The organism is Chitinophaga sp. SYP-B3965 (genome assembly GCF_009647655.1).
GTDB lineage: Bacteria > Bacteroidota > Bacteroidia > Chitinophagales > Chitinophagaceae > Chitinophaga.
Genome location: NZ_WJFD01000006.1, coordinates 57,672 through 173,014, shown reverse-complemented (window position 1 = coordinate 173,014; position 115,343 = coordinate 57,672). Strand labels below are relative to the sequence as shown.

103 protein-coding genes and 1 riboswitch (2 of these 104 cut by a window edge) are annotated in these 115,343 nt (G+C 44.6%); of the genes, 54 read left to right on the top strand and 49 right to left on the bottom strand.

Going from position 1 to position 115,343, the window contains the following annotated elements; all coding sequences use genetic code 11:
- Positions 1-785: the 3' portion of an MFS transporter gene (locus GFS24_RS25580; protein WP_153664698.1), read on the top strand. The gene continues 388 nt to the left of window position 1, outside the view; 785 of the gene's 1,173 nt are visible here — the last part of the coding sequence; its start codon lies beyond the left edge, outside the window; the stop codon is at positions 783-785.
- A gap of 16 nt (positions 786-801) precedes the next feature.
- Here the strand turns inward: GFS24_RS25580 and pyk are convergent, their stop codons facing one another.
- The gene (gene pyk, locus GFS24_RS25575) at positions 802-2,292 is read right to left on the bottom strand and encodes a pyruvate kinase (RefSeq protein WP_153664696.1); all 1,491 of its coding nucleotides are present in this window, start codon (positions 2,290-2,292) and stop codon (positions 802-804) included.
- A 10-nt stretch (positions 2,293-2,302) separates the two neighbouring features.
- Positions 2,303-3,283, bottom strand: coding sequence for a 6-phosphofructokinase (pfkA, locus tag GFS24_RS25570; RefSeq protein WP_074237245.1), 981 nt, complete (start codon positions 3,281-3,283; stop codon positions 2,303-2,305).
- A gap of 193 nt (positions 3,284-3,476) precedes the next feature.
- On the opposite strand from pfkA, the gene GFS24_RS25565 reads away from it, so the two are divergent.
- The 3 genes from GFS24_RS25565 (at position 3,477) to GFS24_RS25555 (ending at position 9,287) form a co-directional block, all read left to right on the top strand.
- Positions 3,477-5,606: a prolyl oligopeptidase family protein gene (locus tag GFS24_RS25565; protein ID WP_173003193.1), complete on the top strand. Its 2,130-nt coding sequence runs from the start codon at positions 3,477-3,479 to the stop codon at positions 5,604-5,606.
- 62 nt (positions 5,607-5,668) lie between these two features.
- Entirely contained in the window at positions 5,669-6,568 is a 900-nt protein-coding gene (locus GFS24_RS25560) for an SDR family oxidoreductase (RefSeq protein ID WP_253906596.1), read from the top strand.
- 346 nt (positions 6,569-6,914) lie between these two features.
- Positions 6,915-9,287, top strand: coding sequence for a TonB-dependent siderophore receptor (locus tag GFS24_RS25555; protein WP_153664694.1), 2,373 nt, complete (start codon positions 6,915-6,917; stop codon positions 9,285-9,287).
- A 34-nt stretch (positions 9,288-9,321) separates the two neighbouring features.
- On the opposite strand, the gene GFS24_RS25550 is transcribed toward GFS24_RS25555, so the two are convergent.
- From GFS24_RS25550 to GFS24_RS25540, 3 genes are read right to left on the bottom strand one after another with little or no spacing between them, the layout of a single operon-like run.
- Positions 9,322-10,242 carry a hypothetical protein gene (locus GFS24_RS25550; RefSeq protein WP_153664692.1) on the bottom strand — a complete coding sequence of 307 codons (921 nt, stop codon included), beginning with the start codon at positions 10,240-10,242 and terminating at the stop codon, positions 9,322-9,324.
- A 34-nt stretch (positions 10,243-10,276) separates the two neighbouring features.
- Positions 10,277-11,923, bottom strand: a complete 1,647-nt coding sequence (locus GFS24_RS25545; protein ID WP_153664690.1) for a hypothetical protein — start codon at positions 11,921-11,923, stop codon at positions 10,277-10,279.
- Positions 11,924-11,942: 19 nt separating this feature from the next.
- Positions 11,943-15,011 carry a tetratricopeptide repeat protein gene (locus GFS24_RS25540; RefSeq protein ID WP_153664688.1) on the bottom strand — a complete coding sequence of 1,023 codons (3,069 nt, stop codon included), beginning with the start codon at positions 15,009-15,011 and terminating at the stop codon, positions 11,943-11,945.
- A gap of 309 nt (positions 15,012-15,320) precedes the next feature.
- Between GFS24_RS25540 and GFS24_RS25535 the strand changes: the two genes are divergently transcribed.
- From GFS24_RS25535 to GFS24_RS25520, 4 genes are all read left to right on the top strand, one after another.
- Positions 15,321-15,731 carry a DoxX family protein gene (locus GFS24_RS25535; RefSeq protein WP_153664686.1) on the top strand — a complete coding sequence of 137 codons (411 nt, stop codon included), beginning with the start codon at positions 15,321-15,323 and terminating at the stop codon, positions 15,729-15,731.
- Between the two features lie 87 nt (positions 15,732-15,818).
- On the top strand, positions 15,819-16,229 hold the full coding sequence (locus GFS24_RS25530) for a thioesterase family protein (RefSeq protein ID WP_153664684.1): 411 nt from the start codon (positions 15,819-15,821) through the stop codon (positions 16,227-16,229).
- Positions 16,230-16,247: 18 nt separating this feature from the next.
- A complete protein-coding gene (locus GFS24_RS25525) occupies positions 16,248-17,495 on the top strand; it encodes a CinA family nicotinamide mononucleotide deamidase-related protein (RefSeq protein ID WP_153664682.1) in 1,248 nt (415 codons plus the stop codon).
- A 51-nt stretch (positions 17,496-17,546) separates the two neighbouring features.
- On the top strand, positions 17,547-18,854 hold the full coding sequence (locus tag GFS24_RS25520; protein WP_153664680.1) for a dihydrolipoamide acetyltransferase family protein: 1,308 nt from the start codon (positions 17,547-17,549) through the stop codon (positions 18,852-18,854).
- Positions 18,855-19,014: 160 nt separating this feature from the next.
- Here the strand turns inward: GFS24_RS25520 and GFS24_RS25515 are convergent, their stop codons facing one another.
- Entirely contained in the window at positions 19,015-19,350 is a 336-nt protein-coding gene (locus tag GFS24_RS25515) for an RNA-binding protein (protein ID WP_153664678.1), read from the bottom strand.
- Between the two features lie 248 nt (positions 19,351-19,598).
- Between GFS24_RS25515 and GFS24_RS25510 the strand changes: the two genes are divergently transcribed.
- On the top strand, positions 19,599-20,318 hold the full coding sequence (locus GFS24_RS25510; protein ID WP_153664676.1) for a hypothetical protein: 720 nt from the start codon (positions 19,599-19,601) through the stop codon (positions 20,316-20,318).
- Between the two features lie 161 nt (positions 20,319-20,479).
- Here the strand turns inward: GFS24_RS25510 and GFS24_RS25505 are convergent, their stop codons facing one another.
- The 8 genes from GFS24_RS25505 to murC all read right to left on the bottom strand — a co-directional run bounded on the left by GFS24_RS25505 (position 20,480) and on the right by murC (position 29,191).
- Positions 20,480-21,094: a DUF4230 domain-containing protein gene (locus GFS24_RS25505; RefSeq protein WP_153664674.1), complete on the bottom strand. Its 615-nt coding sequence runs from the start codon at positions 21,092-21,094 to the stop codon at positions 20,480-20,482.
- Positions 21,091-21,552 carry a GNAT family N-acetyltransferase gene (locus GFS24_RS25500; protein ID WP_153664672.1) on the bottom strand — a complete coding sequence of 154 codons (462 nt, stop codon included), beginning with the start codon at positions 21,550-21,552 and terminating at the stop codon, positions 21,091-21,093. The genes GFS24_RS25505 and GFS24_RS25500 overlap by 4 nt, the downstream gene beginning before the upstream one ends.
- A gap of 74 nt (positions 21,553-21,626) precedes the next feature.
- Positions 21,627-22,274: a DUF6597 domain-containing transcriptional factor gene (locus tag GFS24_RS25495; protein ID WP_153664670.1), complete on the bottom strand. Its 648-nt coding sequence runs from the start codon at positions 22,272-22,274 to the stop codon at positions 21,627-21,629.
- Between the two features lie 195 nt (positions 22,275-22,469).
- Positions 22,470-25,298: a prolyl oligopeptidase family serine peptidase gene (locus GFS24_RS25490; RefSeq protein WP_153664668.1), complete on the bottom strand. Its 2,829-nt coding sequence runs from the start codon at positions 25,296-25,298 to the stop codon at positions 22,470-22,472.
- A 71-nt stretch (positions 25,299-25,369) separates the two neighbouring features.
- Positions 25,370-26,254, bottom strand: coding sequence for a DMT family transporter (locus GFS24_RS25485; RefSeq protein ID WP_153664666.1), 885 nt, complete (start codon positions 26,252-26,254; stop codon positions 25,370-25,372).
- The gene (locus GFS24_RS25480; protein WP_153664664.1) at positions 26,251-26,970 is read right to left on the bottom strand and encodes a polyprenol monophosphomannose synthase; all 720 of its coding nucleotides are present in this window, start codon (positions 26,968-26,970) and stop codon (positions 26,251-26,253) included. The genes GFS24_RS25485 and GFS24_RS25480 overlap by 4 nt, the downstream gene beginning before the upstream one ends.
- Before the next feature lie 72 nt (positions 26,971-27,042).
- Complete coding sequence (locus GFS24_RS25475; RefSeq protein ID WP_153664662.1) at positions 27,043-27,819, bottom strand: 3'-5' exonuclease; 777 nt, start codon at positions 27,817-27,819, stop codon at positions 27,043-27,045.
- 13 nt (positions 27,820-27,832) lie between these two features.
- Positions 27,833-29,191, bottom strand: a complete 1,359-nt coding sequence (gene murC, locus GFS24_RS25470) for a UDP-N-acetylmuramate--L-alanine ligase (RefSeq protein WP_153664660.1) — start codon at positions 29,189-29,191, stop codon at positions 27,833-27,835.
- A 326-nt stretch (positions 29,192-29,517) separates the two neighbouring features.
- On the opposite strand from murC, the gene ytxJ reads away from it, so the two are divergent.
- From ytxJ to aroQ, 3 genes are all read left to right on the top strand, one after another.
- Positions 29,518-29,841, top strand: a complete 324-nt coding sequence (gene ytxJ / locus GFS24_RS25465) for a bacillithiol system redox-active protein YtxJ (RefSeq protein ID WP_153664658.1) — start codon at positions 29,518-29,520, stop codon at positions 29,839-29,841.
- Between the two features lie 108 nt (positions 29,842-29,949).
- Positions 29,950-30,510, top strand: coding sequence for a UbiX family flavin prenyltransferase (locus GFS24_RS25460; protein WP_153664656.1), 561 nt, complete (start codon positions 29,950-29,952; stop codon positions 30,508-30,510).
- Between the two features lie 40 nt (positions 30,511-30,550).
- A complete protein-coding gene (aroQ, locus tag GFS24_RS25455) occupies positions 30,551-30,970 on the top strand; it encodes a type II 3-dehydroquinate dehydratase (RefSeq protein ID WP_153664654.1) in 420 nt (139 codons plus the stop codon).
- Positions 30,971-30,979: 9 nt separating this feature from the next.
- Here the strand turns inward: aroQ and GFS24_RS25450 are convergent, their stop codons facing one another.
- From GFS24_RS25450 to GFS24_RS25400, 11 genes are all read right to left on the bottom strand, one after another.
- Positions 30,980-31,996 (bottom strand): YhcG family protein, encoded by a 1,017-nt coding sequence (locus GFS24_RS25450; protein ID WP_153664652.1) that lies wholly within the window; start codon positions 31,994-31,996, stop codon positions 30,980-30,982.
- Between the two features lie 134 nt (positions 31,997-32,130).
- A complete protein-coding gene (gene bioB, locus GFS24_RS25445) occupies positions 32,131-33,105 on the bottom strand; it encodes a biotin synthase BioB (RefSeq protein WP_153664650.1) in 975 nt (324 codons plus the stop codon).
- Between the two features lie 126 nt (positions 33,106-33,231).
- Positions 33,232-34,335: a M42 family metallopeptidase gene (locus GFS24_RS25440; protein ID WP_153664648.1), complete on the bottom strand. Its 1,104-nt coding sequence runs from the start codon at positions 34,333-34,335 to the stop codon at positions 33,232-33,234.
- A 52-nt stretch (positions 34,336-34,387) separates the two neighbouring features.
- Positions 34,388-35,236 (bottom strand): UbiA family prenyltransferase, encoded by an 849-nt coding sequence (locus GFS24_RS25435; protein ID WP_153664646.1) that lies wholly within the window; start codon positions 35,234-35,236, stop codon positions 34,388-34,390.
- A gap of 396 nt (positions 35,237-35,632) precedes the next feature.
- Positions 35,633-36,202, bottom strand: coding sequence for an NADPH-dependent FMN reductase (locus GFS24_RS25430; RefSeq protein WP_153664644.1), 570 nt, complete (start codon positions 36,200-36,202; stop codon positions 35,633-35,635).
- A 66-nt stretch (positions 36,203-36,268) separates the two neighbouring features.
- Positions 36,269-36,850 (bottom strand): YdeI family protein, encoded by a 582-nt coding sequence (locus GFS24_RS25425; RefSeq protein WP_153664642.1) that lies wholly within the window; start codon positions 36,848-36,850, stop codon positions 36,269-36,271.
- 11 nt (positions 36,851-36,861) lie between these two features.
- Positions 36,862-37,242: a DoxX family protein gene (locus GFS24_RS25420; RefSeq protein ID WP_153664640.1), complete on the bottom strand. Its 381-nt coding sequence runs from the start codon at positions 37,240-37,242 to the stop codon at positions 36,862-36,864.
- Between the two features lies 1 nt (position 37,243).
- Positions 37,244-37,708 (bottom strand): SRPBCC domain-containing protein, encoded by a 465-nt coding sequence (locus GFS24_RS25415; protein WP_153664638.1) that lies wholly within the window; start codon positions 37,706-37,708, stop codon positions 37,244-37,246.
- Position 37,709: 1 nt separating this feature from the next.
- Positions 37,710-38,033, bottom strand: a complete 324-nt coding sequence (locus GFS24_RS25410) for a helix-turn-helix transcriptional regulator (RefSeq protein WP_153664636.1) — start codon at positions 38,031-38,033, stop codon at positions 37,710-37,712.
- Positions 38,034-38,414: 381 nt separating this feature from the next.
- Positions 38,415-39,953, bottom strand: a complete 1,539-nt coding sequence (locus GFS24_RS25405) for an acyl-CoA carboxylase subunit beta (RefSeq protein WP_153664634.1) — start codon at positions 39,951-39,953, stop codon at positions 38,415-38,417.
- 24 nt (positions 39,954-39,977) lie between these two features.
- Complete coding sequence (locus GFS24_RS25400; RefSeq protein WP_153664632.1) at positions 39,978-40,463, bottom strand: hypothetical protein; 486 nt, start codon at positions 40,461-40,463, stop codon at positions 39,978-39,980.
- A 120-nt stretch (positions 40,464-40,583) separates the two neighbouring features.
- Between GFS24_RS25400 and GFS24_RS25395 the strand changes: the two genes are divergently transcribed.
- The 4 genes from GFS24_RS25395 to GFS24_RS25380 all read left to right on the top strand — a co-directional run bounded on the left by GFS24_RS25395 (position 40,584) and on the right by GFS24_RS25380 (position 43,948).
- Complete coding sequence (locus GFS24_RS25395; RefSeq protein ID WP_153664630.1) at positions 40,584-41,552, top strand: acyl transferase; 969 nt, start codon at positions 40,584-40,586, stop codon at positions 41,550-41,552.
- Between the two features lie 37 nt (positions 41,553-41,589).
- On the top strand, positions 41,590-42,441 hold the full coding sequence (locus GFS24_RS25390) for a hypothetical protein (RefSeq protein ID WP_153664628.1): 852 nt from the start codon (positions 41,590-41,592) through the stop codon (positions 42,439-42,441).
- A gap of 310 nt (positions 42,442-42,751) precedes the next feature.
- The gene (locus GFS24_RS25385) at positions 42,752-43,348 is read left to right on the top strand and encodes a YceI family protein (protein ID WP_153664626.1); all 597 of its coding nucleotides are present in this window, start codon (positions 42,752-42,754) and stop codon (positions 43,346-43,348) included.
- A gap of 87 nt (positions 43,349-43,435) precedes the next feature.
- Entirely contained in the window at positions 43,436-43,948 is a 513-nt protein-coding gene (locus GFS24_RS25380) for a hypothetical protein (RefSeq protein WP_153664624.1), read from the top strand.
- Here the strand turns inward: GFS24_RS25380 and GFS24_RS25375 are convergent.
- The gene (locus GFS24_RS25375; protein WP_153664622.1) at positions 43,911-46,109 is read right to left on the bottom strand and encodes a radical SAM protein; all 2,199 of its coding nucleotides are present in this window, start codon (positions 46,107-46,109) and stop codon (positions 43,911-43,913) included. The two genes, GFS24_RS25380 and GFS24_RS25375, sit on opposite strands and share 38 nt — an antisense overlap.
- Positions 46,110-46,204: 95 nt before the next feature.
- On the opposite strand from GFS24_RS25375, the gene GFS24_RS25370 reads away from it, so the two are divergent.
- Positions 46,205-46,759, top strand: coding sequence for a TetR/AcrR family transcriptional regulator (locus GFS24_RS25370; protein WP_153664620.1), 555 nt, complete (start codon positions 46,205-46,207; stop codon positions 46,757-46,759).
- Positions 46,760-46,762: 3 nt separating this feature from the next.
- Complete coding sequence (gene fabF, locus GFS24_RS25365) at positions 46,763-48,004, top strand: beta-ketoacyl-ACP synthase II (protein ID WP_153664618.1); 1,242 nt, start codon at positions 46,763-46,765, stop codon at positions 48,002-48,004.
- Positions 48,005-48,135: 131 nt separating this feature from the next.
- Here fabF and GFS24_RS25360 read toward each other — a convergent pair whose 3' ends face one another.
- On the bottom strand, positions 48,136-48,294 hold the full coding sequence (locus tag GFS24_RS25360) for a hypothetical protein (RefSeq protein WP_153664616.1): 159 nt from the start codon (positions 48,292-48,294) through the stop codon (positions 48,136-48,138).
- 78 nt (positions 48,295-48,372) lie between these two features.
- Between GFS24_RS25360 and GFS24_RS25355 the strand changes: the two genes are divergently transcribed.
- From GFS24_RS25355 to GFS24_RS25340, 4 genes are all read left to right on the top strand, one after another.
- Positions 48,373-49,284, top strand: coding sequence for a glycoside hydrolase family 43 protein (locus tag GFS24_RS25355; protein WP_153664614.1), 912 nt, complete (start codon positions 48,373-48,375; stop codon positions 49,282-49,284).
- Between the two features lie 119 nt (positions 49,285-49,403).
- A riboswitch (TPP riboswitch) is annotated at positions 49,404-49,504 on the top strand.
- A gap of 148 nt (positions 49,505-49,652) precedes the next feature.
- The gene (locus GFS24_RS25350) at positions 49,653-50,081 is read left to right on the top strand and encodes a MauE/DoxX family redox-associated membrane protein (protein ID WP_153664612.1); all 429 of its coding nucleotides are present in this window, start codon (positions 49,653-49,655) and stop codon (positions 50,079-50,081) included.
- Positions 50,082-50,091: 10 nt separating this feature from the next.
- Positions 50,092-50,436, top strand: a complete 345-nt coding sequence (locus GFS24_RS25345) for a hypothetical protein (protein ID WP_153664610.1) — start codon at positions 50,092-50,094, stop codon at positions 50,434-50,436.
- Positions 50,421-51,503: a hypothetical protein gene (locus GFS24_RS25340; RefSeq protein WP_153664608.1), complete on the top strand. Its 1,083-nt coding sequence runs from the start codon at positions 50,421-50,423 to the stop codon at positions 51,501-51,503. Before GFS24_RS25345 ends, GFS24_RS25340 begins: the two co-directional genes overlap by 16 nt.
- A gap of 7 nt (positions 51,504-51,510) precedes the next feature.
- Here the strand turns inward: GFS24_RS25340 and GFS24_RS25335 are convergent, their stop codons facing one another.
- Positions 51,511-52,878 (bottom strand): RagB/SusD family nutrient uptake outer membrane protein, encoded by a 1,368-nt coding sequence (locus GFS24_RS25335; protein ID WP_153664606.1) that lies wholly within the window; start codon positions 52,876-52,878, stop codon positions 51,511-51,513.
- A gap of 11 nt (positions 52,879-52,889) precedes the next feature.
- Positions 52,890-56,402 carry a SusC/RagA family TonB-linked outer membrane protein gene (locus GFS24_RS25330; RefSeq protein ID WP_153664604.1) on the bottom strand — a complete coding sequence of 1,171 codons (3,513 nt, stop codon included), beginning with the start codon at positions 56,400-56,402 and terminating at the stop codon, positions 52,890-52,892.
- Positions 56,403-56,800: 398 nt separating this feature from the next.
- Here GFS24_RS25330 and GFS24_RS25325 point away from each other — a divergent pair, with 398 nt between their 5' ends.
- The 8 genes from GFS24_RS25325 to GFS24_RS25290 all read left to right on the top strand — a co-directional run bounded on the left by GFS24_RS25325 (position 56,801) and on the right by GFS24_RS25290 (position 65,030).
- Positions 56,801-57,358 carry an RNA polymerase sigma factor gene (locus tag GFS24_RS25325; protein ID WP_153664602.1) on the top strand — a complete coding sequence of 186 codons (558 nt, stop codon included), beginning with the start codon at positions 56,801-56,803 and terminating at the stop codon, positions 57,356-57,358.
- Positions 57,359-57,430: 72 nt separating this feature from the next.
- Positions 57,431-58,525, top strand: a complete 1,095-nt coding sequence (locus GFS24_RS25320) for a FecR family protein (protein WP_173003192.1) — start codon at positions 57,431-57,433, stop codon at positions 58,523-58,525.
- A 112-nt stretch (positions 58,526-58,637) separates the two neighbouring features.
- Positions 58,638-59,237, top strand: coding sequence for a hypothetical protein (locus tag GFS24_RS25315; RefSeq protein ID WP_153664598.1), 600 nt, complete (start codon positions 58,638-58,640; stop codon positions 59,235-59,237).
- 42 nt (positions 59,238-59,279) lie between these two features.
- Entirely contained in the window at positions 59,280-59,900 is a 621-nt protein-coding gene (locus GFS24_RS25310; RefSeq protein WP_153664596.1) for a hypothetical protein, read from the top strand.
- Positions 59,901-59,944: 44 nt separating this feature from the next.
- Positions 59,945-60,478: an RNA polymerase sigma factor gene (locus tag GFS24_RS25305; RefSeq protein WP_153664594.1), complete on the top strand. Its 534-nt coding sequence runs from the start codon at positions 59,945-59,947 to the stop codon at positions 60,476-60,478.
- Positions 60,479-60,539: 61 nt separating this feature from the next.
- On the top strand, positions 60,540-61,460 hold the full coding sequence (locus GFS24_RS25300; RefSeq protein WP_153664592.1) for a FecR family protein: 921 nt from the start codon (positions 60,540-60,542) through the stop codon (positions 61,458-61,460).
- Between the two features lie 13 nt (positions 61,461-61,473).
- Positions 61,474-64,146: a TonB-dependent receptor domain-containing protein gene (locus tag GFS24_RS25295; protein ID WP_253906595.1), complete on the top strand. Its 2,673-nt coding sequence runs from the start codon at positions 61,474-61,476 to the stop codon at positions 64,144-64,146.
- Positions 64,147-64,148: 2 nt separating this feature from the next.
- Entirely contained in the window at positions 64,149-65,030 is an 882-nt protein-coding gene (locus GFS24_RS25290) for a DUF4249 domain-containing protein (RefSeq protein ID WP_153664590.1), read from the top strand.
- A gap of 2 nt (positions 65,031-65,032) precedes the next feature.
- Here GFS24_RS25290 and GFS24_RS25285 read toward each other — a convergent pair whose 3' ends face one another.
- Positions 65,033-65,803 carry a mechanosensitive ion channel family protein gene (locus tag GFS24_RS25285; protein WP_153664588.1) on the bottom strand — a complete coding sequence of 257 codons (771 nt, stop codon included), beginning with the start codon at positions 65,801-65,803 and terminating at the stop codon, positions 65,033-65,035.
- 50 nt (positions 65,804-65,853) lie between these two features.
- Here GFS24_RS25285 and GFS24_RS25280 point away from each other — a divergent pair, with 50 nt between their 5' ends.
- The 4 genes from GFS24_RS25280 to GFS24_RS25265 all read left to right on the top strand — a co-directional run bounded on the left by GFS24_RS25280 (position 65,854) and on the right by GFS24_RS25265 (position 69,128).
- A complete protein-coding gene (locus GFS24_RS25280) occupies positions 65,854-66,945 on the top strand; it encodes a serine hydrolase (RefSeq protein WP_173003191.1) in 1,092 nt (363 codons plus the stop codon).
- Positions 66,946-66,949: 4 nt separating this feature from the next.
- Positions 66,950-67,969, top strand: a complete 1,020-nt coding sequence (locus GFS24_RS25275; protein WP_153664584.1) for a sensor histidine kinase — start codon at positions 66,950-66,952, stop codon at positions 67,967-67,969.
- Positions 67,950-68,639: a LytTR family DNA-binding domain-containing protein gene (locus GFS24_RS25270; RefSeq protein ID WP_153664569.1), complete on the top strand. Its 690-nt coding sequence runs from the start codon at positions 67,950-67,952 to the stop codon at positions 68,637-68,639. The genes GFS24_RS25275 and GFS24_RS25270 overlap by 20 nt, the downstream gene beginning before the upstream one ends.
- 201 nt (positions 68,640-68,840) lie before the next feature.
- Positions 68,841-69,128, top strand: coding sequence for a hypothetical protein (locus GFS24_RS25265; protein ID WP_253906594.1), 288 nt, complete (start codon positions 68,841-68,843; stop codon positions 69,126-69,128).
- On the opposite strand, the gene GFS24_RS25260 is transcribed toward GFS24_RS25265, so the two are convergent.
- A complete protein-coding gene (locus GFS24_RS25260; RefSeq protein ID WP_153664565.1) occupies positions 69,125-69,763 on the bottom strand; it encodes a methyltransferase domain-containing protein in 639 nt (212 codons plus the stop codon). The genes GFS24_RS25265 and GFS24_RS25260 overlap by 4 nt on opposite strands.
- 74 nt (positions 69,764-69,837) lie before the next feature.
- On the opposite strand from GFS24_RS25260, the gene GFS24_RS25255 reads away from it, so the two are divergent.
- A complete protein-coding gene (locus GFS24_RS25255; protein WP_153664563.1) occupies positions 69,838-70,545 on the top strand; it encodes a Crp/Fnr family transcriptional regulator in 708 nt (235 codons plus the stop codon).
- Here GFS24_RS25255 and GFS24_RS25250 read toward each other — a convergent pair.
- The 3 genes from GFS24_RS25250 to GFS24_RS25240 all read right to left on the bottom strand — a co-directional run bounded on the left by GFS24_RS25250 (position 70,538) and on the right by GFS24_RS25240 (position 73,302).
- Entirely contained in the window at positions 70,538-71,284 is a 747-nt protein-coding gene (locus tag GFS24_RS25250; RefSeq protein WP_153664561.1) for a YoaK family protein, read from the bottom strand. The two genes, GFS24_RS25255 and GFS24_RS25250, sit on opposite strands and share 8 nt — an antisense overlap.
- A 26-nt stretch (positions 71,285-71,310) precedes the next feature.
- Complete coding sequence (locus GFS24_RS25245) at positions 71,311-71,907, bottom strand: methyltransferase domain-containing protein (protein ID WP_153664559.1); 597 nt, start codon at positions 71,905-71,907, stop codon at positions 71,311-71,313.
- Positions 71,908-72,018: 111 nt separating this feature from the next.
- Complete coding sequence (locus GFS24_RS25240) at positions 72,019-73,302, bottom strand: hypothetical protein (RefSeq protein WP_153664557.1); 1,284 nt, start codon at positions 73,300-73,302, stop codon at positions 72,019-72,021.
- Between the two features lie 139 nt (positions 73,303-73,441).
- On the opposite strand from GFS24_RS25240, the gene GFS24_RS25235 reads away from it, so the two are divergent.
- Positions 73,442-75,229, top strand: coding sequence for a tetratricopeptide repeat protein (locus GFS24_RS25235; protein WP_153664555.1), 1,788 nt, complete (start codon positions 73,442-73,444; stop codon positions 75,227-75,229).
- 202 nt (positions 75,230-75,431) lie between these two features.
- Positions 75,432-75,905, top strand: a complete 474-nt coding sequence (locus GFS24_RS25230; RefSeq protein WP_153664553.1) for a hypothetical protein — start codon at positions 75,432-75,434, stop codon at positions 75,903-75,905.
- On the opposite strand, the gene GFS24_RS25225 is transcribed toward GFS24_RS25230, so the two are convergent.
- The 3 genes from GFS24_RS25225 to GFS24_RS25215 form a co-directional block, all read right to left on the bottom strand.
- A complete protein-coding gene (locus GFS24_RS25225) occupies positions 75,894-76,538 on the bottom strand; it encodes a hemolysin III family protein (protein ID WP_216647528.1) in 645 nt (214 codons plus the stop codon). The two genes, GFS24_RS25230 and GFS24_RS25225, sit on opposite strands and share 12 nt — an antisense overlap.
- Before the next feature lie 81 nt (positions 76,539-76,619).
- The gene (locus GFS24_RS25220) at positions 76,620-76,856 is read right to left on the bottom strand and encodes a hypothetical protein (protein ID WP_153664551.1); all 237 of its coding nucleotides are present in this window, start codon (positions 76,854-76,856) and stop codon (positions 76,620-76,622) included.
- 75 nt (positions 76,857-76,931) lie between these two features.
- Positions 76,932-77,828, bottom strand: coding sequence for a LysR family transcriptional regulator (locus GFS24_RS25215; RefSeq protein WP_153664549.1), 897 nt, complete (start codon positions 77,826-77,828; stop codon positions 76,932-76,934).
- Between the two features lie 73 nt (positions 77,829-77,901).
- Here GFS24_RS25215 and GFS24_RS25210 point away from each other — a divergent pair, with 73 nt between their 5' ends.
- On the top strand, positions 77,902-78,978 hold the full coding sequence (locus GFS24_RS25210; RefSeq protein WP_153664547.1) for a Gfo/Idh/MocA family protein: 1,077 nt from the start codon (positions 77,902-77,904) through the stop codon (positions 78,976-78,978).
- Positions 78,979-79,012: 34 nt separating this feature from the next.
- Here the strand turns inward: GFS24_RS25210 and GFS24_RS25205 are convergent, their stop codons facing one another.
- The 5 genes from GFS24_RS25205 to GFS24_RS25185 form a co-directional block, all read right to left on the bottom strand.
- The gene (locus tag GFS24_RS25205; RefSeq protein ID WP_153664545.1) at positions 79,013-79,570 is read right to left on the bottom strand and encodes a carboxymuconolactone decarboxylase family protein; all 558 of its coding nucleotides are present in this window, start codon (positions 79,568-79,570) and stop codon (positions 79,013-79,015) included.
- Positions 79,571-79,633: 63 nt separating this feature from the next.
- Positions 79,634-80,860 carry an RNA polymerase sigma factor gene (locus GFS24_RS25200; RefSeq protein WP_153664543.1) on the bottom strand — a complete coding sequence of 409 codons (1,227 nt, stop codon included), beginning with the start codon at positions 80,858-80,860 and terminating at the stop codon, positions 79,634-79,636.
- A 47-nt stretch (positions 80,861-80,907) separates the two neighbouring features.
- Positions 80,908-81,243: a YciI family protein gene (locus GFS24_RS25195; RefSeq protein WP_153664541.1), complete on the bottom strand. Its 336-nt coding sequence runs from the start codon at positions 81,241-81,243 to the stop codon at positions 80,908-80,910.
- 41 nt (positions 81,244-81,284) lie between these two features.
- Complete coding sequence (locus tag GFS24_RS25190; RefSeq protein WP_153664539.1) at positions 81,285-81,746, bottom strand: carboxymuconolactone decarboxylase family protein; 462 nt, start codon at positions 81,744-81,746, stop codon at positions 81,285-81,287.
- 102 nt (positions 81,747-81,848) lie between these two features.
- On the bottom strand, positions 81,849-82,733 hold the full coding sequence (locus GFS24_RS25185; RefSeq protein ID WP_153664537.1) for a sugar phosphate isomerase/epimerase: 885 nt from the start codon (positions 82,731-82,733) through the stop codon (positions 81,849-81,851).
- A 214-nt stretch (positions 82,734-82,947) separates the two neighbouring features.
- On the opposite strand from GFS24_RS25185, the gene GFS24_RS25180 reads away from it, so the two are divergent.
- A complete protein-coding gene (locus tag GFS24_RS25180) occupies positions 82,948-83,244 on the top strand; it encodes a hypothetical protein (protein WP_153664535.1) in 297 nt (98 codons plus the stop codon).
- A 52-nt stretch (positions 83,245-83,296) separates the two neighbouring features.
- On the opposite strand, the gene GFS24_RS25175 is transcribed toward GFS24_RS25180, so the two are convergent.
- Positions 83,297-84,511 carry a TlpA disulfide reductase family protein gene (locus GFS24_RS25175; protein WP_153664533.1) on the bottom strand — a complete coding sequence of 405 codons (1,215 nt, stop codon included), beginning with the start codon at positions 84,509-84,511 and terminating at the stop codon, positions 83,297-83,299.
- A 77-nt stretch (positions 84,512-84,588) separates the two neighbouring features.
- Positions 84,589-84,870, bottom strand: a complete 282-nt coding sequence (locus GFS24_RS25170; protein WP_153664531.1) for a hypothetical protein — start codon at positions 84,868-84,870, stop codon at positions 84,589-84,591.
- A gap of 59 nt (positions 84,871-84,929) precedes the next feature.
- Here GFS24_RS25170 and GFS24_RS25165 point away from each other — a divergent pair, with 59 nt between their 5' ends.
- The 5 genes from GFS24_RS25165 to GFS24_RS25145 all read left to right on the top strand — a co-directional run bounded on the left by GFS24_RS25165 (position 84,930) and on the right by GFS24_RS25145 (position 91,597).
- A complete protein-coding gene (locus GFS24_RS25165; RefSeq protein WP_153664529.1) occupies positions 84,930-86,438 on the top strand; it encodes a DUF4157 domain-containing protein in 1,509 nt (502 codons plus the stop codon).
- 51 nt (positions 86,439-86,489) lie between these two features.
- Entirely contained in the window at positions 86,490-86,681 is a 192-nt protein-coding gene (locus tag GFS24_RS25160) for a cold-shock protein (protein WP_153664527.1), read from the top strand.
- Positions 86,682-86,826: 145 nt separating this feature from the next.
- Complete coding sequence (locus GFS24_RS25155) at positions 86,827-88,659, top strand: histidine kinase (protein ID WP_153664525.1); 1,833 nt, start codon at positions 86,827-86,829, stop codon at positions 88,657-88,659.
- Positions 88,652-89,401, top strand: a complete 750-nt coding sequence (locus GFS24_RS25150; protein ID WP_153664523.1) for a LytTR family DNA-binding domain-containing protein — start codon at positions 88,652-88,654, stop codon at positions 89,399-89,401. Before GFS24_RS25155 ends, GFS24_RS25150 begins: the two co-directional genes overlap by 8 nt.
- 66 nt (positions 89,402-89,467) lie before the next feature.
- The gene (locus GFS24_RS25145) at positions 89,468-91,597 is read left to right on the top strand and encodes an outer membrane beta-barrel family protein (protein ID WP_153664521.1); all 2,130 of its coding nucleotides are present in this window, start codon (positions 89,468-89,470) and stop codon (positions 91,595-91,597) included.
- Here GFS24_RS25145 and GFS24_RS25140 read toward each other — a convergent pair.
- Positions 91,594-92,217, bottom strand: coding sequence for a pyridoxamine 5'-phosphate oxidase family protein (locus GFS24_RS25140; protein WP_153664519.1), 624 nt, complete (start codon positions 92,215-92,217; stop codon positions 91,594-91,596). The genes GFS24_RS25145 and GFS24_RS25140 overlap by 4 nt on opposite strands.
- A 1-nt stretch (position 92,218) precedes the next feature.
- A complete protein-coding gene (locus GFS24_RS25135) occupies positions 92,219-93,202 on the bottom strand; it encodes a type I glyceraldehyde-3-phosphate dehydrogenase (RefSeq protein WP_153664517.1) in 984 nt (327 codons plus the stop codon).
- A gap of 108 nt (positions 93,203-93,310) precedes the next feature.
- Between GFS24_RS25135 and GFS24_RS25130 the strand changes: the two genes are divergently transcribed.
- Both GFS24_RS25130 and GFS24_RS25125 read left to right on the top strand, forming a co-directional pair.
- Positions 93,311-94,150: a helix-turn-helix domain-containing protein gene (locus GFS24_RS25130; protein WP_153664515.1), complete on the top strand. Its 840-nt coding sequence runs from the start codon at positions 93,311-93,313 to the stop codon at positions 94,148-94,150.
- Positions 94,151-94,206: 56 nt separating this feature from the next.
- Positions 94,207-94,770, top strand: coding sequence for a dihydrofolate reductase family protein (locus tag GFS24_RS25125; protein WP_153664513.1), 564 nt, complete (start codon positions 94,207-94,209; stop codon positions 94,768-94,770).
- A gap of 14 nt (positions 94,771-94,784) precedes the next feature.
- Here the strand turns inward: GFS24_RS25125 and GFS24_RS25120 are convergent, their stop codons facing one another.
- Entirely contained in the window at positions 94,785-96,374 is a 1,590-nt protein-coding gene (locus GFS24_RS25120; RefSeq protein ID WP_153664511.1) for a hypothetical protein, read from the bottom strand.
- A gap of 57 nt (positions 96,375-96,431) precedes the next feature.
- Positions 96,432-97,277 (bottom strand): helix-turn-helix domain-containing protein, encoded by an 846-nt coding sequence (locus tag GFS24_RS25115; RefSeq protein WP_153664509.1) that lies wholly within the window; start codon positions 97,275-97,277, stop codon positions 96,432-96,434.
- 132 nt (positions 97,278-97,409) lie between these two features.
- Between GFS24_RS25115 and GFS24_RS25110 the strand changes: the two genes are divergently transcribed.
- The 8 genes from GFS24_RS25110 to GFS24_RS25075 all read left to right on the top strand — a co-directional run bounded on the left by GFS24_RS25110 (position 97,410) and on the right by GFS24_RS25075 (position 113,813).
- Positions 97,410-101,426, top strand: a complete 4,017-nt coding sequence (locus tag GFS24_RS25110; protein WP_153664507.1) for a two-component regulator propeller domain-containing protein — start codon at positions 97,410-97,412, stop codon at positions 101,424-101,426.
- A 167-nt stretch (positions 101,427-101,593) separates the two neighbouring features.
- A complete protein-coding gene (locus tag GFS24_RS25105) occupies positions 101,594-104,794 on the top strand; it encodes a TonB-dependent receptor (RefSeq protein ID WP_153664505.1) in 3,201 nt (1,066 codons plus the stop codon).
- Positions 104,795-104,816: 22 nt separating this feature from the next.
- Positions 104,817-106,460 (top strand): RagB/SusD family nutrient uptake outer membrane protein, encoded by a 1,644-nt coding sequence (locus tag GFS24_RS25100; protein ID WP_153664503.1) that lies wholly within the window; start codon positions 104,817-104,819, stop codon positions 106,458-106,460.
- A gap of 17 nt (positions 106,461-106,477) precedes the next feature.
- Positions 106,478-107,698: a glycan-binding surface protein gene (locus GFS24_RS25095; protein WP_153664501.1), complete on the top strand. Its 1,221-nt coding sequence runs from the start codon at positions 106,478-106,480 to the stop codon at positions 107,696-107,698.
- On the top strand, positions 107,698-109,428 hold the full coding sequence (locus GFS24_RS25090; RefSeq protein WP_153664499.1) for an alpha-L-arabinofuranosidase: 1,731 nt from the start codon (positions 107,698-107,700) through the stop codon (positions 109,426-109,428). Before GFS24_RS25095 ends, GFS24_RS25090 begins: the two co-directional genes overlap by 1 nt.
- A gap of 148 nt (positions 109,429-109,576) precedes the next feature.
- Positions 109,577-110,410 carry a hypothetical protein gene (locus GFS24_RS25085; RefSeq protein WP_153664497.1) on the top strand — a complete coding sequence of 278 codons (834 nt, stop codon included), beginning with the start codon at positions 109,577-109,579 and terminating at the stop codon, positions 110,408-110,410.
- 12 nt (positions 110,411-110,422) lie between these two features.
- Positions 110,423-110,980 (top strand): hypothetical protein, encoded by a 558-nt coding sequence (locus GFS24_RS25080; RefSeq protein ID WP_153664495.1) that lies wholly within the window; start codon positions 110,423-110,425, stop codon positions 110,978-110,980.
- 160 nt (positions 110,981-111,140) lie between these two features.
- Positions 111,141-113,813: a glycoside hydrolase family 78 protein gene (locus GFS24_RS25075; protein ID WP_253906593.1), complete on the top strand. Its 2,673-nt coding sequence runs from the start codon at positions 111,141-111,143 to the stop codon at positions 113,811-113,813.
- 45 nt (positions 113,814-113,858) lie between these two features.
- Here the strand turns inward: GFS24_RS25075 and GFS24_RS25070 are convergent, their stop codons facing one another.
- Positions 113,859-115,343 carry the 3' portion of a hypothetical protein gene (locus GFS24_RS25070; RefSeq protein ID WP_153664493.1) on the bottom strand. The gene runs 9 nt beyond the window's last position, so the window shows 1,485 of its 1,494 coding nt (coding positions 10-1,494); its start codon lies beyond the right edge, outside the window — the gene reads right to left on this strand; it ends in the stop codon at positions 113,859-113,861.

Genomic DNA, 115,343 nt, shown 5'->3' with positions numbered 1-115,343 from the left:
TGATCGGCGTGATCATGAGCGGGTTGCTGATAGGGATACTTTTATCCAGAACACTGAGCGGGATCATTGGAGAACATTTTGGCTGGCGGGCCATGTTCTGGATAGCAGCGGTAATGACCTTTATCATGATGATCACTATCCTGGCTACATTCCCGCAAAGCAAACCATCTTTTACCGGCAGCTACGGCGCATTGATGCGTTCCGTGTTCACGCTGGTGCGGGAGCAGCCATTATTGCGGGAAGCTTCGTTCCTGAATGCCTGCGGATTTGGTGTTTTCGGACTGTTCTGGACCACTTCTGTTTTCCTCTTATCCAATCCTCCCTATAACTTTGGCAGCGACGTAATAGGCCTCATGGGGCTGGCAGCAGCCACTGGTGCATTGGGTGCACCGCTCATCGGGCGCATTGCAGATAAAAAGAATCCGCGTATTGCTATCGGGTATGGCATTGCCTGTATCCTGGCGGGATATATCATCTTCTGGTTCTTCCAGAATTCCCTGGTGGGTATTGTTATCGGCATCATCCTGCTGGACCTTGGTTTGCAGGGTGTGCATGTGTCTAACCAAACGAGGATCTATGCCCTGTTGCCGGAAGCGCGCAACCGGATGAATACGGTGTTTATGACAGTGAGTTTTATTGGTACTTCCCTGGGTTCGGGGATCGGGTTGCTGGTGTGGGATATCAATAAATGGGCAGGTGTTTGTATGGCGGGGATAGGAATTACTTTATTATCGATACTGATCTATGGGGTTACCTATAAAAAAGAAAAGGCTGTCGTTTTGTGACAGCCTTTTCTTTTAATTATTCTGGTACTCTTGTGATCTTTAACATATTGGTGGGTAAGTGTTCCAGGATAGGTGTACTACCTGTATTCACCACCACATCATTTCCTTTGATGAACTTCCTTTCACGCAGGATGTTGATCTGATCTTCGAAGATATCATCCAGGCTTTCCTCTTCAGCATAGTGGAATGCGCGTACGCCCCAGCTGAGACTTAATTGGTTTACCAGTGTTCTTTCTTTGGTGAAGATATATAAAGGTGATTTAGGACGGTAGCTGGAGAGCATGAAACCGGTGTAACCGGATTGCGTCATACCGATCAGGCCATCTGCTTCCAGGTCTTCTGCGATCTTACAGGCATTGTAGCACAGTGCATCGCTGAGGAAGGTAGGAGAGTGGCGGTGAGGGATCAGGTTACGGTTGTAAATGATCTCTTCTTTTTCTACTTCACCAATGATCTTACGCATGGTTTGAATAACCAGGGTAGGGTGCATACCGGTAGCGGTTTCACCACTCAGCATCACCGCATCAGCACCTTCCAGTACAGCATTGGCCACGTCTGTGATCTCACTGCGGTTAGGGCGGGAGCGGTCTATCATGCTTTCCATCATTTGCGTAGCCACAATAACGGGCTTCGCACGGTGGATACATTTGCGGATGATATCTTTCTGGATCATCGGGATCATTTCAACGGGCAATTCCACACCCAGGTCTCCACGGGCGATCATTACGCCATCGCTTTCCCAGATGATCTCTTTCAGGTTCTGGATCGCTTCCGGTTTTTCGATCTTGGAGATGATCTTCATTTTGGAATTACGTTCCTTCAGGCGTTTGCGCAGGATGCCGAGGTCTTTTACGTTACGAACGAAAGAAAGGGCTACCCAGTCGCACTCATGATCAATAATGAATTCCAGGTCGATCACGTCTTTCTCTGTCAAGGCCGGCAATGATACTTTGGTATCAGGCAGGTTGAAACCTTTTTTGGAAGAAAGGATGCCACCCAGCAATACTTCAGCTTTGATCTCATGCTGTGGGGTTACTTCTCTTACAATGGTTTCGATCTTACCATCATCCAGGAGGATCTTCTGACCGGGACGGATGTCTTTATGCAGATCGTGGTAAGAAACATAGATACGCTCCATGGTGCCTACGCACTTTTCATTCACGAAGGTGAGGATGTCCCCGATCTTCAGGTTGAGTGCATTATTTTCAATTTCGCCCACACGCAGTTTCGGTCCTTGCAGATCTGCCAGGATGGCTACGTTGTAAGGTTCAGTTTTGTTGATCTGGCGGATGTATCCGATGATCCTCAGTTTGTCCTCATGGCTGCCATGGGAAAAGTTCAGGCGGAATACGTTCACTCCGGCTTTTACGAGTTCCAATAATTTATCATAGGTGTCGCAGGCAGGGCCTACGGTAGCTACAATCTTCGTTTTTTGCTTGGAATGTGCCAAAGCAGCTTCATTATCCATACTACTGTGAAAGTATTTGGACAGATCTTTTGTACTCATAGACGTTTATTTAACTCGCAAGAATTTTGACAATCTTAAACCATTCCGCATCGATCTTCTGTTTAGCTTTTACTGCTTTATCGAGCGGGGTATACTGAATTTTGTTATTGACGATACCGATCATGACGTTGTTATTGCCTTCGATGAGGGCGTCCACGGCGGCATAACCCATCCTGCTGGCAATGAGCCGGTCGATACAGGTAGGGGATCCACCGCGTTGGATATGCCCGAGGATGCAAACGCGGGTATCCAGTTGTGGCATTCTTTCTTTTACGTGACGGGCTACTTCGTTGGCGCCGCCAAATTCATCTCCTTCAGCTACTACAATGAGGTTCACCATCTTGCTGCGGCGTTCGTTGGCCAGCAGCTGATCGATCACGTCGTCAATGTCTGTTTTGCGTTCAGGGATGAGGATGTGTTCCGCTCCGGTGGCGATACCACTGTGGAGGGCAATGTAACCGGCATCGCGGCCCATTACTTCTATAATGAAGAGGCGGTCATGCGCATCCGCAGTATCCCTGATCTTGTCGATCGCTTCTACCGCGGTGTTCACCGCTGTGTCGAAACCGATCGTAAAATCGGTGCCGGCAATATCTTTATCAATTGTTCCCGGCAAACCAATGCAGGGAATGTCAAATTCCTGGCTGAATTTCTGAGCGCCCTTGAAGGAGCCGTCTCCCCCGATCACCACCAGCCCGTCTATCCCGAACTTTTTCAGGTTCTCATAAGCTTTCTTCCGGCCTGCTGCTTCATAAAATTCCTTGCAACGGGCAGTTTTCAGGATAGTGCCGCCACGCTGAATGATGTTGGCCACTGATTTGGATTCCATAGGAAAGATGTCGCCGGTGAGCATTCCCCGGTAACCATACATCACGCCGTATACATTCAACCCATGATAATTTCCCGTCCTTACTACCGCCCTTACGGCTGCGTTCATACCCGGAGCGTCCCCCCCAGATGTAAGAACTGCGATGTTGTTCACTTTTTTCATGTGAGATCTAAAGATTTTCTACACTATGGCCACATGTAATGGTCATTTCATAGTAATTTGCCTAAAATTGGGCCTTTTAAAGGGCGCACAAAATTAACTTTTTTTAATAGTTTTCTATCAGATATTCTATGAATTAACCTAAAAATTTAAAATTAATCAAATAACAGGCAGACTTTTTTTAAAAAACACATGTATGTCTAAAATTAACCATAAGCATGTTGCCATGAGTGTATTGATGACTTTAACGGCGGGTGGTTTGGCAGCACAGCAAAACGCTCCTTTAGCTTATCCCGTTACTAAGAAAGTAGACACGGTAGACGACTACCACGGGAAAAAGATTGCAGACCCTTACCGCTGGCTGGAAGATGACCACAGCGCGGAAACAAAGGAATGGGTAGATGCACAGAATAAAGTAACACAGGATTACCTGGCCACCATCCCTTTCCGCGGCAAAATAAAACAACGCCTGGAAGAATTGTGGAACTACCCCCGGTACGGTTCCCCTTTCCGCGAGGGCCAATATTATTATTTTTATAAGAATGATGGTTTGCAGAACCAGGCCGTCTTATACCGTCAGTTAGGACTGGATGGCGCCCCGGAAGTGTTCATCGATCCCAATAAACTTTCTGATAAAGGTACCGCCGCTCTGGGTAGCCTCAGTTTCTCCAAAGATGGCAAATACCTGGCTTACCTGGTTGCCAAAGCGGGGTCCGACTGGCAGGAAGCGTTTGTTATGGACGTGGCTACCAAACAGTTACTGAGCGACCGGCTGGACTGGATCAAATTCTCCGGCCTTTCCTGGAAGGGAGACGGGTTTTACTACAGCCGGTACGATAAACCGGACGAAACGAGCAAACTTTCCAAAAAGAACGAGTTCCATAAAGTGTATTACCACAAAATGGGCACTACGCAGGAGCAGGATGAGCTGATCTACATGGATAAAGAACATCCTTTGCGTAATGCCGGCGTAGGTTTAACGGAAGATCAACGTTTCCTGATCCTCCATACCACAGAGGGAACCAGCGGCAGTGAACTCTGGTACCGCGACCTGCAGGATGCTTCGCAAAAGGATTTTGCCTTGCTGGTGAAAGGGTTTGATTATGATCCCGATGTAATAGAGAACGTAGGGGATAAACTCCTGATGCGCACCAACCAGGATGCACCTAACTTCAAAGTAGTACTGGTAGATCCTAAGAATCCGGCCAAAGAGAACTGGAAAATAGTGATCCCGGAACAAAAGGAAGTATTACTGGGCGTAGGTACGGCTGGTGGTAAAATGTTTGCCAACTACCTGAAAGATGCTTCTACCCGGATCGTGCAATACGATTTTAATGGTAAACTGGAGCGGAATATTACGCTGCCGGGTATTGGTACCGCGGGTGGTTTTGGCGGAAAGGCAGAAGATAAAACGCTCTTCTACACCTTTACCTCTTATATAGCACCGCCTACTATCTATAAATATGATATCAATGCCGGTACATCTGATATTTTCCGTAAAACAGAAGTGAAATTCAATCCGGCTGATTACGAAACCAAACAGGTGTTCTTTACCAGTAAGGACGGTACCAAAGTGCCGATGTTCCTTTCTTACAAAAAAGGTATCAAACAGGATAGCAAGAACCCCGTATTGTTATATGGTTACGGCGGATTCAATATTCCTTCCACACCGGGGTTCTCTGTATCCAACCTCTTCTTTATGGAACAGGGTGGCATCTACGCGGTGGTGAACCTCCGTGGTGGTAATGAATATGGGGAAGCCTGGCACAAAGGGGGGATGCTGGATAAAAAGCAGAACGTGTTTGATGATTTCATTGGTGCGGCAGAATACCTGATCAGCTCCAAATATACTGTTCCCGGTAAGCTGGCTATCCGTGGCGGATCTAACGGTGGTTTGCTGGTAGGCGCCTGTATGACACAGCGCCCGGACCTGTTTAAAGTAGCTTTACCTGCGGTAGGCGTACTGGATATGCTGCGTTACCAGAAGTTCACGATCGGCTGGGCCTGGGCAGTAGAATATGGCTCCAGCGAAAAAGCGGACCAGTTCCCCTACCTGTTGAAATACTCTCCTTTGCATAACCTGAAAAAGGGCACACAATATCCGGCAACTTTGATCACTACAGCTGATCATGACGACCGTGTGGTACCTGCACACTCTTTCAAGTTTGCATCTGCTTTGCAGGAGGCGCATAAGGGTAGCAACCCGGTGCTGATCCGCGTGGAAACACAGGCTGGGCATGGAGCCGGTAAGCCTACCTCCAAACTGATAGAGGAGGCTACGGATATCTGGGCCTTTGTGATGTATAACCTGGGCATGAAGATGTAAATAATTAAAAAGAAAGACGCCGCGTAATACATATTGTTACGCGGCGTTTTTAGTATATTAACATGATGAAAGTATTAATCACAGGGAGCAACGGGCTCCTGGGGCAATACCTGGTAGAACTCCTTTCCAGCTTACCGGCATACGAAGTAATTGCTACGGGCAGAGGCGCCAACCGGCTGCGTCTGCAAAAAGGTTATCAATATGAATCTGTGAACCTGGCAGATGAAGCTGCTGTAAAAGGGTTGATAGAAAGAACAGCCCCGGATGTGATCATTCATGCGGGTGCTATGACGCAGGCGGATGATTGTGAACGCAGTAAAGATGCCTGCTGGATGGTGAATGTTACGGCTACACGGTACCTGCTGCAGGGTGCTGAAAAAGCGGGTGCTTTTTTCCTTTTCCTTTCAACGGATTTTGTTTTTGATGGGCTTAGCGGGCCTTATACTGAAGAGGATGCTGTGAATCCTGTGAATTATTATGGCGCCAGTAAAGTGGCGGCAGAGCGTATTGTTAAACAGGCTAAAATTCCATGGGCTATTGCGCGTACGGTGTTAGTATATGGGGTGGCTGATGATCCCCGCCGCAGTAATATCATTACCTGGGTTAAGAGTAACCTGGAACAAAAGAAGAAACTGAAAGTGGTAAATGATCAGTGGCGTACGCCTACTTTGGTGCAGGATTTGGCAGAAGGATGCAAGCGTATTATTGATAAAAAAGCGGAAGGGGTGTTTCATCTTTCCGGGAAAGATATGCTCACGCCTTATGATATGGCGATGCAGGTGGCGAATTATCTGAACCTGGATACTAAATTATTTGAGAAGGTAGATGCTTCGAGTTTTAGGCAGCCGGCACAGAGGCCTGCTAAAACAGGGTTTGTGATTGATAAAGCGGAACGTGAGCTGGGATTTGCGCCGCGGAGTTTTGAGGAGGGTTTGAAGTTGGTGATTGAGCAGTTGCCGTAGTAAATTTGCTGAGACCTTGCCGCGCAGCAAAGGGCGGTTTTTTCTTTCTTTTTTGTGGGAGGATTTCTTTTATAAGGAGTTCCTTTGCTGTGCAACAAAGGGTGGTTTTTTCTTTCTTTTTTGTGGGAGTTTTTCTTTTATAAGGAGTTCCTTTGCTGTGCAACAAAGGGTGGTTTTTTCTTTCTTTTTTGTGGGAGTTTTTCTTTTATAAGGAGCTCCTTTGCTGTGCAACAAAGGGTCGTTTTTCTTTCTTTTTTATAGAAGAATATATAATTATTCCCGATCCCGTAAACCTTTTTACGGATTGCGTAAACAGCAAGGGCTGCATGCCGCTCATCTTTGCGGCATGAAAACTAAGATATTATTTACGCTCTTATGCCTGCTAAGCACTGCTGCTTCCTTTGCACAAAGGGGTGGTGGTAACATATCAGGTAAAATTACTTCTGCAGACGGGAATCCCGTAGGCGGTATTTCCGTGGAACTGGTGGAATCCGGTATCAATGCGGTTTCTAACCATGAAGGTATTTTCCAGTTCAGGAATATTAAAGCCGGTAATTATAATCTGCTGATCAGCCTCCGTAATCACGAGGAGATCCGCCAGACGGTTACTGTGGAGAATAACAAAACGGCTGCCGTTAATATGCAAATTAGCCTGCAGGTAGGAGAATTGCAGGGTATTATTGTAACAGGTAATAAGAACAGCTTCAAGGCAGACAGGACTTCCCAATCCCTGCGCATTGCTACTCCTCTCCTGGAAGTACCACAGAACATACAGGTAGTAACCAATAAAGTACTGGCCAGCCAGAGCATCACTTCCATGAGCGATGGCGTGATCAAAAATGTGAGCGGCGCTACCCGCCTGGAACACTGGAGTGATGTATATACCCGTGTGAATGCACGTGGTGGCCGTTTGGCGGCATTCCGCAATGGCGTGAACGTTACTTCAGACTGGGGACCGCTAACGGAAGATGTAAGTTTTGTAGATCATATTGAGTTCGTAAAAGGCCCTGCAGGTTTTATGATGTCTAACGGAGAACCTGCCGGGATCTATAATGTGGTTACTAAAAAGCCTACGGGTATTCAGAAAGGAGAAGCTGCTATCACCTATGGCAGCTTTGACCTCCTGCGTGCGTCGCTGGACCTGGATGGTAAACTGGATAAAACAGGAAAACTGTTATATCGTTTAAACCTGATGGGGCAGACCAAGAATTCCTTCCGGGATTATGAATTCAATGATCGCTTCAGCATTGCGCCGGTGATCAGCTATCAGCTGGATGAAAAGACCTTACTGACTGCAGAATATACTTATCAGCATGTAACCATGTCTGACCTGGGTTCTGCTTATGTATTTTCAACAGATGGTTATGCGGTATACCCCAGGAACTTTTCTATGAGCAATCCGGGTATTGAGCCTAATAAAGTAGGTGAGCACAGTGCATTCGTAAACCTGCAGCACCAGTTAGATGACAACTGGAAATTAACAGCGCAGATAGCACACTTCAATTCAAAACAACGCTCAAGTGATATCTGGCCCAATTCCGTACAGCCAGACGGTAAGGTGATCCGTGATCTTTACAGCTTTGACGGGCATATTAAAAATACCTATGGCCAGGCTTTCGTGAACGGGGATGTGAATACCGGTAAAGTACACCATCGTATCCTGGCAGGTGTAGACGTTGGTTCTAAAGAAGCGTTGTATGACTGGGGCCAGATGTTCCAGATAGATTCTGCCAATGGCGGAGAGTTTGATGCACATGCGCCTAATTACGGCAAACCTGCCAATGGTTTCCCTGTATTTGACCGTACCACCCCGCTGGATCAAAGAGCGGTATCCCGCGTTAATCAATCTTACACCGGTTTATACTTCCAGGATGAACTTGGTTTCTGGGATAACAGGATCCGCCTCACCGTTGCCGGCCGTTATACTTTTGTGAAAGACCAGGATGCTACGACTATCGAATCGAAGAAGTTCACGCCAAGAGCAGGATTAAGCGTTTCTATTGATCGCAGTACTTCTGTATATGCATTGTATGATCAATCCTTTATTCCGCAAACCGGCAGGCTTAGAAGTGGTAATCCTCCTAAACCTATCACCGGTAATAATATTGAGTTTGGTGTGAAGAAGAATTGGTTTGACGGTAAGCTGAGCACTACAGCGGCGGTTTATCGGATCATCAAGAATAATGAACTGTCTGCAGACCCTACCAGTACACCGGCAGAACCTTATTCCCTGCAATTGGGGCAGAGCCACGCAGAAGGGCTGGAACTGGATGTGATGGGTGAGATCGTGAATGGTTTAAGTGTTGTGGCTAACTATGCTTATACAGATGCTTATGTGAGCAAGGTATCAGAATCTTACGGTTCAGTTATCGCTAAAGGCACACGTATTGCAGGTTTTGCGAAACATAATGTCAACACCTGGTTAACTTATACTGTGCAGGGTGGTGCTTTAAAAGGTGCCGGCGTTTCAGCAGGTTTCAGTTACCAGATAGAAAGAAGTTCCTGGTCTTGGACCACGGAGCCAAGCAGAATGGCGCTGCCAAATTATTTCAGGCTGGATGGTGGTTTGTTCTGGGAAAGAAAGAAGATCAGGCTTACGGCCAATGTTTTCAATATCCTGGATGAATACCTGTACACCGGAGCTGATTATGGTTCCTATTACTACTGGCAGGCGGAACCTCCAAGAGATATCCGTTTCAGTATTGCATATAAATTCTAAAATAAAAAGGGCCGATCAGATGATCGGCCCTTTTTTAATATGCTATGCTGATGGCGTTCTTCGAGACCTTGAACCGGTGTTCTATGGAATCTTTTGCCATGGTAGTATCTATTGGCAATGTGCGGAAAGGAATGGCGAGGTTATAAGCAGTTGAATCTTTAGCCGTGAATATCACTACATCCAATTGCTCCCATCCAATTCGTTTATCGTACATCTTCTGTGCTTCGGATTGACTTTTAAAGGTCTGGAACACCACGAAGTAAGCGATGGAATCACTCACGGGTTCAGGCACTGCAGCCGGTATCGAATCTGTTACAGGTGCAATGGACTGTGCCACCGGGGTATCTTTATCAGCAGGTACCAGAGAAACTGTCTGCCATTCATCTTTCAACAGGTAAATAGCTACGCCGGCTCCGATCAGGAAAAGCGGGAGGATCACCCACCACCATCTGAAACGGCCTCCACTTTCAAATTCTTCCGGTATGGCGGACATGTGTTCCACTACTTCCTGGTTCACCACTTCCGTAGTGCCCTGCAATACTTTGGGAGCAGATTCAGGCCGCAATACCTGTTGCACGGCAATCGGCTGCCAGGTATCCGGTAATTCCTGTGGTGTGAAGCGGATCTGGCCAAAAGGGTCCAGCCGGAGGGAACCAACACCTGGCAGGTCAATGGGCTGACCTGTTTGCAGGCTTTCCCTGAACTGTTGCAGGTATTTATCCAGCTTGAGGGCCGCTACGGCATCTACCAGGTTTTCTTTTTGCGAGATCCAGTGCAGGCAGGAGCCGTCGTCTTCCCAGCGGGTATCAAAGTTCACTTGCTGGCGGGGAGGTGTTAACACCTGGTCTACCACCGAAAAGTGAGCAGGGATGTGCTGGATCGTAAAGGTGCCTACCTGCGGAACAGAGCAGGATTGCTGTTTAAAAAGGACTTCTGTGATGTATTGCTGTAGCATTGCGGCCAGGTCAGTTTGAGTGCAAGTTTACGATTTAAAACTTAATCGTTATACCACCCAGGACGTTTAACCCATAGGATTGATACCCATACCACCGCTGATACTTAGAACTGAACAGGTTATTGGCGGTCAGCCAGATATTGAAATTCTTGCCGATATCGAAGGTGGCCCCGGCGTTCAGGTCCTGTACAGACTTCGTTTTGCCGAAGTATCCGTTGGGCAGTACGTAATAACTGCCGTTCAGGGTATACAGGTTGGCGTTCAGGTGCAATTTCTTGGCAAATGTGTATTGTGCGTACAAATTAGCCTGGAAAGGTTGCAGGTGCCATGGTTTCAGTTCTGTTTTCTGCTTGGTATAATTGAACCAATCCAGTGCAAGGCGTACCTGGAACTTTTCTTCCTGCTGGTAGCCTACTTCTATATGTGCCTGGAAGGCGCGGAGCTCTTCTTCATTCCTGATGTAGAACTTCTTGCCATCTATAGAATCATTCACAAAGAGCGGCATATCGTACCAGGTAACGGCGGCAAACTTGGTGTTATAGGTGAGGTGGCTGCCGAGTGTACCTTTAATACCAGTGTACTTTTCTTCCACACGGGTGTTCCTGATACCGTCAGGATACCTTTCAATGAAAGGGTTCTTGTTGGCGAGGTTGCGGAAATTGTTCTTGTCTATATAAGAGATCCATCCACTGCTCAGGATGAGTTTTTTGCGGATCAGGTGTGATTCATTCACGATGTCCGGCAGCAGGTAGAACTTGTCGTTGGTCCAGGTAGGATTCACGCCGGCATGGAGCATAAAGCCCGGTTTGGTCACCTCTACGGCGGGGTGGATGGCGGCTACGCTGTTATTGATCTGCTCGTTGTTATCTTCTTTAAAATTACTGAGGTCCACCATACCTTCTGCCTTGATCCAGATATCTTCAAACAATTGTTTGCGGATAGGGGCTTTCAGTACAAAGGTGTTTTCCATGCGTTTGTAAGAATCACCGAACACGATGAACTCTGCCTGCGGCTGGAACTGGAATGCCCAGTCGTTCTGCGGACGGTTCTTAGCGCCTACTTTCGCGATCACTTCATTAAAGCTCTGTTTTACATCTCCTTTGCTGAACTCATACATGCTATGATCATAACCATAATAATGCACCTGGTTCAGGTTGTAACCAAGGCTGGCATTGAATTCAAAGAGAGGAGAGAAGTAAGTGCCGGAACCCAGTACATTCACGTTGGTGTAATCCTGGTTCTCTATATCTCCTTTTGAAGAAGTGTAATTAAAGTAGAGGCCAAGGTTGTATTTGTCTGCCCTGCCGGTACCAAAACCTGCCTGTACCAATGGGGTCTGGAAGTTGCCGTATCCCAGTTTCACATAGTTATTCTGCAATTGCAGGGAAGAAGTATCCTTTCCTAAAGCAAGGGGGCGGATGGGCACCGGCTGATACATAAAGTAAAGGTTCAGCGCGGGCACCTGGTAGCCTAACCTTGGCCGGGAAGTATCCACAGAGGGCAGGGAAGCAGTGAGGTTCAGCTTGGCTGCATTGGGCAGTTTAGGCTGGTATTTGGAAATGATGTCGATCGTTTCCTGTTTGAGCGTATCCTTCTTCTGGGCCGTGGCAGCCTGTTGTATGAGTAAACCTGCGCCAAGTGCCAGGAAGAATTTCGTTGTATGCTGGATGGTAAGATTCATATGCGTTAAATGCTATAAATTATTTGATCTTGGAACCTGCTTTTTCTTCTGCTTCTGCTTTGGCCAGTTTGTCTTTGGCTTCTGCTTTCAGCTCGGGGATAGGACAGTTTTCCGCAATGCTCTGGAAAGTAGCTTTTGCGTTGAAATAATCTTTCTGACGGGCGTATACATCTCCTAAGAGGATGTATGCTTTCGCCGTCCAGAATTCATACGAGGATGTATTCTTGATCACATCAAAGCCTGCTTTTTCCGCAGCGGCCAGATCATTTTTCAGGAAGTAGCAATTAGCGATGCCGTAGCGGGCTTCCGCTCCGATCTCTGATTTAGTAAGGCCGGCAGCTACTTTATATTCTTCTATGGCCTGGTCATACTGTTGCTTTTCCTGCTGTGCTTTACCAAGGTAGAAATGGCCAATGATCTGGTCATCTGTACTGAGATTGCTGCCGGATAACAATTGTTCTGCCTGCACGCTTACATCATCCCAACTCTTTAACTGGTAATTGCTCCGCAGTAATCCGCGGTTGGCAGCCAGTGTGTTTTCTTTGTTGGTAGATACGCTGAGCAGTTGCTGGTAGTATTCTTTCGCCTTCGCATAATTCTTTACCTGGTAATAGTTCAGGTACGCGGCCTGTAAAGCGGAGCGTTCTGCAAACGGACTGGTTCCGCGGGTGAGTACAAACTCATATGCGGGCAATGCGTTCACGTAATCTTTATTGTTGTAGAGGCATTCTGCTTTATAGAAACTGGCCTGTAATGCAAACTGACCGTTCGGATATTTCTGCAGGTAGTTGGTGAAGGCGGTGATGGCACCGGCGTAGTCTGCATTGCTGAAGCGGGTTTCAGCGGCAGCATACGTGATGGAATCTTCTGCGGAAACAGAAACAGACTTACCGGATGCTTTCAGCAATGCGAGGTAATCATCTGTTTTACCTTGTTCCACATAGATGGTGCGGATACTTTGCAGGGCTTCATTTGCTTCTGTGGAGTTCGGGAACTTTTCTACCACCTGGCGGAAGTATTGCATGGCGGTATTATCCTGGTCTGTATTGAAATAAGCCAATCCGAGTTTGAGGAGCGCTTTAGGAGCGTTCGGTCCGGTTGGTTGCTTTTGCAGTACGTTCTTGAGATAAGGGATGGCTTCGTTAAAACGTTCGTCACTCAGGTAGGTATCTGCAATTTCCATTTCAGATTCATTCGTGAAGTTGGAACCGGGATACTTGGTGGCAAGTTGTTTTAGCAGGGCCAGTTTATCCGTGTGTTTGCCCTGGATACCGAGTATGATACTTTTTTGGTAGGTAGCATAATCAGCGCCGGGGTCGTTTGCATTGATGATCCTGTCGTACAGCGCGGTGGCTTTGGCAAAATCACGCAGCATGTAATAACAGTCTGCAGCCCGCAGTACGGCATCGTTGGTGATGCGCCCTGCATTAGGGCCGCTGGCTTTCTGCGCGGATTCAAAGTAAGGTAAGGCGGTGGCGTATTGTTCTTTTTTCAGGAGGCTGTATCCCATGTTGTAGCTGGCCGTTTGTGTATTGGCTTCGCCGGAAACAGGGGTAGTGCCTGTGCTGAAATAAGCCTGGAGGCTGTTGATGGCTTTATCTGTATTATTCTGGCGCAGCGCTATTTCTGCTTTCCAGAACTGGGCCAGCTGGCTGATCTGCTGATCATATGGATTAGCGAGGGCAATATCCAGCAGGCGTTCTGCTTCTGCCAGTTGCTGATCGTTCACTAACTGTGTGGCGCGGCCGTAGGCTACTTTCTGGTAGGCCTTTAATACTGCCGGGCTTTTTTCAGGCAATTGTTCCAGGATGGCAATGGCTTCTTTGTAGTTATTGGTATTGGCAAAAAGCTGCACGAGTATTTCCCGCGCTTCTTTGTTGTATTCAGAACGGGGATAGTTATTTACGAAAGTGGTTAACTCCGTGATGGCAGCATCCTGGTAACCTAATTCGAAAGACAGCTTACCGTAATTGAAACGGGATATTTCCTGTTGCTTAGGGTTGGAGCTGTTGCGGGCGCAGAAGGCAAAGGCGTTCCGGGCGTTGGCTTTCTGACCTGTGCGGAGGTAACAGTCACCCAGCAGGTACATAGAGTTCTGGCCAAGGGAATCTTTTTCACTGCTCAGCTGTTTAAAACCTACGATGGCTTTATCCAGGTTTGCGGTTTGGTAATAAGCGTAAGAGATCTGGTATACATCTTCTTTCCTTACTTCCTCTGCATTCTCCTGGTATTCTTCCAGGTAAGGAAGGGCTTTGGGATAATCCTTCTTTTCGAAGTAAGCCTGGCCCACCAGTTGTTTCAATTCAGCTTCATAATACATGTTGCCTTTGCGGATCAGTGGTTCCGCGTAGGAGATCAGCTGATCTTTCTTGCCCTGGAAGTAGTAGATCTCTGCGATATAGTAGGGCACCACGGCATCATATTTCGGATCTCCCTGTACGCGTTTGAAGCTGTTCAGGGCAGCATCATACTGTTTGTTGTAATAGGAGATGAAGCCGAAATAATAATTGGCGGGGATGTAATATTTGTTTTGAATTTCCTTGATGGAAGCAAAAAGCGGTTGTGCCTTTTTGAAATCCTTCACATTGAAGTAACAATAGGCCAGTTCGAATTTGGCATCTGCAATGTCTTCGTTGGAAAGGTTATCAATACTGGCTGCTTCATAGTAAGGAATAGCTTCCGTGAATTTGTTCCGGTGGAAATAGAACCGGGCCAGCTGATAGCTTACCATTTGTTCCCGGGCGCTGTTATTAAAGTTTTTGATAAAATAGAGCGCCTTTTTCTCTGCATCTTCATTTTGCAATTTCAGGGCGCACATGGCATAATAGTAATGTGCGTCCGTATTCACGAGGGAACGGTTGGTTTCCTGGAAATAGCTGATATCGTCAATTGTTTTTTTAAACAATTGCATGGAAATGGCATATTTCCCGTCGCGGTACAATTGCTGTGCTTCCTTGAAAGTTTTGTCCGGCTCCGTGTACACACGTGTTTGCTGCGCGTGGACGGCGGTGGATCCGGCGATCCCTGCCATGAGGAAGAATACATGCAAAGGTGGAAGAGAGAAGTTCTTTCGAGTGAATAGCTTCATGCTGTATGTGTTATTTCGAGTATTATTTTGTTTAAAACGGTTCCAGACTGAAATTATTTCAAAAGCAAGACAGTGCCGGATTTTAAGGCCCTTGCTCCCGAATGCTAAAATTGGCAATAGATTGAGGTTGACAAACAGGGCAAATATATATTTTTATAGTTTTTTAGCCCCTTGGAGGTTATCTACCCTGTGTGGATAACTACAGGATGTGGATAACTGCCGAATTTTGAATTTAATGATGATATATATTAGATTCTATCTAAATTTGAGCACTGGTATACTTAACAAGAATCAAACCAATTATCTACTATGAAAAAACTCTTATCCGCCCGTTTCACAAATGGCCAGGTGAATTTATCACTACTGATCCTGCGTGTTGGTTTTGGCGCAATGATCATGTTACGCCATGGCTGGCCTAAATTAAAAGGTTTCTCCACTTACGCAAGTCAGTTTGCAGATCCGTTCGGCATTGGTAAAACTGCTTCACTGGGATTGACCGTATTTGCGGAATTCTTCTGTGGTGCGTTGCTGGTGTTAGGTTTGCTGACACGCCTGGCTACCGTTCCGCTGATCATTCTCTTCAGCGTGGTAGTTTTCATGATCCACAAAGCAGATGGTCTGGACAAACAGGAATTGCCTATTCTTTTCCTGTTAGCCTTTGTTGCCATCCTGATCACAGGCCCTGGTAAGTATTCTATAGACGGAGCTGTCGGTAACTAAACCGTAAAAAATAAAAAGTAAAAAGGGAATTTGTTGGTGCTTGTGGGAATATCCTACATTTACACCTTCAATTTCCCTTTTTGCATTATGTACAGTACTACGATTGATATTCGCGTTCGTTATGGCGAAACAGACCAGATGGGTTATCTCTACTACGGAAATTATGCCTTGTATTATGAAGTAGGCCGTACCGATGCTATCCGCCAGCTGGGATTTACGTATAAGGAACTGGAAGACCAGGGAGTGATCATGCCGGTAGGAGAGTTGCACGTAAAGTACCTGCGCCCTGCTTATTATGATGATGTGATCACGGTAAAAACGATCCTGAAGGAACTGACCACCAACCATAAGATACAGTTCCATTCAGAGTTATATAATCAGAAGGGGGAGTTATTGAATGTGGGCACTGTTACACTGGCTTTCATTGATGCCAGAAATAAAACGCGCATGAACATGCCGGAAGCTCTGAGAGAGAAGCTGGCTGTATATTTCCAATAATACACAAAACACACCAGCATGGAAAAGATCTACGCCAGCCTCATCACTATCGGAGATGAGTTGCTGATAGGACAAACCATTGATACCAATTCCGCCTGGATGGCGCAGCGGCTGAATGAGATAGGCATCTGGATACAAAGAAGGGTGGCTGTGGGAGATGACAAAGCGGCGATCATCAAAGCGTTGGAAGAAGAAGGGAAGAACTCGCACATCATCCTCATCACCGGTGGCCTGGGGCCTACGGCGGATGATATTACGAAGCCGGTGCTTTGTGAATATTTTGGCGGAAAGATGGTGCAGGATGAACTGGCTTTACAGAATGTGCTGCAATTGTCTGCCATGCGCGGATTGCCTGTGCTGCAGCGGAATCTGGACCAGGCGCTGGTGCCGGACGTAGCCACTATCATACAAAATAAAAGAGGATCTGCGCCCGGTATGTGGTTTGAAAAGGAAGGGAAGATCTATGTATCTATGCCCGGTGTACCGCATGAAATGAAGGGCATTTTGGAAAATGATGTGATCGGCATGTTGCAGGCGCGCTTTGAAACTCCTGCGCTGCTGCATCATACACTGATCACTGCAGGCATGGGAGAATCCTTTGTGGCAGAGAGGATCATGGACTTTGAAACGAATCTTCCCAAACATATCAAACTGGCTTATCTGCCCAATTACGGGTTGTTAAAGCTGCGGCTCACGAGCATTTCACCAGATAAACAATCCGCGGCAGCAGAACTGAACAAAGCATTTGATACCCTGAAATCCTTAGTGGGCGATATCCTGGTAGCAGAAAAAGATGTGACGATGGGAGAGGTGCTGGGAGAGATATTGAAAGAAAAGAAGCTGACAGTAGGTACTGCAGAGAGTTGTACCGGCGGCAAGATTGCCAGCCTGATCACTGCCATCCCCGGCAGTTCCGCTTATTTTAACGGAAGTGTGGTGGCTTATTCTTATGAAGTGAAACAGCATGTATTAGGTGTGCAGGCGGAAACACTGGAGAAACATGGCGCGGTGAGCGAGAAAACAGTGCGGGAAATGGCGGAAGGTGCATTGCGGGTTTTAGGTGTAGATTGCGTAATGGCCGTGTCCGGTATAATGGGGCCGGATGGCGGAACGGAGGAAAAGCCCGTTGGGTCTGTATGGATAGCGGTGGGTGGCAAAGGAAAGATCGTCACCAAACTGCACCGTTTCCGGTATGACCGTGCCCGGAACATTGATATGACCTGTGTGGCAGCCATGAATGAATTGCGGAAATGGCTGGAACTTTAATTTCCCTTATTTTTGTCCTCTACGTAAAAAATAAAACACTAAAACACTTTTATGGCAATAGTCGAACTGGTGATGCCCAAAATGGGAGAAAGCATAATGGAAGCTACGATCCTGCGTTGGCACAAGAAACCCGGTGATAAGGTGAAGGTAGATGAAACAGTGCTGGAGATAGCAACGGATAAAGTAGACAGCGAGGTACCTTCCATTGCGGAGGGAGAGATCACCGAGGTCCTTTTTAATGAAAACGATGTGGTGCCTGTAGGTACTGTTATTGCGCGTGTGCAAACAGCTGCCGGCGCTACAGTAGCTGCTTCCCCTGCCACACCGCCCCCCGTTTCCGTCCCCAAAGTTTCCACTGAATCACATTTTCAAACAGCACCAGCCCGCACAGAGCCGGTTGCACCGGTTTCCGGAGAAGCGCGTTTTTATTCTCCTTTAGTACTCACTATTGCGCAACAGGAAGGCGTGAATTTCGCTGAACTGGAAAAGATCCCCGGTTCCGGAACTGAGGGCCGCGTTACCAAGAACGACATCCTTGAATATATTGCTAACCGCACTACACCTGCTCATATACAGGAGCCGGAAGTGGTGAAGGAAGCACCTAAGCAAAGGGAAATAGCCACTGTGCCGGCTTCTAACAGTTATGGCAATAATGTGGAGATCATTGAAATGGATCGCATGCGCAAACTGATCGCAGAGCATATGGTACGCAGCGTGCAAACAAGTCCGCACGTGACCAGCTTTGCTGAAGCAGACGTTACCAATATGGTGCGCTGGCGCGAGAACGTGAAGAAGGATTTTGAAAAGCGGGAAGGAGAGAAGATCACCTTCATGCCTTTATTTGTGGAAGCAGTGGTGAAATGCATTAAGAAATTCCCATTGGTGAACTGCTCGCTGGACGGCGACAAGATCATCCTCAAAAAGGACATTAATATCGGCATGGCGGCAGCCTTACCCAGCGGTAACCTCATAGTGCCGGTGATCCGTAATGCGGACACCCTGAACCTGGTAGGCCTCACCAAACAGGTGAACCAGCTGGCCAATGCAGCCAGGCAGAACCGTCTGAAACCAGAGGATACCCAGAACGGTACTTTCACCATCACCAATGTGGGTACTTTTGGCAGCCTGACCGGTACGCCTATCATTAACCAGCCGCAGGTAGCTATCCTGGCGGTAGGGGCTATCAAGAAACGCCCGGTAGTGGTAGAAACACCTAACGGGGACTCTATTGCCATCCGCCACATGATGTACCTTTCCATGAGCTATGATCACCGGATCGTGGACGGGTCTTTGGGCTCTACTTTCCTGAGTGCCGTGGCACATGAAATGGAGAATTTTGATCCGAACAAAGAATACTAGCATATTGAAAAAGGCTTCCTCAAACAGGAAGCCTTTTTTTAGCGCTTTACAGCCATTTTTATCTGCCTGTTGATATTCGCCCCTGGAAATACCTAAAGGGCATAAAAAAAGGCCTCCGTGTAAAGGAAGCCTTTTTATTGCGTCGATGAGTAATTTAGTATTAATAACGACCGCGACCACCGCCGCCACCGTATCCACCACCGCCACCGCGGTTTCCACCACCACCTCTGCTTCCGCCACCGCCACCGTTGGCTTGCTTAGGACGAGCTTCGTTCACCATCAGTTGTTTGCCTTCCACTTCACTACCGTTCAGACTCTCCATCGCTTTAGTGCCTTCCTCCTGGTTTGCCATTTCTACAAATCCGAAACCACGTGAACGACCGGTTTCATGATCTTTGATGATTTTTGCAGAGGTAACTTGCCCGAATTCGCTAAAGATTTGGTGAAGGTCCTCATCGTTCAACCTGTAGTGCAGGTTGGCTACGTAGATGTTCATGATAAAAAAATTAAAAAATGAAAAATAATATTGAAGTTAAGGAATTAACTGAATAAAAAAAATGCTCCCTTGTTTTTTAAATGTTTTGCGTTATGGGGCGTTTGTGCCAAAATACCCTCAATCATTGGGCAGCAAAGGGTTAGAGGCCTTATATAACGGACAAAAATATGTGATTTGAAGGTGTATAAGTGGTAGATATTAAAGTTTTTCGTAACTTCAGTGAGGGCTGATCTAAACGGCCGAAAGCTATGAAGGCATTGAGTGAGACGTGGTTCGCCGAAGGATTTATAGATTTCGAATTAAAGAAATATACCCTTCTGGCATACCTGCAGGAAATCAACCGTTATTTTAACGAGAACAAGCTGTATCCGCAGTTAAGTGATGTGATCTTTCATTACAATAATCTGCTCGCATTTAAGGAGAATAAACAGTATCTCCGGCAGCAGTTTCCCAAGCAGTTAACAGCCATAAATATTGAGCGTTTGCAACTGCTGTATGAACAGCTGATCTCAGATGATGAAATGATGGAAGAGCTGGAAAGTATCATGCAGTTTTCCCTTAACAAAATGAACCGTACCATCAAAGAAGGAGCTGAGATCTATGACTTTGTGGAGGAGAAACTGAACATTACACCGGTGGGGATTATTCCGCTGGATATACAGGAAGGTTACATGTTGTTATGCGATGGAAAATTCAGTGATACGGAAGTGTATCAGTACCGCCTCACGATCTTTGAAAGGCATGATGAAAAATACAGGGGTATTCATACAAAACACATCAGTACCTATACACGCAGTCTTGCGCATACTTATCAAAGCATCAAATCAGACCTGATCCGTCATTACCGGGAGTTGCCTAACCCGGCCGTATACACGATACAAACGGAGCTGGTATTTCCTGTACAGGAAACGTTGCTGCCTGTTGCCAAACGCTGTCTGGTGAAGTATATTACGGTGAACAGGGCTTAGAGTAAATGGGGCTGCGAAGGAGGTTTTTTATTTTAAGAGAAAGAAAGAAAACTCCGTTCTTTGCTGCGCGGCAAGGTTTCTTAAAAAAAACACTCTCCCGAAAAAGATCCGCTACAAAAAGGAAAAAAAACTCCGCCCTTTGCTGCGCGGCAAGGTTTAGACTAATTCAATTTCAATACCTTGCCGGGTTCATTACCGAATTTAACTTCCACTTCATACCCCAATGGTTTGTAATAAGTGCCGATGATCTGACGGATCTTCTCTTTACTTTTTTCGAGGTAAATGTTGTTCTCTGTTAATTGTTCGCGGGAAGTTTCGTACAATTTCTTCTGTACATCTGTGTAAGTTTCATCATTAGATGGCATGAACCAGCCTTTTTTATTGGCTGTTTCCATCTGGTTGAGACGTAACTCGTAACTCAGCAATTGAGGGGCAGGAAGCTGTACTATAACGCGTTTTTCCTTCAGTGTAACGGTGAAGTTCTTCTCATCTGTATCCACACCGTATTTAGCGGTATAAGGCACGGTTACCCAAATGGTATTTTCTGCAAACACCTTTTTCAGGTTATCCGTCCAGTCCCCGTTATTCTCCACGTTGCTGCGTTTGATAGAGGCGTTTCCCTGTACTTCCAGGCTGGCCAGTTCAGCGATCTCGCGTACGATGAGGCTGTTGGATAATATGGACTGGTTCACCTTCTTGGAACCGAACCATTGGCCCAGCCAGAAGATGAATACGATAAGCAGAATAACTACGATCCACTGAATGATCTTTTTCATAATGATTTTTTCATCTCTGTATAACTCACCGGCATGATCTTGCCCATGAGGCGTTCCGGATGTTCCATCCCTTTAAAGCCAAATTGTTTGTACAGTCCGTGGGCATCCTGGGTAGCCAGCATAAACCTGCGAAGTGAGGAGAGGTCAGGATGTTCGAGGATCACTTCCATCAGCCATTTGGATAGTCCTTTCTTGCGGTGCGGTACTGCTACAAATACATCTGCGAGGTAACCGAACGTAGCAAAGTCAGTGATCACCCGGGCAAAACCTACCTGTTCTTTTCCATGATAGATACCAAAACAAAGGGAATTCTCAATAGACCTTTCCACGAAACTGCGGGGGATATCCTTTGCCCAATATGATTCTTCAGACAGGTATTGGTAGATCACATCTACCTGCAACTGGTTCTTATCTGTGGAGATCCTGTATTCTCCACGGGTCTTTTCAATGTTAAGCATTCCTAAAAATAAATAAAAACGCCGGATACGGGGATCCGACGTTTTAAATATTCCGTACTCTAAATAAAATCTGATTAAGCGTAACGTTGCCTGCGCAGGATCTTTGTGTATAACTGCGGTGTGAGGCCGGTTACTTCCATAAACTGGCGTTCCAGTGTGTGGCGGCTGGTTTTGAAGCGTAAAGCCAGGTCCAGCATTTCCACCTGTCCTTTTTGTGCGGCCAGGTAATCTACCATTTCATCTATCTGACGTAAGGCAGGTTTTTGATTGGAAACGAGGTTTTCCAGCACACTGTCCAGGATGTTCTGGATACTATCCAGATCATCTGCGTTGTTCAACTGCTGTGCAGTTACCTGCCAGCTGTCGTCCACTTTCGTAAGGTCGCGGAAGTAATTGGTAACGGACTCCATGCTGATGCCCATCAAACGATGACTGGCCACAGCATTAAGTTGTACAACCACTGCATTCAACGGACCAGTTACACGTGCATTTACTGCGCAAGTAAAAGGACCTGTTACAGACGCCTCCGGTAACTCAAAAGATGCGTGATCATTTGGTTTGAAAGCCAAAGCGCCTTTTTGAATGAATACCAGGTACTGTTTACCTAATGTAAAAAGCTTTTTCTGAGCAATGTCTGCAGCTGATGTGATGTTTTGCAGAACAATATACTGTTGCACAAAAGGTTGCAAAGTGTCTTTAGGACGAAGGTAATAGGTGTTCATAGGATTTAGCGGTTTTTGTCTGTGATCTATCTCCGCGATAACTGATGTAAACATAGTTAAAATTCCCATATACCAAAACTTTTTAATTGGAAATTTTGCAGGTTTAAATCGAAATCGTTGAAAATCTTCCAGTTAACTACAAAATAACAAAACCGGGAGCCATGCCCCCGGTTTTGCCTATTAAGGTGTTGATAATCAATAATCAAATCCCCAATTCTTCCCTTTTTCAGTAGCCGGAACGCCTTTACTTAACCAGGTTGGAGCAGGGGCTCCCTTTAGAAAATGGTCAAAGAACTGCTGTTCCCGGACCTGGATATCCTTCCGGTTCTGGCGGAGGATGAGGTTATGTGCTTCATTATTATAGTTGAGCAGCCAAACCTGTTTTCCAAGACGGCGGAGGCCGGTGAACATCTCAATACCCTGGTACCAGGGTACGGCGCCATCTGCATCATTAGACATAATTACCAGTGGCGTGGTCACCTTTGGCAGGTGGAAGAGGGGAGAGTTCTCTATATATAACTCCGGTTTCTCCCAGAGGGTAGCCCCTATCCGGCTTTGGGTGTGTTCATACTGGAACTGGCGGTTCATGCCGCTTTCCCAGCGGATACCACCATAGGCACTGGTCATATTAGCTACCGGCGCACCTGCCCATGCTGCTTTGAACAGGGTAGTAGCGGTAATTAAATGACATACCTGGTAACCACCCCAGCTCTGGCCCTGTATGGCCATATTGCTGTGATCTATCCAGGGATTCTTCGCTAATGCTTCGGCACCACTTACAATATAATCATAGGCGCTTTTGCCGGGTTTGCCGTTTTCATAGCTGATATCCGGTGCCAGTACAACATATCCGCGGCTCACGAAGAAAGAGATGTTCAATCTTGATGGCGTGGGAGCAGGGGGCTGGTAAGTATATAAACCATCTGTGAGTTTCTCATAGAAATAGATCAGCACCGGGTAACGTTTGTTTGGATCAAAGTCTTCCGGTTTGTAAAGGATACCTTCAGTGGTCTTGCCATTATAAGTATCCCATTTGATCAGTTCTGCTGTACCCCAGTTATATTCTTTCTGTTGCGGGTTGATATTGCTCAAACGTTCTGCTGTGGCAATATTGGCGCCAGCAAACACATCCGGCGATTCAATGTAATTGGCGCGCTGGAAAATATACATGTCTGCATTTTTGGCTTTCTCAGCTCCCTGGTAGGAATAAGGACCCATCACAATAACCTGCGGGCCTTTTTTATCATTCAGTTTGAGGGAATAGAATCCACCGAACTTAGAAGAATCACTTTGTGCTTCCAGCAGCAGGGATTGCTTTGGTTTCAGGAAACGGTCTTCCCTGTTCAGGCGTACATTACGGAGCACCGTTCTGGTTTGCCTGCCGAATCCTTTCGTGATCATCACCGGTGCTTCTTTGCCGGTGGGGTCTGTTTGCCAGATATCGTAACGGTCGTTGATGTACACGTATTTATCATTCTCCAGCCAGCCACTGATACCGTATGGTCCCGGATAATCCGGCATGTCCATTTCTTCATCTGTGATCTTTGTGGGAATGGCGGCGCTGATGTTGCTGATAGTACCTGTTGCTGTTTCATAGGTATTATAAGTACCGGCCGGCTGATCAAACCAATAGATGAAACGGCCCTGCGGGGAGATGAAAAAGTTTGCATCCAGTTTCTCTTTGATCGGTTTGCGTTCGCCCGTATTGATGTTTACCAGGTAGGCAGTTTTTAATGTACTACCCGTCCATTGTAATGCCACGCGTTGTCCTTTATCTGTGGTTCCGAGACCGTAAGGCGCATTTCCTTCATCCGCCACAACGAATATTTCCATTTCCTTATCACTCAATTGTATCATGCGGCCCTGCTGTGGAAAGTAAACAGCAGCATAACTCTTTTTAAGATCACGGTCCAGGTTCTTCAGCTGCATGGGTTGCAGGTAATCATCCTGGTAGTTCCATATATCTACTTTTGCTACTTCGAACTCTACGATCGTAGTATCTTTTGGCGGAAGGATAGGAGCGGTGCCAAAGAACAAACGTTCTCCGTTCTTAGAGAAGCTGGGAATACCATCTTCAGACACGCTCCATTTCTGCGGAACACCTGCAGTGGATCTGGTGACAGCTATCTGAGCACTGTCCTGCTTTGGTTTATAATAATATAAGGCGAAGAATTTCTGTAAAGCTTTTGCACTGTCCCTGCTGCCAAGGTAGGCTACCTGTTCTCCTTTTTCATCAAAGGCGAACTGTACGAATGAACCTTGTCCGCGGCTTAAGGTATCTGCTTTTTTGCCGGCTACATCCCATAACCATACACCTGCCTGGGCGAGTGAATCTTTTTTGGGCGGGCTGGTGACCAGCACTATTTTGTTACCGGGTTTGCTGATGGTATAACTGGTTACACTTTTGATGGTATCCTGTGGTGCATTGCTGCCGAGGTAACGGATCACAAGGTCTCCCGCATCTGCGCCACCGGGCTTTCCGGGGGTATCTTCATCTGCGTCTGTTTTTATGGGAGCGGGCCTTCTTGCGCCGGTTTTAGCTACGGTATCTGCCTTTGGTTTATCTATCAGATAAGCCAGCAGTCCGCTGCCTTTTTCCGGCGTTTTAAAAGACTTCACGGCAGCTACTTTCGTGATCTCCGTTTGGCCTAACTCGATAAAGCCCAGAGAATCCTTGGGCATTTCATCCGGTTTCTTTTTCTTGATCCTGGCCTGTCTTACGTCTTTAAAAAAAGGTCTGATCGTAAACACAACAAAGCGGGAATCTTCCGTGATCACCGCGCTGGTAGCTCTTGGAACGGCAAGCTGCTGGCCATTTTTAAGATTGCGGATCATGAGGGTAGCATCTCCCTCCTGCGGCGTAACCGCGTAAATTGCCCATAACCCGTTATTGCTGATCGCTTTGGTGCCAATGTTCTGCCAGCCGTCATACACGGTATGATCCAGCGGTTTTTTAGATTGGGCCATTGCGCCTAATGGTAATAGTACGGATAGGGATACGAACCATCTTACAGATCGTTTCATAAGCCATTTAGATTTTATGTTTCACAAAATAATAATTCCTGCGGGAAAGAAGGAGGGAAGGTGATGAATGGTTAAGCCAGTTTGCTGCGCCGCGTCTGACGGAATACCCTTATCATCTGGAGTACTACGGATAATAAGATGAGGCCCAGACCTATATAGAACTCGTTCCGCAATAGTTTGTTCTCCTGGAAAAGGATGAACGCCAGGATGATGCTGTATAACGGTTCCAGGCTGAAACAAAGGTTCACGGTGAAGGCAGAGATCTTTTTGAGTGCATTCATGGAGAGGGTGTACATCAGTACGGTACAGAACCATGCCAGCGCCAGGAGATATACAAAGTCCATGAAAGAAGGGATCATGGAAGCTACAGGGAAGGCGTGCAGGTAAAAGGGCAGGAGCAGGGAAATACCAAGGAAGCCAATGCCCAGTTCATAAAAGGTAATGTTCTCTGTATCGTATTTGGCTACCAGCCTTTTGTTGAATACGGTGAACAGCGCGGCAAACATAGAAGAGATAATACCGAGTATGATGCCGGTACGGTATTGGGTATCGAAATGAAAGATCAGGAGGATGCCCATCAGGGTGAGCAGGCTCAGCAGTAATTCCACTTTATCAAAAGCGCGCCGGTTGATGAGGGGATCAAAGAGGGCGGTGAATAAACTGGTGAGGGAAAAGCATACTACGCCGATGGATACATTAGCATATTTGATGCTGCCGTAGAAGAAGATCCAGTGCATGGCTACGATGAACCCGGTGCCGCCTATACGTAATATGGCCGCTGTGGGAAGCTTCTTTAGCCTGCCCTGCCAGCGGAACAATACAAACATCGTTACGGCGGTGAGCAGTAAGCGGTACCAGACCAGTAAACCTTCGTTCAATGTAATGAGCTTACCGAGGATACCGGTAAAGCCAGCTAAAAAAACGGAGAGATGGAGTTGTAAGAATGCTTTTTTCATTTGCCAAACAGGCTCTGCAACTGGATCTTCAACACACCTAAAATGCCTTCCTTCACAATGCCTTTACTCATTTTAGAATAGCCTTCCTTGCGGTCGATGAAAGTGATAGGTACTTCCTTTATTTTAAAGCCCAGCTTCCAGGCGGTGAATTTCATTTCTATCTGGAACGCGTATCCCACGAACTGGATCTTATCCAGCTGGATCTTTTCCAGTACGCTGCGTTTGTAACATACAAAACCTGCAGTGGCATCCTTTACGGGGATCCAGGTAATGAGGCGTACGTAGATGGAAGCACCATACGACAGTACAGCCCGGTCCCATGGCCAGTTTTCCGTATTGCCGCCTTTTACATAACGGGAGCCAACGGAAACATCTGCTCCTTCTGCAGCGCAGGCATGATGTAAACGAACGAGGTCTGCCGGGTTATGGGAGAAGTCCGCATCCATTTCCGTGATATACTTATAATCTCTTGCGAGCGCCCACTTAAAGCCATGGATATACGCTGTGCCAAGCCCAAGCTTGCCACGGCGTTCTTCCAGGAATAACTGTCCCGCATACTTTGTTTGCAGTTCTTTTACGATGTTACCGGTGCCGTCCGGAGAGCCATCATCTACAATAAGTACATGGAAATCCTGCTGTAAAGCGAATACCGCGTCAATGATCCGGTGGATATTGTCCTTTTCGTTGTACGTTGGTATGATAACTAATTTTTCCAATTAGCAATTGCGGTTTTAAGGATGGCGAAAATAGGTAATATCCCGTTTAAAATATCATTGTTAACGAAAACATTATGGTTTCTTTAGCATCATACTGTGATAAATCTCTGATAGTTTCTGCTTTGTGTTGAGGGGGAAATCCGCTTTCATCATCCAATCATAATATTGGGGCTCTATTTTCAGTACGTCTCTAACAGGCCTGCCCTTGTATTTGCCAAAGTTGAAGAGTTCTACACCGTTCTGCATGGTCATCCTGCGCGCAAAATCAACATAATCCTCTTCTTTGGTGAAAGTGGCCAGGGCATCTACGTCTGGTTTGAGTTGCTGTTCATACCTTATCAGCTGGGCTTCCAGGATCTCATATGTGGCAATGGCATCGGCTTCTGCACTGTGTGCATTGGTGAGGTCTTTATCACAATAGAACTTGTAAGCAGCACTGAGTGTACGTTTTTCCATCAGGTGGAAGATCTTTTGTACGTCTACAAACTTGCGGGTGTTGATGTCGAAGTTGAGTTCCAGCCGTAGGAATTCTTCTACAAGCAGGGGTACATCAAACCTGTTGGAATTGTATCCGGCTATATCGCAATTTTCGAGGAACTGTTTGTATTCATTGGCCACCTGTTTAAAAGTGGGGGCATCTTTCACATCTTCGTCCGTGATCCCATGGATGGCTGTAGTAACTGCCGGGATAGGAATACCGGGGTTGATGCGTTTGGTTTTATTGAGAACGGACTTGTCCGGCATCACTTTTATAACAGAGATCTCAATGATACGGTCCGTTGCTACGTTGGTGCCTGTAGTTTCCAGATCAATAAAAGCAAGTGGACGGGTGAGTTGTAATGCAGACATATTTCTTTGGGTTCTAAACCGTTAAGTATTTTTTTAATCCTCCAAAATCCAAACCTTCATAATCGCCGGAGCTCATCAGGAGGACGTTGGTATTGTGAAAATCCTGCTGACCGAGGAACGTTTCGAGGGCAGAACGGGTGTTTAATATAACAAGATCTTTATTGGCAAAACCTTCCCGGATGATTTCGGGGCTCAGGTCCGGCATGCGTTTGATCTCCAGGGCGTGGGCGCTGTAAAATACGCCTGCCAGGTCTGCCGGGTCCAGTGCACCTGCATATTCATGCATGAAAGCGGCATTCAGGCTGCTGTACGTATGTAATTCCAGCACGGCAATGAGTTTGCGTTTTGGATATTGTTTACGGAGTGCCTGTATGGTAGCCTTCACTTTGGAGGGTGCATGGGCAAAGTCGCGGTAAATGGCGGTTTGCTCACTTTTAGCCACCAGTTCCATTCTCTTCGCTGCGCCCTTAAAGGTAGCAATTGCTGCCAGAAAATCAATTTCACCAATGCCTAAAGCCTTGCAAACCAAAAGGGCAGCGTGGATGTTTAAGAGGTTATGCTCCCCGAAAACCATCAGGTCTGTGGAGCTTTTGCCAAAAAATACACGGGTGAGGCCATTAATAATGGTATGTTCCGGTACCCCGTAAGGGATGCATTCCAGGTGACCGCCTTCTTTGGCTACCAGTTGACGGAGGGTTTCGTCCGTTTGGTTATAGATCAGTTTGCCGCCCTTTTCCATGGTACGGATAAAGATGGCGAACTGCTCCAGGTAGTTCTCAAAAGTGGGGAAAACATTGATGTGATCCCATGCAATGCCGCTCAGTACGGAAATATGGGGGTGAAGGAAGTGGAATTTGGGCCTTTTTTCCAGTACGGAGGCCGGATATTCGTCTGCTTCACACACAATGAGCGGGGCATTTGTAACGTTTACGGATTGGGAAAAGCCTTCCAGCTTTGCGCCCACCAGGTAATCGAATTGCTGGTGGCATAACTGCAAAACGTGCATGATCATGGAGGTAATGGTGGTTTTACCATGACTGCCGCCGATGGCCACACGGGTTTTGTCCTTACTTTCCTGGTAAATGTATTCCGGGAAGGAGTAGATCTTTAGTCCGAATTCCTGTGCTTTGAGCAGTTCCGGGTTATCCGCCCGGGCGTGCATGCCCAGGATCACTGCGTCGAAGTCCGGTTGGATGCGGGCAGGGTCCCAGCCGAGGGAGGCGGGGAGAATCCCTGCAGTGGCGAGGTTTGACCTGGAAGGTTCAAAAATCTCGTCGTCGCTGCCGCTTACTTCGTAACCTTTATGCTTGAGGGCGATGGCCAGCTGGTGCATTACACTGCCGCCGATCGCTATAAAATGTACTTTTGCCATGACAATTCCCGGGTCTTTATGTATTAAATTTGCAAACTAAATCAGGTAATTAACAGCACATAGTGTTGTTTTTTTTAATATAAATTATATATTTGCAAATATAAGGTCACAAAATACGAATCACCAAGTGCAAATAATTCAAGCCTATGAAATTTCGTTTATTTACTAAAATGGAGAATATGAAATCAGTATACCGCTTGATCGGTACATTTTGTGTTTTGGTAGTTTTTTCTGCCATGTTTACCTCCTGTGCTTCACAGAAGCTGGGATGCCCCATGAAGATCACCAAGGTACAGCAAGAAAAGAGTAAAAACTGCTAGTACGTTATGTGGATTGAATTGGATAGTGAAGAGCAATTGATGATGATACAGTCTCGTTCTTTTGAACAGAAGGCGGTAATTTTCAAACACAGTACCCGCTGCAGCATTAGCAGCATGGTGAAATCCCGCCTGGAAAGGTCGGTAGTACCCGAGGGGATTGAGTTTTATTACCTTGATCTGATCAGGTACAGGGCCATTAGCAACCGGGTTGCGGAGATGTACGACATCCCGCATGAATCCCCGCAGCTGTTATTGATCCGTAACGGGGAGTGTATATACGATGAGAGCCATATGGCCATCAGGATGGAAGAGTTGGAAGAGATGAGTTGAAAATAATTAAGGGGGTTAAACTTCTGATCTACTCTCTGCGCAAGTTTGCTTGTGTGGAGAGTAGATTTTTTTTGTTGTTACCTGAGGGCTGTGTGTTAGCTTTGTGGTATGAAACATCGTATAGTTGTGGCGGTTACGGGTGCCAGTGGCTCAATCTATGCCAGGCAGCTTTTGAACAAGCTGGTGGGTTTGAAGGAGCAGGTGGACCAGGTGGCGATAGTCCTGACAGAGAATGCCAGGACTGTTTGGGAAACGGAGCTTGGTGATCAGGGGTTTAAGCACCTTCCTTTTCCTGTTTATACCCAGCATGATTTCCATGCCCCATTTGCTTCCGGCAGCGGGCGTTATAATACTATGATCATCTGCCCTTGTTCTATGGGTACCCTTGGCCGCATTGCCGGTGGTATTTCCAATGATCTGATCACCCGTGCGGCGGATGTGGTGCTGAAAGAGCGGCGTAAACTGATCTGTGTGCTGCGGGATACGCCTTATAATTTGATACATATCCGCAATATGCAAACGGTGACGGAGGCGGGTGGTATCATTTGTCCGGCTACGCCTTCTTTTTATAGTAAGCCTTCTACGATCGAAGAGGTGGTGGCGACGGTGGTGGATCGTGTGATTGATCTGGCGGGGTTGGAGCAGGATACTTTCCGTTGGGGGGAATAAAATTTTTTTGGTTGATAATTTTTTAAGCAGTTTTACATTCATGAAAATAGCCATCATCAACGGGCCTAATCTTAACCTGCTGGGGAAGCGGGAACCGGAAGTTTACGGCAGCCTTACTTTTGAGCAATACCTGGAAACGCTTAAAGCGGAATTCCCGGATGTGCAGATCGATTACTTTCAGAACAATGTGGAAGGGGAGATCGTGAATCATTTGCATAGTGTGGGGTTTTCTTATGATGGTATCCTGTTGAATGCGGGTGCTTATACGCATACTTCTGTGGCGATCAGGGATGCTATTGCAGGGATTAAAACTCCTGTGGTGGAGATCCATATCAGTAATATCTATGCGCGGGAGGAATTCCGGCATACTTCGCTTACAGCGGCTAAGGCGGTGGGAGTTATTTGTGGTTTGGGGATGAAGGGGTATGCTTTGGGGGTGAGGTTTTTTCTGGAGAAATAAGATTGGTGTTTATGTTAAACTTCTTTCGACCTCTTCAATTGTTGGTAGTTGCATCATAAGTTCATCAGGAATAACCTGCAATAATTCAAAAGCACTAACACCTATTGGTTTATTCATGTCCCGCAGGGCATATTCAACTTCGATCTTATCCTTTGTCCTGCATAATAAAATCCCAATAGAAGGGTTATCCGCCGGGTGCTTCAACTGGCTATCCACTGCGGAAAGATAAAAATTTAACTTCCCGGCATACTCTGGTTTAAATCTGCCTGCTTTTAGTTCTATTACTACAAAACATCGAAGATGGAGATGATAGAAGAGCAAGTCGATGAAATAATCGGTCTCACTTATTTCTAACTTGTATTGCCGTCCCACAAATGAAAACCCTTTTCCCAATTCTAACATAAATGCAGTGATCTTTTGAGTAAGGGCATGCTCTATTTCCCGTTCCTGAGCATCGTCCTGTAATCCCAGAAAGTCAAAATGATAAGGATCTTTGATCGTTTCAATAGCCAGGTCGGATTGCGGCTTGGGTAAGGTCAACTCAAAATTATGGTCTGCTTTTCCAACCCTTAAATGAAATCCACCCTTTATTTTTGCTTCCAGTGTATCGCGGGACCAGTTATTCTTATGCGCTGCAATTGCATACTGCATCAGTATTTCAATGTCCTTTACCTTAGTGATCAGCAACGTTTGATAAGACCAGGGTAATTGTGCCACAGGGTGTGGCACAAATTCAAATTTGTCTGAAAAAAACAGATACCATTGGCGGATAGTATACAGATTCCTTCGGGAGAATCCATTAATCCTGGGGAAGCTGCCTTTTAAATCAGTCGAAAGTTGTTGAAGGAAATTTTCGCCCCACTTGAATTCTGTTTGTCTTGCAACAATTTCTTTCCCCAGATCCCAATAAAGTTCAATCAGGATAATATTGGAGTTAACAGCCGTTCTTAACTGGGCTTGTTGAACTTTTTGTTTAATTTCCAGGAACCATTGCTTATAATCAGCATCCCATATAGGCTTATCCATATTATTGAGTTAACAGGGTGCTAATTAATAGATAAGCGGGCAAATAAAAAGTTAAACAACAGTTATCAGAAAAGGTAAAAAAAATGGAGAGCTTTAGGCTCTCCATGTGGTATAATTTCAACAGCACTTATTAATTAGTGCACGTGTACATGTTCTTCTTTAAAAGCCTCTCTTGGTTTGAGGCCTAAGAGTTCAAACATCATGTGATCTTCTTCGAAGGAAGGGTTTTTGGTGGTCAGGAGTTTTTCTCCGGTGAAGATGGAGTTGGCGCCTGCCATGAAACACATGGCTTGTTCGGAAAGGCTCATTTCAGCACGGCCGGCACTTAAGCGTACCATAGCTCCCGGCATCAGGATGCGGGTAGTGGCAATCATACGGACCATATCCCAGAACTCTACTTTTGGCAGATGTTCAAGTGGCGTGCCTTTTACGCGGGTGAGGGCGTTGATGGGAACGGAATCAGGATGAGCAGGCATGGTGGATAACGTGCGGAGCATAGTGATGCGGTCCTCATGTGTTTCGCCCAGGCCAATGATACCGCCACAGCAAACAGTTACACCAGCTTTACGCACATTGTCGATCGTTTTGAGACGGTCGTCGTAAGTGCGGGTGGTGATGATCTCACCATAGTATTCATCAGAGGTATCCAGGTTGTGGTTGTAGGAGAAGAGGCCGGCATCTGCGAGTCGCTTTGCCTGAGATTCTGTGAGCATGCCCAATGTGCAGCATACTTCCATGCCTATCTCATTTACACCTTTCACCATGTCTATCACTCTGTCAAAATCCCGGTTATCGCGTACTTCGCGCCATGCGGCACCCATACAGAAACGGGTAGAACCAGCATCTTTCGCTTTTTGGGCGTAGGCCAGTACTTCGTCCTTTTTCATCAGGGCTTGTACATCAACACCTGTATTATATCTGGCTGCCTGCGGGCAATAAGCGCAATCTTCGGAACAGCCGCCTGTTTTGATGGAGAGCAGGGTACATACCTGTACTTCTGCAGTATCCTGGTACTCCCGGTGCAAGGTGGCAGCGCGGTACATGAGTTCCAACAGGGGAGTGTTATAGATATCCTTAATTTCTTCAAGTGTCCAATCGTGACGGATCATATACTTCGGATTTGACGGCAAACCTACAAATCAATTACGAATTTACCATTACGAATTACGAATTAAATTATATTTTCTTGTGTTAATGCTTCATTCGTAGTGCTAAGGCGCTAATTGATGGTTGGTTTACAGGTATTGGAAATTGGTTTTCGGCGTAATGTTGAGTAAGGTCTGGTAGATCAGCTGGATGGTATTTTCCACGTCGTCTTTCTTGATCATTTCCACGGTGGTGTGCATATAGCGCAGGGGAATGCTGATCAGGGCAGAAGGGGTACCATCGTTTGCATAGGCAAAAGCGTCTGTATCTGTACCCGTGCTGCGGCTTACGGCATGCAGCTGGTGAGGGATCTTTTCTTTTTGCGCGGTTTTGATGATCAGGTCGCGGAGGATGTTGTGTACGGCAGGGCCATAAGTAATGCTTGGACCGGCGCCGCATTTGATCTCTCCTTCGATGTTCTTGTTGATCATCGGGGTGGTGGTATCATGTGTTACGTCTGTGATGATGGCTACATTTGGTTTAATGCGTTTGGCGATCATCTCTGCGCCCCGCAGGCCAACTTCTTCCTGTACGGCATTTACGATGTATAAACCGAAAGGCAGGCGTTGTTTATTCTCCTTCAGCAGGCGGGCTACTTCGGCGATCATGAAACCACCGATACGGTTATCCAGCGCACGGCAGATAAAATAATCGTAGTTCAGTTCTTCGAATCCGTCATCAAAGGTTACCACGCAACCTACGTGAATGCCCAGTTCTTCTACTTCTTTGCGGGAGCGGGCGCCACAATCCAGGAAGATGTTATCCACCTTGGGATGTGGTTCTTTACCATCTGCGCTGCTGCGGAGGCGGGTATGGATGGCAGGCCATCCAAATACAGCTTTCACGCTGCCGGCTGCGGTATGGATATTTACACGCATGGAGGGGGCAATTGCCTGATCGGAGCCGCCATTGCGGATCACATAGATCAGGCCTTCCGGGGAAACGTAGTTTACAAACCAGGAGATCTCATCCGCATGGGCTTCGATCACTACTTTGAAAGCTGCGTCCGGGTTGATCACACCAACGGCAGAGCCATAGGAGTCCACGATGGTATCATCTATATAAGGTTTAAGATATTCCAGCCAAAGTTTTTGTCCTTCCTTCTCAAAACCAGTAGGGGAGGGATTGTTGAGATAAGTCTTCAAAAAGGCCAACGATTCCTTCGTTAATATTGATTTTTGTTTCTTAGACATCTTTGTTCGATTAATTATCCTGCGAAAATACGGATTCCCGGCATTCTGTGCATCATATTCCGCCGGCGCTCACCCAAAGGAGATGTATGAGGGCAGAGAGCATCATCAAACCATCGAGGAAAAAGTAGTAGACATAATCCGAATTGTGTGTTTGTGCATATCGTTTAATCATGGCCGTTATACTGACAGGAACCAGTAAACTGAATAACACAAAGATGGGTATGGAAGGCGCCAGGAGTAAGGCAAACACGGCAGCTAAAACGATGGAGCCGTAGTATAATTTATCCAGCTGTGTATCCGGGAGTATGGTGATGAGGCTGCGGATGCCCTGTTGGCGATCCTGTTCTCTGTCGCGATAATCGAAGAGGATGCAGATGGCGTAGATGAGGAAGAAGCGGTGGCCGGTGAGGTACAATGTTTCCAGCGCATCTGTATTACCTGCTATGAGGGCAGGGAGTACGGTGGTAACGTAAGTCCATACGAAAGTGAGGAAGATGGTTTTGCCGACGGCGATCCTGCTGAGCCAGCGGAAAGTTTTATGTGGCACTTTGGGGGCGGAGTACAGGAAAGTAAGGAGTACGGCGCCGCTTACGGGTAACCAGTGATGTAATAAAGGGATGCCGAACCAGATAGCACCTAAGAGGCCGATGGCACATCCCAGCAATTGCAGTTTACGCTGGCGCTGGCCCCAGAGGATCCTTTCTGAGTGGCCGGGGGAACCGGTGGTGAGGTACCAGTGAAAGTTATAACTGCAGATGGTGGAGAAGAACACGAAGCCGTAATAGTTCAGGGTATCGTACCGTAGTTGCAGGATATCGTTGGTTTGCCAGGTCATCAGTACGGCACAGATGGCAATGTATAGTGAACTGAACAGGATAAAGTTGAAGAAGCCCCGGATCATGGATGCTAAAATAGGAAATAGCTGAGGATATCTTATATGAGCCAGGTCATGTGGGGTTTATGAGATAAGTCATTGGTAGCTTATAAGAGGGGTTATCAGTAATTTATGCTATAGAGGAAGTAAGGCTGGTACATGGGAGGGAGATGGGGGAACTATGAGGGGGAGATGGGAGGGAGATGGGGAGGTGTGGGGGAGAGGGTGGAGATGGTGTGGACTTGCTGTGGAGATGATGTGGACTTGGGGTGGACTTGGTCTGTTTTTAATGTGGAAAGTAAATACGATAAAGGAATTCAGCGTTCTCTTAAAACACTGAATTCCTCAAAAAATGTATTTATTATAAATGTTTTGCCATTATTATTAATTAGTAATACATTAATAATAATTCAACTTCTTTTGCTACTTGTTCTCTTTTATGATCTTTAATCCCTTCGTCCATCTAACGAGTTCATTAAGCATCACTTTGGCTTGCTTTTCAGCAGATTCTGTGGGCACGAATACATCTTCATCATTAATGAATTGTGCGAAGAAGGGGAGATGTACTGCTTCTGTTAAAGACACCATTTTAAATGTAGCCAGGTCGTTCTTCAGGCTGTTGGCGGCTCTTGTTCCGGCAGACACACCACCATAACTTACTGTTCCCGCAGCTTTGTATCCCCATTCATGAAAGAGGTATTCCAATGCGTTGCGCAGGGGAGCAGGGTAATTATAATCATATTCACCGGTTACAAAAATGAAGGCATCTGCTGCATCAATGGTTTCGCTCCATTGTTTAGTGTGTGCATGTTCATACTTCCTCATGCTGGGATGATGTGGTTCAGACATCATCGGGAGGTTGATGGTGGCGAGGTCCAGCACTTCTACTTCAAAGCTGCCATGCTGTTTGGCCAGTTCAGTGATCCAGTTGGCTACGATGGGACCTTTGCGACCTTCCCTTATCGTAGCGATGATGATTTTTAATTGGTACATGCCGCAAATGTAGTGCTCTTTCATAACAGAAACGAGCGCGCTTACCTGAACGTAAGTGGGGAGGAATCACTCATCCTCCAGTCCCTTTCCTTCCAGGATCTTCGGCATGAATTTCTCCACTCTCGACGCCCGGGTTTTGGATTGTTTGGCCTGAGAGAAATGAAAGATGTATGCTCTTTGCCGTCCTGGTGTTAAGGCTTTGAAAGCCTTTTTCAGGGCGGGTATTTTATCTAATTTATCCTGGAATTCTTCCGGAACGGGGAAGTCTTCGGTCTTTTTTAATTCTACTTTCAGGCCGGCTTCTTCTACTTCCACCGCTTCAAAAATGTAAGCTTTCAGGGTAGCTTTCAGCTTGGTTATTTCCTGCACACTGGTGAACCTGATCTGGCGTGCCGACTGCACATTCTTCGTTTGCTGGATCAGGATGCCTTTGGGATCCTTTAGCAAAACGCCTTTATGAAACAGCAGCGCACAGTATTCTTTAAAATCATGTATCAACACGATGTTGGTTCCTTCAAACGTATAACAGGGAACACCCCACTTCAATTCTTCGGTCAGTTGGCAGTCAAGAACGATCGTTCTTAATAGTTCCAGTTCCTTCTGCCACTTTTCGGCTTTTTGAAAATAGAAATCAACCTTAGGATTCATAGTTTTCAAATTTATTGGTTAACTGAAAGTTTCCTGTTTGCGGGCCTGAAATACCAGGAAATCACTGTCAGGACGAGCAATAACAGCGGGGGCCATATTTTACTTACTGGATTACCTACTGCTATATGCGAAAATATCGCACCGGACATGGCAAAGAAAAAGCCTGCATAAGCCCATTCCTTCACTAAAGGAAATTTAGGAATAAGTACGGATACTACGCCGAGTAATTTCCAGATACCTATTATTGTGAGAATGTAAACAGGGTAGCCTAAATGGGTAATGTTTTCCACTTCTTCCTTCACTTTCATTAACTGTACTATTCCTGTAGCTACCATGCCTAATGCGAGCCATAACGTGGCGATCCAATAGATGATCTTGTTTCTCTTTGTCATATTATTTTGATTTAGTTAGGATTTCCTGTATACGGTTATGTGCCATGTTGATGCCTTGTTTGAATGGCAGCTGCAACATTTGATCTCTGTATTTTCCAGATTTATATATTACGTGCATCGTGAGTTTGCTGGTATCTTCTGTGAGTTTTTCAAATTCAATGAACTCCAGCTGAACGGCAAATGGTGTATTTTCCATTTCAAAGGTCCGTGTGATCTTCTGGTTAGGACTGAACTCATGGATGGTTCCGTGGAACCTGTATTTGTTTCCTTTAGGATCTGTTGTTTCATAGAGATAACTGCCATGGTTCTTGTTTTCCAGTTTCAGGACTTTCGTTCCCATCCATTCCTCAATCAGTTCCGGTTCTTCATATGCCCTGAAAAGTAATTCCAGCGGGAGATCAAATTCCCTTGTAATGACGAGGTCCTGTCTGCCGTTTTCGGCATTGATCTTTGTTTTTAGTTCCATGTTATTTTTTGGGTTTGTATTTTTTCATGATGGATTCCAGTTTATTAAAACGATCATCCCACATTTGGCGGAATGGTTCAATGAAGTCTGCTACTTCTTTCATTTTTTTTGCGTTTATATGGTAATGGATCTCCCTGCCGGTTTGAGTTTGTTCCAGTAACTCGCATTCTGTGAGGATCTGTAAATGTTTGGAAACGGTGGGTCTGGCTGTGTCAAAGTTGGAGGCTATCGCACCGGCTGTCATGGATTGCGAAGCCACTAACAGCAGTATGGCCCTTCTTGTGGGGTCTGCTATGGCCTGGAATACGTCTCTTCTTAGATTCATTGCGTAGCTATTTGACTACAAATATATGCGTAGTTAAGTAACTACGCAAATTTATTTTCTGGCTGCGAGGGGAGAGGGGGATTTTTTTAGAAAGAAGAGCGATTTGAAGAAGGGGGGATTTTTCAACGAGTGGGGAGTGGGGGGATTTTTTCAGTGAAGGGGAGGTTTTCCAATGAAGGAGGATTTTTATTTTTCAACAGGCGGGGGGAGGGAGTTTTTATTTTTTCAACGAGGGCGAGAGGGAATTTTCCCAACGAGCAGGGGGAGGGGGATTTTTTCAACGAGCGGGGGAGAGAGTTTGCCGCGCAGCAGAGGGCGGAGGTTTTTTCTTTTAGCTGGTAAATAAAAAAGGCGCCTTATCCAGGCGCCGTTCCTATTATCTTACAAAGGAATATTTCCGTGTTTCTTCCGTGGCATGTTCACCACTTTATTCTCCAGCATCTTATATCCTTTGATCAGTTTATTCCTTGTTTCTTCTGGTAAGATCACTTCATCTATATATCCCTTTTCTGCTGCCAGGTAAGGATTAGCGAAGCGGGTAGTGTATTCTGATACCAGTTCATTCATGCGTGCTTCCGGATCCTTAGCGGCATCGATCTCTTTTTTATAAATGATCTCTACTGCACCTTTGGCTCCCATTACCGCAATTTCTGCTTGCGGGAAAGCGAAGTTGAGATCTGCGCCGATGTGTTTGGAGTTCATCACACAATAGGCGCCGCCATATGCTTTACGGGTAGTCACCGTGATCTTGGGAACGGTGGCTTCGCTGAGGGCAAAGAGCAATTTGGCGCCGTTGGTGATGATGCCATTCCATTCCTGGTCTGTGCCGGGCAAGAAACCAGGAACATCTACCAGTACTAAGAGCGGAATATTGAATGCATCGCAGAAACGGGTGAAGCGGGCTCCTTTAACGGAAGCTTTGATATCCAGTACACCGGCCAGGATAGCGGGCTGGTTAGCTACGATACCGATACTTCTTCCGGCAATGCGGGCAAAACCTACGATAATATTATCTGCGTAATCTTTGTGTACTTCCAGGAAGCTGTCTGTATCCGTGAGTTCCGTGATCACTTCCTTCATATCATAAGGCTGATTGGGATTCTCGGGGATGATGTTATTCAGTACAGGACGAACTTCATTGCCTAACTCGTAGGGATATACGGGAGCGGTATCCTCACAGTTCTGTGGCATGTAGCTGAGCATCTTTTTGATGTTCATGATACATTCCACTTCATTGGCGCAGGCAAAATGGGTGACACCACTTTTGGTAGCATGGGTATGTGCTCCGCCGAGGGCTTCTGAAGTTACTTCTTCATGTGTTACTGTTTTTACCACGTTAGGGCCGGTAACAAACATATAAGAAGTATTCTCTACCATGAGGATGAAATCCGTAATGGCAGGGGAGTAAACGGCTCCACCGGCACAGGGCCCCATGATGGCTGATATTTGCGGGATCACGCCGGAGGCGCGGGTATTGCGATAGAAGATATCTGCATAACCGGCCAGGCTTACTACTCCTTCCTGGATGCGTGCACCGCCACTGTCGTTAAGACCAATGAGGGGGGCGCCGTTTTCCATGGCGAGGTCCATGATCTTGCAGATCTTTTGGGCGTGTGGTTCTGAGAGGCTGCCACCGTATACGGTGAAGTCCTGGGAGAAAACGTACACGAGGCGTCCGTTTACGGTGCCGTATCCGGTTACTACACCATCTCCGGGGAATTGTTCCTGTTCTGCGGTTATTCCTTTGTTCCGGTTGTGTACAAACATGCCCAGTTCTTCGAAAGAGCCTTCGTCCAGAAGGAGTTGGAGCCTTTCGCGGGCTGTGAGTTTACCTTTCTTATGCTGTGAATCAATGCGTACCTGTCCACCACCCAGTTGGGCTGAGTCAATTTTGGACTGTAGTTCCTGTATTTTACTCATACGTGTAAAAATACGGAATGCGGTCTAATTGTGGATAGCTACTTTGGGAAGTATTAAAGTATCGCTGCTGTTGCCGGCATCATCCAATACAAAAACCCTGAGCTGCATGGTATCAGGATTGGTAACAGGAGGAGGGATACCATCTCTGAGGCGTGTACGAACAGGTTGTCCATTTATCAAATAGGAATCGCTTGCATATAATTGCACCTCTGCATTGATCTTAGCACCAGCATGGCTTTCCAGCCGGGGGAAGAGTACGTCAGTATAAGTAGTATCATCTGGGTTATCACGCCATAAACGCTGGTCGAACACATACATAGCACCTCTATCGTCATAATCTCCGTTACCATCTTTCAGTTCGAAGGTGTAGATCAGGAGGTCTTCTCCTTTAGCCACATCCCCTGCCGAAACAGATTTGAAAGTGAGTATAGGTTTATCGCCTTTAGGATCATCCTTTTTGCAACCCATAAAACCTATCAGTACGATGGATAAAGCTACAATTTTCTTCATATAACAAACCTACATTAAATTGACCAAAAGGCAAAGCCTCCAATATAATAAACGCTCCCTTCCCCGGGTTTGTTACATGCTATTTCGGGTATTTTAATAAGGATCGTAAATTTGCTCCCGATGAACGATTCTTTTGCAGACCGGATATTTACCACTAAGGACCCGGAAGCCCTGGTACCAGAGCTTTTCCGCTTCCAGTACCTGACCAATTCCCTCTACAGGGCATATGTGGATGCTTTGAAGATCAACCCGGCCGATGTGCAGGAGATCAGCCAGATCCCCTTTTTACCGATCCAGTTCTTCAAAACCCACCGGGTGGTCTGCGGAGAATTTGAGCCACAGGTAGTTTTTGAAAGCAGCGGCACTACGCAAACCCTTAACAGCCGCCATCTTGTTAAAGACACTGGCATCTATACACGAAGTTTTATGGAAGCTTTCCGTCAGTTCTATGGGCCGGTGGAAGACTTTGTGGTACTGGGCCTGCTGCCATCTTACCTGGAAAGGCAAAACTCTTCTCTTGTGTACATGGTGCAGGAAATGATCCAGCGCAGCGGGAAAGGGGAAAGCGGGTTTTACCTGTATGAACATGAAAAGCTGGCGGAAACGCTGCAGGCTTTGAAACAACCGGTATTGCTGATCGGCGTTACGTTTGCCTTGCTGGATTTTGCAGAACGTTACAAGCTTGATCTGAGTAATGTGATCGTGATGGAAACGGGTGGTATGAAAGGCCGCAGGGAAGAATGGACGCGGGAAGAACTGCATGCTTATTTAAAAGAAAGGCTGGGTGTGCAAACGATCCATGCGGAATATGGCATGACGGAATTGCTCAGCCAGGCTTATTCCAAAGGGGAGGGGATCTTCCGCTGCCCGCCCTGGATGAAAGTATTGGTGCGGGACGAGAATGATCCTTTTCAATTGTATTCCGCCAATGCTTCTGGTGTGATCAATGTGGTAGATATGGCCAATATTCACTCCTGTGCCTTCATTGCTACGGATGATATCGGCAGGCTGCATGCAGATGGCAGCTTTGAAGTATTGGGTCGAATGGACCATTCTGCTTTAAGGGGTTGTAGTTTAATGGTGAATTAAGATAATATGTTTATCTTTCCGGCAGAATCCTTATCCTATGAAAAGACTGTTGCTGCTGGCCTTCGTATTTTTTTTCTGCATGCCAGTCATGCAGGCCCAGTTATTGAAAAAGATAATGGGCAAACAAAAGGAGAAAACGGAAGAAACGGAAGAGATAGATGAATCCTTTCCACAGGCCCGGCCTAAATCCACAGAAGTAAATCCTACGCTGATCATCGGTGGCGATGAAAAGGTACGCATTGATTCCTCTTACGAATATGATATGGCGGTGTACCAGGAGAGTGAAGCTTTCCAGGGTAACCAGCGTGTGATAGATGGCGGGGAAGATATTGTGATCTACTACAGCAGTACGGAAGCTACTTTTTGCATTCAACTGAGCAGCCGGAGTACAGGCACGAAATATCATTTTTACGGAGACTTTGGCAGGGAATCCCAACTAATGCTGGCGGGAGTTGGCGGTATTGCCAGCGGGGATAAGATCAAACTGGAATTGCAGGGCATGGAACCTGTGTATCCCGGTGAGATTGGTTACCTCAGCCAGTTGCAGCGTACGGGTTCCAAGAAAGTGATCTCCGGCGTGGCTTGTGAAGAATATGTGGCCCATAACCTGCGCAGGGACCCAAGAGTAGTGAATACCAATCATGCAAAAGTAACGGCGTATGTGTGGATACCCATGGACCCGCATTCTGTTTTCCCCGGTTACAGCCTGATGCCCAACCATTTTAAAATGCAGATAGAAAAGATGCGGATCGAGGGTTCTTATCCGCCGGTGGTGATGCCATTGGAAATGTTCCTGGAATATGGGAATGGCGATAAGGTGTATACCTATACTACGATGATCATTGTAAATGAGAGGAGGAAAGTGATGCTGACCGATATAAATAAGTAGCAGCCAGGGAGGCCTGGCTGCTACTGGTTTCCGTTGCATCTTTTAATTGCTAACAGGGTAGTCTGGATATTGGAGCCTGCAAACCTATGGTAGAAAGGCCCTGCGGCAAATAATACAGGATTAGGATGGCGAAATCCTAGCACTAAAGTAATAGCTGAATTGCAAAACATATGGTAAATGTTTGTGAAGTAAATGTGAAAATTGGGATTAGTCCACAGGACTGATAGAGAATTATGTATTTTAATGTAAATTCGTAAAATTAGAGGCACAATTAAATCTTAAACCACACACACTATCACACTATCACACTATGCAACGATTAGCGGCATTTTTACTTATCGGAGGTGCAACCATCCTCGCGTCTTTTACCAACCCTGTTGCTACTGTTTACTCGGTAGATAATTCCCAAAGTTCCCTTAGCTGGACGGCTAAGAAGGTAACTGGTTCACATACAGGTACTATTTCTGTTTCTTCCGGCAAACTGGAAGTGGACAATAATGTATTAAAGGGCGGAAATTTCCAACTGGATACCCGTAGTATCACTGTTACGGATATTAAGGATGCCGGTATGAATGGTAAATTACTGGGTCACCTGAAAAGTGATGATTTCTTTTCTGTTGAGAAACATCCTTCTGCGAGTTTCGTGATCACCGGCGCAACGGCTAAAGGTGGTGGAAATTATGATGTAACGGGTAATCTTACTATCAAGGGTATTACCAAAGCTATTTCTTTCCCTGCTACTGTAACAGTGGCTGGTGGTAAAGCAACTGCTAAAGCTACTATCAAGGTAGACCGTACTAAATTCGATATCAAATATCGTTCTAACAACTTCTTTGAGAACCTGGGCGATAAAGCGATCTATGATGATTTTGAACTGGATGTAACGCTGGTAGCTAACGCACAGTAAATTAATTATTATAAAGGGGCTGTATCAGAAGTATGATGCAGCCCTTTTTTATTCAGGTAGCTGGTTACCTTTTTGATATAGCCCCCAATGAAAACACAGGCCGGCATATATAATATGATCCCCAATCTCATCTGGACGGTGCTGCATTTGACGCCTGTTGTTATTTATTGTTATGCTCTCTTCCCCATGGTGTTTGTTTTTTTGGGAATTAGTGTGGCCGGGGCTTTCTTACCACTTCGTTTATTTCAATTAGGAAATGATACACGGATCTATAAAAAGATCGGTATTGTGTATATCCGGCGGTATGCGCAGGATGGAGATGTGATCAATAAGCTGATCCGTAAAAGGTTTCCGGATTATAAGGTGATCTTACGGCCGCAGCATTATATTTCCCGTTCGTATATGAATGAACGTTTTCATTTGCTGTTGCTGGTGTTCTTCCTGTTGCTTACCGGGCATGCTTTATGGAATGGCGCGCCTGGATGGGCTTTGCTTTTTGTTTTCAGCAATGTAATGTACAATCTCTATCCCATGTTCCTGCAGCAATATAACCGCATCCGCATCAAAGCTTCAGCAGGCCGTATTTATAGAGGGAATTAACGGGTTTGTTATCCCAGAATAGTTCAAAATCCTCCAGCCCTGCGGCTTCATAACTTTCCATTACTTCCTGCAACGTATAGGTTTTGGGGTTAGTAATAGATAATTTCTCCAGCATGCCTGCAAACCATTGGCCGTGTGATTGATTCACACTGATGGCGTACTTTTCTTTTTTATCCTGGAAGGTGAAGGAGGTCATTTCCCAATGATTACCTTTCTTGGATTTAGTGAAGTTTTCTACTGCTGGTTTTCTTCCTAACCAAACGATCTTGGCGGTTGGTTTGGGAGTTACGAACTGATCTTCCAGCAGTGCGTTCTCTATATAATCAGGGGGGATCTTTGTTTTGGGGACTTTAAACTCAAACCACTTCTGCAGAGGATCATCGAGGCAAATGCCATGCATGAAGTTGAGCAGTGATTTCTTTAAACCGAAACTGAAGAGTTCGTGTTCTGCGCCGGTTTCATCTATATGTACAATATCATTATTGGCGAAGGTGCCGATGGCTTCTGTTTCTTTCTTTACCATGAACTTCTCCGGATTCAATCCTACAGGGCTGTGGGCCGTCATGGTGAATAAATGCCAGAAGGCAGATTGCAGGATGCCTGCTTTGAACATCTGGCGCACCATTTCCAGAGAGTCAATTGTTTCCTGTGCTGTTTGTGTGGGGAAGCCATACATCAGATAAGCATGCACCATGATGCCGGCTTCTGTGAAATTCCTGTTCACCTGTGCTACCTGCGAAACGGTGATCCCTTTCTGGATCATTTCTAATAAACGGTCTGAGGCTACTTCCAGGCCGCCGGATATAGCAATACAGCCGGATGCTTTTAAGAGGAAACAAAGATCGCGGGTGAAACTTTTCTCGAAGCGTACATTCGTCCACCAGCTTACTGTTAGTTTTCTTTTCAGTATTTCCAGTGCTAGTGCGCGCATTAAAGCAGGTGGCGCTGCTTCATCCACAAAGTGGAATCCGTTCTGGCCGGTTTGCTTTACGATCTCTTCCATCCTGTCGCACAGCAGGGAAGCGGCGATGGGTTCATAGAGGCGGATGTAATCCAGTGAGATATCGCAGAAAGTACATTTGCCCCAATAGCAGCCATGTGCCATGGTGAGTTTATTCCATCTGCCGTCACTCCACATGCGGTGCATGGGGTTCACTACTTCTATGGCAGAGATATATTGATCCAGTAGGAAATCACTGTAGTCGGGTGTGCCTACCTGGCCTTGTTTATAATCGGTGCAGGCTTTGTTGTTAAAGTACGTCACCACACCATCTACCAGCGTGAAGGTGCGTTTTAATTCTGTGATGTCTTTCTTTCCTTCCACATGTGCGATGAGATTTTCTACGGGTGCTTCACCATCATCCAGTGTGATGAAATCGTAGAATTCAAATACGCGCGGGTCTGATAAAGAGCGGAGTTCTGTGTTGGCGAATCCGCCACCCATGGCTATTTTAACGTTGGGATAATGGGCTTTGATCCATTGGCCGCAACGTAAAGAAGTGTAGAGGTTACCGGGAAAGGGTACCGAAATAGCCACCATTTTAGGCTGTACGGTTTCCATCCTTGCCTGCAATATATTGATCAGGATCTGGTCAATGAAGGTGTATTCCTGCTGCAGGGCTTCGTATAATTCATCAAAACTATTTGCGGAGCGGGCCAGTCTTTCTGCATAACGGCTGAATCCGAAATGTTCATCCACGCATTCCATGATGAGGTCGGATAGATCTTCCAGGTACATGGTGGCCAGGTGTTTGGCTTTGTCCTGATTGCCCATGGAGCCAAATGCCCAGGTGAGGTCTTCCAGTTGTTCAAAGCGGCTGGCTTCGGGGAGTAAGTCCCGTTTGCAGATACGATGGGCGAGTGTGGGATTCCTTCCCTGCAGGAACTGGATCACGTCATCTACGGTGTAGATGTAATCTTCCTGGAGGGAAACGATGCGGGCGGCGTTATCTGAGAGCGTTTTCTCCTGGCTGTTAATGAGTGCGAAAAGCTGTTCCAGGCCTTTTTTGGAGAATAAAGCAAGGGTTACTTCAATGCCAAGGTCGGCCTGAAAAGAAGAAATATTCTTGGTATTCAGAAAGCCTTTCAGGTAAGCTGTAGCCGGATAGGGCGTATTCAGCTGTGTAAAAGGCGGAGTAATCAGGAAAACAGAAGCACTCAAATCGGTCGTTTTAAAGTGCAAAACTAACCCTTATTAATTTAAGCTTTGTATACTTACTGGTAAGTAAGTATCTTTGTGCCTCATAATACGGGAATATGTCAGATACAAAAGACAAAATTGTAACGTTGGCAGACCATCTTGTAAGGACCAAAGGGTTCAATGCCTTTAGTTATAAAGACATTGCGGACCCCATGGAGATAAAGAATGCGGCCATTCATTATCATTTTCCTGCCAAAGCAGACCTGGGGATCTGTGTGATCGACAATGAGATCGACAAGTTCAGGGAAAGTGTGGAAAAATGGAGGAAATTACCGGAGGACAAGCAGCTGACCAAACTGGTGGAGGTATTTCACCGTCATGGTACGAATGGGTTTATCTGTTTAATGGGTTCCCTGGCGCCTGATTTTGAAACGTTTACAGATCCCATGAAAGCCAAAGTACAGGAAATGGGGAATGTTATTGTGAGCTGGATCACTGGCTGCCTGGAGAACGGGCGTGCGGGCAAGCGCTTCCATTTTGAAGGGGAAGCATATGACCGGGCTTTGCTCATCATTACTAATTTACAATCATCACTTATATTATCGAGAGTATTGGGGCCATCCGTCTTCAACCGGGTAAGCAACAGGATCTTAAAAGACTTAAAGCCATAAACTATGAAAAGAGTTGTTGTAACAGGACTTGGAGCCGTCACCCCGATCGGAAACGATGTAAATTCCTTCTGGGAATCATTAATATCCGGTAAAAGTGGTTCGGCCATCATTCAACGTTTTGATGCATCCCGTTTCAGGACCCGTTTTGCATGTGAGTTGAAAGACTTCAATGCAGCGGACTTTTTAGATAAAAGCGATTTCCGTAAAACAGATCCCTTTACCCAATATGCACTGGTGGCTTCTAACCAGGCCATCAAAGATTCCGGGCTGGATTTTTCCGGTATGGATCCTTTTGCTACAGGTGTGATCTGGGGTTCAGGTCAGGGAGGGATGCAAACTTTTGAAGAGCAGGTAACGGAATATGTGGAAGGTGGTTTCAATCCGCGTTTTTCTCCTTATTTCGTGCCGAAGCTGATCACCAATATGGCTTCCGGCATGATCTCCATGCAGCATGGGTTGATGGGGATCAACTATACTACTGTCTCTGCCTGTGCTACTTCCAATACGGCTATTATGGATGCACTGAACTATATCCGTTTGGGTAAAGCGAAAGTGATCATCACCGGAGGTTCTGAAGCGCCGATTACACCGGCATCGGTGGGTGGTTTTTGTGCGATGAAAGCGATGTCCATCAGGAATGATGATCCGGCTACAGCTTCAAGGCCTTTTGATATTAGCCGGGATGGATTTGTGATGGGAGAAGGGGCTGGTGCTTTGGTGCTGGAAGAATATGAACATGCTAAAGCACGTGGTGCAAAGATATATGCAGAAGTTGCAGGGGCTGCTATGACGGCAGATGCTTATCATATGACGGCTACACATCCTGAAGGGCTGGGTGCTTTGCAGGCTATGAAATTTGCTTTGGAAGATGGAGAGTTGAATGTAGAAGATGTGAGTTATTTGAATGCACATGCTACTTCTACGCCTGTTGGTGATCTGAGTGAGATCACGGCTATCCGTAAATTGTTTGGTTCATCGCCGGATAATTTACATGTGAGTGCTACGAAATCCATGACGGGGCATTTATTAGGAGCAGCAGGTGCTATTGAAGCGATTGCGAGTATTATGAGTATTCAGAAAGGGATTATTCCGCCTACTATTAATACGGAGAACCTGGATCCTGCTATTCCTGCGGGTTTGCAGATTGTGTTAGGTTCCGCTGTTGAAAAGGAAGTGAAGGTGGCGATGAGTAATACTTTTGGTTTTGGGGGGCATAATGGGATTGTGGTGTTTAAGAAGATGTGATAATGGCTGTCTTTGATGCTGAGTTTAATAGCTGCAGGTTTTAGTTTGATGCCTTTGGTGTAAAAGCCATTCAATCATAAAAAAGCCCCGATGGATTCCATCGGGGCTTTGTGTTTTAATACAGTTATTTATCAGCTGCCTCTTGCACCGCCTGTTTTAATAGGCTTCTTTGCAACATTCGCTTGTTTGTTCGGTTTCATAAAGGAGGAGCCGGCTCCGGGAATCGCATTCTTAGCCTGCTTATTATCCTTTTTGCCGCCTTTCTTGTTACTGTTATTTAATAATGACATAGCTTTTAGAATTGGTGCAAAACAAATATAGGAAAATGCTGCTCAATTTTGCAGGTATATTCTATTATCTTTATTCGTATGAATACCAGATACTTACTGCTGTGGGTGTTGTTCATTTCTACAGCAGTCAATGCCCAGACCCTCACAAACCCGGTACTGGACAAAGATTTCGCCGATCCCACGGTGATCAGCATTGACGGAAAGTACTACGCTTATGCCACACAGGGCCGCGGTCATATCCAGGTGTCTGTTTCTACTGATATGCAGCATTGGAGTGAGCCAGGGGACGCACTTCCGGTAAAACCGGTTTGGGCCGATAAACATTTCTGGGCACCGCATGTGATCTATGACGCCGCCATGAAGAAATATGTGCTTTTCTATTCCGGGGAGTCTATTGCGCCGGAAACCGGCAAGTGTTTGGGGGTGGCTTATGGCGATCAGCCGGAAGGGCCTTTTACAGATAAAGGAACACCCCTGCTTTGCGGGGAGGGATTCGAAAACATTGATCCTATGGCTTTTGTGGATCCGCAAACAGGGAAAAAACTCCTGTATTGGGGTTCTGGTTTCAAACCTATCAAAGTGCAGGAAATGACGGCGGACTGGTCTGATTTTAAAAAGGGCTCTAAGCCGGTGCCGGTAGTTTGGCCGGGAAAGGAAAAGAATTATACCCGGTTGATAGAAGGCGCATGGCTGGATTATCATGATGGGAAATATTACCTCTATTATTCTGGTGATAATTGCTGTGGGGTGGATGCAAATTATGCGGTGCTGGTATCAAGGGCAGATCATGCGGAAGGGCCTTTTGAGAGTCATGGTGTGATATTGGAAAAGGATAGCGTATGGCTGGCGCCGGGGCATAATTCTGTTTTTAAAGATGCGCAGGGAAATAACCGGATCGCGTATCATGCTATTCATCGCGGGAAGGGGGGAGGAAGAGTGTTTTGTATTAAACCGCTGGTGTATAGTAATGGATGGCCGGTGGTGAAATGATGCACAATTTGTAGAAATAAATTCCGTCTGAAAACAGCTGTAGTGGCTAATCTGATTGAATATCAGTGCAGTGTGTAAGGCTGTTTTTCTGGCACAATTCTTTATATATAATATTCAGAGGTTTCTTACAGAGGTGGTTTGATAACATGCAGACCTGAGATCATACTCTTAGCACCTGATCTGGATAATACCAGCGTAGGAAAACAAGAAAACTTCAGAGGCTCCGGAAACCCCGGAGCCTTTTTTTATAAAGTTTTCCTTTCAGCGGCTCTGCAATGTTGGTTTATTACCCACTGCTTTCACACAACAGCCGTAGTTCGTATATTTCAGTAGAGATCCATTAAAGACAACAGAACTTCCCACATCTTATGGGTAAAAAGATCATCATCCAGGTAATTGTAGCCCTGTTTGTTATCCTATGGGTATATACAGGTTATAATAAATTGGTGGAATACGAAGAATTCAGGATCACATTAGGGCGTTCTCCTTTTATTCAGCCCCTGGCTGGTTTTATTGCAGTGGTGCTTCCTACGGGGGAATTATTGCTGGCGCTCCTACTGGTGATCCCTAAAACACGGCTATTAGGATTGTACCTGTCCTTTGTGACAATGACATTATTTACCGGGTACATCTGGTTAATGCTGCAATATGCTTCAGACCTGCCTTGCAGTTGCGGAGGGGTGTTGGAAATGATGGACTGGGATGATCATTTGCTATTTAACGCGGCATTTACCGTTGCGGCGTTGGTGGCAATTGTTCTATCCATTATGAGGAAGAGGAAATTATCAATTACCTAAATCGTTCCGTATGAAACGTCTGAATTTAATGGCCATCATTGCGCTGTTAACACTGTTGACGGCTGCATCTGTGCAAGCCGGTGTATTTAAGGGAAAGGCCAGGTTGCAATGTTCTACCAATGACTATTCCAGCCTTCAATATCAAATGACTTCCAATGCCAGTTATCAATTGCTGATGGCAGATGATTTTTGCATTCCGGATATCTGTATCTATAATTACCGGTTGGCCATGCCTTCTACGGTTCAGGTCTGTAATTCCGGGGATTTTATCTGCTGTATCAGAATTATACCAGCAGATCTTTTCTGCCCGCCGTCTGCGCCTATTAGAGCAAAAGTAATATGCAAACCATTCTAAGCGGGAAACGGATATTTAAAGATGGATATATTCTGCTGGCACTGCTATTTGTATTAAGTATAACCACGCTATTCCTGTTGTTCCTGTTTTCTACTGTTCCTAACAGGCAGCTGAATGGGTTTAACAGAAAATTTACTGTAGCAAACGCAGTGCAGATAAGAGCCATTAAACTGGATATACCTTTGAAAGGTATTTGCGGCATTACGACACATAAGATCTATTTCACGGTGCCCAATCTTAATTGGGTCATCAGCATGCGTAGTGATCTGGGGAAGACTGATCCTATTTACCTGGGGATGAAAATTACCTCCGGATTAGACAGGGTAAATAAAATAATAGTTGATTCCCCTAATGTGTTCTTCTTTGATCTGAACGAACATTCCCTATACAAAGGAAGGCTGGGGACTGGAATGAGTGACACTGTCCGTTTTCAGACGAATATTTTTTCAAAGGCGGAACTCCTGTCTGATCGGACTGCGCTTATTATTGGTATTGACAGCAGTAATATAAAGCAGGACCTTCTGAAAGTAGACCTGAATAGTGGAGAGGTGATTGCCAGGCTGCCATTAAAGGGTGCTGTTAATTCCGGTGGTTTTGAAAATGATGTTATGCTCAGGTATGATCCGGGCACCAGCAGTATATTCCTAATAGAATATTTCAGGAATAACATCTTCCGGCTGGATACAGGTTTACAGCTGAGCTATTCCTGGCGTACCATTGATACCGTTGGTGCCAATAGGATAGCTTTTGAGTCAGTGAACATCAAAGGAGAGGAAACCTTTATGCCTTCCACACCAAGGGTAGCTATCAATAGGGATGCGGTAGCGTCCGGAAAGCATTTATTCATCAGGTCGGCATTGAAAGCAGATAATGAGGCGTCCGGCAACTTCAGGAATAGTGCGGTTATTGATGTGTATGAAACAAACAATGGAAGTTATAGTGGTAGTTTTTATATCCCTGACCAGCAGGGAGAAAAGTTGCAGTCTTTTATTATCAGGGACAGCGTAATTACAGCCTTGTTCGTTACCTATGTTGTAAACCTTCAGCTTCCTCCGGAGTTTAGGTAGATGGTGGTTACCAGCCTTCGTTTTGCTTCATGCCGGTTTGGGCGATAATATCATCCGGAAGAGGGAGGGTATATTTATAACTGTTAGGCTCAAGGGTGTACTTTATTCCGGCAACAGTTCTGGTGATGGTTTTTCTAAACCGGGGGTCCTTGTTTAATCTTCTCAGATCGGTCCATCTGGATCCGCGTAGGATGAGTTCCTTTCTCCTTTCTGTGAGTATCAGGTCCAGGGCATTTTTCTCGGTATTTGCTTTCAGCGGTTTAAAGGTCCCTTCTTTCCATCTGTTCTCCAGCAGGAAATTCAGATCCTGCATCGCTGCCTCCAGGTTGCCGGATCTGGCATAACACTCAGCTCTTGTTAAATACAGTTCGTCGGTTGCAATACCGCAGTATAGTTCTGTGGAGTTATCATTATAGTTTCCTTTAAAGGTGATGCCGGGGCCTGATCTCCTGAAGAAAATGGTTTTCCGCAGGTCTTTTTCATCATATAGGTCATACAGATCAGGATCGATTAAATATTGGGTAGTAAGATAACTTTCTGATGCGGTTGCATACATTGTTTCATGATAGATCACTTCACCATTCAATGCACCCATGTAACCATTTTCTGTATTTATGTAATTATAATTCAGTAAACTCCCGGATATTTTGAGGGCTTTATCCGCATAAGAAAAAGCACTGTCATATCTATTGGATGACAGATATATTCTGGATAGTAATCCATATGCAGCTGCTTTGCTTGCCCCCGTACGGGTAGCTACAGTATTGGGCAGCAGGGATGCAGCTTCTTTTGTGTCAAGTAATATTCTTTCATACGTTTCCCGCAAGGAGGCCCTGGTAGTAGGAGACTTAAGATCCGTGCTTAGCTTAAGGGGGATACCGGGATCTTTATCCAATGTTTGCCAGTTAAAGACGGGAGCATAGGTTTGTGCGAGGAAGTAGAAGGCAGAAGCTCTGTTGAATAGGGCTTGCCCTTTTATATTATTGAATTCTTCTTTTTCCTTTCCTGATAGTGATCGTAGTTTATGCAATTCTTCCAGGATCAGGTTGATGGTAAATATCCTGTAATAGATGGTTTGCCAGTTCCCATTGCCATAATAAGTATAGGCTTTGGACCAGGTGTATGCATTTCTTTCGGCATTAGAACCAGTTAGCCATGCCTCTTGTGAAATGTAATAACCGTCAGATGCTATTTCTCCCAGGGAGGGTATGCCGGCATTTATGATAATACGATTGTTCAATAAAACCTGGAAATCCTCCAGAGAATCTGGTGTTTCCTGTTTTGCATCCGCTTTTATATCCAGCCATTTTTCATTGCAGCTAAAGGAACTTGTTACAGCAAGGAACAGTATCAATAAAAGTATAAGTTTTTGCATAGCTGTTTTTTTTAGAATTTTATATTCGCCCCCAGGGTATAATTCCTGGGTACGGGCATATTGTTTTCCCCTGAAGCGGGATCGATATTATATTTATTTGCTCTCCAGATAATACCCATATTATTTGCCAGGAAGTATAGGTTTACTGTGCTTTTTGCCAGCTTATTGATCCGCCTGAGGGGTAATAAATAATCTATCCTTATATCCTGCAGCCTGATATGATCCGCTTTTTCTACAGTTACTTCAGAGCGTTGGTAAAAATTATCCCGGGATGGGGTAAACATAGTTGGCATGGAAGGAACATTAGTGATCAATTCGTCTCCTGGTTTTTGCCATCTGTAGATATAATCTGAATGCCCATATCCATTCATCAATAAGCTGGAATAGGAGAGGGATTGCCGTCTGAAATAATAGTCAAATCTATATAGGATGTTGCAAGACAGGGTAAATCGTTTCCACGTAAATGAATTAAGAACGTAGCCAAAGAATTTAGGGTTGGATGGTCCGTGATAGACGAGGTCCTCAGGCTTGGTGTTAGACCCATTCATGACAAAATTATAAGGGAGGATAGTGTTTCCTACATAACCTTGGGGCCCTCCGCTAATTGAGTCCAGCCCTCCCCATTTGTAACTATAGATGCCGTACAGTGGTTTCCCTATATTTGGGCTTGTGCCAAAGAGTAAGTTGGCTACAGTTGGCGGCATATTATGGCCGGTTACTTTATCTGTATTATAGCTAAACGTTGCCATTGTAGTCCATATGAACGGAATCTTTATATTGATGGTCTTGAGGGTAATATCTATTCCTTTCCCTTTCATGGTGGCAGCGTTGCCCAGATACTGGCTGAACCCGGACGTTGTTTCTATGCTGATGGGACTGATCAGGTCTTTTACATCCCTGAAATACCAATCGGCACTGCCTTCTATTCGTTTACCTTTGCTTTTGAAATCTATTCCTATATTTATAATGGCTGATCTTTCCCATTTTAGATAAGGGTTGGGAGGTGTTGTTATCGAAGCTGATCTTAATCCTGTAAGGCTCTGCGGATCATACGAATATTCCATGATGGCATGGGAGCTGATGTCGTTTTTCATGTTTCCTGTATATCCGTATGACGTTCTTATTTTTAAGAGATCCAACCATTGTATGTCATAAAAATCTTCCTTTGAAATGTTCCAGCCTAACCCGACGGACCATAAAGGGATCAGCTGGTTGTTGGCTTTTACACCAAAAAAATTTGCTCCGTCTTGCCGAACGGTTACATCAGCAAAGTATTTACCCTCTAGTTCCTGGGATAAGATCGCATAGTAGCTGATGAACCTGTTAATTGTGCTAATGTCAGCAGTTTGTGCGCCTGGTATCTGGTCTGTTATGTTTTGATTGCCTCTTAGCTTATATTGTTTGCTGAAATCAATCCAGTTGTTAGCGCCATATTGCCTGCTGGAGGTCCGGTTAAATTGAGTTTCGCTGAGCTCAACACCAGCCTTTACATCCAGTTCATTATTTTTCCCCCAGATTTTCTGATAAGTGAGTTGACTTCTTAGATTTATTGTATTTTCTATGGCAAAGGTTTGATCCAGTACATCTCCTGAAGGAATGGGAGAGGAGCTATCTTCGCCCTTAAATTGATTTATCAGGTTCCGGGTATAGAAAGTATGGATATTATTTAATATGCGGGTATCTCCTGTTGATCGCTGGTACTGAAATCTGGTATCCAGTGTAAATCCTTTGAGGAGTGTATACTTTATGGCTCCTCCCAATCGTATGTCTAATTCTTCCATCTTATCGTCCCTGAATTGTTGTTCATCTAATGGCTTATAGCGCCAGTCCATCAAGGATGGGTACCGTGCGGTATCCACATATGCCATGCGGTATTCGTGGGGGATGGCCAAAGAATTGCCAGCTGCATCTGCCAGCATGGAGTATGGCATCATGCCACCGATGGGTATGGCGTTCCTGGATGTATAGAGCTGGGTATATGCGATATATGTAGTGATCCCCAGTTTCGAACTGGGATTGAAGCTGTTATCAAATCTGAAAGTGAATCTTTCAGATTCATCACCTTTGGCGGATGAAGTACTTTTGTTATAACCAATAGAACTAAAATAGTGCATACGCTTACGGCCACCGGATATGCTTAATGCATATTGCCTGTTGACACTATTCTGCAGGAAATACTTATTGAGATCATCCCTCACGTCATGTTTGGCATAGGCTGCAATCTTTTCCGCTGCATCGGCTTGTGAAATACTTCCTTTCCTGGCTGCCAGGAGTAATTCTACTACCTCTGGTAGCGCGGGGAATGCTTGCATGTCTGGATAGACATCATCATAACGATTATAGAGACCTTTATTAAAAAGAACCTGCTGGGCCTCAACTGTTGTTTCCGGAGAGGTCTGTGGGATGGAAGAAAGATCAGGTCTTTCCCCAATAGTGAGACTTGCATTTAACAAAATGCGCATCGGTTGGTTATAATCCCCTTTTTTGGTTTTAATTACCATTACACCGTTGCTTGACCTGGCCCCCCATATTGCAGCTGCTGCGGCATCTCTGAGAATGGTAATACTTTCTACATCATCAGGAGATAAGTAATTGAGAAAGACAGGAACTGTAGAAATCTCATTATAGGGGAAGTTGTCGATTATTATTAAGGGATACTGGTTGCCATATATGGTTGAATTACCTCTGATAGAAAATGGGGTTCTACCCGGTATTCCGGCGTCCGGAGATGTATTAGCCACCCCGGGTGCAGTATTAATTATTCTATCTAATAGATTGGCCGAGGTTGTTCTATTGATTAACTTGTTATCCAATTTACCAATGGATCTTGTTTCCTCAAGTTCATGCTTTTCCTGATATCCGTCTGAAGATACTTCGAATCCTTTAAGTGTGTTTATTTTTTTTGCTAACCGGATTTCATTCCTGATGTCTTTTATGGTTACCTCTCTTGTTTCGTATCCCATATAACTGATACGGACCTTTTCTGTGGGCATTACATCTTTCAGGGAGAAAATTCCAAAGTTGTCTGTAGTGGTTGCTTTTCTCGTTTTCTTTGTAATAACAGATGCTCCTATAATGGGGCAATTTTCTTCGTCTATGACTTTATGTGTCACTTCTACGAGCCTGTCTGATGGGGCTTTGGGTGGGTCTGCGGTAGTTTGTGGAATTGAACTTCCCTCCTGTGTTTTATCCTTCTTAGAAATCCTCACCTTGTTATCATCCAGGTAATCCCAGTATAAACCGGTGCCGTTAAATAGATGGATGAGTGCCTTTTGAACTGGCATATTATCAAAAGAAGTGATTACTATCCTTTTGGGGTTCACTTCCCGATGATTGTAATTAAAGCGCAGCTTTGTTTGTGCTTCGATTGAGTCAAGCACTACTTTAAGTGTGTTAGTGACCTTTATGGTGACGAGTCTTTCACCAGGGCCGGTTTGCCCATAAGTTTTAAAGGAAAGCAAGAGCAGAATGATGGCTCCGGCAAGTTTTGGTACAAGGAATAACTCCCTGGCAAGCGTACTCATGTTTTAGTTTTTCGAAGAAGTAATGACTCTTGACATAGAAGAAAGGCAGGTACGTTAAAAAGGAGAAAATGGTACAATGGATAAAGGTTAGACGAATCATACTTTACCTTCCTATTCATAGCGTATAAGACACTTAAATAGGGAAAAGGTGACGTGGAAGCGATGATCTTTTTCAGGAAAAAAATAAGATCAAAATTTCATGATTATTCTGCGTCTTTTAACGAGCATTTAACTACAACTAACAATCAAGAAATTTAATTTTGGATTTGAATGAGTAAATGTTCGCGATGCGTAATGAAAAACTTAGCGACCCAATACTTTTGAAAAATCAGACAACATTCATTCCGCCTATTTATCTCCTGAAATATTATAAACATCACCAACCATAATATTCTACTATGGATTTAAATTTAGTAACCGAGAATCAACTAAAGGAGAGTTTTAAAGACTTTAAAGCTGGAAATGATCAAGCTTTTACTGTGTTGTATGCTGGGCTTCATAAGGCTCTTCTGGCCAATGCATATTTCATTTTGAAAGACGTACAGCTCGCAGAAGATGCAGTTCAGGAAGTTTTTGCAGCTGTCTGGAGCAAACGTGATAAGCTCACCATTGAAACAAATATAAAAGGTTATTTCTTTATAGCCATTAAAAACGAGTGTCTGAATATGAAGAGGAAGTCTAAACGAACTATCCTCCGTGAAAATATGACATCCCTCATAGAAGCTGTTTGCAACTACAGGGTGATGGATGTATTAGAGAATAAGGAACTCAGGAAAATGCTAATTGACGCATATAAGGCAGTGAAATTAAAAAAAATAGCTTTTGATAAGTTTTATCTAGAAGGGTTATCCCAAAAGGAAATTGCTGCAGAACTCGGGCAGGAAGAAGTTACAGTTAGAAAGCAGATTAGCCGCGTTGTAAAAAAAATGCGGGATAATTTAAATGGAAACCTATAATTTCTCTCTCTTACACGTCACCTTTTCGTGTCTTTTACATCTTTAGTTTGTATGAATTTTGACTCCGACCATATGGACCAGCTAATTGCTGAGGAAATAGCAGGCACTATTACCCCTGCAGATAAATATATATTGGATAAGGCTATCGCAGAAGATCCGGAAGTACGTGCGTTATGGTTAGCGAGGCATCAACTGTTTGAAGCACAGGGGATGAAGGAATGGCTGAAAAAGAAGCGAGAGTTTTCCATGAAAAAGAAAGCGGGCACTCCTGTTAGAAGAATGATCCTATATACTACCTCTGGAGTTGCAGCGCTTGTTATTGTTGCTTTCATGATCACATCTAATATGAAGCTGGGGCAAAAAACGCCTGCATGGCAGAACCTGGTAAAAGAAAACGGGCGGAAATTTGAGTTGAAACTCGCAAATGGGGAGGTACTTGATCTTAGAGAGTATGGCCAATCTACTATAAACGGGGTTACTTTCAATAGGCAGGCCCATTCACTTGCTTTTTCAACAAATGGTAGTAAAGAAGAGGGGCAATTGGCAGTGTTTAGGGTGCCTGTTGGAGAATATTATGAGATGCTTTTGCCGGAGGGAACAAGGATTTTATTGAACTCAGCCACCACTGTTGAGTTTAACACATCCTTCGCCCATTCATCTAAGAGAGAGATTACGATAAACGGGCAAGCCTTTCTGAATGTTGCAAAGGAGGAAAACAGACCATTCATTGTTCATTTACCTAAAATGTCAGTAAAGGTATTAGGCACGGCATTCGATGTGAACAGTTATGATGAAGGGAAGAATGTAGTGGCCTTGGTACAAGGAAGTGTTAAACTGGAAGCAGGTAATAAAAGTGCTATATTATCGCAAGCAGGTTCTTTAGCTACCTATACCGGAGAAGGAGAAATTCAAAAGGGTCATTTTGATGAGGAGGATCTGTTGAGTTGGCGGCGTGGTGAGTTTAGATTCAACGATATGACCCTGGAAGAGCTATGTAAGGTTTTCCCACGCTGGTTTGAGCAAAAGGTAGTAATAGATAATGCAAAGATGAAGACAGAGGTATTCACTGGTATGCTGGAAAAAAAGAAAGGAATAGTGCAAAACCTGACGAATCTAGGTGTGAAAAACGTTTCTGTTGATAAGGATAGTATTGTCCACATTAAATAATTTAAGGCTTTAGAATATCAACTGCTACTTCTCCATATTTATTATCATCTAGTTTGTTTTTTATTGAAGAACTAAAGGAAACCAACCTAATCACATCACCCAACCATCAATCATGAAAACATTGATCATTCTCCTGATTTACACAGTTATCTGTGTAACCGGAACCGCATTTGCACTAAGAAACTATGGCATGGACGATAGCCATGTAATACTTTCCCTGGCAACTTTTAGAATAACACTGAGTATCTGGGAATTACTGATGTTATTGCTATTTCTATATCTGACCTTATTGATAATTAACATCATTTCTTACTACTTTATTTTTGAAATTGAATGGCGAAATGAATTATATCGATCATTGTCATTCCTCATATTGCTGATCGTAAGAAATTTAGTGCCCTTCTTTACTGTAGCCCTGGTATCCTTTAATGGATACCGGCTGGTAGAAGAATTACCTTTTATTTTCTACATAATATGGATATTGGTGGCCTATTCGTTCTTTCTTGATTACATCGTGTACTTTTTCAACCTGGGAAGTGAGGATGTTGTCACCGTGAAAATTTTCGAATGGAAGTTTATCATTCCTTTTGGCCACGCTTTTAAATTTATGACCATGCTGATATGGGGATTGCTGGCATTTTTCTTCTACCATAAGAGTAATAAAAGGCTAATTGAACAGGAGAGGATACTCCATGTAGCACAACGCGCATAACCGAAAATTAAAGACTATTCCATCACTCAAATACTTATCGTAATGAAGGAAACTATCATTGATGACCTGAACCATACGCAGGCTGACTTAAAGGACTGTATGCAGGAAGTGCATTATTATGAAATGGCGCTTGACGAAAAGGTTATTGAACAAACATATGAATCTTTTTTCTTTGCAAGAACGTTCATGAAATCCTCCATTATAAACCTGCATAAAATATCGAGTGCTGCTGAAGATCGCAGCTTGTTGAGCATTTGGTATAAGATTGAAATGGATTGTTATGCTGAACAGGATATAACTGCCAGCCATTTGCGAAAATGGAGAAAGATTCTAATGCCATGGCAAGATGATTTTAGAATTATCAGGAATATCAGGAATAAATATGTGGCCCACACGGACAGAGACCTGGAATCATGTAATTGTTCCATAGGGGTTGATAGGGTGAAGGCCATCCTTATACTGTTGGAACAGATTGTAGTGGAAATGTTGAACCTGACTTTAAAAACCTCATTTACACATATTGAAACGGTTTATCATAAGCGTAAAGGGAGTTTGCTTGGAGCGTTTCTCCTCTCTGGATCCAACGATACGGAAATCAAGAGGATACCTGTACATGGGGACAGGGATCTTGATTCCCGGTTTGGGATCTATGCATTTGGGTAATTCCGGCCGATCTCCTATCTTTCCTGCCAATTGCGTACAGCCACATGGCAAAATCTGACTTAGAATTATGGCAACTGGTAAGATCGAATGACCTTGAGGCATTCGATGAACTATATGAGCGGCATTGGGAAATGCTGTTCGAGGCTGCTTTTCGCAGATTATATGATAAGGATGCCGCCAAGGATATTGTGCAGGAGGTGTTCATCTACTGCTGGCAGAAAAAGGACCAGATCCACATTACGGACTCCGTAGCCGGTTATTTAAGTACGGCTATCCGCTTCAAAGTACTCAATCACCTGAAAGCAGAAGGCGCCCGCCTGAAATATGAGCAGCAGGCAGGGGCAGCACTACCGCAGGTAACACATATCCCCAACCATGACCTGCATAACAGTTACCACCGGGAAGTAGAAAAATTACCCCCCAAAATGCGGGAGGTATTTATGGATAGCCGGGAAAGCGGACTATCTATTTCCGAGATCGCGGAAAAACGCGCTTTATCTCCACAAACAGTTAAGAACCAACTAACTGGCGCCTTAAAGAAACTAAGGGAAGGCCTGGGGAATTTCTTCATGGAATAATTTTTTTTATCCGGCATAGTACTACTGCCGGGTGAGCATTGTCTATTAAACGTAACAGCACATGAACAAGCCGGAAGAACATATCATTCAATCTTTGCTGGAAAAGCATGCACTGGGTATCTGTACCCCGGAAGAAAACACAGTATTGCATGAATGGTATGCTTCTTTTCCTGAAGCTATTATAGTGGAGAAAGGCGAATTAAAGGCAGATATGAAGGCTGCCATTATGGAAACTATCCAGCCCGGGAAAGTGAGGCGGATGATCTGGTGGCAGATAGCCGCTGCAGCAGTTTTGGTGGTAGCAGTATCTACCTTTCTGCTGAAGCCCTGGAAGCCAGAATACACCGGCGTGATGGCGCCAAAGGGAAAAGGAGTGATGAAGCTGGAACTGCCGGACCATTCTGTTGTTTGGCTGCAGCCTGGTTCTACCATACGTTATGAAGGCAGGAATGTGGAACTGATGGATGGTGTTGCGGCCTTCTCTGTAACAGAGAATAGTAATGAACCTTTCATTGTACGTACCCCTTCCGGTTTACAGGTGAAAGTATTGGGAACAGCTTTTACGGTGAAAGCATTCCGGGAACTGCCGGAAGTAAAGGTGTATGTTGAATCCGGTGCTGTGCAGGTTTCTGATAGCAGCAATGGAAATATGGCGGTGTTAAAAGCAGATCAGCAACTGGTGTATACCATTGCCACACATCAATATGAACAGGGTAATGTAAATGCCGTTTCGCTTGCTGAGTGGAAGGCCGGAGAATATACACTGGATAATGCTTCTTTTGCTGAACTGGCCAGGGTATTGAAAGATCAGTTCGATGCAGAGATAAAGTATAATGAAAGAACGATGGCGCCTTATCGTTTTAATATTAGAATTACGCCCCGGTCCAATTTAGCGCAGGTGTTTGATATGCTGCACGAAATAAGCGGGGTGAACTATACCATTAACGGAAACCATGTTGTCATTACAGGCGTAAGCCAATAACCAAAGTGTTTTTATGAATTGCATAACGAACCGGCAAGCCGGTAAGGGGAAAGTATTGCCCCGACTATTTAACCTAACAATGCTGCTGTTCTTCTTCAGCTGGCAAATTACTCAGGCGCAGGAAACCAATCCCCGCCTGAGTATTAACATCCCTGCCACCACATTGGATGTGGCGCTGCGTTTACTGGAGCAGCAGAGTAAAGTGACGTTTTCTTATGAGAACACCCGTGTGCGGAGTATAACTATAAAGGCACGTCATTTTACGGATGCCTCTCTGGAAACTATTTTGAAAGAGATACTAGAAGATACGAAGATGACCTTCCTGCGGAAGAATGGTAATATACTTATTGTGCCAAGGCCAAAGCAGCCGGGTACATTGAGCGGGTATGTGGAAGACCAGGCCTCGGGGGAAAGGCTGATCGGTGTATCGTTGGCTGTGCCTGAATTTCAGGCAGGTACTACCAGTAACAATTTTGGTTTCTTCAGTATCACCCTTCCTGCAGATAGTATCAGGATCCGGCTTTCTTACATGGGGTATCAGCGGGTGGATACGATGATTGAACTGAAGAATGATACCCGTTTGAATTTTAAATTAGTACCTGACAATAGATTGTTAGATGTGGTAACGGTACGCGCCAGCAGGGAAGAGCGCATCCAGGAATCATCTCAGATGAGTATGATCAATCTGCCCGCCAGTCAGATTGCAGCGATGCCACGTTTTTTTGGAGAGGCGGACCTGCTGAAAACATTACAGTTATTACCAGGTGTAAAACAAGGAACAGAGGGTACCAGTGCTTTATTAGTGCGTGGTGGTACCCCTGACCAGAACCTCATCCTGCTGGATGGTGCGCCTTTGTATAATCCCTCCCATTTACTGGGTATCTTCTCTACTTTCAATACCAGTGCCCTGAAAGATGTTACGTTATATAAAGGGGCTTTCCCTGCGAGGTATGGTGGCCGGCTTTCTTCTGTAGTAGATGTGTCTACCAAAGATGGTGACATGCGTGAGCTGCATGGTGATTTTACCATTGGCCTGCTGGCTTCGCAAATAACAGTAGAAGGGCCGATAAAGAAAGATAAAACTTCGTTCATTGTTTCCGGTCGCCGCACTTACACGGACCTTGTTGCCAGGCCTTTTATAAAGGGGAGCTTCGACAGGGAGGTAGATAAATTCATCATGTACTTTTATGATGTGAATGCAAAAGTGCAACATGTGATCTCTGATAAAGACAGGTTGTTCTTCAGTTTATACCATGGCCGGGATAAAATGCGGGTAAGTGAAAAGCTGGAGGTGAAGGAGCCTGATAATTACCGCAGTGAGTCAGACCTGCTGATACAATGGGGGAACACCACGAGTACTGTTCGCTGGAATCACATCTTCTCCAAAAACCTTTTTGCTAATACCATGTTGCTGGGCTCGCGTTATGAGTTTAAAACACGTACGTTCAATGAAAACCTGTACCAGGGAGAAATGATCGCAGACAAGCTGCAGTTGAATTCCGGCATCCAGGATTATGGTGCCAAGATAGACTTCGATTACAGACCACGGCCTGCACATACTATCCGGATGGGAACTTCTTATATGTTCCGCCTGTTTACACCCGGTACCATCAGGCAAAGCCAAACAGCGAATGGTGCAGTGATCGTAGATTCAACAAGTGACAACCAAAGGATAAAAGGCTCTGAGATAGATCTGTATGCAGAAGATGACTGGACCATTCACAAGAAATTCAAACTGAATGCCGGATTACACTGGAGCGGATTCCTGGTGCAGGGTAGATTTTATAATTCCTTACAACCCAGGCTGAGCATGCGTTACCTGTTGCCGGGAGACTGGGGCCTTAAAGCTTCCTATTCAAGAATGACGCAATACATCCACCTGCTGGCTAATAATTCTGTTACATTACCTACAGACCTTTGGGTGCCTGCCACGAAAAGGATATTACCGCAACAGTCAGATCAGTATGCTATAGGTATTGCACGTAATGTTTTTCGCAACAAATTTGAACTCTCTGTGGAAGGATATTACAAACGTATGCAAAACGTGATAGAGTATAAGGAAGGCGCGGATTATATCACGAGCAGCAGGAATGAAAGCTGGCAGGACCAGGTGACGAATGGTGTGGGAGAAGCATATGGACTGGAAGTATTACTGCAAAAGAAAACCGGGCGTTTTACCGGATGGATGGCTTATACTTTAGCGTGGTCCTACCGCACTTTGCCGGAAGTTAACTTCGGTAAAAAGTTTCCTTATAAATATGACCGCCGCCACGATCTGCATCTCGTAGGCATGTACAAACTACGAAAGAACATTGAGCTGACGGGCGTATGGACCTATCAGAGTGCGCAGCCCTATACTGTGCCACTGGCAGAATATGAAGTAGTGCGGGACCCTGTTCGCTATCCTGGCTGGTATGGTACCAATGCGGATGTTGAATATATCAACGGAAGGAATAACGTACGTATTGCTGCTTATCACAGGCTGGACCTGGGTGTTAATTTTATCCGCCAAAAACGTAACGGTAATGTCCGTACCTGGAATATAAGCGTATTGAATGCTTATAACAAGAAGAATGCTTTCTATTATTTATTGAACAGGTATCGCGCAGATCAGACAGAAGCTACGCTAACCGGTACAACGCTTCTTCCCATTATGCCCAGCTTTTCTTATAATTTAAAATTCTAGACATGCGCTACTTACAATATATCCTTTTACTATTCATCGCCACCTGTTTCCTGGCCTGTGAAACAGATGTTGTTGTCAAAATTCCTTCTGAAATGGGTAAACCCGTGATCAATGTACTGATGAACAAAGACAGCATCATTTATGCAAGGATCACCATATCCGGCAAACAGTATTGGACGAATGATTTTCATGCACCAAAAGATGCGGTGGTGCAGTTATTTGAGAATGATCAATACAAAGAAACACTAACGTATCGGGAAAGAGATTATTTCGGCTATTACTGCAGTACGACTAAAATGGAGTTAGGTCATACTTACAAGGTAACAGCTTCTATTAGGGGGCTGGAGCAGGCGGAAGGTACTGATGTGATACCGGACAGTGTTGTTATCGGAGAGGTGAAACGTATTGAAGTACGTATTAATGACACAGATGTAGACAATAAGGTGATACTGGAATTGAAGGATAAAGCAGGAGAAAGGAATTATTACAGGGTCCGCATTTTTAGTGCTTTTCCATCGCAAACGCCGGATGGTTCTTTTGTGTTTGGGAGATATGGCCGCCCTACTTATATCAAATCAGATGATCCTTCATTTGATCTTTTTGATGAAGGAGGTAATGAGGAGGTCTTTATGGACGACAAGTTATTTGACGGCAGGAATCCCCGTTTCGTGTTTAACCTGGAAAGCAAATCCTATATGCAATATATCATTGTGGAAGTAAGCTCTTTAACCTATGATAGTTACCGTTACCTGAAAACATCCTATTTAGCGCTACGGAAAGCGGAAAACCCGCTCACGGAAAAGGTATTGGTATTTAACAACGTTAAGAATGGGATGGGTGTTGTTGGTGGTATAGCCATGAGAGAATATATACTGAAGAGATAACGCTACATACCGGGTAATTTAATGCCACCTCTTTTTAAAGCAACGATCATTCTTTCATGTAATTCAAAACGGGTTTCATCATAGAGGTCACTGTCCACCCAGGCATATACCACCAGCTTCCAGCCGTCGGGTTCCAGGCCTGATACGCTGACGATGGCTGGTGGTTCTCTTGTGAGGTTTTGCATATCTACTGCCTCTTTCAAGATCAGTGGTTTTACCTGTTCCAGGCTATATGCATAACTCAGTTTCAATTCAATATCTATCCGCCTGTTGGAAGATCTGCTGTTGTTGATGATCACTTCGTTGGATAACTTCGAATTAGGAATGATCACGTATTTATTATCAGCAGTGATGATGATGGTATTGAATAACTGTATCGAACTTACTTCTCCTGTTTGCCCTTGCGCTACAATAATATCTCCTGCTTCATAAGGTTTCAGCATCAGTATCAGTACGCCGCTGGTGAAGTTCTGCAAAGTGCCGGAGAGGGCCAGTCCTGCTGCTACGCCAATAGCACCTATCAGCGCAGCAAAGATGGTTAGCTGGATATTGAGGAGTTGTATCACCACTAATACTAAACCTACTTGTAATACAGCGGCTATCAATCCGGTGAAAAAGGGTCTCAGGGTATTGTCTGTACCTCTTTTATGTAATTTCTTTAAGAACCATCTTTTGATGAATAATATCAGCCATTGCCCGCCGATCAATATCACCATTGCTATGATGATCCGCAAGCCATTTAGTTCTATCCAGTTGTAGGCATTTTGAAGCATACGCTTATACCGGAAAATATTATGCCAGTTTGCAGATGATTACGGCTGTTATGCAGAAGGTATTTTACCCGGTAACTGCTATCCTGCATTTTTGTTCCATGAAAACAATATTCACCTTTATCTTATTATGCTGTGCTGCCGCTGTTTTAGGGCAGGCACGGTTCGTAGACTCCCTTCGGCAGAAACAACATATCCCCGGTATATCCGTTTGCGTTGGAAATAGAGAAGGGATACTCTGGGCACAGGGTTTCGGTTATGCAGACCTGGAGAATTCAATACCCGTTACTCCGGATACTAAATTCAGGCTGGGATCTGTTTCTAAACTACTCACTTCGCTGGCTGTAGGTTTATTATACCAGCAGGGAAAACTGGCGCTGGATAGCCCTGTTCAACATTACCTGCCTGAATTCCCTCAAAAGAGATATCCTATCACCAGCAGGCAACTGGCAGGGCATACGGCTGGTATTCGTCATTATCGGGGAAGTGATCCTTTGTCTGTACCTAAACGTTATTTATCTGTAACGGAAGGATTAACGATCTTTAAGGATGACAGCCTGCTCTTCAAACCTGGGTCTTCTTATAATTATTCTACCTATGGATTTAACCTGCTGAGTGCGGTGATTGAAAGTGCCGCCGGAAAAGATTTCCTTTCTTACATGCGGGATAGTATTTTCACACCATTAGGTATGAAAGGTACGATCGCAGATTACAGTGATAGCATTATTCCAAACAGGGTGCGGTTCTATGAACGCAGGAAAGGTAAATGGGTAAATGCTGCGTTGGTAGATAATAGCTATAAATGGGCAGGAGGCGGTTTCCTCTCCACGCCGAAAGATCTGGTGAACATGGCCAGAGGGCTTTTGAATCATAACCTGCTACGAAAAGAAACGGTTGATCTGTTATTTACACCACAGTATCTTTCCAATGGTGATAATACACATGTGGGCATTGCATGGCGCATAGATGAAGATAAGCAGGGCAGAAGGATGCTTCATCATGGCGGGTTGATTGATGGGGGAAGGACTTTTGTGCTGGTATATCCGGAAAGTGGTATTATAGTGGCTATCACGGCAAATATGAGCGGGGTGAATATTAACCTGGATGAAGCAGCCATCATTGCAGGATATTTCTTAAAGCAATAAGCACATGAAAAAATCAACAATCGTTTTATTACATGTTGCCTACTGGCTGATATATCTGTTCGTCGTTGGCTTCCTGAATTATATCACGGTGGACGCTCCGTTCTCAATGGACGGAGACCTGTTTGCGATCATTGCGGTTGCGATCACTACGGGAAGTATCAGCTTTTATGTATTTTATTTTCAACTAGTACCACGTTTCCTTTTTAAAAAGAAGTTCCTGCTCTTTGCTTTGCTGGGTATAGCTGTTAGTGTGGTTGTTTCAATATTACCTGCCCTGGTTTTATCAATCTTCTTTTACTATTATTTTTCGTTTATCACGGAAGCGAAGGTGATCATTTCCGTGATGGTACAATACACTTTGCTGGCATTGTTCAATGGTGTGATGGCTGCGTTGATCCGGATCGCTATTACATGGTACAAGGATGTAAGAACAAAGGAGATACTGGAACTCGCCCTGGTGAAGTCACGCTTCGATCCTCATTTTTTATTCAATACACTCAACAATATTGATGTGTTGATTGAAAGGGATGCGCAGCGGGCCTCGGCTTATCTCAAAAAGCTATCAGATCTGTTACGTTTTATGTTACATGAGGAACATATTCTACTGGAGCAGGAAGTGGATTATATTGAGAAGTATCTTGAATTGCAAAGGATCAGAACGAGTAATGAACAGTATATCAAATGGGAGGTGAGTGGTGAAACCGGCGGGCTTATGATAGCCCCTATGTTACTGATCCCTTTTATTGAAAATGCTTTCAAACATGTAACCGGGAAAAAGATCAATGACGCTATCAGTATCCGGTTGGTTGTCCGGGGGGAGGAGATAGATTTTACCTGTTCCAATGTATTTGATCCTGCACGGCCTGCCATGAAAGATAAACATGGGCTTGGGCTTTCTTTGATGCGCCAGCGGCTGGAACTTTTATATAAAGATCAGTATACTTTAACGATCAGTGCTCCCGATGATATTTTCAGTGTAAATTGTATCATAAGACTCAAAAGCAATGAACTGCATCATCATTGAAGATGAACCACTGGCCATGTTACGCATGCAGGAGTACATTTCAAAAGTACCCTTCCTTACTTTGCTGCAATCTTTCGACAGCGGACTGGCGGCTATTTCTTTTCTTCAAAAGGAGAAAGTGGATCTTGTGTTCCTGGACATCCGGATGGATGAACTATCCGGCATCCAGCTGCTGGAATCCCTGAAAGAGCGGCCTGCCATCATTCTTACTACTGCTTTTGATGAATATGCACTGAAAGCATTTGAATTGCAGGTAGCAGATTACCTGCTGAAACCCTTTACTTTTGAACGTTTCCTGCAAGCGGTGATCCGGGTGCAGGAAACACTCAATACCGGCAGCACGGCGCCTTACCTGTTCATTAAAACAGCCTACCGCCTGCAGAAGGTATTGTTTGAAGACATCCTTTACATTGAAGGCAAACGTGATTACAGGAAGATCCATTGCAACAGCGATAAGATCATGACGCTGGAAACCTTCGGCGAACTGGAAGGCCGTTTGCCGGATACGCAGTTTTGCCGGGTGCATAAGTCCTATATCGTGGCATTGGATAAGATCATCTCCGTGGAGAAAGGCGGGATCAAAATAGGAGAGGAAATAATTCCGCTTTCTGATACGTATAAAGCACATTTCTACAGGATGATACGGTATCCCGGAGCTGGAGGAGCATGAAAGTGATCTTTTTCAATTATTTAACTGCAATTTATCATTTATATAGCGCGGTTTCAAAGGTACCTTTGCGGGATGAATGTATCACCTGCCCAAAAGAAATCAGGCTTCTTTTCCAGCATTTTCAATAATAAGTGTCCCCGGTGCAGAAGAGGGAGATTATTTAAAACTGATAACCCTTACCAGTTAAATCATATCCTGGATATGGAAAAGCATTGTCCGGCATGCGGGCAGGAAACGGAACTGGAGATTGGTTTTTGGTATGGTACGGGTTATATCAGTTATGTGCTGGCTGTACTTTTTTCTATACTTAATTTATTATGGTACTGGCTGGTATTCGGCATCTCCTGGAGAGATGACAGTATCATCTACTGGCTTATCATCAACGGTATCTTACTAATCCTTTTTATGCCTATACTTATGCGATTGTCCCGCATGGTTTACCTGAACTTTTATGTGTACTATGATCCTGAAACGGATAAGCAGGATTAATACGCAGCCTTTATCCAGCATTTTAAAAGCTGACTGTTTGTTGAGCCTGCCAACTGGTATCCTTTCGGGGCTTCTTCTTCAGAACCGTGATAAGTGACCAGCCTGGTGCCTGGAGGCCTGTTCTCCAGCTGCTTATAAAGGAACCGGTTGTATTTATTGTACAGTTGCCTGGAGTAGGTGAGGTTGTTGTCTATTTTATCGGTTCCCGGCAGGTTCTCGTAGAAGGAATTGAAAAAGTAGAAATGATCGAATTGTGAAAAGTCGAGATCAAGCAGGTTGCCGTTAAGGAAAGTAACATTGTTGAGGCCCAGCATTTCCTTTGTAATGGCAGCGCAGTACACCAGGTCATCCCGTTGCTCGATCCCATAAAAGGACACCTCCGGATTATAATATGCCCCGCTTAAGCAGAATTTTCCCGGGCCGCTGCCGATATCCAGTATTTTATCTCCGGGCATGGCCGCCAGGAAATTTGATGCTTTCCTTGCTACTTCTACAGGTGTCCAGTGCGATTTAGCGAGTTCCTTTATGTAAGGAGGATAGAGATTATTGAAGGCGTCGTCTGATGCAAACCAGTTGTGTATATTGGACAGGGCCGGTGTAATTTGCCCCCATGCTGTAGTATCATCTCTCTTCATGCTGCAAAGGTATTTCCGTTTACTACTTCAAAAAGTGAATTATATCAATTATAAAGAGGTTAACTTTGATTGTTATGAGTATCAAAGGCATATTTCCAATAGATAAGTGGGACTTCAAAAGTGAATCCATCCTTATAGATCTGCCAGCGGAGGATTTTGATTTGCTGATGGCCCACAGCAATGAAAAATTATATAAGAAGAACGAGATACTTTTTAGGGAAGGCGCTTATGCATCCGGCATATTTTACATCGTAAAAGGGAAGGTTAAAAAGTATAAGGCAGATGAAGAAGGAAACGAGCAGATCATTTACCTGGCGCATACCGGACAGCTGATCGGGTATCATGGTATCCTTTCCGGGGACCAGTACCTGGATTCAGTAGGTGTGATGGAAGATAGCCGGATCGTATTTATTCCTAAAGATGATTTCATGCGTACCCTGGAACACTCCTCTATTTTTAGTAACCGCCTGCTGAAAACATTAAGCCATGAATATACTGTGCTAACAAACAGTCTTACCGTACTGGCGCATAAAACCGTACGGGAACGACTGGCATTGCAACTGGTGGTGATCCGGGAAAAGTATAAAGAGAAAGGTGCGGAAGGCATGCCCATAGTACTCAATATCAGCCGGGAAGACCTGGCTAATCTTGTAGGTACTGCCAGGGAGAATGTAGTAAGGATATTGACAGAATTTAAGGAAGATAATATCCTGGAAACAAAAGGAAGAAAGATAACGATCAAAGATGTGAACAAGCTGGTGCAAATAGCCAATTTCAAATAGGAGGGACCTTTCTTTTCCGCACTTTATAACGGCGCACAAATTTATTGAACCTTACCCGGAAGCCATCATAGAACATAGCTATTACCAATATAGCAGCAGGCAGGTAGAAAGTGTAATATTGAAACTTCAGGTAAACATACCCACCAATGATCCCCCCTGCCAGAAAGAAGAAGATGATCACCAGGCGCAGGGTTATTTTGCTCCTGATCCCCGGTCTGTTTTTCAGTGGTGCGGCCAGAAGGGCATATAACTCAATGCCAAGGTCTGTAAACATACCTGTTAAATGAGTGGTTCTGACAACGTTTCCCGAAACCGTAGAGACCAGGGCATTTTGCATGCCCATAGCAAATAAGAGACTTCCCGCAAAATATTCTGTTTTCAGAATGGATTGATCAAAAGTATATCCAAAGGAGCCTACCAGCAGCAGTATGATAATTTCAATGATAATGGGTAAAGTATAGCTGGCGCTTTTATGCTGCCCTGTTTGTCCGATGCAACAACTGGAGAAGAAGGCGCCGGCCAGAAAGAGGACTAACCATAAGGCCACCATGCGTGCGGCGCGGAGATCTCCCATTGCCAGTTTCTGGGCCAGTAATCCGGCATGCCCTGTAACATTGGTTGTTAGTACTGCAAATGCAAACAGGCCTGCTGCATTCACCATGCCGGCTGTGACACATAAGAGTGCAGCTAATCTAACATTGTGTTTAAAGTTCCTTCTTCTTCCAGTATGTCGCAGCATATGTTTCAATTGATGAATACATTCCGCTACCTTTTTACCCACATTTTCAGGTTAAGATCAAGCGTAGCATCTACGAGTTGATAACAAGGCGGCACCTCATCTTCCAGGCTATGGAAAGTGACGAGCCTGGTGCCGTTTGTTTTACTTTCTAATATATTATAGAGATAACGGGAGTAGTAATGATATAATTCTGCAGAGTAAGGTACCAGTTGATCAATTTGGCCGTCGCTGACCAGGTTTTCGTAAAAGGCGTTATAAAAATAGAAATGATCAAACTGTGTATGATCAAACTGTGTAAGGTTTCCAAAGAAGAAATGTACATTCTGTGAATCGGTTACTTCTTTCGCTGAAACTGCAACCTGGTAAAGATCTTCCCTTTGTTCTATGCCATAGAAAACGGATGAGGGGAAATGGTAAGCCCCGATAAGACAGAATTTCCCGGCGCCGCTTCCGATATCCAGTATCTTAGATCCGGGTTCTGAAGCCAGGAACCGGGCGGACTTTTTAGCGATCTCCATGGGCGTCCAATGTTTCCCGGAGAGTTGACGAACCCTTTCGGGGTATAGCTTATCAAACGTAGTGTCACTTATTTGCCATACAGGTTCTAATATGATCTTCTCCATACTTTATTTGCATCCAGCATAGTGCAAAGTTAAAAGGAGTTGACTTCCCAATAAGTGATAGAATTCAATTTGAAAAGTGATATTTTCCAATTTTTTGAATGGTATAAATGCTTATTTAGCGAGATCGGCAGTCGTAACAGGATTGCTAAGCAAAAAACCAAACTTCTCCCAACGGGCGCTGTCCCCAATGTATTTCTTAACAAGGTCCAGCCCGTAGTTGTAGTTGATCACATAACTGCGGTTATTCCTGATGAAGCTGATGGATTTGATGGCAGATTCTTTATTTAGTAAAGTATATTCCATGAGCCAGCGGAGGGCTTCTTCTTCTGTCATGCTACCATTTAGCAAACCCCTGGCCACTTCGTTACGGGAGTAGTTCAGTTCTCCTTTGATGGAGAGGGCTTTGAAATACAGATCCAGATTCGTGCTATCCAAACCGGCTAAAGGTAATAATGCGGTACGGGTGAATATGTTCTTCTCTGTACCGGGGAATGCCAGCTCGATGCCATAATTGGCACTTCCTTCTGCAATGAGGGATTGTGGACTGAACAGGGGATACAAGGAAATTTCCACCCATCCTTTATCATGATAGAGGTTCTTTTCCAGCAGCATATTGTACACATGATGACCGGGATAACCTTCATGGCAGCCAAGGTCTATAGCCTTCTCGATAAAGATCTGCAAGTCAGCACTGATCTGGATGAGGCTGTTATAATTGCCTTTGTACCAGTTGTAGCCAGACCATGATTTACCGGTTACATATTCCAGTGAGAAGGTCTCATGGGCTGGGAGCTGGTAATGTTCCAGCGTGCGTTTGCGGGCTTCTGCGATGGCGGTTTTGAAAACCGTATCCAGTTTATCCTGGGGGATGATGAATTTGTTGGCCAGTTTCTGGAACTTATCTGGCACAGGGCCTTTACCTGGTAACAGGCTGTCCAGTGTGGCGATCAGTGTTTTGAAGTGTGCTTCAGGATATACGGGGGCGGTAACGCCAAAGAGTTCCAGGGATTCTTCGTCGAAGGGTTTGAGTTCTCCGGAGAATATTTTTATCCTTCTTCCAAATGCGGTGAGTTGTTGTATGATCCAGTTGGCGCGGGTACGGGTGGTATCGTTTTCTACATGATCTGCCAGTGAGCCGAGCTCTGCTTTTAGGATGTCTACAGAGGCCAGGAGCGAGTCTTTGGGGAAGATCTCTCCTTTGGGTGTTTTAGGCTTTAGAGAGTCCGGGCCGTAATAGGCATCCACAAAAGAAGAATCGTATTGGCCAATGGTCAGGCCCAGGCGGACGTATTTTTCTGCGAGGGCGTTGAGTTTTTGTTTTTCTGTTTGTTTTTCTGTGTTGCCGTTACAGGAGGCGAAAAGGATGATGGCGGCGAAAAGGAATCTTGCTTGCATATAGTGGCCGGGAGGTTTTTACAGGGGTAAATATATCGATTTTTTTAGTGGGAGGGGGGATATGGGTGGGGAAAGCGGGAGAAATGTTATAAATTAGGTAATAGCTTAAAGAACCTCTTAATTATAACTAATATAACTAATGACCCCATTGAGTGAAATATTAGAAAAGGCGAAGGAACTAAAGAAAAACGTGAAATATCGGGAAGTAATTGACCTGACTCCGGATAGTTTGCTTAATACTTATAAAAGTGCTGATCTGTATGCAGAGAAAGCAGAGGCATATCTGGAACTGAGGGAAACAAATTCATTCTTTGATGTTGTAAATAAAGGGCTGGCCTTAGATGCGAATCACGCTCGTTCATTTTGCTTAATTGGTCATGCCTATTTAAAGCTTAAGCAGTATGATAAAGCCATTGAGGCTAACACAAAGGCAATGGAAATTGATCCGGATTCTGCTGTTCCGTATAATGGTTTAGGGAATGTTTACTGCTCTATAGATCAAAACGACAAGGCAATTGAGTTTTATGGAAAAGCAATTGAAATAGATCCGACTTATGCATCTCCTTATAATGGATTGGGAAATGTTTATAAAGAACAAAATCAGTTTGGTAAAGCAGTTGAATATTATGAAAAAGCAATTGACATTTACCCGACTTATGCATTCGCTTATGATGGATTAGGAAGTGTTTATTGTCAACTTGCGCTATATGACAAGGCGACAGAAAATTATAATAAATCCATTTCAATTAACCCGAATAGTTCGGCGCCTTATGATGGATTGGGACTTGTTGCCTATTGGCTAGATCAGTATAATGAAGCTATTCAACATTATTCAAGGGCAATTAGCATCGACCAAAATGATGATAGTGCATATTATAATAGAGCTTTAGCATATAGCGAAGCAAAGGAATATGAAAAGGCATTAGAGGATTATACTAAGTATGTAGAATTAACTAAGGCCAAGCCTGATTATTATACTTCCGTGGCCCAATCCAAAATCCTTGAATTGGAGAAATTAATTGGTAGCCCTGATTTTAACACCATAAGTTTATTAGTTAATGATATTAAAAAACTTCTGTTATTTAAAGATGAAACAGTTACGCACTATACCAGCCTGACTGTTGTAAAGATGCTAATCATTTCAGATAGTTCATTCCGTTTATCTGAGGGGGCCTATCTTAATGATACATCTGAAGGGCGCGAATTATTTAACTTTCTCTCCTTTCATACTAATACGAAAGTTAACAATGATACCATCGCTGAGCCATTTGCAAAAAAACCTTTTATAGGAAGTTTTGTGGCTGAGAATAAACATGATGATCTTACATTATGGCGAATGTATGGGAAAGAGAATAAGGAGGAGGCCAAAGGTTGTGCCATTACATTGAATAAAGAAATGTTCCTGAATAATTTAAAAGAGAAACTTGCGCCAGGTAAAGAAATAACCGCTACTTCAAAAGATAATGAAGAATTTAATTTTTATAGAGTAGCATACAGGAAACATGACGAAAAAGAAATGTTTATTTTGCCTGGTGCAGAAAAGGATGAAGACGAATTGAATAATTATATGCGCCAATTGGCTCGTTTTATCAAGAATTTTAATTCAAAGGACGAAACCTCAGAGGTTGATAAGCAGAATGTGCTGGAGCTTTTGAATGGAATTGCGTACTTATTTAAAAGTGTGGAGTATCAGTATGAGCACGAATTAAGACTAGTAGTAAAAGGTACCGGAATTGATAAAAATATTTCCACGGATCAGATTCCAAGAGTGTGGATTGAATTAGTGAACATAAATCCAATATTGAAAAAGATTACCCTGGGCCCAAAAGTAGAAAGAGCAGACGAATGGGCTGCTGCTTTCTTCTATAAATTAGATAAAGATGGTTACAATCCGGAAATCCTTATCTCCCACCTCCCCTTCAAGTAACCACTTGCAGGATTCCACAGAAAAGCGTATTTTTAGATAAGAGGTTGTCTCATTTATTTGAGGCAACCTCTTTTTGATGCTATTTTACCTTTTTGCCGGAACGAAGCCCAATCAAACACGTATCGAACCTGTACACAACAAATGACCTTTTTCGGCCGGGTTAAAATGCTATCAGTATAACATACACATCCAAAATCTATTTATGAGCATTATCACTACCTCTTCTGCGGAGGACTTTGATTTCCTGATCGGGAAATGGGCTATCCGCAACCGCAAATTAAAGATCCGTTTACAGCAAAATGATGAATGGGAAGAATTTCCTGCTACCGATGATGTAACGAAGATCCTAAATGGCATCGGGAACATCGGGCAATTTCATGCGGGTACTTTTGCCGGACTCACACTCCGCTTATTCAACCTGGAAACACAGCTTTGGAATATCTACTGGGCTGATAATGCACGTGGCCAGCTGGATACGCCTGTTGTGGGCGCCTTCGAAAACAAAGTGGGCATTTTCTATGGAAAAGAAATGCTGCGGGGGGAATTAATGGATGTGGAATTCCGCTGGGATGCTACCGATCCGGATAACCCGGTTTGGAGCCAGGCTTTTTCTGCAGATGGTGGCGTAACATGGGAAACTAACTGGTACATGTACTTTAGCAAACTACATAGTTAACAACACAGCTACATAATGACAGACTGCTGCAGCTAATACCAGTCCATGCCATATGGCATGGGTATAGGTGCGTTTATCCCGGATGTAAAAATATACGCCGATGGAATACAAACCGCCACCAATACACAGCAGGGTGATCACGGAAACGGGGAGGTCTGTAAAGAACCTTCTTCCGCCTACTACCAGGATCCAGCCCATAAGCAGGTAAATGATGGTAGAGATGATATCGAACCTGCCGGTGAACCATGTTTTGAAGATGATGCCTACTAAGGTAAGTCCCCATAATACAGAGAGCAGGGTGATGCCAAAGGCATTGTTCATATATACGAGCAGGAAGGGTGTGTAAGTACCTGCTATAAGGAAGTAAATGCTGATGTGATCAAATACGAGGAAGAGCTTTTTTACGGCTGGTTCCTGGGAGAGATGATAAACGGTGGAGCAGGTGAAGAGCAAGATAAAGCAAAAGCTGTAAATGCCGGCTCCTACGATACCTGGTGTGTTGCCATGTGTTGCAGCGATACCTGTCAGTACCGGTAATGCACTAAAGCCAAAAACGATCCCGAAAGCATGAATGAGACCGTTCACTAATTCCTGTTTACGACTGTATTTTGTCTGCTGCAGTAACATTGCCATTTCCGCGAATTTTGGCAAAGGTAGCCCCAACTCTTGTTGGTTAGTGGTACTTTAACAATTCTGCAACATTTAAGAGAGATACTATTCTTCCTGCATATCCAGTTCCAGTAGTTTGCTGATACCGGCATATTCTGCAGCAGCATCAGGACATAAAACATTACCTGAGGAAAACATACTTCTTTCTGTTACCACATCTATGTCTTCCTGGGTGATCAGCCGGTTTAATCTATGTGTGAGATTTTCTGACAGGTTAACGAGTTTATTGATCCTTTCAATAGCCGCATTATATATTTCTTCGTAATAAAAAAGCATGTTCATAAAGCACGATTGTGTTGTAAATGTATGCTTTAGTGTATAACTATAACTATATGTAAATGTTATGACCTATAACTATTAGTTATAGAGCGATCTGGCCATTTTTATAAAACGCTTGTTCAATTCACTGGTTTCGCCCTTCCGCTGGATAAAATAGAAGTTCCGTTCAATGCGCAGGCCTTCAAACTGAAGGATCACCAGTTCCCCGTGCTGCAGCTCTTTCATAATGGAGCGGGTGGAGAGGAATCCTACACAATCTGATTCCAGCAGGAAGTTTTTCAGGGCTTCCGTACCGCCCAGCCGTATTTTTATTTTCAGGTCATTCAGGCGGATCTTGCTTTTGGACAGTCCTTTCTTAATAGCTTCCAGTGTGCCGCTGCCTCTTTCCCGTATAGCTACGGACATATTTAACAATTCTTTAAGAGAGTAGGATTTCTTCTTTGCGAGGGGATTATCCTGACTGCATACTGCTACGATCTGATCTTTCACGAAAGGCTGGTAAGTAATGTTGGTGAGTTTGCCCTTTTCTTCCGTAACACCGATATTGATCTCTTTGTCCAGCAGCGCCTGCAAAACGATCTCACTGTTCCTGTTTAGCAGGGAGATGTCTACCTGCGGGTATTCCCTGTGAAAGGCAGACATTACGCGTGGCAGGATATACAGGGCAGCAGTAGTACTGGCGCCGAGGTTTAAGATACCAGTGGCCTGTTGCTTGTCGTGCATCACAGAAATATCAAACTCTGTTTCCTTTTGTATGAGCCGCACGGCTAACAAGCGGTTATAGAGTAAGTTACCTGCTTCCGTGAGCTCTATCTGCAAACCTTTCCTTTCAAACAATTTGGTCTTGTATTGTTCTTCCAGTCCTTTTATATGATTGCTCACAGCCGGCTGGGAAATGAACAATACCTGGCTGGCCTTTGAGAAGCTCTTCTGGTGGGCAACTTCCATGAAAACCTCGTGACGGGTAGACAGCATAATATCACATTTTAAACAAAGTATCGAAAAATTAAGAATTTCAGCTGTATTTTGTTATTTTAAAACAAGCCGCATGAAATCCTTTTTCTTCTTCTTTTTGTTAATAGGCGTGTATACAGCCAGTTTAGCCCAGGGACCCATCAAAGTAGTGGTGGCCGGTTTAAACCATGATCATATCCATGGCATTTTGCGGCAGTACACGCAAGGTAAAGTGAATATTATTGGTATTGTAGAACCCAACAAGCAATTACAGCTAAAATATGCTAAACAATATCGCCTGCCGGATTCTCTTTTCTATGATGATCTTAAGAAGGCTTTAGTATCAAAGAAACCAGATGTGGTAGTTGGATACAATGCAGTAGGAGAACATCTGAAAGTTGTACAGGTTTGTGCACCACTTGGTATCCCTGTAATGGTGGAAAAACCATTGGCTGCTACTTTGCAACAGGCAAAGGAAATAGAAAAACTGGCCACACAATATAAGATCAAGGTGCTCACTAATTTTGAGACTACCTGGTATGCATCCTACCATGATGTGTATAATACGATCAGCAAAGACAGCATCGGCCAGATCAAAAAGATGGTGGTGCATGACGGACATCAGGGACCCAAAGAGATTGGTTGCAGTGCAGAATTCTTAAGCTGGCTCACAGATCCTGTTTTGAATGGGGCAGGGGCTTTGAATGATTTCGGCTGTTATGGTGCAGATCTGATGACCTGGTTGATGAAAGGACAACGCCCTATCGCCGTAACGGCTGTCACCAGGCGTTACAAGCCAGATGTGTATCCTAAAGTGGATGATGATGCTACGATCCTCGTAGAATATCCTGGCGCCACAGGGCTTATTGAAGCTTCCTGGAACTGGCCGTTTTCTATCAAGGACCTGGAAGTGTTTGGTGTAACGGGTTATCTGCATGCATTGGATGGTGTGAATATCACCAGCCGCATGCGGGAGAATAAAAAAGGTGTGAAGGTAGCAGAACCATTGAAAGCACCTTTTAATGATCCTATCGTTTATTTAACGGCGGTGCTTCGTAATGAACTGCCTGGTACAGATGATCTTTCTTCTTTGAAGTATAATATGATTGTGATGGAGATACTGGATGCTGCAAAGCGATCTGCAGCAACTGGTAAGCGGATCGTATTGTAAAAAAAAGGGGCTGGCACATACCAGCCCCCTTTTTTTATTTATTCCTTTTAGTGATATCGCAAAGCATATCTGAGTGAATATTCAACCCGATATTGGTGAGATTATAAAGATGCTCACTGGCTACTAACCAAACGATCTCACACACTTCCTGCTCAGAATAATAAGCTGCCATGCGTTTGAAAACGATCGGGTTCACTGTTTTGTCTTTCGTTAGCCCCGTTACATAATCCAGTGCTGCACGCTCTTTATCTGAAAACAGGGAACTCGTGGTGTATTTATCCAAAGCATCGAATTTGGCTTCATTCATAGAGGCTTTGGCAGCAGCCCAGCGACCGGTGTCTATACAAAAAAGACAAATATTGATGCGGGCTACCTGTACACGGATCAGTGAAGCCAGTTCCTGAGGCAGTTGCAGTTTTTTGTCCAGCTGGGAGACCTTTCCATAGAACATACCGAATGCAAGCGGCAACCGGGCAGTATGTACTTTCAGTGGCATCAGTACTTTGCCGAACTGACGGCGTGTAAAGAAGAAAACGAGTTTCATGATCAGCCCCTGAGGCTTTTCGATAGGAGGCAAAAATGTAGTTTCCATTTTATGTTGTTTCCTTAATGAGGACTGAGCAACGCAAAATTGGACAGGTCACCGAAAATATTTTTAAGAAAGTTGTTCGATCTTCTCTTTTATCCCTTGTTTTTCTGGTTGGGTTTTGGCCAGATCATACGCCTTTTGCAGGTTGGATAAGGCTTTCCGGTTATCAATGTCCTTGTAGAGTTCTCCCAGCAGCAGGTGGTAGAAATGGTTGTTTTCCAGTTTGAGTTTTTCCGCTTCTGCCAGTGCGATCTTTGGGCCGTCTGCTTTATAGAGGGCAAAGGTCCTGTTGAGGGCAACGCTAGGCGAATAATTCACCATCAGCAGTTGATTGTATAATTGGAGGATCTCCTCCCATTTTTCTTTCGTGTCTTCTTTGATGCAATGCCAGAAGGCAATTTTAGCTTCCAGGTGATAAGAGCTGATCTCATTCCCCTGGGCAGAGAGGTCCAGGAAATACCGGCCCTGATTGATCAGTGCTGTATCCCAGAGTGCTTCGTTCTGTTGCTCGTATAATACGAGAGTATCTTCATTTGTTTGCCGGGCGCTGAAACGGGAGGCGTGAAAACACATCAGGGCCATCAGGGCATTTGTTTTGGGCAGGTTGGTCTTTTCGTATGCAGTGAGCATCACGCCCAGCCGCATGGCTTCCAGGCAGAGGTCTTTTTGCAGGATCTGGTTTTGTGTCTGGGAGTAATATCCTTCGTTGAATAACAGGTAGATAATATGTAAAACGTTATCCAGCCGTTTGGTTATTTCACTTTCTGATGGTAGTTCCATCTTTATGTTTTCCGTGCGCAGTTTATCCTTTGCCCGGAATAATCTTTTGTTGATGGTTTCTTTGTTGGACAAAAATGCTTCTGCTATTTCATCAATACCAAAACCGCAAAGTATCCGTAATGCCAGCCCTATCTGGGCTTCACTGGCAATGGCGGGATTGCAGACGGCAAAGAGCATCTGTAACTGGCTGTCTTTAATATTCTCCTGGGAAAAGTTCAGTTCGGCCATTTCATCTTCTTTTTCCTGGCTGGCAGTGAGGGCGGGTTTTATCTTTTCAGCGAAGATCTTGTTCCTTCTGAAGTGATGTAATGTTTTTTGTTTGGCTACGAGGTAAAGCCAGGCAGTGGGGTTTTGCGGAATACCTTTTGTTTCCCATGTTTCCGTGGCCAGCAGAAAGGTTTCACTCACAATATCTTCTGCTATTTCTATGTGTTGTAATCCGTATAGTTTACTGATCACCGCCACCATTTTGGCAAATTCCTGCTGGAATAAATTTTTTAAGTCGTTCTTCATAAGAAATGATGATCCCCACTCCTGTAAAGAGCGGGGATCTGATATGTTTACATAATAGCGCGGATCTCTACACTGCCATTAGCATCCAATGCGGGACAGCCATGGGCTAATGTGGTAGCTTCTTCCAGTGTATCTGCTTTAACGGTTATAAAACTACCCAGCAGTTCCCTGATCTCCACAAATGGACCATCTGTAATAACGCCACCAGCTTTCAATACTTTGCCTTCCAATGAAAGACGAAGGCTGCCGCTGCCTAATTTACCCTGGGCTGCTATGCCGCCTACCCAATCCTGCCACTTTTTTGAAAGCGCCTTCATTTCATCTGCCGGTGTTTTGCTGTGATCGTAGCTGGGTTGTCTGAACAATAAAGCGAACTCTTTCATGTCGTTTTTATTTTAATAGTTATCGAATGTAGGGAAAAATATTATTTATACTGTCCGGGTTTGTAATCACCGGGAATAACCCTGAAGGCAATGTTAATACGGTTGTATGTATTGATGGTGGTAACAGCCAGTGTGAGGTCTATCAGTTCTTCTTCAGAAAATTGTTTGCGCACCAGGTAGTATACTTCATCTGATACATTACCTTCTTTCAGGTTAGTAACGGATTCAGCCCATGAAAGTGCAGCCTGTTCCCTTTCTGAGAAATACGGTGTTTCGCGCCATGCGCTCAGGCCATAAAGACGTTGTTCTGTTTCTCCTGTTGCGCGGAGATCTTTTGAATGCATGTCAAGACAGTAAGCACAGCCATTGATCTGGGATACCCTGAAATAGATCAGGTTTAAAAGGGGTTTTTCAACGGATGATTTGGCTAAATAGCCGCCTACACCATACAAGGATTTCATAGCAGCCAATCCTTTTTCGAAAACATTAATTCTCTGTTCCATATTCGTTGTTATTATTGGTTTAATGATGAATTACACCCCAATAATGATCGGATGGACAGGAATTGGACAGCTTTCGGAATATTTTTTATAAAATGTTGAAGATCAATCTAATGCATTCCGTACTTTTTCTACAAATACGGGCACTTTTACTTTGGGATCACCGGCTCCTAATGTTTCAATGGGCAGGTAACCTTTGTAACCGGATGTTTTGATATCCTTAATGATCCTGTTAATATCAGCAGGTTGTTCCACGCCATTGATGAAAACATTCTCTTTCAGTTGCCAGTTGATGGCATATTTGGCAGTATCAGCAATCTGCTGATAAGGATCCCCGGTTTTATAACTGCCGGTATCCAGGATGATCCCGAACCATTCTGAACTGATCATTTTGCTGATCTGGTGTACATGCGCTGCTGTTTTAATAAAATCATTATGGTTCTGGATTCCTACTATCACACCATATTTTTTGCCATGTTCCACACAGGCCTTTACATCTTCCATCATCCAGGCAGCTACCTGTTCCCAACTATGGCCTTCGGGCATTTGCGTTCCGGAGAATATCCTGATCACGGGGGCGCCCAGTTTGGCGGCTACTTCAATCCAATCTTTCGTGAGCTGAACATCTGCCTGCCGTTTGGTTTTGTCAGGGTTCGTAAAATCAGTGCGTACGCCGGTGCCGCTGATATCCAGGCCCAGCCGGAAAGCTTTTCGTTTGATATGATAGATGTATTCATCTGTTGGAACAGCAGGATAACCGGGGAAATAATAACCGGTAATATCTACTGCCTGAATGGGTGTGCCGGCACAAAATTCAAGCATATCATCCAGGGTCATACTGCCATCGCGTAAGGGCGTGTTGAAGGAATAAGCATTCAGGCTGATCTTTAACTTATGGGGGGCGGCAAAGCTGGCGGCATGTAATATTTTAGGCGTAACCGCCAATGCAGGAACAGCCATAAGCGTTTTAAAAAACGAGGTACGGTTCATAACGGGGAATTTATTGTGGTCTAATTTACTCCATGGAAATCGAAACAGCAATAGCAATTCTACAGATTGTGGAATGAAAGCGGCAGTTGATGATGAGCAGGAGGTATGACGTTATTATCTATATGTCTATCTGATATGGATTTGCCCATTGCTGTTAGGGTTTTGACCACCTGTAGGCATATTTGTTGTGCTTAATAAGGAAATAGCATTCATTATGGAGCAAATGAAGATAAACCCGGTAGATCAGGTATTCATAGATTATGAATCCGAAACTATTTCCCAGGCTGTTTATGTTTTTCGGCCGGTAGTGTATGAAGATGGTAATGCTTACTGTTGTATTCTTGGCCCGGACAGGGAAGCTGGTATATTTGGTAGTGGTACTACGCCAAAAGATGCCATGGAAGATTGGGAACAACATGTGCGGGAATTGATCACCGGTCCAAAGAAAAATAACAGCACTGCACAGTATATTATTAATAATATCGATAAGCTGATTAAATTTTTAAGATAGAGGATCCAACAATGACAGTAAAGGTTACAGATACAATATCTGTAACCTTTTTTTATTTTTTCAAAGCTGCTTCCAGTTGCGGTTGCAGGTCCTCAGGATAACCGGAAGGTGCCTCATTGAAAATAAGTCCATCTTTCCCGATGATATAAGTAGTGGGATATCCATCTATGTTATAATCACTGATCACAGGATGAAAACGCCCTTTATTGTTGGTGTACAAATGCTCCGCTTGTATCTTTTCTTTCGCTTTCTTCCAAACACCTTTTTCATCGATGGACACGCAAAGGAAAACAATGTCCTTGTTCGCGGCATACTGTGCCTTTAAAGGTTTTAACCGCTCAAACATTTGCTGGCAGGGTACACAGGCTTCAAACCAGAAATCGATATGCACCACCTTTCCTTTATAATCCTGCAAGGTTACTTTTTCTCCTTTATCGTTCTCAAGGGAGAAGTCAGGAGCTATCATGCCTTTTCTGAATTTTCTTTCAGCGGCTATTTTCTTTAAGATGTATTCTCTGTAAACGTTATTGGTGAGTATTGTATTTACGAGGGAATCAGTGAGTTGCTTTATATCATACCGTATGAACAACGTGAGCACGGGTTCTCTTAACTTAGGTGGTAATATCCGGGAGAGGGTATCATATTTCGCTACCATGTCTTTTCCGGTATAGCTTTGCCGGTAATGTTCAGACACGATATTATATACATCATTCGCATAATTGAAAGAGTAGTACAGGCTGTCGTTAAAAGGGGATAACTGACCGGTGGTAAAATATTTAGTGGATTGCTGGATGCCGGTGAGATGTGCATAGAGCAGCATATAGCTATCCTTGTTCATGGTGCTGCGGATGTTTTCCAAGGCCTTCGCAGTAGTAATGTCTGTTCCACGCGATTTCTTCAGTATGGCAAAACGCTGGTAGAAAGTACTCTTTTCTGCTCCCTTTCCTGAGAATTGCAGCGTTCCGGGTTTGTCTTCAAAATCATATCGGAGGGTAATGTCATCACCGGGCTGGATCAAACCGTGGGTGTAGTTTTTGTCATCTGATACAGCGAAGTATACAGCACGAGGTACATAGATATTCGTTTTGAATTTCCCGTTGTTTACCGCCACACGAAAGATCTGCATGTCACCGGTCACCTGGTCATGTAATAATGCAATGGAGATCGTGTCTTTTTCCAGATGAGCGATTTCGCCCTTTATTATAGCATACTGGGCGGTTGCAGAGATGCTGAAGAAGATCAGCAGGCAGGTAACGATAGCTTTCATGGAGATGAAAATAGGAATTTTTGCCGGCAGTAAAAGAGCATGTGGGATGAATACCTTCAATTATGGGATGAATATTACTATTCCTCCAATTGATCTTTTATGCCATTCCAGATAATGCGGGCAATCTGTTCGCCTTTCACTGTCTTCACCCTTTCATCCAGGTGGATTTTACCATTCACATCAAATTCAAGATCAGTAGGGATAAACTGGTCCAGTTTACCGGCGTCTTTTTCGGGTAATACCTGGTAAGTGGTGATCTGGCCGGTTTTATTGATGGTAATGGCGAGCTGGTATGGCTTATTGTCTATGTAAACGGTGATGATCTTCTTTTCCATGTTGTAAAACACTGCAATTGCCATACCATCAATGGAAAAAATCGTATCTTTAATTAGACCGATAACCCCTAATACTCCAAACCATGAAAACGCCCCAAAACGTTTCAGGAGAACGTACGTTGCATAGATCATCGTCCCCTTTTTTTACGGGACAAAAAGAAGCATCTTCATTTTTCCAACCGCTTATTCAGGCCAAATTAGCCATTAATGGCCCTCATGATCAATATGAACAGGAAGCGGACCAGATGGCAGACCAGGCAATGACGATGGAAAAAGCCTCTCCCGTTTCAACAATCACCCCTGTAGTGCAACGTGCTGAAGAGGATGATGCAGAGTCGGCTCCGGATGAACTGGTGTCCGACCTCAGTAGTTCCAAAGGGAGCGGATCATTTTTGCCGGAGAAAACACGCGGTTCCATGGAACAGTTCTTCAGCAAGGATTTCTCCCAGGTAAAAGTGCACACCGGAGGGGACGCTGTGCAAATGAACCGTGATATTCAGGCCAAAGCATTCACCCATGGCAACGATATCTATTTCAATGAAGGGCAGTATGCACCGGAAAGTGATACCGGCAAACATTTGCTGGCCCATGAACTGACACATACCGTACAGCAAAATGGAGGTGGAGCCCCTGCCATACAACGTTACACAGATGAAGAGATCCGCAGGATGGCAGAATTTCGTGAAAGAGGCCAGCAGAGCGATATTGATATGGCTAACGCGCGTGGCTTTACGGCCGGGGATATTGTTTTCCGTTCCGGTTCCACAGCGCTGGGTTTCTTAACGGGGCTGCCTGTTACACATGGCGGCATTTATATTGGAGGTGGGCTGATCCATGATGTGGTGGGTTTTGGTAACCGTTTTGTACGGGTGACCAACTTCTTCAGTACTACGGAGTCTGAGGCGGCAGATGCTACTACTTTCCGGCTCATCCGTTTTGTAGGGCCGCTCAGTGCATTGATCATTGCAAGGTTGTTGAGTAATATCGGGCGGAGGGACTTCCGGATGCCCACAGATCCGGTTCCATTCAACCTCTTCAGTTCTTCAGACGATTATGGTACCGCTACCTGTCTGGAATATGCGCATGCCCAATTCCTTTACGCCATCCGCCAGCTTTCCACAGATCCCACCACTTCAGCAACAGATGTAGCTACCCTCCGTGCCACTTATTTCACAGGGGCCGCTGCGGAACCGGATAACCTGATCAGTCCGCAGGTACAGTCGTTGATGGGGGACATGCCAACAGGCAGTTCTTCTTTTGGCGGCCCCAGCGGTTTTGGCGGAGGGCCTTCCAGATCGCCCAGTGCCAGAACGCAGGAAATGGCATTGATCGCTGCCGCTTCGATTGCAGCCCGTAATGTGGATTCTGCCAGGTTCAGCAACCGGAGCGAGTCCAGCTACGAAATGATATGGCCCGGGGGACCCGGAGTGGGGGGTACCCTCCTCAATTTGTTAATGGGCCATTCACATGACCGGGTGACACTCAACACGTTCACCTATCAGTCATTTGTAGACAGCACGCGGTTTTTCCAGGAAATGACCTTGCCGCCACGCTCGCCAGGAGTGGGGGCTCCGGCTGCTCATGGCAGGTAATTAGGTAGTTCAAGGATATTAGCTTAGCTTAGACGTAATAAAATAAATAAAATGCTACAAGGAACAGTTAAATTTTTCAATGAATCCAAAGGTTTTGGTTTCATTACACCTTCAAATGGAGACAAGGACATTTTCGTACACGTATCAGGTTTAACCGGCGAAATCCGCGAAAATGATAAAGTTACTTACGAAGTGGAAAATGGCAAAAAAGGATTAAATGCAGTTAACGTGAAGGTTATCTAAATTTATATATCTTACCAGAAATGGGCTGTGATGATTTATCATTACAGCCCATTTTGTTTTAGGGAAAGCTGTAACCTGCTCACCCGATCCTGCAAATGGATCAATCCCGCATACAGGATTAAGGGGATTTTGGTAGTTTTATAACATGCTAAGAACTGCCTCGTTATTGCTTATCTGTTTTCTTTTCTGCCTGCCACTTCGTGCAGACACGAATAAGAAGGAGCAATGCTGGCAATATATACAAGCCGGAAACAATTACTTGTGGAGTTTTTTGCCCCTGGACGCATGGAAACAATACCATAGTGCCATGGATCTGGCGGTAGAGCTTCATGATGAATTCCTGTTTGCGGAATCATTGTTCGGGATAGGGCAGGCGTTATGGTATAACGGGAAATTCTATGCCGCTGTTGATACAGTAAAGCTTAGTATCATACACTATAAAAATAAGGGGAGCAAAACAAGCCAGGGTGTTGCATTGAGGATACTGAGTAATATCTATGATGACCAGGGCGATTATGAAAATGCCTTTAAAATGGTCACGCAGGCACTGGTTATTTTTGAGGGGGGCAAACATCACCAGAACTATATTTTGTCGCTGGTACAGATGGGATCGCTCTATAAGAGCATGGGGGATTATGAAACCGCCATGGGATATTACGGGAGAGCCGAAGCGGTATGGCCTTTCCAGGATGGCGGATATCCTTACCGCGAACTGTATCACCGGATGGGAGAGTTGTATGCTGCAAAAGGAGACATCACCCAGGCCCGGGTCTGTTATCAGAAATCGCTCAGCGGTAATATAAAAGGTAAGATCGTACGCCTGAAAATGGGAGATACCTATCTGAAAGAGAAAAAATATGACATCGCTTTCCGCTACTATGATTCCCTGTACAAGGAGGCGAAATTGCTGACGGATATTAATATTGTTATCGGCAGCATGCTGGGTCTGGGGAAAATTTACCTGGTCAGGAACGATCTGAAGAATGCCCTCATGATGGTAGAAGGTTCCCTGGAACATTCCGCTATACGGGGCGCCAGGCAGAACAAAAGAGATGCTTATGAACTGTTATCTGCTATTTATGAAGCCAGTGGTGATAATAAGAAAGCGCTGGCATATCATAAACAATACGAAGCACTGAAAGATTCTGTGATCTCAGAAACCTTTAAACGAAAGATGTTCGGGTCCAGGCAGGAAGCAGAGGCCGGGCGGTTGAAATCACAGCGTAATATCCTTATTGCCTGCGTGGCGGGTGTTTTGCTGTTAGGGATCTTTGCATTACTGCTGACTGTGCTACGGCACAGGAATGAAAAATTACGCCTGAAACAAAGGGCCGCCGAACTGGAAATGAAGGCGCTGCGCGCACAGATGAATCCTCATTTTATTTTTAATTGCCTCAGTTCCATCAACCATTTTATTTTAAATGAGGAAGGTGATAAAGCGTCCGAATACCTCACCCGTTTCTCCAAATTGATCCGTACTGTGCTGGTGAATGCCGGTAAAACAACCATCACCCTGGAAGAAGAGCTGGCTATGCTTCGCCTGTATCTGAACATGGAACAATTGCGGTTCCGGGAAGCTTTTGAATATACAATTGATTTTGATCCGGGTTTACATCCATCTATGATCTTTGTACCTTCCTTCATCCTGCAACCTTTTTGTGAAAATGCTATCTGGCATGGACTGTTGCACAAAGAAGGAAAGGGGGAGCTGCACATTCATTTCAGTATGCAACGGGATATACTTACCTGTACCATCCGGGACAATGGTATTGGCCGGGAAAAAGCAGCCGCATTCAGATCTGGCCTTGTTGAAAAGGGTGCCTCTTTTGGTAACAGGCTAAGCGCTGAAAGGCTGGCATTGTTTAATGGAGACCAGTCAGGTGCTTCTTTTAAAACAGAAGATATTATAGGAGAACGGGGAGAAATAGCAGGCACCAAAGTAATTTTAAAGATCAATAATAAGCTGGCCCATGATTAATGCAGTGATCATAGACGATGAGCATTATGCCGCACAGGCATTGGTGATGTTGATAAAGAAGAACTGTCCGGATGTAACTATAACGGCTGTTTGTAACAATGCTAAAGAAGCTGTAAAGGTCATCAGAGAACTACAGCCGCAACTGGTATTCCTGGATATTGAAATGCCTTACCTGAATGGATTTGAACTGCTGGAAATATTAGCGCCGGTTTCTTTTGAATGCATTTTCACAACGAGTTATGATCAGTATGCCATTAAAGCCATTCGCTTTAGTGCATTGGATTACCTGCTGAAACCCGTTGATGCGGAAGATCTGAAAGCGGCAGTGAACAGGGTGACCGGGAAGCGATCTCCTTCTTTGGAAAAACAAATGGAGCTTTTACTTTCCAGATTCCAGCAACCGCAATCTGCAGTGAACCGCATTGCATTACCCACACTGGATGGCTTGCAGATCATTCCGGTGGATACGATCCTGTATTGCAGCTCCAGCAGTAACTATACCATTTTCAATTTAGTGGAAGACCAGAAGCTGATCATCTCCCGTACTTTAAAAGAGATTGAAGAGATGCTGGAAGAATACCGTTTTCTCCGGGTGCATCATTCTTATCTTGTTAACCTTAATGAAGTCAGGAAATACAACAGGGGAGAGGGAGGCAGCCTGCTTATGAGCAATGGCGCCACCATTGATGTATCCCGTTCCCGTAAGGAAATGCTGCTGAAAAAACTACAGCCCGGCAAGTAATCATTCATCTCCGCCAACTGCTCATTCCCCCTTTGATCCCTTATCATCCTGCGATAGATTTATGGCATGATAACAGCCAGGATCATATCACTTTTGTGCTTTTGTACAGTTTGTACATTGGAGATCACGGCGCAGCAAAGAACCCTCAAAGAGGTGAAGATAACTGGCAAGCCGCCTTTGGTGACCAGGAAAGCAGACCGTTACATTATCAACATAGAGAACAGTGTCCTGGCCAATGGATATTCCGGTCTGGATGTATTACAGAAATCTCCCGGCCTCTGGGTAAGCCCCGATGGCAATATCAAAATAACCGGCAACCAGTCCGTAACAGTGATGATCAATGATGTGGTGCAGCGGATGACAGGGCTGGAGTTATCAGAATACCTGAAAACCTTACGTTCTGAAGACATCAGTAAAATAGAAGTGATCCCCAATCCCCCTGCTGAATTTGAAGCATCCTCCTCCGGGGGCATTGTGCATATTATCCTGAAGAAGGCCAGAAGGCAAGGTGTAACAGGTACCTTATCTGCACAGTACAAACAGCAGGGCAAAAAGCCTTATGCAGGTGCGGGTGTTTCACTCGATTATAAAATGAAAAAATGGTACCTGTTCGGAGGGTATAATTACGTGAAGGATAACAGCTTTTATACAGGCTACACCGCTACGGATTATCCTGATAAAAGTTATATCTACAATTCCACCGAACGGGATAATAACAATGCCCGGCAACAATACCGCGCAGGTATTGTATACGATTTCTCTCCCACACATTCCGTAAATGTGCAGCACAATGGCAACTCCAGCCAGTTGCTGCAAAACTTCAGTTCCGGTATCATTTATCAGCGCCCGGCTGACCTCGTAACAGGAAACGCAAATACAGACTGGGTGAGAAGGCCGCATTTTACCAATACCACTGTCAGTTATGCATGGAACATAGATACCCTTGGCTCTTCTCTGAAAGTGATCGGGGATTATGCCCGCAGCAGTAAGGAAGAATCCAATACGCTTATTTCTGTGTACAGTGATCCTGATATGAGCAATGGTTTCAGGACCATCACACCCAGCACAACAGAGATGTACAGTGCACAGGCGGATTATACATTAGGGCTTCGTGGGAAATCAATTGCCAGAACAGGGATTAAATATGCACAGATAAACCGGCACAATAGCATCCTTGCAGAAGATGAAGCTACTGGCAACTGGATAAAGAACCCGGCACGCAGTGATGACTTTCTGTATGATGAACGCCTGCTGATGTTCTATGGCTCTTTTGAGAAAATGATCCGTCGCACCAGTATCAAAGCAGGCCTGCGGGGAGAACAAACTTATTCCAAAGGTATTTCCCTCATTTCTGGAGAAACTATTCGCCGGAATTATTTCGGCTGGTTCCCTTCGCTGTTCATTGATCATACACTGGATGAGCAGAAGGGGAATTCCATTCACTTAAATTATTCAAGGCGTGTAAGAAGGCCAGCTTATAATGATCTGAACCCCTACCGCCTGCAGGTAAATGATTTTGCCGTATTGACCGGCAATCCCGATTTGTTACCCCAATTTACGAATAGCATACAAGCAGGTTATACATGGAACCGGGAGTACACGGCAGACCTATATTTTAAATCTTCCACTAATTATATAGCGCAAACTGCCCGTACTATTGAAGAACGCATAATAGAGCACATGTCAAAGAACTTTCCGGGTAATACGGAATTTGGTTTGTCTTTGAGTGCGCCTTTTGCCATTCTGAAAAACTGGCGTACAAATAACGGCTTATTGCTATATCGTGCTACCGCTGATTTAGATGAGGTACGGATCTCCCGTACCTCTATTTCTTTGAAAACCATTCACACGTATGAATGGAAGAAAGTAGCGGATATAGATCTGTATGTGGAGTATAATTCTCCCTACACCAGCGCCAATTCAAGGATGTCCTATGTCTTTTATGCGGACCTTGGCATGTCCCGAAGGATATGGAAGAATAAGGGAAGGATCCGCCTGAGCTTTACAGACCTGTTTAATACTTTCCGGGAAAAAGAACTGACGGAGTATAATAACACAAGGATCAACTTTTACCAGAAAAGACCTACGAGAACGGCTGGTGTTTCCTTTGTATGGAATTTCAGCGCAGGCAAAGAGTTTGCGAAGAAGAAGATAGATGCTAATAATTCGGATGAAAAGACCCGCATGGGGAATTAGCTTTTGCTGCCTGCAGTGAGTTTTTCTTTTAAGGTCTTTACTTCCTGCTCTAAAGTTTTAATGTATTGCTTTTGCGGTTCCAGTAATTCTTCTATTTCTGCCACAGTGTATCTGGGTGTGATGTGCTGCGGGCAATTCCAGTCGTAGGCCTGGATCTTAAAGATCATCATCCTTTCCGGTTTGAATTTGTAGTCTTCTGGTTTTAAGTGATCATAAAGATCATGATCTTCATTTATTTCTACAATCTCAGCTTCTGCATAGATCTTCAGCCTGGCACGAAGCGGATAGTTCACCATGATGAGCGACACTTTAGGGTTCTTACTGATATTCCCTACAGAAATATACTGGCGGTTACCTGTAAAGTCAACCAGGCCGAGAGTGGTATCATCTATCACTTTTATGAAGCCTTTAGGGCCGCCACGGTGTTGTATATAGGGGTATCCATTTTCGCCAAAAGAAGCCATGTAGAAACTATCCATATGGCTTATAAATTCCCGTTCGTAATCCGTTAATCCATCTACATAACTCATTTTTTCTACCCGTTCATAACTGTCTCTGCTTCCCAACCTCTCCTGTAGTTTTTTGATGGCATCTGTAAATGCTAAAGATGAGTAGTTCATGTTATAATGTTTTTATCTGCCTGATCATCTGATTGGTGAATCCCCATTCATTATCATACCAGGCCATTACTTTCACCAGGTCTCCATCCACTACTCTTGTCATCTCCAGGTCTATGGTAGCGGCATACGGACTTTTGATGATGTCGGTGGATACCAGTGGTTCGTCCGTTACGGCTACTACTTCGTGGTATCTTGGAGAAGCGGCTTCTTCTGTTAAAACCTTATTGATCTCTTCGATGCTGGTGTTGCGTTCTGCGATAAAAGTGATGTCTGATATGGAACCTACGGGAACTGGTACCCTTACTGCAATACCGTCAAATTTTCCTGCATACTGTGGTAAGGCCTTTGTTGTGGCAATAGCTGCTCCGGTGGCTGCAGGCGCTAAATTCATCCCGGCAGTCCTTCCCATCCTGGGTTCTCTTTTTGATGGAGCATCTACTAAGGTTTGGGAAGCGGTGTAGGCATGTGTTGTATTCAGTATCGCTTTTTTAATCCCTATCCTGCGTCCTAATATTTCAATAACAGGACTGATGCTATTAGTGGTACAGCTGGCGCAGGAAAAGATGGCTACCTTTCCTTCTTCCGTATTAACACCATGCACAACAGTGGGCGTATCTTTTGTAGGACCGGAAATAACTACGAAACGTGCTCCGGCTGTAATGTGTTTCTCTGCGTCACTTTTATTGGTGAATATGCCGGTGCTTTCAATCACCACATCCACATTCAGTTCTTTCCAGGGTAGTGTAGCGGGGTCTTTGATGGAAGTGTACCGTATGAATTTATTATCTATAACGATCTGGTCGTTCTGAAAGCTGACAGTTTTGTTGTATTTGCCGTAGATGCTATCGTATTTCAACAGGTAAACAGCATTCTCAATACTCATCAGATCGTTTATGCCAACCAGTTCAAGATCTTCACTTTCTAAAATGACCTTTAGGGAAGATCTGCCTATTCTGCCAAAGCCATTGATTGCAATTCTTTTCATGGATGTTATTTTTATTAGTATTACAAATTTACAATATGAATTAGTAGGGTAGATAGGCATCATTTCCCGAAGAGTTGGCGATTTTTCCCTGATTTAGTACCTTTAAATATGGTTTACGAAGATCAGTCCAAAGAATTTCTAACCTTAGTAGAACTCAACAGCTCCAATCGTCATATTGTTTTTAATGTGAAAGAAACCGATATGACGCTGATCTGGAATACAGGGGAACAGCTCGCCATTACTATAGATAAAGTTCCGTACACACTGGCAAAGGACCAAATCATCTTTCTCACGGCATTTCATAAAATAGACAGCATCGATCTGGAAAAAGCCAGGATGATCCGCTTTAACCAGGCCTTTTTCTGCATCATCAATCATGATAACGAAGTAGGCAGCAAAGGTCTGCTGTTTTATGGTGCTACCAGCGTGCCCATCATTTCTGTAGATGAGAATGACCTGGAAAGTTTTGAAACTACCTGGCAGACTTTCTGTACGGAAATGCGGCAGCATGATACACTGCAGAAAGAAATGCTGCAATCTATCCTGAAAAGAATGCTGATACTTAGCGTGAGAAGTTTAAAGAGAGCCGGCGGTTTAAGTAAGCTGGATAAAAGCCAGGCAGATATCATCCGGGAATTTAACTACCTGGTAGAAGGCCATTATTCCAAACACCATGATGTAGCCTTTTATGCTTCAAAGCTGAATAAATCCCCTAAAACCCTTTCCAACCTGTTCTCTATTGTTTCCGAACGCCAGCCCTTAAGTATTATTCATGACCGCATCATGGTCAGTGCCCGCAGGCAGATCATTTACAGTAAACTTTCGATCAAGGAAATTGCATATGAACTGGGCTTTGAAGACATTCAGGCCTTCAGCAGGTTCTTTAAGAACAAAGAAGGTATCTCTCCTCTTCAGTACCGCGAAAGATCCGCGACACTTCAAAACTAATCTTTCTTCATGGTACGGAAATTGTAGCATTGATCAGTGATTTAAAACAGATCAACATGAAAAAAGTAGTTTTAAACCTGGCTGTTTCATTAGATGGTTTGATTGAAGGACCGAAGGGTGAACTGGATTGGCTGGTGCGGGATGAGGAAGTTGAATATGCAGACATCCTGCAGGAGATACTGGCAGATAAGGATATCATCTTCTACGGCAGGGTAAGTTATGAAAAGTGGGGGAATGTTCAGCCGGATGAAAATGCTGATGCAAAGCTTCAGGGAGCTTATAAACTGCTGCACAGCAAAAAGAAATACGTCTTTTCAAGGACGATGAAACACGATGATACTAATGCTGTTTTTATCAATTCAAATATTAAAGAAACAGTGCTGGATATAAAGCAACAGCCTGGTAAGGATATCTGGCTGTATGGTGGAAGCGACCTGACCACAACTTTTCTTAACCTGGACCTGATCGATGTATTCAGACTGGCGGTGCATCCTGTTATTTTGGGGCAGGGGAAACCGTTATTTAAAGATATTAAGGAGCGGCATAAATTGAAACTGCTGGATGTTAAAGGATATAAGTCGGGGATCATCCTGGAGACCTATGAGAAGGTACTACGCTAAGCCCGGCTTCTTCTTTATTCATCTACCTGTATGGTGATTTTTTGTACCGGCAGTAATGTCCGGTCTTTTGTATCCAGGAAAGCAGCTTTTAAATGCTCTTTGTTCTTTTGTACCTGTATGCGGCGGGGCGCCTTCCCGTTGATCACAAAGAAAAGCGGTTTAGTTATATCAACTAATTCCGGGTAAACATAAAAGCTGAATTGTTTAATAGCGGAAGTCCTGATGGTGATTTCATTTCCTTTAACAGCTGCTTCTATAACACCTGTTTTTCGATGATTATTAGCGGCTGTATCTAACGCTGTAATTTCAATCCAGTCACACCGTCCATTATTTACATTGTCTGTTTCCCATTTAATTGTGCCGGGAAATGGATGTCGTTCTGCAGACATTAACGTATCATAAGTAAAGGCGATTTGCCCGCTGTTATTATAAGCTAAGCCATGATCTCCATCGAAACTGTAGTTCTGCCACCTGCAGCCTATTCCTTTGGCATAATTATATATACTGTCCACTTTCCGGAAGTCAAAGATGTGATCTTTTCTGGCGCTTACTCCGTAAAACGTCCTGTTATTCGTGAGGTTTATAAGCAGCGTATTGGTAATGTGGGACTGGGGGAAATAGTTTAATGCAAGAAATGAGGCAAACGGTGTTGGCTGGTTGATCGCAAAATAAAATGTGCCTTCCCCTCCATTTGAGTGACCAGCTAAGTACACACGGTTGTCATCAATATTATAAAGTGATTTAACGAAGGCGATCTCTTTCAGGATCGCCTGGAAAGCTATAGGATGATATAACCAGTTTACATCTGTGCGGGCAAAGGGATAGATGATAAAAGCCCCTTTTTCTATAGCTTTATATAATACAGGGCTATCATAGACAGGAATATTCCCCCTGACCATGAACTGTTTCCGGCCGCGGACTGCTCCCTGCAGGAATAAATAGAGCGGTGTTTTTTGACCGGGTTTGTACGCTTTAGGGATATAAACCAGGAAGGGAACGGTAAGCGTATCATTCATCCGTATGTTGTACAGCGTCCAATGACCAGACACCGGCGGAGTTTCGTACTGATGATAGTTCTTAAGCGTTTGATATATCTTATCAAAGCTTTTGGTGGTAAAAAGATTGGCCAGGTATTGCTCACTAAGCAAGGGCGAATGGTTTAGCCGCCTGGTTGTATCCATAATTCCTTCGTAATACAGCTCGTTTGCAGTTTCTGCAGAGTCGTATCCGGGTTTGGTATTAGCGATAGCTTTCTTCCAGATCTCAGCATCCCGCACACAGGTCAGTAAAATGCTGTCGCTGGCAAAGTTATAGTACATAGAATAATGCAGGTGCTCATCAACCAGCTCTGTAAAATAAGCCATTGCCTCAGCTGGCTGGTTTACCTGGCAGGCGCTAATAGCAACTCGGTAAAGGTTGTAGTTGTTCCGGTAATCGCTTTGATTGGTTTGGAACATCTTTTTACTCCAGAACAGGCAGCCTGCATAATCCTTTCGGTTGTAATGCTCAAAGGCCCGGTTGTGATAGACCGAAACGGAATCAATTTGTGCATAGGCTGAAGTAATACTTATGATCACCAGCCAGAAAGATGCTAAGAACTTCATAAAGCAAATATCACCTAACAGCTGGCCAGGGAATTGTATTTTTTGGACAAACTGGCTTCATTCCTGAATAAATTTCATAATTAACCGGTCATCAGCCAGTTTATCAATAGCCTCAAAAAAACGGGAGGGGTTATGGCCTGTCAGTTTCCGGTAGATCTTAATGAAGTAAGCCTGGTCATAGAAATTGCTGCGATAGCTGATATCCGTGAGTGTTTTGAATTTTTCATGAAAGAGTTTGTCCCTGAGTGAATTTCTAAAACGGGCAATTTTACGAAAACCAACAGGGGATACGCCCACATTCTTCAGGAATAAGCGATTAAACGACCTTGTATTGAGGCCTGACTTTGTGATAATTTCCTGAACAGGCCGCTCCGTCTCAAAATCCATCAGGTATTCAACGGCCTGCATCAGCTGTTCCTGAAAAGGTATAGGTTTATAAAGATCTAACAGGAATATTTCGAGGATCGCTATCCGCTCGTCATTATTTTCCGCGCCAAAAAAGGAATGCAGGAATTGTTCATTGTGCCAGCATGTAATGATCTGCGATGCATGCGGAGTGAGCTCGGATAGCGGACTTTCTATAAAATGGTTTAATCCAAGCGGCTTAAATACAATCGTTATTTTGTCTAGTATTCCTGATAATTCAACATACAGGGGGAGTTCATGTTTTCCCTGGGCGATTATCAGATGGGCATCACCGGGCTGCCCCGATACCTTTGTGGAAAAAGGTTCGATCTGGCAGGTGGCATGTTTATGTATATTGAAAGCCTGAAGGGTATTGGGGAAAACGTAGTATTTGCTGATGAAGTCAGCCGCATCCGTTTTGAGGAAATAATAGTATTCAATGCATTGCCGGAGTATAGGATCTTTTGGGTAAAAATGCTCAATTTTCACTTTATGCATGTTGATGATAGAATAGCTTAGAATTTACTAATAAATTTCATCAAATAATAAATATGCTTTTTTTGTACACTCCCGGCACATGGATATTTCAGCTTAAATAGGTATATTCACCTTGGCAGTATCTATAATTCCATGTTAAAGAAATTTTTCCTCGTTCCACTTCTGCTCTCCCTGCTGCAGGTAACCTATGCACAGCAGGAACCTGTGCAATTTTCAACACTGAATATCCATAATGGCCTTTCCAGCAACCAGGTAAATTGTATTTATAAAGATACAAAAGGGTTTCTCTGGTTCGGTACCATGAGCGGTCTAAACCGGTATGATGGCAATAATTTCAGGATCTTCCGCCACAGCCTGTCTGATTCCCTTTCCCTCAACGATGATTACATTACGCATATATTTCCGGCTCCCGGCAACTGTTTGTTCATTAAAACCAGGAACGGCGATAATATCTACGATCCGGTAAAGGAACAATTTACCAATGCGGCAGGCTGGCTCCGTAACCTGGGGATGCCCTCTTTGGGGGCAAATAGTATGCTCCGGGCAGGCAATGTATGCTGGGTAGCGTATACGGATTCCGGTCTGTATCGCATTACAGATCAGAACAGGGGCGTTCGCATTATTTTACCAAAAGAAAAGGCCGGTATTGCTGATATAAAAATGGATGGAGAGCATTTCCTCTATATTCTCTTCCTGAATGGCAGTATCTCAAAGATGGATACGCGTACCAATAAGATCGTTCACCGGACGGATGCCTTGTGTGCTTTAGTAAAACCCAGCCCCTTTGCATTGCAGCTTTTTATAGACGCGCAGCATGAACTTTGGGTATATACACCCAATACTGACTATGGGGTATTGTATTTCAATCCCGTGTCCGGCGTGGCAAAACAGCTTTCCCGAAAACAGCGGATCCTGAATAACGATATCGTGAACAGTGTGATCCAGGACAACCATGGGCTGATCTGGATCGGGACAGATCATGGTGGTATTAATATCATTGATAAAAAGGATTTTTCCTCCAGGTTCCTCACGAATCAGCAGGAAGATGTGAAGAGTGTTGCAGAGGATGCTATATATCCATTGTATAAAGACAATCAGGGTATTATCTGGTGCGGGACCTATAAAAGAGGGATCAGTTATTACGCGGAGAATAAAATGAAATTCTCGCTCTATAAAAATAAACAGGGCAATCCCCAAAGCCTCAGTTACAATGATGTGAACTGTTTTGTGGAAGACCGGAAAGGTAATCTCTGGATCGGTACAAACGGTGGCGGATTGCTCTATTTTGATCGCAAAGCCAATACTTTCCGCCAGTTTAAACATAATGCCGCAGATGATAACAGTATCAGCAATGATGTGATAGTGAGCCTGTATATAGATGCTTACAACAGTCTCTGGATCGGATATTATTTCGGGGGAATGGATTACTACAGCAATAACCGTTTTACGCACTTCCGGCATAATCCGGAAGATCCCAACAGCCTGTCCAGCAAAACCGTGCTGAAGATCTTCCGTGATCAGCGGAACAATTTTTGGGTGGGTACGCTGGGTGGAGGTTTAGATCGTTTTGATCCGGGAAACGGGATCTTCTATCACAATAGCACCAAATTACCGAACTCCATTCATTCTGATTTTGTATCTGCATTCGCGGAAAGTAAGGATGGTGATCTTTGGATCGGCACTGCATATGGAATAGATGTGATGGACAAGGAAAAAGGCACTTTTTCCCAATTGCTGAACCGCACGCATAACCTCAGTAATGATAATGTGACCTCACTGCATTGTGATAGCTGGGGAAATATGTGGGCCGGTACCCGTGAAGGATTGAATGTATACAATGCAAAAACAGGCACCTTTAAGTCTTTCCGCATAGAGGACGGTTTACCGGATAATAACATCAACTGCATCCTGGAAGATAATAATCACCAGTTATGGGTGAGCACCTCCAATGGCCTGAGCCGGGTTACGATAGAACAGGACCATAACGGCATCCGTATCCATTGCAGGAATTATGATGAAGATGATGGTTTGCAGGGAAGGGCCTTTAACGCAAGCGCAGCATTGAAACTGAGATCAGGAGAACTGATGTTTGGCGGGGCGGATGGTTTTAACATCTTCAATCCTGCGGACGTACGGCAAAACCGGTTTGAACCGATACTCGTATTTACCGGCCTGCAGATCTTAAATAAACCGGTAGCGGTAAATGAAAAAAGACAGCAACATGTGATGTTACCAACGGCGCTGCCGGAAACCCGCGAAATCACCCTGCGGTACAATGAGAACGATTTTTCCATAGACTTTGCAGCGCTGAACTTTATCAATACCCGTAAGAACCGTTACGCTTATTCATTGGAAGGGTTTAATAAAGACTGGGTGACCACTGATGGCAAAACACGCCGCATCTCATATACTAATATCAATCCGGGTGAATATACATTACATCTGAAAGCAGCTAATGAGGACGGGGTATGGAACGAAGAGGGTATTTCGCTGAGGATAATTATTCTGCCTCCCTTCTGGAAAACGATCTGGGCTTACGGGTTATATCTGCTGCTTGGAGCTGGCCTGCTTTTCTTTTCCCGTAAAATGATCATTCAGCGTGCGCACCGCCGTTTTGCACTACAGCAGGAGCGCAGGGAAGCACAGCGCCTCCATGATCTGGATATGATGAAGATCAAACTGCTGACCAATGTGAGCCATGAGTTCAGAACACCGGTATCACTTATCCTGGCGCCTATTGAAGAAATTATTAAACAAACCAAAGACCCGGACGATAAACAGAAATTTCAGCTCATTCGCCGCAATGCCCGCAGGTTATTGAACCTGGTGAACCAGCTGATGGATTTCCGTAAAATGGAAATGAAGGAACTGAAAACCGAACCGGTGGCAGGAGACCTGATGGCTTTTATTCATGAAACGGTGGATTCCTTTACAGACCTTGCGGAAAGAAAAGGAGTAGCTTTTGCCTATCATACCAACTGCACACAACTCCAGGCCCTTTTTGACCACGATAAAATGGAGCGTATCCTTTTTAATCTGTTATCCAACGCTTTTAAATTCACACCTGAAGGTGGTAGCGTGACGGTTACTGCCAATGTTCAGGGCCTGGCCCTGGAACTGCAGATAAAAGATACCGGCATTGGCATTCCGGAAGAAAGACAGGAGAAAATATTTGAACGCTATTTTCAACTGGATACGCCGGGACAATTCGTACATCAGGGCAGTGGAATCGGACTGGCCATCAGCAGAGAGTTTGTGAGGTTATGCAACGGGAGCATTGCTGTGGAAAGTAAAGTAGATGAAGGCACCCTCTTTACTCTCCGTTTTCCGATAGTGTTGTCTCAGACGGAATTGCCCGTTGCACAACCTGCCGGCCCTGAAAAAAGGAAACTCCGCAAAAATCAGCGAATCCTGATTGTAGAAGATAATGATGATTTCCGGTTTTACCTGAAGGACAATCTGAAAGAATGGTACGATATCCTGGAGGCAACTGATGGGGCAGATGGATGGCAAAAAATACTGAGCGCCCTGCCGGACCTTGTAGTAAGTGATGTGAACATGCCCTTAATGGATGGCGTAGACCTCTGTAAAAAGATAGGGGGAGATGCCCGTACCCGTCATATTCCTGTGATCCTGCTCACTGCTATGGATACAGAAGAGACACAATTAAAAGGGTTGGAAAGTGGTGCTGTGGATTACATGGTGAAACCCTTCAACTTCGAGATCATGCTTTCCCGTGTGCGCAACATCCTGGCCAGGCAGGTACCTGTACAATTGGTGATCCCTCAGCCTAACATGCAGAACGCCAATACGATGACGGCAGACGACAAATTCATGCAACGCGTCCTGGAAATAGTAGAAAAACACCTGTCGGAAGCCAGCTTCTCTGTGGAAATGCTGAGCCGGCAATTGTGCATGAACCGGGTATCCGTATATCGGCGCATTTTTTCCCTTACCGGGCATTCCCCTATAGAGTTCATTCGTACTGTTCGCCTTCAGCGGGCTGCGCAGTTACTGACCCAAACGGAAATGAATATTACCGAGGTAGCCTACGAAGTAGGATTCAATAATCCCAAGTATTTTGCACGTTACTTCAAAATGGCCTACAATATGCTTCCATCGGCCTATGCATCTGTCATGCGGAAATGAGTATGCAACAAATGATACCCCTCAAATATACATTTGATACATCCCGCACAACATTCCGTCCTGTATAATAAACATACCCCTACCGCTGTTCCGGTTCCCTGCCGGTATATTTGACCATTATATAATAACAACCAAAATCCACAACTCAATTCCACAAATTTCTACGTATGAAAAAAGAAAGTTTTCCAGGAAGGCTATGTCTTTTAATATGGGGCATAGTTTGCATCTGGCTGTTTGCCCTGCCGGTGCATGCACAAAATACTTCCCCTGCACCACGGAAGATCTCCGGTACTATTACAGACCAGGCCACTGGTCGGCCAGTTGGAGGAGCTACGGTAGCAGTAAAGGGAACCTCCAATGCAGTGATTTCAGACAACCAGGGGCAATTCAGCATTGCAGCTGAAACCGGGCAGGTGATCGGTATCTCGTTTATGGGATATGCCACCCGGGAATTAAAAGTAGGGAGTTCCAACACCCTGAACGTAAATCTTGAGATCGACCAGCGCCTCCTGAGTGATGTGGTGGTGGTAGGATACGGCAAGATGAAAAAAACAGACCAGAGTAGCGCGCAGGTTTCCATTTCTGCTGCAGACATCAACCGGACGGTGAACACCACCATCGATCAGGCCATCCAGGGCCGTGCGGCTGGTGTATATGTGACACAAAATACAGGTCAGCCCGGTGGCGGGATCTCTGTAGTGATCAGGGGGATTAATACCCTGAGCGGTACAAATGAGCCATTGTATGTAATAGACGGGGTACAAATGCAACCCGCTACTGTTGCTTATGGCGCTACCAGTTCTACTAATCCGCTGGCAGGGATCAATCCATCGGATATGGAGAGCATTGAAATACTGCAGGGGCCTTCTGCTACTGCCGTGTATGGTTCCCGTGCAACAAATGGTGTAATACTTATTACCACCAAACGGGGCAAAAGCGGACAGGTCAAAGTGAATTATAATTACCTGTATTCCAGTCAGGATAAACCAGACGATCTGCCTACCATGAATTTACAGCAGTTCGCCATCATGAGGAATGAAATAGATCGCATCCTGAACCGCACGCCCATTCCTGAGTTCCAAAACCCTTCCGTGCTGGGCGCAGGAACAAACTGGCAGAATGCCCTTTTCAAAGCAGCGCCATTACAAAAGCACCAGGTTACTATCAGTGGCGGTGCTACCAATACTACTTATTATATGTCCGGCGAATACTTTAAGCAGGAAGGCGTGGCAGTCGGTTCTCAATTCGACCGGTATTCTTTCCGCCTCAACCTTGACAACCAGGCTTTCAAATGGTTGAAACTAAGTACTTCCCTGAACTTTTACCAGACAAAAGAAAAACTTGCTTCCACCAGTGAAGACGTGATCCGCAACGCCATCAACCTGGCTCCCAATGTTGCTGTAAAAAATGCAGATGGCAGTTGGGGCGGCGCTACTGAAAACGAATATGGCAGCAATGCAAAATTTTCTCCGCTAAATCCTGTGGCCATCGCCAACCTGATCAGCAATAGCTTGAAAAGGACCGGTGGTTTAGGTGGCGCCACGGCAGAGATCGGCATCATTAAAGGCCTTGTTTTCCGCACCAGCTTTAACGGTAATTTTGAATATACAGACGGTGCAAAATTCACACCCACTTATCGTCTTGGATATAATTCAAATGAAAAGGCGAGCCTTAGTGTGAACACTAACAAGAACTTTTACTGGAACCTCAATGAGTTATTACAATACAATACCAATATAGGTAAACACAGCATCGGCGTAATGGCCAGCCACGAAGCACAGGCCTGGAATTATCAGAGTTTCAATGCCACACGTGTAGGTTTTGCCAGTAACGAGATCCCATCTCTTAACCTCGGTGACGCGTTGGGACAAACTACCGGTAGCGGCAAAGGATCCGGTGCGCTGGAATCCTGGCTTGGCCGTATCAATTATTCCTACAACAATAAATACATCCTGCAACTCGCGGGCCGGGCAGATGGATCATCCAACTTTGGTGTGGAAAACAAATGGGGGTATTTCCCTTCTATATCTGCCGCCTGGCGCGTAACGGAGGAGCCATTTATGCGGGGCATTTCCTTTATCAGCGATCTGAAGATCAGGGCTGAATATGGTACCACTGGTAATAATGGCGGCGGTGGCGCACAATATTCCGCGCTCAATTCAGTAACTACTCCATGGGGTGCAGGTTTTCGTACCGGCCAGTATGGAAATGCCAGTTTGAAATGGGAATCTACAGAAACAAAAAATATAGGTTTCAATCTCGGTCTTGCTAAAGGCAGGATACAACTGGAAGCGGATTTTTATATCCGTAAAACAGATAACCTGCTGATGCCAAATCCGCTGCCTGCCTATATGGGCACACAGAGTGAGGGGAATATCAATCCGCCCGTTGTAAATATCGGCGCCATGGAGAACAGGGGTTGGGGAATTACACTCAACACCGTGAACATCGACAATCAAAATGGATTTACATGGAGAAGTAATTTTAATATTTCTTCCTTTAAAACAAAGATCACCAAGTTCTATTCTGATGCAGCATTCCTTTCCCGCTCTGCCTGGTATATGAACAACTTTACATCCCGTTCCTCCATTGGCCAGGCGCCATGGATGTTTTATGGATATATAGCGGAAGGTATTTTTCAATCTGAAGAAGAGATCAACAAAAGTGCTATTCCTGCACAAGGAGACGGTACACGTTTGCCAGTATCGAGAGATGCGGGTGTATGGGTAGGTGATATCAAATATAAAGACCTGAACAATGATAACATCATCGATTCAAGAGATCAGACCTATATCGGTAATCCCTGGCCCAAACTCACCTTCGGCTTTACGAACACTTTTGCTTACAAAGGTTTTGACCTGAGTATCCTGGTAACGGGCGCACAGGGGAACGATATTTTTAATTATCTGCGTTACGACAATACCAATCCCAGCAACATCAATCTTGGCCGCAACCTGTTACGCGAAGCATTTGACTATGCCCGCATCACTACAGATGGCAGCGGCAAAGCTGTGTTGGAAAATCCCGGCACCACGGTGCCTCGTATAGTAGGTACTGACCTCAACGGTAATGGTAACCGCTTTACGAACCTCTTTGTGGAAGACGGTTCTTATATCCGTATTAAGAATGTACAGCTGGGATACAATATCCCCGGTGCTTTATTGCGGCAGCAGAATGTGCTGAAAGGCATCCGCCTTACTGTAGGTGTACAAAACCTTTTCACTTTTACCAAATACAAAGGGTTTGATCCCGAAGTGGGTGCATACCTGGGAAAAGAAGTGCAGCTGAACAGTCAGCTGATTGCGGTGGACGCAGGTCGTTATCCACTCACAAGACTTTATACAGCCAGCATTGGTGTGGATTTTTAATGCAGCTTAAAAAAATTACAACATGAAGAAGATCAATTATAAAAGATACCTGATTGCACTGGCTTGCTGCGGTATGCTAAACGGGTGCAGCAAGGATTTCCTCAACAGGCCGCCGGAAGATGCGATCGTAGATGTGAATTTTTACAAAACTACTGAACAGGTACTGGCCGGCACAGCGCCTTTATATAACGTGGTGTGGTTTGCCTATAATGATAAATCATCACACGGCATCGGAGATGCCAGGGGCGGCATTCTTATGTCTGGCTCCTATCAGGTGGCTAATATCCGGATGCAGACAACAGATGTTACGCCGGAGGTTTACAGCTCATGGACTTCGTTCTTTAATGTGGTGGCCCAGTCCAACATGGTGATCAATAACCTCACCAAATACACGGCATCATCCGTGCCTGAAAATGCTAAACAAGCTGGCATTGCAGAAGGCCGGTTTATGCGTGCGGTAGCTTATTCCTACCTCGTACAAAACTGGGGCCCGGTACCCGTGATCGTAGATAATAATGTATTGCTCACAGATACTACTATCACGCGTAATACCGTGGAAAGCATCTGGGAGTTTATTATCAGAGACCTGCGTTTTGCTTCGGAATATTTACCTGCATCACCTGCGCAAAAAGGACGTATCACTAAATGGAGTGCCAAAGGCATGCTGGCCAAAATGTTCCTCACCAGAGCAGGTATAAGCGGTAATCGTGTGCAAGCAGATCTGGATAGTGCTGCCAAATATGCTTTGGATGTGATCCAGAATAGTGGTGCTAAGCTGATGACGAATTATGAGGACCTCTTTCTCACGAAGAACAATAATAATACAGAGAGCCTCTTTGCCCTGCAATGGAAATATGATGGTGACTGGGGCACGCAGAATAGTGTACAGGCATTCCTTGCATTCGGTTCTGAGATCACTGGTTTTGGTGATGGATGGGGAGGAGACCTGGGTGCATCTTTAGATATGCTTAGATCATATTCTGTGTTGGATAAACGGCGCAAAGCCACTTTCATGTTCCCGGGAGATCACTATTCCTACATTCACCAGTCAGTAGATGATCCCAACAACCCTGGTAAAAAGATCATCCGGGAATTGCAGGTGCCCTGGAATTTCGTAGGTACGGAGCAGTACAATACCCGTGCATGGGTGAAAAAATATGTAGTGGGCCGGCCGGAAGATAACGATGGTAAAGTAACACAGCAACATACAGAGATCAACACTTATATGTTGCGATTGGCGGATGTTTACCTGGTATATGCAGAGGCTAAATTGGGAGCAGCGCCTTCCACAGTGGATCCGCTGGCATTACAGTACTTTAATGCGGTGCGTGCAAGAGCAGGCCTGGGAGCAAAAACACTTCTTACAGAAGATGACATTTTCAACGAACGCAGGCTGGAATTAGCTATGGAAGGACAGGTATGGTATGATGCTGTGCGCATGCATTATTATGCACCCGCAAAAGTGCTGACAATGCTTAGCACCCAGGACAGAGGCAGTTATCGTATTGTTCCCAATGCGGCCACCAATGCCACTTCCTGGACGATCACTTCAGATATACCGGCATCTTATCCTGTAACGGAAAGCAATTTCTATTTGCCTTATCCTGCAGTAGAGATGGCAGCAGCGCCGAATCTGCGTAAACCTCCGGTTCCCTATAAGTTTTAATGTTTAAAAAGAAAATTATGCGCAAACATACATATATCGCATTCCTGCTGTTATGCCTGCTCTGGGCTTGTACCAAGGACAATGAATTCAGTGGTCCGCCCGTAATCAAGGCAGTGAGCCTGCTGGATTCTGCAAGTGTTGACAGCACTTTTACGAGAGCATTGCCAGGTACCCTGGTACTCATTTCGGGTGAAAACCTGGGCGGTGCCACCAATATCTATTTTAACGGGCTGGCTGCTTATTTTAATCCCACTTATAATACCAATACACATGTGATCATCACCATTCCATCCAATGCACCTTCTGAAGCTACGGACCCGGATGTACCAAACCAGATCCGCATTGTAACAGGGCATGGTGAAACTACTTTTTCTTTTATAGTGGACATTCCGCCACCAACTATCGAAAGTATCTCCAATGAAAATGCATTCCCGGGTGATTCACTGATCATTTGGGGTTCCAGCCTCTGGCTGATAGAGAAGATCGTTTTCCCTGGTAACAGAGTAGTAACTGCCTTTAATGAAAGCAGCGATGGCTACAGGGTAGGACTCATTATGCCGGATCTCGGCGGCGATACAGGCCGTATTGTGGTACATGCCAAATATGGTGTTACAGCTTTCAATGCTCCCCTGAACGATCATGAAAGCGGGAACCTGCTCAGCAATCTCACCAATGATGGCGAAACAGGCGAAAAACCTGTATTCAACTGGGCCTGGTGGGGTGCCAACAGAACAGGCGATCCCGCATTATTCCCCGGCACAAGAGGTAATTACCTGCAGAACATTTTTGGTGGTGTAGGTGCGAACGACGGCGGATGGTGGAACGGCAACCGCTCAGGTAATTTTAATGAAGTACCGCTGTTCACAGCGGCTGTTATAACACAACAGACAGCTAATTATGTACTGAAATTTGAAGTGAACACAAAAGAACCATGGACAGCTGCCATCTGTGTATTACGCTTCGGTGAAACATATGCTTATCGTTATATACCTTTTACTAACGCGGAGAATAAATCCTTTCATACAGATAATAAATGGATGACTGTTACCATTCCCTTATCTGATTTTAAAAAGGCTGTGGACGGTGTGGAAGGCACAGGCGCCAATGCAGCAGTAATGGGAGACCTGGTAAAACCAGACGGTAAAGTACCTTTCGGTTATCGTTTTATTACTGAAGCTGCACCGGTAGAAGTATTCAATGCTGCGTTCGATAATTTCAGAATTATAAAGATCAGGTAATGATAAAAAAAGCAAGTGGTGTTTTGTTATGCACGGTGTTGATAACGATGATAGCATGCAACAAAAGAACGGCAGAAAAGTATAATGGGAATAGTGATACTTCCGGCACGGTAATTACCGTGCCGGACCCGGCTCTGGCTACAACAATTGGTTTTTTTATGGAAGGATGGGCGCAAAAGGAATTCACCGCGCCCTCCTACATAGAAAAAGAACAACCTGCTGAAGCCGCCTACACTGTAACCCTGGATGCTTCCACGGTAGCTACTAAAATATCACCGGCGTTGTTTGGGAATAACAGCAATGTTTATATGACCCAGATGATAACAGAAACAAAACTGATCAATCATATCAGGAATCTGCATCCCGGCATCATCCGTTTCCCCGGAGGTAACCTCAGCAGTATTTATTTCTGGAATGCTATGCCTGGTAATCCTCCGGCAGATGCACCACTAAAAATAAGCGATGCAGATGGGAAGGCCATTGATGCAGGATACTGGTATGGCGGCAATACAGACGGCTGGACGATCTCCGTGGAGAACTATTATAAAATGCTGCAGCAAACAGGCAACGAAGGCATCATCACTATTAACTATGCATATGCACGTTATAGTACTGCTACTGATCCTGTTGCTGCTGCTGCTCACCTCGCTGCAGATTGGGTGCGATATGATAAAGGACGTACCCGCTATTGGGAGATCGGCAACGAAAGCAATGGCGTTTGGCAAGCCGGTTACCGGATAGATGTAACGCAAAATAAAGACGGTCAGCCGGAGTTCATCACCGGCGATCTGTATGGCCGTCATTTTAAAGTGTTCGCGGATTCCATGCGCAAAGCCGCTTCGGAGTCAGGTAAAACTATTTACATCGGTGCCCAGTTATTAGAACATGAGCCAGCCACATGGGCTACGCCTACAGATAAACTATGGAATGCAGGTGTATTGCAACAGGCTGCTACCAGCGATTTTTTCATTGTACACAGTTATTTTACACCATTCAATACCAATTCCAATCCTCCGGAAGTATTGGCATCTGCGGAAGCGGTGACGAAGGCAATATCAGATCATCTCAACCTCGCTGTCACGAATGCCCACGTAAATATGAAGCCTGTGGCGCTTACGGAATGGAATATTTTTGCCACGGGTTCTCAGCAGATGGTATCGCAGGTAGCCGGCATGCATGCTGTGCTGGTGATGGGGGAAATGATGAAATACCGGTTCGGTATGGCCAGTCGCTGGGATCTTGCTAATGCATGGGAGAACGGTAACGACCATGGTTTATTCAGCCAGGGAGAAGCGGCTTCCGGTGAAGAAAAATGGGCGCCCCGACCGGCCTTTTACTACCTGTACTTTTTTCAGAAGCTGCTGGGCGACCGGTTTATTAATACGGAAGTGTCTGGCACCAACGGTAATATTAATGCGTATGCTTCTACTTACAGTTCCGGTGAGGTGACTGTTGCACTCGTGAATAGATCCACTGTGGCCCGGAACGTACAACTGGCATTCCGGAATTTTAAACTTGGTAAAAGGTATTACTGGTATGTGTTAACAGGAGGGGAAGGAGTGAGCAGTTTTTCAAGGAAAGTATTTGTGAATGGACAAGGGCCGGCAGGCATTGCAGGCGGGCCGGATAATTATACAAGTTTGAAAGCTTTTTCTGCCAGCGCGCAGGCTGGTGTCAAAATAAATTTACCGCCTATGTCTGTGGTGTTTGCGGTGGTGGAGAAACCGTAATGCATCCGGATGTTAAATGTTAACTTATTGTTTACAGGCTGAATAAATTTAGGCCGATGATATATTTTATTATCTTTGTTAGGTAAACCCATTAGAGTACAACGTTTAATAACCTATTAATTTCTTAACCCGGTAACCTACTAAGCAAATGAAAAAGTTTCCCCTTCACCTCATGGTGTGTATCCTTATTTTTACTGCCTGTAAAAAAGAATCCGTCAATAATGATCCGGCTATTGATAATAAGGAGAATAAGTCTGCTACCACTATTTCTTTTGACAAAGACGCCATGGCGTTTTTAGAAGAGAACTATGATAATATTGCGATACGTGACAGTGTCAGCAAAGTTATTATGAATTCCTTAACCGTAAATGGGGAAAAACCTGCTGACAGAAAGATGACCAACGCGCGATCTTTTAGTATTAATTCTGTAGATGATAACGGTATCTACGGCAATGCTAATGATGATGGAATGAATACCAGCTCATTTGACCAGGGAACCTTTTTAGGAGGAGATGCCATCAATGGTTTTAGCCATAATATGAGATTTTCCTGGTTTTTAACAAAGCGGCAAAATCTACTGGTAGTTACCACTCATATAGAATTCAGCCCCATCTCTGTAGTAATAGGTACACCAGCTGCCTTTGTTATAGGGCCTGCTGTTGGCTCCTTTGAAACTCCCGCCCCTCCTTATGCGAATGCGGCTATTAGTGGAAATGATGTTCAGGGAAATGGCGGAGGTGACCTGATTGAAAAAAGAACGGTTATTGTTGCAAGTAATGGAAACGTAATAATAACCGGGGGCCTGAATGCCGGGCTTTACCAGGTAGGCGCTGAGATCTCCAGCGGGGTAACAGTTACTGAATCCAGTAACCGTCAATCCAATTTTAACTACGACTTTACATTTACATTGATCCCCGGGATCATTTATAATAGTGCTCCTGTTATTACCTGGCAGGGGACAGGAAGATGTTATGGATCGTAATACTATTTATGTATGCAAGCTTTAATGAAACAGGTTTATATTTTTACATTACTATTGTTATATGTTCAGCAGGCATTTTCTCAACAACCTGCTATAGATGCATCCTATCTTGCTATCAACCTGCATGCAGACAAAACACACAAGAAGCAATACTGGCAACCGATACATAAAATGCCGGCAGGTAACTTCAAGTGTAGATCTGTGAAGAACGGAGGGGTGGAAGTTTCATATGACGCAAAATCAAAGCCAGTTTTATATGAAAAGCTGGATCTGTCAAAGGAGCATGACCTGGCTGAAATACCTGTAGTAATTAATGGATTTAAGCTGCAAGGTGTATATTCGGACCCTAATTTGCCATTTGACATGGCGAGAGTATTTTACATGCATCCCCAAAAGAAAAATAGCGTGTTGATACTTGTACGTTCGTTGCTTAGTGAAGAGATATTTTCAGTTACTTACTTCTCCGATGTACCAGTGAATCCTTTTGAAAAGACAGGGTTACTTCATGGGCCGGGAAAGAAGAAGACCATTCACCTGAAGCAGGGTGCTCCTGTAAAAGCAACGCATTAAATAGAAGTGACCAGGATAATAGGGCTGACCTAAAAGAGATTCTTCTTTTGGGTCAGCCCTGTTTTGCTTAAAAATGTATTTATTCCACAATTTTCCTCTGGCAGGACAGTTCATGACGCTTATCTGAAAATTACTGTAGATATTAGTATATTATACTAATATGATGCATATGAATAGCCTTTCCACGAAAATTCTACTTTTAGCACTTTTCCTCATCCCGGCACTTTCTGGCGTAGCCCAGAAGATCACTGTAAGCGATCTTACCGTCGAACATCTTGAAAACCCTTTGTCCATAGACGCATCTGCCCCACGATTGAGCTGGAAGTTAAGATCCCCGCTTAAGAACATCCTGCAAACGGCCTATGAGATCAGGGTGGGCACAGATAAAAATGGCCTGACTGCAGGAAAAGGGATTGTGTGGAAAGGCACGGGCAAAACAAGCCAGTCGATACTGATCCCTTATGAAGGCCCTGCATTACAATCTAAAACACGCTACTTCTGGCAGGTAAGGGTCACCGATAACCAGGGAAATACTTCTGCCTGGAGTGATGTACAGTTCTGGCAAACCGGCCTGCAACCTGCAGACTGGACGGCTAAATGGATTGCTGTAAGTGAAAAGGATACCTTAGCAAGAAGCCCTTTATTCAGAAAAGAATTTTCCGTCACAAAGAAAATAAGATCTGCTATCGCGTATATCACCGCCAAAGGTTTGTACGAAGCCAACATCAATGGTCAGCGTGTAAGTGACAGCTACTTTGCACCGGGCTGGACCAGCTATCGAAAACATCTTCAATACCAGGTATATGATGTAACGGCATCTTTAAAGAATGGGGCGAACGCTATAGGTGTAACGCTTGGAGACGGATGGTACAAAGGCCGGATCGGTTTTGGCAGCCAGCGCAGGTTCTATGGTGATACCCGGGCTTTGCTGATGCAGCTGGAAATAGTATATACAGACGGAACAAAGGAATCCATCAATACAGACGAAAGCTGGAAAACAGCTTACGGGCCTATCATGGCAGCAGATATTTATGATGGTGAAACTTATGACGCCAGAGAAGAGAAAACAGGTTGGGCCACAGCAGGATATGCGGGAGGCAGTTCATGGGCCAATGTGCGTTTGCTGGAAAAAGGAACGGAGCAACTGGTAGGAATGAGTGGCCCTATGGTCAAAAAGCATGAGGAATTCAAAGCTTTAAAAGTATTTAAAACGCCCAAAGGAGAAACCGTAGTGGACTTTGGTCAAAACCTCGTAGGATGGGTGGTCCTTAAAGCAAAAGGTACCGCTGGTACTAAGATCACGCTGAGCCATGCAGAAGTGCTGGATAAGGAAGGTAATTTTTATACAGTAAACCTCAGATCAGCAAAGGCACAGGCGCACTACATCCTTAAAGGAAATGAGGAGCAGTCATTTGAACCACATTTTACATTTATGGGTTTCAGGTATGTGAAGGTAGATGGTTATCCCGGTGAATTACAAGCAGGAGACCTCACGGCAGTAGCCCTTTATTCAGATATGGCTACTACCGGAAAGTTCACCACATCAAATACTTTGCTCAATCAGTTACAACATAATATACAATGGGGGCAAAAAGGAAACTTTGTAGATGTGCCCACAGACTGTCCGCAACGTGATGAACGCCTGGGCTGGACCGGCGATGCGCAAGCTTTTGCAAACACCGCTGCATACAATATGGATGTGGCCGGCTTCTTTACCAAATGGTTGAAAGATGTGAAGGCTGATCAGCAGCCCAGTGGTCTGATCCCACATGTGATCCCCAATGTACTGGGTGCAAATGATGGTGCTTCTGCCGGATGGGCGGATGTATCTACCATCATTCCATGGGATATGTATGTGGCGTATGGCGATAAACGTCTCCTGGAAGTGCAGTATGAAAGCATGAAGAATTGGGTAGGATTCATCAGTGCAAAAGCGAAAAATAACCTGTGGAATACCGGTTTTCATTTTGGCGACTGGTTGTTCTATCGCCCTGATGACGATAACGATGGCAGAGCTGCGGTAACAGACAAGTACCTGATCGCACAGGCATTTTATGCGCATTCTACTCAATTAGTGATCAATGCCGCAAGAGCATTAGGAAAGCAGGATGATGTTGACAAATACACCACATTGCTCAGTGAAATTAAAAAAGCCTTTATAAAAGAATACATGACCGGAAACGGCCGGTTGGTGTCCAGCACACAGACAGCTTATGTACTGGCTCTTCAATTTGACATGCTGCCAGAGGAGTTAAGAGCATCCTCCGCAGAACGGCTGGTAGAAAATATCAGAAGTTATGGTAACCACCTCACAACAGGTTTTTTAGGAACTCCTTATTTATGTCATGTACTTACACGTTTCGGACATATCAACGTGGCCTATGATCTGCTGATGCAGCAAAGCTATCCATCCTGGTTATACCCTGTAAAGATGGGTGCCACCACTATTTGGGAACGCTGGGATGGTATCAAACCGAACGGGAACTTCCAAACGCCTGATATGAATTCGTATAACCACTATGCTTATGGTGCTATCGGCGACTGGATGTACCGGAATATGGCAGGTATCAATTCAGATCCCGCCGCCCCAGGGTATAAAAAGATCCATATCAGCCCTAAACCCGGTGGTGGTATTACCAGTGTTTCCGGAGAGCTGAATACACCTTATGGACTGGTGGTTTCATCATGGAAGATAGAAAATAACGTGTTTAAGCTGGATGTGCAGATCCCTGCTAATACCAGTGCCACTGTGGTATTGCCTTGCTCAGGGGATAAAGCGGAAATAGGCTCTGGTAGTCATCATTTTGAGTGTCCAATGAAATCATTGAACTGATACTAGGGCTGGCAAAGGTTCCGTAAGGTCAAAAGAAGGAAAGGATCAGGCTTTCACTGTATATTCTACATACAGATTGCCCGGTGCTCTGTTATATGCTTTGTTAAAGGCAGCCATCTCTTTGGTGCTCATTTTCTTCCTGGCTTCTTCGATCTTTGCCGGCAATGGTTCCTGCCCGTGAAAATCAAAAAAGAGATCGTTGTCATTCATGATCATGACCTTCCCTTTTGTTTTTCGTAATAGTTCCGACAGCATTTCCCTGTTGGGCATTGTACTATCCCAGCCGGGAGCAATCACACCATAATCGAGTGTTGCCATCGCTGCAAGGTCCTTGTTTTCCATCATATTCAATCCCAGCCTTTTCGCCGTGCCATTATGGCTCATGTGGTGGGCAACTTTGTAGAATACAGTGCGCCTTAACAGATCTTGTGTGAAATGTTTGCCGTCTTCTACCGTTGCGGTGCCTTCCCAGTTTATTTTGTGCCAGCTGCACCAACTGCCATATTCAGCATCACCTGGGAATAACATCACACGCTTGCTGTCTTCAAATTCAATAGCAAGTGCGAGGCTCAGGTTATTGGTGAGACTGTTGATACGCAGCGCAAGGCTCCCTGCACTAAAAAGCCACTCATTATCAATATTACGCCAGGCATTTTCCTCTTCCTTATAAAGATCTATGGCAGAAGATATCTTTGTTTCGTAGAACTCTTCAAACGGAAGAATGCTCTCCGTATCTGTCCCAGCGCTATCACTAAGGATTGCAGCCGCAAAAGCATCTCCTCCCTTTAATTCTTTGTTGTGGGTGTAACTTTCTCCTTCTCCACCGCCTTCTTCTTCCACTTCCCCCCATTTTTCCGGAGGCCCTAATACATAAAACTTCACACCTTCCAGGCCAGGGAGATCTTCAATAATGTTTCCCGGATACAAATATTCAATTTTGTCTTTGGCAATTTCTTTCTTTACGATCCGCATGCCTTCCAATGCCCCTTTATAATTACCAGCCACACCTTGTACATGAAGGTCTGAGAAGCTCTTGAGAGACAGGGAGAAATGCTTTCTGGCGCCCATGATCTGTTTATTATTCAATCCCGGTTTAGTAACACCTTTTTCTTCTTCTTCATTCACAGTCTTCTCTAATCTTTCCGCGGCCATTGCCAGGGCCTTTTTCTTTTCACCATGTTCAGTTTTCCATTTTTTTATTTTGGAAAGGCGGTCATCTTCTGACCAGCCCATCCAGGTCTGTTTTACTTTAAAATTTTTTGTGAAAAGTTCCTGGCAAGTTTCAAATACAGATACATGATCTGCATGTTCATGCGTTACCACGAGCAGGTCAATGCTATTATCTACGTAGGATTTCAGGTCCTCTATATAAGTAGTTAAGTGTTCCTTTTTGCCAGACCACACACCACAATCGATCATCATCTTGAAACACTCTTTTTTACCTGCGAAGAATTTGATAATAAAACAATCGCCGGTACCCATGCAATACATACGTACAACTGCGTGGGTGATCTTTTTTGTATTAACAGC

What these genes read in the sequence shown, in the direction of transcription:
- pyk (WP_153664696.1), bottom strand. Translation starts at nt 2,292, where the DNA reads ATGAGTACAAAAGATCTGTCCAAATACTTTCACAGTAGTATGGATAAT.
- pfkA (WP_074237245.1), bottom strand. Translation starts at nt 3,283, where the DNA reads ATGAAAAAAGTGAACAACATCGCAGTTCTTACATCTGGGGGGGACGCT.
- GFS24_RS25565 (WP_173003193.1), top strand. Translation starts at nt 3,477, where the DNA reads ATGTCTAAAATTAACCATAAGCATGTTGCCATGAGTGTATTGATGACT.
- GFS24_RS25560 (WP_253906596.1), top strand. Translation starts at nt 5,669, where the DNA reads ATGATGAAAGTATTAATCACAGGGAGCAACGGGCTCCTGGGGCAATAC.
- GFS24_RS25555 (WP_153664694.1), top strand. Translation starts at nt 6,915, where the DNA reads ATGAAAACTAAGATATTATTTACGCTCTTATGCCTGCTAAGCACTGCT.
- GFS24_RS25550 (WP_153664692.1), bottom strand. Translation starts at nt 10,242, where the DNA reads ATGCTACAGCAATACATCACAGAAGTCCTTTTTAAACAGCAATCCTGC.
- GFS24_RS25545 (WP_153664690.1), bottom strand. Translation starts at nt 11,923, where the DNA reads ATGAATCTTACCATCCAGCATACAACGAAATTCTTCCTGGCACTTGGC.
- GFS24_RS25540 (WP_153664688.1), bottom strand. Translation starts at nt 15,011, where the DNA reads ATGAAGCTATTCACTCGAAAGAACTTCTCTCTTCCACCTTTGCATGTA.
- GFS24_RS25535 (WP_153664686.1), top strand. Translation starts at nt 15,321, where the DNA reads ATGAAAAAACTCTTATCCGCCCGTTTCACAAATGGCCAGGTGAATTTA.
- GFS24_RS25530 (WP_153664684.1), top strand. Translation starts at nt 15,819, where the DNA reads ATGTACAGTACTACGATTGATATTCGCGTTCGTTATGGCGAAACAGAC.
- GFS24_RS25525 (WP_153664682.1), top strand. Translation starts at nt 16,248, where the DNA reads ATGGAAAAGATCTACGCCAGCCTCATCACTATCGGAGATGAGTTGCTG.
- GFS24_RS25520 (WP_153664680.1), top strand. Translation starts at nt 17,547, where the DNA reads ATGGCAATAGTCGAACTGGTGATGCCCAAAATGGGAGAAAGCATAATG.
- GFS24_RS25515 (WP_153664678.1), bottom strand. Translation starts at nt 19,350, where the DNA reads ATGAACATCTACGTAGCCAACCTGCACTACAGGTTGAACGATGAGGAC.
- GFS24_RS25510 (WP_153664676.1), top strand. Translation starts at nt 19,599, where the DNA reads ATGAAGGCATTGAGTGAGACGTGGTTCGCCGAAGGATTTATAGATTTC.
- GFS24_RS25505 (WP_153664674.1), bottom strand. Translation starts at nt 21,094, where the DNA reads ATGAAAAAGATCATTCAGTGGATCGTAGTTATTCTGCTTATCGTATTC.
- GFS24_RS25500 (WP_153664672.1), bottom strand. Translation starts at nt 21,552, where the DNA reads ATGCTTAACATTGAAAAGACCCGTGGAGAATACAGGATCTCCACAGAT.
- GFS24_RS25495 (WP_153664670.1), bottom strand. Translation starts at nt 22,274, where the DNA reads ATGAACACCTATTACCTTCGTCCTAAAGACACTTTGCAACCTTTTGTG.
- GFS24_RS25490 (WP_153664668.1), bottom strand. Translation starts at nt 25,298, where the DNA reads ATGAAACGATCTGTAAGATGGTTCGTATCCCTATCCGTACTATTACCA.
- GFS24_RS25485 (WP_153664666.1), bottom strand. Translation starts at nt 26,254, where the DNA reads ATGAAAAAAGCATTCTTACAACTCCATCTCTCCGTTTTTTTAGCTGGC.
- GFS24_RS25475 (WP_153664662.1), bottom strand. Translation starts at nt 27,819, where the DNA reads ATGTCTGCATTACAACTCACCCGTCCACTTGCTTTTATTGATCTGGAA.
- murC (WP_153664660.1), bottom strand. Translation starts at nt 29,191, where the DNA reads ATGGCAAAAGTACATTTTATAGCGATCGGCGGCAGTGTAATGCACCAG.
- ytxJ (WP_153664658.1), top strand. Translation starts at nt 29,518, where the DNA reads ATGTGGATTGAATTGGATAGTGAAGAGCAATTGATGATGATACAGTCT.
- GFS24_RS25460 (WP_153664656.1), top strand. Translation starts at nt 29,950, where the DNA reads ATGAAACATCGTATAGTTGTGGCGGTTACGGGTGCCAGTGGCTCAATC.
- aroQ (WP_153664654.1), top strand. Translation starts at nt 30,551, where the DNA reads ATGAAAATAGCCATCATCAACGGGCCTAATCTTAACCTGCTGGGGAAG.
- GFS24_RS25450 (WP_153664652.1), bottom strand. Translation starts at nt 31,996, where the DNA reads ATGGATAAGCCTATATGGGATGCTGATTATAAGCAATGGTTCCTGGAA.
- bioB (WP_153664650.1), bottom strand. Translation starts at nt 33,105, where the DNA reads ATGATCCGTCACGATTGGACACTTGAAGAAATTAAGGATATCTATAAC.
- GFS24_RS25440 (WP_153664648.1), bottom strand. Translation starts at nt 34,335, where the DNA reads ATGTCTAAGAAACAAAAATCAATATTAACGAAGGAATCGTTGGCCTTT.
- GFS24_RS25435 (WP_153664646.1), bottom strand. Translation starts at nt 35,236, where the DNA reads ATGATCCGGGGCTTCTTCAACTTTATCCTGTTCAGTTCACTATACATT.
- GFS24_RS25430 (WP_153664644.1), bottom strand. Translation starts at nt 36,202, where the DNA reads ATGTACCAATTAAAAATCATCATCGCTACGATAAGGGAAGGTCGCAAA.
- GFS24_RS25425 (WP_153664642.1), bottom strand. Translation starts at nt 36,850, where the DNA reads ATGAATCCTAAGGTTGATTTCTATTTTCAAAAAGCCGAAAAGTGGCAG.
- GFS24_RS25420 (WP_153664640.1), bottom strand. Translation starts at nt 37,242, where the DNA reads ATGACAAAGAGAAACAAGATCATCTATTGGATCGCCACGTTATGGCTC.
- GFS24_RS25415 (WP_153664638.1), bottom strand. Translation starts at nt 37,708, where the DNA reads ATGGAACTAAAAACAAAGATCAATGCCGAAAACGGCAGACAGGACCTC.
- GFS24_RS25410 (WP_153664636.1), bottom strand. Translation starts at nt 38,033, where the DNA reads ATGAATCTAAGAAGAGACGTATTCCAGGCCATAGCAGACCCCACAAGA.
- GFS24_RS25405 (WP_153664634.1), bottom strand. Translation starts at nt 39,953, where the DNA reads ATGAGTAAAATACAGGAACTACAGTCCAAAATTGACTCAGCCCAACTG.
- GFS24_RS25400 (WP_153664632.1), bottom strand. Translation starts at nt 40,463, where the DNA reads ATGAAGAAAATTGTAGCTTTATCCATCGTACTGATAGGTTTTATGGGT.
- GFS24_RS25395 (WP_153664630.1), top strand. Translation starts at nt 40,584, where the DNA reads ATGAACGATTCTTTTGCAGACCGGATATTTACCACTAAGGACCCGGAA.
- GFS24_RS25390 (WP_153664628.1), top strand. Translation starts at nt 41,590, where the DNA reads ATGAAAAGACTGTTGCTGCTGGCCTTCGTATTTTTTTTCTGCATGCCA.
- GFS24_RS25385 (WP_153664626.1), top strand. Translation starts at nt 42,752, where the DNA reads ATGCAACGATTAGCGGCATTTTTACTTATCGGAGGTGCAACCATCCTC.
- GFS24_RS25380 (WP_153664624.1), top strand. Translation starts at nt 43,436, where the DNA reads ATGAAAACACAGGCCGGCATATATAATATGATCCCCAATCTCATCTGG.
- GFS24_RS25370 (WP_153664620.1), top strand. Translation starts at nt 46,205, where the DNA reads ATGTCAGATACAAAAGACAAAATTGTAACGTTGGCAGACCATCTTGTA.
- fabF (WP_153664618.1), top strand. Translation starts at nt 46,763, where the DNA reads ATGAAAAGAGTTGTTGTAACAGGACTTGGAGCCGTCACCCCGATCGGA.
- GFS24_RS25360 (WP_153664616.1), bottom strand. Translation starts at nt 48,294, where the DNA reads ATGTCATTATTAAATAACAGTAACAAGAAAGGCGGCAAAAAGGATAAT.
- GFS24_RS25355 (WP_153664614.1), top strand. Translation starts at nt 48,373, where the DNA reads ATGAATACCAGATACTTACTGCTGTGGGTGTTGTTCATTTCTACAGCA.
- GFS24_RS25350 (WP_153664612.1), top strand. Translation starts at nt 49,653, where the DNA reads ATGGGTAAAAAGATCATCATCCAGGTAATTGTAGCCCTGTTTGTTATC.
- GFS24_RS25345 (WP_153664610.1), top strand. Translation starts at nt 50,092, where the DNA reads ATGAAACGTCTGAATTTAATGGCCATCATTGCGCTGTTAACACTGTTG.
- GFS24_RS25340 (WP_153664608.1), top strand. Translation starts at nt 50,421, where the DNA reads ATGCAAACCATTCTAAGCGGGAAACGGATATTTAAAGATGGATATATT.
- GFS24_RS25335 (WP_153664606.1), bottom strand. Translation starts at nt 52,878, where the DNA reads ATGCAAAAACTTATACTTTTATTGATACTGTTCCTTGCTGTAACAAGT.
- GFS24_RS25330 (WP_153664604.1), bottom strand. Translation starts at nt 56,402, where the DNA reads ATGAGTACGCTTGCCAGGGAGTTATTCCTTGTACCAAAACTTGCCGGA.
- GFS24_RS25325 (WP_153664602.1), top strand. Translation starts at nt 56,801, where the DNA reads ATGGATTTAAATTTAGTAACCGAGAATCAACTAAAGGAGAGTTTTAAA.
- GFS24_RS25320 (WP_173003192.1), top strand. Translation starts at nt 57,431, where the DNA reads ATGGACCAGCTAATTGCTGAGGAAATAGCAGGCACTATTACCCCTGCA.
- GFS24_RS25315 (WP_153664598.1), top strand. Translation starts at nt 58,638, where the DNA reads ATGAAAACATTGATCATTCTCCTGATTTACACAGTTATCTGTGTAACC.
- GFS24_RS25310 (WP_153664596.1), top strand. Translation starts at nt 59,280, where the DNA reads ATGAAGGAAACTATCATTGATGACCTGAACCATACGCAGGCTGACTTA.
- GFS24_RS25305 (WP_153664594.1), top strand. Translation starts at nt 59,945, where the DNA reads ATGGCAAAATCTGACTTAGAATTATGGCAACTGGTAAGATCGAATGAC.
- GFS24_RS25300 (WP_153664592.1), top strand. Translation starts at nt 60,540, where the DNA reads ATGAACAAGCCGGAAGAACATATCATTCAATCTTTGCTGGAAAAGCAT.
- GFS24_RS25295 (WP_253906595.1), top strand. Translation starts at nt 61,474, where the DNA reads ATGAATTGCATAACGAACCGGCAAGCCGGTAAGGGGAAAGTATTGCCC.
- GFS24_RS25290 (WP_153664590.1), top strand. Translation starts at nt 64,149, where the DNA reads ATGCGCTACTTACAATATATCCTTTTACTATTCATCGCCACCTGTTTC.
- GFS24_RS25285 (WP_153664588.1), bottom strand. Translation starts at nt 65,803, where the DNA reads ATGCTTCAAAATGCCTACAACTGGATAGAACTAAATGGCTTGCGGATC.
- GFS24_RS25280 (WP_173003191.1), top strand. Translation starts at nt 65,854, where the DNA reads ATGCAGAAGGTATTTTACCCGGTAACTGCTATCCTGCATTTTTGTTCC.
- GFS24_RS25275 (WP_153664584.1), top strand. Translation starts at nt 66,950, where the DNA reads ATGAAAAAATCAACAATCGTTTTATTACATGTTGCCTACTGGCTGATA.
- GFS24_RS25270 (WP_153664569.1), top strand. Translation starts at nt 67,950, where the DNA reads ATGAACTGCATCATCATTGAAGATGAACCACTGGCCATGTTACGCATG.
- GFS24_RS25265 (WP_253906594.1), top strand. Translation starts at nt 68,841, where the DNA reads ATGGAAAAGCATTGTCCGGCATGCGGGCAGGAAACGGAACTGGAGATT.
- GFS24_RS25260 (WP_153664565.1), bottom strand. Translation starts at nt 69,763, where the DNA reads ATGAAGAGAGATGATACTACAGCATGGGGGCAAATTACACCGGCCCTG.
- GFS24_RS25255 (WP_153664563.1), top strand. Translation starts at nt 69,838, where the DNA reads ATGAGTATCAAAGGCATATTTCCAATAGATAAGTGGGACTTCAAAAGT.
- GFS24_RS25250 (WP_153664561.1), bottom strand. Translation starts at nt 71,284, where the DNA reads ATGCTGCGACATACTGGAAGAAGAAGGAACTTTAAACACAATGTTAGA.
- GFS24_RS25245 (WP_153664559.1), bottom strand. Translation starts at nt 71,907, where the DNA reads ATGGAGAAGATCATATTAGAACCTGTATGGCAAATAAGTGACACTACG.
- GFS24_RS25240 (WP_153664557.1), bottom strand. Translation starts at nt 73,302, where the DNA reads ATGCAAGCAAGATTCCTTTTCGCCGCCATCATCCTTTTCGCCTCCTGT.
- GFS24_RS25235 (WP_153664555.1), top strand. Translation starts at nt 73,442, where the DNA reads ATGACCCCATTGAGTGAAATATTAGAAAAGGCGAAGGAACTAAAGAAA.
- GFS24_RS25230 (WP_153664553.1), top strand. Translation starts at nt 75,432, where the DNA reads ATGAGCATTATCACTACCTCTTCTGCGGAGGACTTTGATTTCCTGATC.
- GFS24_RS25225 (WP_216647528.1), bottom strand. Translation starts at nt 76,538, where the DNA reads ATGGCAATGTTACTGCAGCAGACAAAATACAGTCGTAAACAGGAATTA.
- GFS24_RS25220 (WP_153664551.1), bottom strand. Translation starts at nt 76,856, where the DNA reads ATGAACATGCTTTTTTATTACGAAGAAATATATAATGCGGCTATTGAA.
- GFS24_RS25215 (WP_153664549.1), bottom strand. Translation starts at nt 77,828, where the DNA reads ATGCTGTCTACCCGTCACGAGGTTTTCATGGAAGTTGCCCACCAGAAG.
- GFS24_RS25210 (WP_153664547.1), top strand. Translation starts at nt 77,902, where the DNA reads ATGAAATCCTTTTTCTTCTTCTTTTTGTTAATAGGCGTGTATACAGCC.
- GFS24_RS25205 (WP_153664545.1), bottom strand. Translation starts at nt 79,570, where the DNA reads ATGGAAACTACATTTTTGCCTCCTATCGAAAAGCCTCAGGGGCTGATC.
- GFS24_RS25200 (WP_153664543.1), bottom strand. Translation starts at nt 80,860, where the DNA reads ATGAAGAACGACTTAAAAAATTTATTCCAGCAGGAATTTGCCAAAATG.
- GFS24_RS25195 (WP_153664541.1), bottom strand. Translation starts at nt 81,243, where the DNA reads ATGAAAGAGTTCGCTTTATTGTTCAGACAACCCAGCTACGATCACAGC.
- GFS24_RS25190 (WP_153664539.1), bottom strand. Translation starts at nt 81,746, where the DNA reads ATGGAACAGAGAATTAATGTTTTCGAAAAAGGATTGGCTGCTATGAAA.
- GFS24_RS25185 (WP_153664537.1), bottom strand. Translation starts at nt 82,733, where the DNA reads ATGAACCGTACCTCGTTTTTTAAAACGCTTATGGCTGTTCCTGCATTG.
- GFS24_RS25180 (WP_153664535.1), top strand. Translation starts at nt 82,948, where the DNA reads ATGGAGCAAATGAAGATAAACCCGGTAGATCAGGTATTCATAGATTAT.
- GFS24_RS25175 (WP_153664533.1), bottom strand. Translation starts at nt 84,511, where the DNA reads ATGAAAGCTATCGTTACCTGCCTGCTGATCTTCTTCAGCATCTCTGCA.
- GFS24_RS25170 (WP_153664531.1), bottom strand. Translation starts at nt 84,870, where the DNA reads ATGGCAATTGCAGTGTTTTACAACATGGAAAAGAAGATCATCACCGTT.
- GFS24_RS25165 (WP_153664529.1), top strand. Translation starts at nt 84,930, where the DNA reads ATGAAAACGCCCCAAAACGTTTCAGGAGAACGTACGTTGCATAGATCA.
- GFS24_RS25160 (WP_153664527.1), top strand. Translation starts at nt 86,490, where the DNA reads ATGCTACAAGGAACAGTTAAATTTTTCAATGAATCCAAAGGTTTTGGT.
- GFS24_RS25155 (WP_153664525.1), top strand. Translation starts at nt 86,827, where the DNA reads ATGCTAAGAACTGCCTCGTTATTGCTTATCTGTTTTCTTTTCTGCCTG.
- GFS24_RS25150 (WP_153664523.1), top strand. Translation starts at nt 88,652, where the DNA reads ATGATTAATGCAGTGATCATAGACGATGAGCATTATGCCGCACAGGCA.
- GFS24_RS25145 (WP_153664521.1), top strand. Translation starts at nt 89,468, where the DNA reads ATGATAACAGCCAGGATCATATCACTTTTGTGCTTTTGTACAGTTTGT.
- GFS24_RS25140 (WP_153664519.1), bottom strand. Translation starts at nt 92,217, where the DNA reads ATGAACTACTCATCTTTAGCATTTACAGATGCCATCAAAAAACTACAG.
- GFS24_RS25135 (WP_153664517.1), bottom strand. Translation starts at nt 93,202, where the DNA reads ATGAAAAGAATTGCAATCAATGGCTTTGGCAGAATAGGCAGATCTTCC.
- GFS24_RS25130 (WP_153664515.1), top strand. Translation starts at nt 93,311, where the DNA reads ATGGTTTACGAAGATCAGTCCAAAGAATTTCTAACCTTAGTAGAACTC.
- GFS24_RS25125 (WP_153664513.1), top strand. Translation starts at nt 94,207, where the DNA reads ATGAAAAAAGTAGTTTTAAACCTGGCTGTTTCATTAGATGGTTTGATT.
- GFS24_RS25120 (WP_153664511.1), bottom strand. Translation starts at nt 96,374, where the DNA reads ATGAAGTTCTTAGCATCTTTCTGGCTGGTGATCATAAGTATTACTTCA.
- GFS24_RS25115 (WP_153664509.1), bottom strand. Translation starts at nt 97,277, where the DNA reads ATGCATAAAGTGAAAATTGAGCATTTTTACCCAAAAGATCCTATACTC.
- GFS24_RS25110 (WP_153664507.1), top strand. Translation starts at nt 97,410, where the DNA reads ATGTTAAAGAAATTTTTCCTCGTTCCACTTCTGCTCTCCCTGCTGCAG.
- GFS24_RS25105 (WP_153664505.1), top strand. Translation starts at nt 101,594, where the DNA reads ATGAAAAAAGAAAGTTTTCCAGGAAGGCTATGTCTTTTAATATGGGGC.
- GFS24_RS25100 (WP_153664503.1), top strand. Translation starts at nt 104,817, where the DNA reads ATGAAGAAGATCAATTATAAAAGATACCTGATTGCACTGGCTTGCTGC.
- GFS24_RS25095 (WP_153664501.1), top strand. Translation starts at nt 106,478, where the DNA reads ATGCGCAAACATACATATATCGCATTCCTGCTGTTATGCCTGCTCTGG.
- GFS24_RS25090 (WP_153664499.1), top strand. Translation starts at nt 107,698, where the DNA reads ATGATAAAAAAAGCAAGTGGTGTTTTGTTATGCACGGTGTTGATAACG.
- GFS24_RS25085 (WP_153664497.1), top strand. Translation starts at nt 109,577, where the DNA reads ATGAAAAAGTTTCCCCTTCACCTCATGGTGTGTATCCTTATTTTTACT.
- GFS24_RS25080 (WP_153664495.1), top strand. Translation starts at nt 110,423, where the DNA reads ATGCAAGCTTTAATGAAACAGGTTTATATTTTTACATTACTATTGTTA.
- GFS24_RS25075 (WP_253906593.1), top strand. Translation starts at nt 111,141, where the DNA reads ATGATGCATATGAATAGCCTTTCCACGAAAATTCTACTTTTAGCACTT.